This window comes from Halomonas colorata, from assembly GCF_014897985.1.
In the GTDB taxonomy this organism is placed as follows: domain Bacteria; phylum Pseudomonadota; class Gammaproteobacteria; order Pseudomonadales; family Halomonadaceae; genus Vreelandella; species Vreelandella colorata.
Genome location: NZ_JABUZA010000003.1, coordinates 56,624 through 171,966 on the forward strand (window position 1 = coordinate 56,624; position 115,343 = coordinate 171,966).

Annotated in this window: 108 protein-coding genes and 2 pseudogenes (2 of these 110 running past the window's edge); 62 read left to right on the plus strand and 48 right to left on the minus strand. The window is 54.9% G+C overall.

Annotated elements, in window-relative coordinates:
- Positions 1–190, plus strand: the end of a protein-coding gene (locus INT33_RS02550; protein ID WP_319643906.1) for a GNAT family N-acetyltransferase. It extends 269 nt beyond the left edge of the window; the window shows 190 of its 459 coding nt (coding positions 270–459); its start codon lies beyond the left edge, outside the window; the stop codon is at positions 188–190.
- On the opposite strand, the gene INT33_RS02555 is transcribed toward INT33_RS02550, so the two are convergent.
- Both INT33_RS02555 and rsmD read right to left on the minus strand, forming a co-directional pair.
- A complete protein-coding gene (locus INT33_RS02555) occupies positions 183–380 on the minus strand; it encodes a cell division protein ZapB (RefSeq protein ID WP_018918300.1) in 198 nt (65 codons plus the stop codon). The two genes, INT33_RS02550 and INT33_RS02555, sit on opposite strands and share 8 nt — an antisense overlap.
- Positions 381–487: 107 nt before the next feature.
- A complete protein-coding gene (rsmD, locus tag INT33_RS02560) occupies positions 488–1,132 on the minus strand; it encodes a 16S rRNA (guanine(966)-N(2))-methyltransferase RsmD (RefSeq protein ID WP_193091082.1) in 645 nt (214 codons plus the stop codon).
- Between the two features lie 90 nt (positions 1,133–1,222).
- Between rsmD and ftsY the strand changes: the two genes are divergently transcribed.
- The 4 genes from ftsY (at position 1,223) to rpoH (ending at position 5,463) form a co-directional block, all read left to right on the plus strand.
- A complete protein-coding gene (gene ftsY / locus INT33_RS02565; protein WP_193091004.1) occupies positions 1,223–2,677 on the plus strand; it encodes a signal recognition particle-docking protein FtsY in 1,455 nt (484 codons plus the stop codon).
- Positions 2,674–3,342: a cell division ATP-binding protein FtsE gene (gene ftsE, locus INT33_RS02570; RefSeq protein WP_018918297.1), complete on the plus strand. Its 669-nt coding sequence runs from the start codon at positions 2,674–2,676 to the stop codon at positions 3,340–3,342. Before ftsY ends, ftsE begins: the two co-directional genes overlap by 4 nt.
- Positions 3,339–4,379: a permease-like cell division protein FtsX gene (ftsX, locus tag INT33_RS02575; RefSeq protein ID WP_192538110.1), complete on the plus strand. Its 1,041-nt coding sequence runs from the start codon at positions 3,339–3,341 to the stop codon at positions 4,377–4,379. The genes ftsE and ftsX overlap by 4 nt, the downstream gene beginning before the upstream one ends.
- Before the next feature lie 217 nt (positions 4,380–4,596).
- Entirely contained in the window at positions 4,597–5,463 is an 867-nt protein-coding gene (gene rpoH, locus INT33_RS02580; protein ID WP_018918295.1) for an RNA polymerase sigma factor RpoH, read from the plus strand.
- Between the two features lie 105 nt (positions 5,464–5,568).
- Here rpoH and INT33_RS02585 read toward each other — a convergent pair whose 3' ends face one another.
- The 7 genes from INT33_RS02585 to coaBC form a co-directional block, all read right to left on the minus strand.
- Positions 5,569–5,874 (minus strand): hypothetical protein, encoded by a 306-nt coding sequence (locus INT33_RS02585; RefSeq protein WP_192538109.1) that lies wholly within the window; start codon positions 5,872–5,874, stop codon positions 5,569–5,571.
- Positions 5,875–6,006: 132 nt separating this feature from the next.
- Positions 6,007–6,531, minus strand: a complete 525-nt coding sequence (locus tag INT33_RS02590; protein ID WP_192538108.1) for a GNAT family N-acetyltransferase — start codon at positions 6,529–6,531, stop codon at positions 6,007–6,009.
- Between the two features lie 164 nt (positions 6,532–6,695).
- Positions 6,696–7,304 (minus strand): nucleoid occlusion factor SlmA, encoded by a 609-nt coding sequence (slmA, locus tag INT33_RS02595; RefSeq protein ID WP_192538107.1) that lies wholly within the window; start codon positions 7,302–7,304, stop codon positions 6,696–6,698.
- A 21-nt stretch (positions 7,305–7,325) separates the two neighbouring features.
- Positions 7,326–8,225, minus strand: coding sequence for an acetylglutamate kinase (gene argB, locus INT33_RS02600; protein WP_192538106.1), 900 nt, complete (start codon positions 8,223–8,225; stop codon positions 7,326–7,328).
- Between the two features lie 89 nt (positions 8,226–8,314).
- The gene (locus tag INT33_RS02605) at positions 8,315–9,700 is read right to left on the minus strand and encodes a phosphomannomutase/phosphoglucomutase (protein WP_193091005.1); all 1,386 of its coding nucleotides are present in this window, start codon (positions 9,698–9,700) and stop codon (positions 8,315–8,317) included.
- An 82-nt stretch (positions 9,701–9,782) separates the two neighbouring features.
- Positions 9,783–10,241, minus strand: coding sequence for a dUTP diphosphatase (gene dut, locus INT33_RS02610; protein ID WP_192538104.1), 459 nt, complete (start codon positions 10,239–10,241; stop codon positions 9,783–9,785).
- A 92-nt stretch (positions 10,242–10,333) separates the two neighbouring features.
- On the minus strand, positions 10,334–11,596 hold the full coding sequence (gene coaBC, locus INT33_RS02615) for a bifunctional phosphopantothenoylcysteine decarboxylase/phosphopantothenate--cysteine ligase CoaBC (protein WP_193091006.1): 1,263 nt from the start codon (positions 11,594–11,596) through the stop codon (positions 10,334–10,336).
- Between the two features lie 147 nt (positions 11,597–11,743).
- Here coaBC and radC point away from each other — a divergent pair, with 147 nt between their 5' ends.
- The 7 genes from radC (at position 11,744) to ald (ending at position 17,097) form a co-directional block, all read left to right on the plus strand.
- Positions 11,744–12,418, plus strand: a complete 675-nt coding sequence (gene radC, locus INT33_RS02620) for a RadC family protein (protein WP_193091007.1) — start codon at positions 11,744–11,746, stop codon at positions 12,416–12,418.
- Positions 12,419–12,679: 261 nt separating this feature from the next.
- On the plus strand, positions 12,680–12,916 hold the full coding sequence (rpmB, locus tag INT33_RS02625) for a 50S ribosomal protein L28 (RefSeq protein ID WP_009724126.1): 237 nt from the start codon (positions 12,680–12,682) through the stop codon (positions 12,914–12,916).
- Between the two features lie 26 nt (positions 12,917–12,942).
- Entirely contained in the window at positions 12,943–13,098 is a 156-nt protein-coding gene (rpmG, locus tag INT33_RS02630; RefSeq protein ID WP_009098622.1) for a 50S ribosomal protein L33, read from the plus strand.
- Positions 13,099–13,249: 151 nt separating this feature from the next.
- Entirely contained in the window at positions 13,250–14,077 is an 828-nt protein-coding gene (mutM, locus tag INT33_RS02635; RefSeq protein ID WP_193091008.1) for a bifunctional DNA-formamidopyrimidine glycosylase/DNA-(apurinic or apyrimidinic site) lyase, read from the plus strand.
- A 50-nt stretch (positions 14,078–14,127) separates the two neighbouring features.
- Positions 14,128–15,318 carry a class I SAM-dependent rRNA methyltransferase gene (locus tag INT33_RS02640; RefSeq protein ID WP_018918286.1) on the plus strand — a complete coding sequence of 397 codons (1,191 nt, stop codon included), beginning with the start codon at positions 14,128–14,130 and terminating at the stop codon, positions 15,316–15,318.
- Positions 15,319–15,381: 63 nt separating this feature from the next.
- Complete coding sequence (locus INT33_RS02645) at positions 15,382–15,816, plus strand: acyl-CoA thioesterase (RefSeq protein ID WP_192538101.1); 435 nt, start codon at positions 15,382–15,384, stop codon at positions 15,814–15,816.
- Between the two features lie 162 nt (positions 15,817–15,978).
- Positions 15,979–17,097 carry an alanine dehydrogenase gene (ald, locus tag INT33_RS02650; protein WP_192538100.1) on the plus strand — a complete coding sequence of 373 codons (1,119 nt, stop codon included), beginning with the start codon at positions 15,979–15,981 and terminating at the stop codon, positions 17,095–17,097.
- A 96-nt stretch (positions 17,098–17,193) separates the two neighbouring features.
- Here ald and INT33_RS02655 read toward each other — a convergent pair whose 3' ends face one another.
- Complete coding sequence (locus INT33_RS02655) at positions 17,194–17,442, minus strand: SlyX family protein (RefSeq protein ID WP_018918283.1); 249 nt, start codon at positions 17,440–17,442, stop codon at positions 17,194–17,196.
- A 110-nt stretch (positions 17,443–17,552) separates the two neighbouring features.
- Between INT33_RS02655 and INT33_RS21075 the strand changes: the two genes are divergently transcribed.
- Positions 17,553–18,107 carry a cold-shock protein gene (locus INT33_RS21075; protein ID WP_225736151.1) on the plus strand — a complete coding sequence of 185 codons (555 nt, stop codon included), beginning with the start codon at positions 17,553–17,555 and terminating at the stop codon, positions 18,105–18,107.
- A gap of 69 nt (positions 18,108–18,176) precedes the next feature.
- On the opposite strand, the gene INT33_RS02665 is transcribed toward INT33_RS21075, so the two are convergent.
- From INT33_RS02665 to map, 7 genes are all read right to left on the minus strand, one after another.
- Complete coding sequence (locus INT33_RS02665) at positions 18,177–18,566, minus strand: hypothetical protein (protein WP_192538099.1); 390 nt, start codon at positions 18,564–18,566, stop codon at positions 18,177–18,179.
- Positions 18,566–19,738, minus strand: coding sequence for a succinyl-diaminopimelate desuccinylase (gene dapE, locus INT33_RS02670; protein WP_192538098.1), 1,173 nt, complete (start codon positions 19,736–19,738; stop codon positions 18,566–18,568). Before dapE ends, INT33_RS02665 begins: the two co-directional genes overlap by 1 nt.
- Positions 19,725–20,750, minus strand: a complete 1,026-nt coding sequence (gene dapD, locus INT33_RS02675; RefSeq protein WP_193091009.1) for a 2,3,4,5-tetrahydropyridine-2,6-dicarboxylate N-succinyltransferase — start codon at positions 20,748–20,750, stop codon at positions 19,725–19,727. Before dapD ends, dapE begins: the two co-directional genes overlap by 14 nt.
- A 134-nt stretch (positions 20,751–20,884) precedes the next feature.
- Positions 20,885–21,232 carry a Spx/MgsR family RNA polymerase-binding regulatory protein gene (locus tag INT33_RS02680; protein ID WP_193091010.1) on the minus strand — a complete coding sequence of 116 codons (348 nt, stop codon included), beginning with the start codon at positions 21,230–21,232 and terminating at the stop codon, positions 20,885–20,887.
- A gap of 40 nt (positions 21,233–21,272) precedes the next feature.
- Positions 21,273–22,469, minus strand: a complete 1,197-nt coding sequence (dapC, locus tag INT33_RS02685; protein WP_193091011.1) for a succinyldiaminopimelate transaminase — start codon at positions 22,467–22,469, stop codon at positions 21,273–21,275.
- A 116-nt stretch (positions 22,470–22,585) separates the two neighbouring features.
- Positions 22,586–25,261: a [protein-PII] uridylyltransferase gene (locus tag INT33_RS02690; protein ID WP_193091012.1), complete on the minus strand. Its 2,676-nt coding sequence runs from the start codon at positions 25,259–25,261 to the stop codon at positions 22,586–22,588.
- Positions 25,261–26,052 carry a type I methionyl aminopeptidase gene (gene map / locus INT33_RS02695; protein ID WP_193091013.1) on the minus strand — a complete coding sequence of 264 codons (792 nt, stop codon included), beginning with the start codon at positions 26,050–26,052 and terminating at the stop codon, positions 25,261–25,263. The genes INT33_RS02690 and map overlap by 1 nt, the downstream gene beginning before the upstream one ends.
- Positions 26,053–26,476: 424 nt before the next feature.
- On the opposite strand from map, the gene rpsB reads away from it, so the two are divergent.
- The 18 genes from rpsB (at position 26,477) to tilS (ending at position 47,298) form a co-directional block, all read left to right on the plus strand.
- A complete protein-coding gene (gene rpsB, locus INT33_RS02700) occupies positions 26,477–27,226 on the plus strand; it encodes a 30S ribosomal protein S2 (RefSeq protein ID WP_018918260.1) in 750 nt (249 codons plus the stop codon).
- Positions 27,227–27,445: 219 nt separating this feature from the next.
- A complete protein-coding gene (gene tsf, locus INT33_RS02705; RefSeq protein WP_193091014.1) occupies positions 27,446–28,315 on the plus strand; it encodes a translation elongation factor Ts in 870 nt (289 codons plus the stop codon).
- A 121-nt stretch (positions 28,316–28,436) separates the two neighbouring features.
- Positions 28,437–29,210: a UMP kinase gene (gene pyrH / locus INT33_RS02710; protein ID WP_018918258.1), complete on the plus strand. Its 774-nt coding sequence runs from the start codon at positions 28,437–28,439 to the stop codon at positions 29,208–29,210.
- Positions 29,211–29,214: 4 nt separating this feature from the next.
- Complete coding sequence (frr, locus tag INT33_RS02715) at positions 29,215–29,772, plus strand: ribosome recycling factor (RefSeq protein ID WP_193091015.1); 558 nt, start codon at positions 29,215–29,217, stop codon at positions 29,770–29,772.
- Positions 29,773–29,858: 86 nt separating this feature from the next.
- Positions 29,859–30,647 (plus strand): polyprenyl diphosphate synthase, encoded by a 789-nt coding sequence (gene uppS, locus INT33_RS02720; protein WP_193091016.1) that lies wholly within the window; start codon positions 29,859–29,861, stop codon positions 30,645–30,647.
- Positions 30,640–31,461, plus strand: coding sequence for a phosphatidate cytidylyltransferase (locus INT33_RS02725; protein WP_193091017.1), 822 nt, complete (start codon positions 30,640–30,642; stop codon positions 31,459–31,461). Before uppS ends, INT33_RS02725 begins: the two co-directional genes overlap by 8 nt.
- Entirely contained in the window at positions 31,458–32,648 is a 1,191-nt protein-coding gene (gene ispC, locus INT33_RS02730) for a 1-deoxy-D-xylulose-5-phosphate reductoisomerase (RefSeq protein ID WP_192538088.1), read from the plus strand. Before INT33_RS02725 ends, ispC begins: the two co-directional genes overlap by 4 nt.
- 86 nt (positions 32,649–32,734) lie before the next feature.
- Positions 32,735–34,093, plus strand: coding sequence for an RIP metalloprotease RseP (rseP, locus tag INT33_RS02735; RefSeq protein ID WP_193091018.1), 1,359 nt, complete (start codon positions 32,735–32,737; stop codon positions 34,091–34,093).
- Between the two features lie 100 nt (positions 34,094–34,193).
- Positions 34,194–36,545, plus strand: a complete 2,352-nt coding sequence (gene bamA, locus INT33_RS02740; RefSeq protein ID WP_407648026.1) for an outer membrane protein assembly factor BamA — start codon at positions 34,194–34,196, stop codon at positions 36,543–36,545.
- Positions 36,546–36,604: 59 nt separating this feature from the next.
- The gene (locus INT33_RS02745) at positions 36,605–37,111 is read left to right on the plus strand and encodes an OmpH family outer membrane protein (RefSeq protein ID WP_193091019.1); all 507 of its coding nucleotides are present in this window, start codon (positions 36,605–36,607) and stop codon (positions 37,109–37,111) included.
- 57 nt (positions 37,112–37,168) lie between these two features.
- The gene (lpxD, locus tag INT33_RS02750) at positions 37,169–38,206 is read left to right on the plus strand and encodes a UDP-3-O-(3-hydroxymyristoyl)glucosamine N-acyltransferase (RefSeq protein ID WP_193091020.1); all 1,038 of its coding nucleotides are present in this window, start codon (positions 37,169–37,171) and stop codon (positions 38,204–38,206) included.
- 164 nt (positions 38,207–38,370) lie between these two features.
- Entirely contained in the window at positions 38,371–38,814 is a 444-nt protein-coding gene (gene fabZ / locus INT33_RS02755) for a 3-hydroxyacyl-ACP dehydratase FabZ (protein WP_018918249.1), read from the plus strand.
- Positions 38,811–39,578, plus strand: a complete 768-nt coding sequence (gene lpxA / locus INT33_RS02760) for an acyl-ACP--UDP-N-acetylglucosamine O-acyltransferase (RefSeq protein ID WP_193091021.1) — start codon at positions 38,811–38,813, stop codon at positions 39,576–39,578. Before fabZ ends, lpxA begins: the two co-directional genes overlap by 4 nt.
- A gap of 16 nt (positions 39,579–39,594) precedes the next feature.
- Entirely contained in the window at positions 39,595–40,767 is a 1,173-nt protein-coding gene (gene lpxB / locus INT33_RS02765) for a lipid-A-disaccharide synthase (protein ID WP_193091022.1), read from the plus strand.
- Entirely contained in the window at positions 40,757–41,374 is a 618-nt protein-coding gene (gene rnhB, locus INT33_RS02770) for a ribonuclease HII (RefSeq protein WP_018918246.1), read from the plus strand. Before lpxB ends, rnhB begins: the two co-directional genes overlap by 11 nt.
- A gap of 47 nt (positions 41,375–41,421) precedes the next feature.
- Entirely contained in the window at positions 41,422–44,928 is a 3,507-nt protein-coding gene (dnaE, locus tag INT33_RS02775; protein ID WP_193091023.1) for a DNA polymerase III subunit alpha, read from the plus strand.
- 137 nt (positions 44,929–45,065) lie between these two features.
- Positions 45,066–46,019 carry an acetyl-CoA carboxylase carboxyl transferase subunit alpha gene (gene accA, locus INT33_RS02780; protein WP_193091024.1) on the plus strand — a complete coding sequence of 318 codons (954 nt, stop codon included), beginning with the start codon at positions 45,066–45,068 and terminating at the stop codon, positions 46,017–46,019.
- Positions 46,000–47,298: a tRNA lysidine(34) synthetase TilS gene (tilS, locus tag INT33_RS02785; protein ID WP_193091025.1), complete on the plus strand. Its 1,299-nt coding sequence runs from the start codon at positions 46,000–46,002 to the stop codon at positions 47,296–47,298. The genes accA and tilS overlap by 20 nt, the downstream gene beginning before the upstream one ends.
- A gap of 27 nt (positions 47,299–47,325) precedes the next feature.
- Here the strand turns inward: tilS and ppx are convergent, their stop codons facing one another.
- Complete coding sequence (gene ppx, locus INT33_RS02790) at positions 47,326–48,870, minus strand: exopolyphosphatase (protein WP_193091026.1); 1,545 nt, start codon at positions 48,868–48,870, stop codon at positions 47,326–47,328.
- Positions 48,871–49,605: 735 nt separating this feature from the next.
- Here ppx and rho point away from each other — a divergent pair.
- The 7 genes from rho to INT33_RS02825 all read left to right on the plus strand — a co-directional run bounded on the left by rho (position 49,606) and on the right by INT33_RS02825 (position 56,360).
- On the plus strand, positions 49,606–50,865 hold the full coding sequence (gene rho, locus INT33_RS02795) for a transcription termination factor Rho (protein WP_193091027.1): 1,260 nt from the start codon (positions 49,606–49,608) through the stop codon (positions 50,863–50,865).
- Between the two features lie 88 nt (positions 50,866–50,953).
- Positions 50,954–52,450: a 4-hydroxy-3-polyprenylbenzoate decarboxylase gene (ubiD, locus tag INT33_RS02800; protein ID WP_018918240.1), complete on the plus strand. Its 1,497-nt coding sequence runs from the start codon at positions 50,954–50,956 to the stop codon at positions 52,448–52,450.
- 44 nt (positions 52,451–52,494) lie between these two features.
- Positions 52,495–53,232 (plus strand): NAD(P)H-flavin reductase, encoded by a 738-nt coding sequence (locus tag INT33_RS02805; RefSeq protein ID WP_193091028.1) that lies wholly within the window; start codon positions 52,495–52,497, stop codon positions 53,230–53,232.
- A 463-nt stretch (positions 53,233–53,695) separates the two neighbouring features.
- Positions 53,696–53,860 (plus strand): hypothetical protein, encoded by a 165-nt coding sequence (locus tag INT33_RS02810; RefSeq protein ID WP_192538077.1) that lies wholly within the window; start codon positions 53,696–53,698, stop codon positions 53,858–53,860.
- On the plus strand, positions 53,857–54,936 hold the full coding sequence (locus tag INT33_RS02815; RefSeq protein WP_226940039.1) for a 3-deoxy-7-phosphoheptulonate synthase: 1,080 nt from the start codon (positions 53,857–53,859) through the stop codon (positions 54,934–54,936). Before INT33_RS02810 ends, INT33_RS02815 begins: the two co-directional genes overlap by 4 nt.
- Before the next feature lie 141 nt (positions 54,937–55,077).
- Positions 55,078–55,590 carry a DUF3087 family protein gene (locus INT33_RS02820; RefSeq protein ID WP_193091029.1) on the plus strand — a complete coding sequence of 171 codons (513 nt, stop codon included), beginning with the start codon at positions 55,078–55,080 and terminating at the stop codon, positions 55,588–55,590.
- Positions 55,591–55,631: 41 nt separating this feature from the next.
- Positions 55,632–56,360 (plus strand): MliC family protein, encoded by a 729-nt coding sequence (locus tag INT33_RS02825; RefSeq protein ID WP_193091030.1) that lies wholly within the window; start codon positions 55,632–55,634, stop codon positions 56,358–56,360.
- A gap of 19 nt (positions 56,361–56,379) precedes the next feature.
- On the opposite strand, the gene INT33_RS02830 is transcribed toward INT33_RS02825, so the two are convergent.
- Positions 56,380–57,450 (minus strand): metal-dependent hydrolase, encoded by a 1,071-nt coding sequence (locus tag INT33_RS02830; RefSeq protein ID WP_193091031.1) that lies wholly within the window; start codon positions 57,448–57,450, stop codon positions 56,380–56,382.
- Positions 57,451–57,676: 226 nt separating this feature from the next.
- On the opposite strand from INT33_RS02830, the gene gloA reads away from it, so the two are divergent.
- A complete protein-coding gene (gene gloA, locus INT33_RS02835) occupies positions 57,677–58,117 on the plus strand; it encodes a lactoylglutathione lyase (RefSeq protein WP_193091032.1) in 441 nt (146 codons plus the stop codon).
- 11 nt (positions 58,118–58,128) lie between these two features.
- Complete coding sequence (locus tag INT33_RS02840; RefSeq protein WP_193091033.1) at positions 58,129–58,599, plus strand: META domain-containing protein; 471 nt, start codon at positions 58,129–58,131, stop codon at positions 58,597–58,599.
- Between the two features lie 21 nt (positions 58,600–58,620).
- On the opposite strand, the gene INT33_RS02845 is transcribed toward INT33_RS02840, so the two are convergent.
- On the minus strand, positions 58,621–60,021 hold the full coding sequence (locus tag INT33_RS02845) for a GGDEF domain-containing protein (RefSeq protein WP_226940040.1): 1,401 nt from the start codon (positions 60,019–60,021) through the stop codon (positions 58,621–58,623).
- 99 nt (positions 60,022–60,120) lie between these two features.
- Between INT33_RS02845 and INT33_RS02850 the strand changes: the two genes are divergently transcribed.
- The gene (locus tag INT33_RS02850; RefSeq protein WP_319643907.1) at positions 60,121–60,585 is read left to right on the plus strand and encodes a transcriptional regulator; all 465 of its coding nucleotides are present in this window, start codon (positions 60,121–60,123) and stop codon (positions 60,583–60,585) included.
- Positions 60,586–60,708: 123 nt separating this feature from the next.
- Here the strand turns inward: INT33_RS02850 and INT33_RS21425 are convergent, their stop codons facing one another.
- Positions 60,709–61,059 (minus strand): helix-turn-helix transcriptional regulator, encoded by a 351-nt coding sequence (locus INT33_RS21425; protein ID WP_319643908.1) that lies wholly within the window; start codon positions 61,057–61,059, stop codon positions 60,709–60,711.
- Here INT33_RS21425 and INT33_RS21085 point away from each other — a divergent pair.
- Positions 61,060–61,249, plus strand: a pseudogene (locus tag INT33_RS21085) (META domain-containing protein); the annotation flags it as partial.
- 648 nt (positions 61,250–61,897) lie between these two features.
- Here the strand turns inward: INT33_RS21085 and INT33_RS02860 are convergent.
- The 6 genes from INT33_RS02860 to INT33_RS02885 form a co-directional block, all read right to left on the minus strand.
- Complete coding sequence (locus INT33_RS02860; protein WP_193091035.1) at positions 61,898–64,744, minus strand: valine--tRNA ligase; 2,847 nt, start codon at positions 64,742–64,744, stop codon at positions 61,898–61,900.
- A 63-nt stretch (positions 64,745–64,807) separates the two neighbouring features.
- Positions 64,808–65,998, minus strand: a complete 1,191-nt coding sequence (locus INT33_RS02865) for an MFS transporter (protein WP_193091036.1) — start codon at positions 65,996–65,998, stop codon at positions 64,808–64,810.
- Between the two features lie 44 nt (positions 65,999–66,042).
- Positions 66,043–67,080, minus strand: a complete 1,038-nt coding sequence (locus INT33_RS02870) for a PDDEXK nuclease domain-containing protein (RefSeq protein WP_193091037.1) — start codon at positions 67,078–67,080, stop codon at positions 66,043–66,045.
- 81 nt (positions 67,081–67,161) lie between these two features.
- On the minus strand, positions 67,162–67,593 hold the full coding sequence (locus tag INT33_RS02875) for a DNA polymerase III subunit chi (protein WP_087109941.1): 432 nt from the start codon (positions 67,591–67,593) through the stop codon (positions 67,162–67,164).
- Between the two features lie 109 nt (positions 67,594–67,702).
- Complete coding sequence (locus INT33_RS02880) at positions 67,703–68,812, minus strand: branched-chain amino acid aminotransferase (RefSeq protein ID WP_018918220.1); 1,110 nt, start codon at positions 68,810–68,812, stop codon at positions 67,703–67,705.
- A 152-nt stretch (positions 68,813–68,964) separates the two neighbouring features.
- The gene (locus tag INT33_RS02885; RefSeq protein WP_193091038.1) at positions 68,965–70,485 is read right to left on the minus strand and encodes a leucyl aminopeptidase; all 1,521 of its coding nucleotides are present in this window, start codon (positions 70,483–70,485) and stop codon (positions 68,965–68,967) included.
- Between the two features lie 122 nt (positions 70,486–70,607).
- Between INT33_RS02885 and lptF the strand changes: the two genes are divergently transcribed.
- From lptF to bfr, 5 genes are all read left to right on the plus strand, one after another.
- A complete protein-coding gene (gene lptF / locus INT33_RS02890; protein ID WP_193091039.1) occupies positions 70,608–71,681 on the plus strand; it encodes an LPS export ABC transporter permease LptF in 1,074 nt (357 codons plus the stop codon).
- Positions 71,681–72,760 carry an LPS export ABC transporter permease LptG gene (lptG, locus tag INT33_RS02895; protein WP_226940041.1) on the plus strand — a complete coding sequence of 360 codons (1,080 nt, stop codon included), beginning with the start codon at positions 71,681–71,683 and terminating at the stop codon, positions 72,758–72,760. Before lptF ends, lptG begins: the two co-directional genes overlap by 1 nt.
- On the plus strand, positions 72,753–73,202 hold the full coding sequence (locus tag INT33_RS02900; protein WP_193091040.1) for an RDD family protein: 450 nt from the start codon (positions 72,753–72,755) through the stop codon (positions 73,200–73,202). The genes lptG and INT33_RS02900 overlap by 8 nt, the downstream gene beginning before the upstream one ends.
- A 181-nt stretch (positions 73,203–73,383) precedes the next feature.
- Positions 73,384–73,590, plus strand: a complete 207-nt coding sequence (locus tag INT33_RS02905) for a bacterioferritin-associated ferredoxin (RefSeq protein ID WP_018918215.1) — start codon at positions 73,384–73,386, stop codon at positions 73,588–73,590.
- A gap of 181 nt (positions 73,591–73,771) precedes the next feature.
- Positions 73,772–74,257, plus strand: a complete 486-nt coding sequence (gene bfr / locus INT33_RS02910) for a bacterioferritin (RefSeq protein WP_192538059.1) — start codon at positions 73,772–73,774, stop codon at positions 74,255–74,257.
- 84 nt (positions 74,258–74,341) lie between these two features.
- On the opposite strand, the gene INT33_RS02915 is transcribed toward bfr, so the two are convergent.
- The 6 genes from INT33_RS02915 to sodC form a co-directional block, all read right to left on the minus strand.
- On the minus strand, positions 74,342–76,105 hold the full coding sequence (locus INT33_RS02915; RefSeq protein WP_193091041.1) for an ABC transporter permease subunit: 1,764 nt from the start codon (positions 76,103–76,105) through the stop codon (positions 74,342–74,344).
- A gap of 13 nt (positions 76,106–76,118) precedes the next feature.
- Positions 76,119–77,657, minus strand: a complete 1,539-nt coding sequence (locus INT33_RS02920; RefSeq protein WP_192539132.1) for an ABC transporter substrate-binding protein — start codon at positions 77,655–77,657, stop codon at positions 76,119–76,121.
- Positions 77,658–77,779: 122 nt separating this feature from the next.
- Complete coding sequence (locus INT33_RS02925) at positions 77,780–78,691, minus strand: ABC transporter ATP-binding protein (protein ID WP_192539131.1); 912 nt, start codon at positions 78,689–78,691, stop codon at positions 77,780–77,782.
- On the minus strand, positions 78,692–79,522 hold the full coding sequence (locus INT33_RS02930) for an ATP-binding cassette domain-containing protein (RefSeq protein ID WP_192539130.1): 831 nt from the start codon (positions 79,520–79,522) through the stop codon (positions 78,692–78,694).
- Positions 79,523–79,729: 207 nt separating this feature from the next.
- Entirely contained in the window at positions 79,730–81,196 is a 1,467-nt protein-coding gene (locus INT33_RS02935) for a carbon starvation CstA family protein (RefSeq protein WP_192539129.1), read from the minus strand.
- A gap of 264 nt (positions 81,197–81,460) precedes the next feature.
- Positions 81,461–81,994: a superoxide dismutase family protein gene (gene sodC / locus INT33_RS02940; protein WP_192539128.1), complete on the minus strand. Its 534-nt coding sequence runs from the start codon at positions 81,992–81,994 to the stop codon at positions 81,461–81,463.
- Positions 81,995–82,188: 194 nt separating this feature from the next.
- On the opposite strand from sodC, the gene INT33_RS02945 reads away from it, so the two are divergent.
- The 5 genes from INT33_RS02945 (at position 82,189) to INT33_RS02965 (ending at position 87,245) form a co-directional block, all read left to right on the plus strand.
- Positions 82,189–82,962 (plus strand): pseudouridine synthase, encoded by a 774-nt coding sequence (locus tag INT33_RS02945; RefSeq protein WP_018918207.1) that lies wholly within the window; start codon positions 82,189–82,191, stop codon positions 82,960–82,962.
- 15 nt (positions 82,963–82,977) lie between these two features.
- Positions 82,978–83,901, plus strand: a complete 924-nt coding sequence (gene tcdA, locus INT33_RS02950) for a tRNA cyclic N6-threonylcarbamoyladenosine(37) synthase TcdA (RefSeq protein WP_226940042.1) — start codon at positions 82,978–82,980, stop codon at positions 83,899–83,901.
- Positions 83,898–84,116: a DUF1653 domain-containing protein gene (locus INT33_RS02955; protein WP_192539127.1), complete on the plus strand. Its 219-nt coding sequence runs from the start codon at positions 83,898–83,900 to the stop codon at positions 84,114–84,116. The genes tcdA and INT33_RS02955 overlap by 4 nt, the downstream gene beginning before the upstream one ends.
- A 131-nt stretch (positions 84,117–84,247) precedes the next feature.
- Positions 84,248–85,156 carry an MBL fold metallo-hydrolase gene (locus INT33_RS02960; protein ID WP_192539126.1) on the plus strand — a complete coding sequence of 303 codons (909 nt, stop codon included), beginning with the start codon at positions 84,248–84,250 and terminating at the stop codon, positions 85,154–85,156.
- 88 nt (positions 85,157–85,244) lie between these two features.
- On the plus strand, positions 85,245–87,245 hold the full coding sequence (locus INT33_RS02965) for a RecQ family ATP-dependent DNA helicase (protein WP_193091042.1): 2,001 nt from the start codon (positions 85,245–85,247) through the stop codon (positions 87,243–87,245).
- Here INT33_RS02965 and INT33_RS02970 read toward each other — a convergent pair.
- Both INT33_RS02970 and INT33_RS02975 read right to left on the minus strand, forming a co-directional pair.
- Entirely contained in the window at positions 87,226–88,341 is a 1,116-nt protein-coding gene (locus INT33_RS02970) for a metallophosphoesterase (RefSeq protein WP_193091043.1), read from the minus strand. The genes INT33_RS02965 and INT33_RS02970 overlap by 20 nt on opposite strands.
- Before the next feature lie 336 nt (positions 88,342–88,677).
- The gene (locus INT33_RS02975; protein ID WP_193091044.1) at positions 88,678–89,259 is read right to left on the minus strand and encodes a DUF2946 domain-containing protein; all 582 of its coding nucleotides are present in this window, start codon (positions 89,257–89,259) and stop codon (positions 88,678–88,680) included.
- Positions 89,260–89,530: 271 nt separating this feature from the next.
- Between INT33_RS02975 and INT33_RS02980 the strand changes: the two genes are divergently transcribed.
- Positions 89,531–90,916, plus strand: coding sequence for a PepSY-associated TM helix domain-containing protein (locus INT33_RS02980; protein WP_319643909.1), 1,386 nt, complete (start codon positions 89,531–89,533; stop codon positions 90,914–90,916).
- A 79-nt stretch (positions 90,917–90,995) separates the two neighbouring features.
- On the opposite strand, the gene zigA is transcribed toward INT33_RS02980, so the two are convergent.
- Positions 90,996–92,222 (minus strand): zinc metallochaperone GTPase ZigA, encoded by a 1,227-nt coding sequence (gene zigA / locus INT33_RS02985; protein WP_193091045.1) that lies wholly within the window; start codon positions 92,220–92,222, stop codon positions 90,996–90,998.
- A 378-nt stretch (positions 92,223–92,600) separates the two neighbouring features.
- On the opposite strand from zigA, the gene INT33_RS02990 reads away from it, so the two are divergent.
- The 8 genes from INT33_RS02990 to INT33_RS03025 all read left to right on the plus strand — a co-directional run bounded on the left by INT33_RS02990 (position 92,601) and on the right by INT33_RS03025 (position 102,194).
- Entirely contained in the window at positions 92,601–93,794 is a 1,194-nt protein-coding gene (locus tag INT33_RS02990) for an ABC transporter substrate-binding protein (protein WP_193091046.1), read from the plus strand.
- A gap of 38 nt (positions 93,795–93,832) precedes the next feature.
- A complete protein-coding gene (locus INT33_RS21430; RefSeq protein ID WP_319643910.1) occupies positions 93,833–95,791 on the plus strand; it encodes a sensor histidine kinase in 1,959 nt (652 codons plus the stop codon).
- Positions 95,779–97,053, plus strand: a complete 1,275-nt coding sequence (locus INT33_RS03000; protein WP_193091047.1) for a sigma-54-dependent transcriptional regulator — start codon at positions 95,779–95,781, stop codon at positions 97,051–97,053. Before INT33_RS21430 ends, INT33_RS03000 begins: the two co-directional genes overlap by 13 nt.
- Before the next feature lie 173 nt (positions 97,054–97,226).
- Positions 97,227–98,537 carry an ABC transporter substrate-binding protein gene (locus INT33_RS03005; RefSeq protein WP_226940043.1) on the plus strand — a complete coding sequence of 437 codons (1,311 nt, stop codon included), beginning with the start codon at positions 97,227–97,229 and terminating at the stop codon, positions 98,535–98,537.
- A gap of 69 nt (positions 98,538–98,606) precedes the next feature.
- A complete protein-coding gene (locus INT33_RS03010) occupies positions 98,607–100,337 on the plus strand; it encodes an ABC transporter permease (protein WP_193091049.1) in 1,731 nt (576 codons plus the stop codon).
- Between the two features lie 16 nt (positions 100,338–100,353).
- Positions 100,354–101,403, plus strand: a complete 1,050-nt coding sequence (locus INT33_RS03015) for an ABC transporter ATP-binding protein (RefSeq protein WP_193091050.1) — start codon at positions 100,354–100,356, stop codon at positions 101,401–101,403.
- Positions 101,404–101,406: 3 nt separating this feature from the next.
- Positions 101,407–101,988 carry a histidine phosphatase family protein gene (locus INT33_RS03020; RefSeq protein ID WP_193091051.1) on the plus strand — a complete coding sequence of 194 codons (582 nt, stop codon included), beginning with the start codon at positions 101,407–101,409 and terminating at the stop codon, positions 101,986–101,988.
- A complete protein-coding gene (locus INT33_RS03025; RefSeq protein ID WP_193091052.1) occupies positions 101,985–102,194 on the plus strand; it encodes a hypothetical protein in 210 nt (69 codons plus the stop codon). Before INT33_RS03020 ends, INT33_RS03025 begins: the two co-directional genes overlap by 4 nt.
- On the opposite strand, the pseudogene INT33_RS03030 reads toward INT33_RS03025, so the two are convergent.
- Positions 102,163–102,534, minus strand: a pseudogene (locus INT33_RS03030) (TIGR00366 family protein); the annotation flags it as partial. The gene INT33_RS03025 and the pseudogene INT33_RS03030 sit on opposite strands and share 32 nt — an antisense overlap.
- Positions 102,535–103,142: 608 nt before the next feature.
- Between INT33_RS03030 and INT33_RS03035 the strand changes: the two are divergent.
- Complete coding sequence (locus INT33_RS03035) at positions 103,143–104,033, plus strand: LysR family transcriptional regulator (RefSeq protein ID WP_193091053.1); 891 nt, start codon at positions 103,143–103,145, stop codon at positions 104,031–104,033.
- 48 nt (positions 104,034–104,081) lie between these two features.
- On the opposite strand, the gene INT33_RS03040 is transcribed toward INT33_RS03035, so the two are convergent.
- The 11 genes from INT33_RS03040 to INT33_RS03090 form a co-directional block, all read right to left on the minus strand.
- Positions 104,082–105,353, minus strand: a complete 1,272-nt coding sequence (locus tag INT33_RS03040) for a TRAP transporter large permease (protein ID WP_193091054.1) — start codon at positions 105,351–105,353, stop codon at positions 104,082–104,084.
- Positions 105,350–105,934 (minus strand): TRAP transporter small permease, encoded by a 585-nt coding sequence (locus INT33_RS03045; RefSeq protein WP_193091055.1) that lies wholly within the window; start codon positions 105,932–105,934, stop codon positions 105,350–105,352. The genes INT33_RS03040 and INT33_RS03045 overlap by 4 nt, the downstream gene beginning before the upstream one ends.
- An 84-nt stretch (positions 105,935–106,018) precedes the next feature.
- Positions 106,019–107,008 (minus strand): TRAP transporter substrate-binding protein DctP, encoded by a 990-nt coding sequence (gene dctP, locus INT33_RS03050; protein ID WP_193091056.1) that lies wholly within the window; start codon positions 107,006–107,008, stop codon positions 106,019–106,021.
- Positions 107,009–107,114: 106 nt separating this feature from the next.
- Positions 107,115–108,278: a CaiB/BaiF CoA transferase family protein gene (locus INT33_RS03055; protein WP_193091057.1), complete on the minus strand. Its 1,164-nt coding sequence runs from the start codon at positions 108,276–108,278 to the stop codon at positions 107,115–107,117.
- A gap of 10 nt (positions 108,279–108,288) precedes the next feature.
- Positions 108,289–109,236 (minus strand): hydroxymethylglutaryl-CoA lyase, encoded by a 948-nt coding sequence (locus INT33_RS03060; RefSeq protein WP_193091058.1) that lies wholly within the window; start codon positions 109,234–109,236, stop codon positions 108,289–108,291.
- A 422-nt stretch (positions 109,237–109,658) separates the two neighbouring features.
- A complete protein-coding gene (locus INT33_RS03065) occupies positions 109,659–110,636 on the minus strand; it encodes a 2-dehydro-3-deoxygalactonokinase (protein ID WP_193091059.1) in 978 nt (325 codons plus the stop codon).
- Positions 110,637–110,640: 4 nt separating this feature from the next.
- Positions 110,641–111,297, minus strand: a complete 657-nt coding sequence (locus tag INT33_RS03070; protein WP_193091060.1) for a 2-dehydro-3-deoxy-6-phosphogalactonate aldolase — start codon at positions 111,295–111,297, stop codon at positions 110,641–110,643.
- Positions 111,298–111,382: 85 nt separating this feature from the next.
- Positions 111,383–112,930, minus strand: coding sequence for a UxaA family hydrolase (locus INT33_RS03075; protein WP_193091061.1), 1,548 nt, complete (start codon positions 112,928–112,930; stop codon positions 111,383–111,385).
- A gap of 3 nt (positions 112,931–112,933) precedes the next feature.
- Complete coding sequence (locus tag INT33_RS03080; protein WP_226940044.1) at positions 112,934–114,307, minus strand: TRAP transporter large permease; 1,374 nt, start codon at positions 114,305–114,307, stop codon at positions 112,934–112,936.
- Between the two features lie 13 nt (positions 114,308–114,320).
- On the minus strand, positions 114,321–114,896 hold the full coding sequence (locus INT33_RS03085) for a TRAP transporter small permease (RefSeq protein WP_193091062.1): 576 nt from the start codon (positions 114,894–114,896) through the stop codon (positions 114,321–114,323).
- Between the two features lie 68 nt (positions 114,897–114,964).
- On the minus strand, positions 114,965–115,343 hold the end of the coding sequence (locus INT33_RS03090; protein ID WP_193091063.1) for a sialic acid TRAP transporter substrate-binding protein SiaP. Its footprint extends 608 nt past the window's final position; the window shows 379 of its 987 coding nt (coding positions 609–987); its start codon lies off the right edge, out of view — the gene reads right to left on this strand; it ends in the stop codon at positions 114,965–114,967.

Below are 115,343 nucleotides of genomic sequence, written 5' to 3' on the forward strand. Positions count from 1 at the left end.
GCTGCAGAAAGTGGCCGAGTGGCAAAGTGAGCGTGTGCTGCTTGAGGTGCGTGCGGGCAATGTGGCCGCTATTAGCCTGTATAAGCGCTGGGGCTTTGGCGTGGATGGGCTGCGTAAAGGCTACTACCCGGCAGTGCAGGGAACCGCCGGGCGGGAAGACGCGGTACTGCTGTCACGTACGCTTAGCTAGTGGTGCTCGGCGTATCGCTGGTTTCAAACTTGCTCAGTAGACTGTTCAGGCGGCGTTCCCACTCTTCACGCTCTTGCTTAAGCTTGGCATTTTCATCGCGCAGCTCTTCGTTTTCCAGCTTCATCATTTCCAGTGCGTCCACCGTATCGGTGACTTTTTGCTCAAGCTGATTGAACAGTTCCAGGCTCATGTAAATCTCCAGATTATAAACACAGGTTATAAAAACAAACGACAGGCTTGCCAACAGGGGTGAATGTGGCGAGCGTAACGCTCGTGGCCATTATCGGCAAGCGCTGTTTAGGGAGTTTGTCGCAGGTAGAGCCGAGCGGTGCTTTCCCCCGCTTGAGTTTCGCGGTGTAACTGCCAATTCGCCGGGATAACCGGCGTGAGGGCGCGTTCGGTTTCCAGATATATCATGGCGTCTTGAGTAAGCCAGCCGCGGCTTTCTAGAGCGCTGCAGCAGTTGGCGGCAAGCCCCTGATTGAAGGGCGGGTCAAGAAAAACCAGATCAAAAGGTTGTGAAGGCTGGTTAAGGAAAGCCTCAGCGTCACGGGTAGTCACATGGCCACGCGTGGCGCCAAGAGTCGCCAGATTTTGGGTAATATAAGCCGCCACGCTGCTGTCACGTTCGATAAAGTCAACATGGGCCGCGCCGCGCGAGAGCGCTTCAATACCCAATGCGCCGGTGCCCGCAAACAGGTCCAGCACGCGCTGGCCGTATAGCTGCTGGCCTAGCCAGTTAAACAGCGTTTCGCGCACCCTGTCCGGGGTAGGACGCAGGCCGGGGCGATCAAGCACGGGTAGCTGGCGACGGCGAAAATCACCACCGATAATACGTAGCTTACCGGGCTGTTTGGTGGGCGCACCACGGGAAGCGGTTGAGCGAGTACCTGAATGAGTACTTGAACGAGTGTTTGGGCGAGAGGAGCGTTGTCGTGTCATATAGTGGATTGTAGCGGGCTGCTTATCCAAAGTCTTGGTTGGCGGTGGTAGGATGGTCACAATGTTCACCTTTTAAGTCGGATGACACCCATGTTTGGTTTTTTCAAGCGTAAGAAAAAGCACGACTCCCAACAGGAGCAGCAAAAGCAACTCCCTCAGGAACTCAACGATGATGAGCTGCTTGATGAATCGCCGCAGAAGCCGCTAGCCGACGCTGAAAACACCGTGCCGGAAGCCAAGCAAGAGTTTGAGCCAGCGCCTGCTCCGCCTGAGATTAAACCGAAGCCGTCTGAGCCCGAGATCAAGCCGGAGCCGTCTGAGCCTGAGATTAAACCGGAGCCGTCTGAACCCGAGATCAAGCCGGAGCCGTCTGAGCCCGAGATCAAGCCAGAGCCGTCTGAGCCCGAGATTAAGCCAGAGCCGTCTGAGCCTGAGATTAAACCGGAGCCGCCTGAGCCTGAGATCAAACCGGAGCCTGCGCCAGAAATTAGCCCAGAACCTGCTCCTGAACCTGAAATCGATCCAGTGCAGCCGGAACCTGAGATCCAGCCTGTGCAGAAGCCCGAGCTTCAAGAGAAGCCGGTGGCTGCCAAGAGCGAAAAACAGGGCTGGTTTGCGCGGATTAAATCAGGCCTGGGTAAAACCCGCGCCAATTTAGCCGACGGTATTTCCGATCTGTTTTTGGGTAAAAAACAGATTGATGACGAGCTGCTAGAGGATTTGGAAACTCAGCTATTAATGGCCGATGTGGGCATTGAGGCAACCAGCGAGATTATTGAGCGTCTAGAGAAGCGTGTGTCGCGCAAGGAGCTTAATAACCCTGAAGCGCTTTACCGTGGCTTGCAGGAGGAGTTAGCTGCCATGCTTGGGCCAGTGGCAACGCCGCTTGTTCTGGATAAGTCACAGGATGGCCCCTTCGTTATTCTGGTCGTTGGGGTGAACGGCGTGGGTAAAACGACCACGATTGGCAAATTGACTCAGCGCTTTCAGCGTGAAGGCAAAAGCGTGATGCTCGCGGCGGGCGATACCTTCCGTGCGGCGGCGGTTGAACAGCTTAAAGTATGGGGTGAGCGCAATAGCGTGCCGGTGATTGCTCAGCATACCGGCGCCGACAGCGCCTCGGTCATATACGATGCGGTAGCCGCCGCCAAAGCGCGCGGCGTAGATGTGCTAATCGCCGATACGGCAGGGCGCCTGCATAACAAGAGTCACTTGATGGAAGAGCTAAAAAAGGTCCATCGCGTCATGCAAAAGCTTGATGGCACCGCTCCCCACGAAGTGATGCTGGTACTGGACGCTGGCACCGGGCAAAACGCTATCGCCCAGGCGAGTACGTTCAATGAGGCCATTCCCGTGACCGGCATCACGCTGACTAAGCTGGACGGCACCGCGAAGGGCGGGATTATCTTTGCGCTGGCGAAGCAGCTCAAAACCCCTATTCGCTTTATCGGTGTGGGTGAAGGGCTGGATGATCTGCGCCCCTTTGAAGCCAATGACTTTGTTAACGCGCTGTTTGATCGCCAAGGGGATGATGCCAGCGCATGATCGCTTTTGAGCACGTCGGTAAGCGCTACGGAGGACGCTTTGAAGCCCTGGCGCACCTGGATTTTCGTGTGGAGCGCGGTGAAATGGTGTTTTTAACCGGCCATTCCGGCGCGGGTAAAAGCTCCTTGTTACGCCTGATTATGCGCCTTGAAAAGCCCAGCCGTGGTCGAGTTGTCGTGGCAGGGCATGATATCGCGCAGCTTCACTCAAGCCAGGTGCCTTTCTATCGGCGCCAGATAGGCGTGGTCTTCCAGGACCATCAGCTGCTGTTTGATAGAAGCGTGTTTCACAACGTTTCACTGCCGCTGGAAATTCAGGGTATTGAACCACGGGAAACGGCGCGCCGTGTCCGCGCTGCGCTTGATAAGGTTGGCCTGCTCCATCGTGAAAAAGCGTTACCTGTCGAGCTTTCCGGCGGTGAACAGCAACGGGTGGGCATCGCCCGGGCGGTCGTTAATAAGCCTGCCCTGCTGCTTGCCGACGAGCCGACGGGCAACCTGGACCCGCAGCTTTCCGCAGACATCATGGCGCTGTTCGAGGACTTCAACCGCATCGGGACGACGGTCATGATTGCAAGTCACGATCTTGCCTTGATTGCGCGCTTGCGGCACCGTATTTTACGCCTGCGCGATGGGCGCCTGGTCGGCGATGAGGGAGCCGTATGAAGCGTGCCACGACACCTAGGCGCCCAACCGGCGCAGCACCCCGGGCAAAGCGTAGCGCGGCCGTGCCACGCCAGGAGGCGCCCAAACGGCGTGGGGCAAACTCCCAGCAAACCCGGTTTTCAAGCCGCATGCGCGCCTGGGGGCGCCACCACCGGGCGATGAGCTGGGACAGTTTTTATCGGCTGGTGCGCCATCCGGTCGGCAACCTGCTTACCATGCTCGCGATTGCGATTGCGTTGGTGCTTCCCGCCGCGCTATGGCTAACCCTGGACAGCGCTCGATTATTGGATGCAGAGCTTGATGAAAGCGCCACTCTCACCGTCTATCTGGCGACGTCCGTCGATGCGGCTCAGGCGGTAAGAATTGAAGAGGCGGTAAGTGCTGAGCAGGCGGTCCTCGATACGCGTATGATCAGTGCCGAGCAGGGCATGGCCGAGTTCCAGCAGTCTTTGGGGTTGGATGATGTGCTGGCAGGTCTTGATGACAATCCGCTCCCAGCGAGTATTGTGGTTAGGCCCCAGGATGTCGAACCAGCGGCCATGCAACAGCTGGCCATGACACTGGAAGCCCTGACCGGAGTCGATGAAGTCAGGGTTGATTTAGCTTGGGTTGAGCGGTTACGCCATTTGGCAGCGCTTGGGCGGCGGGTGGCGTTAGCGCTAGGCATGCTGTTTGGGCTGGGCGTGCTGCTAGTGGTAGGCAATACGATTCGTCTGGCGGTTGAAAGCCGGCGACGGGAAATCGAAGTGGTAATGCTGATTGGTGCGACCCATGCCTTTGTACGTCGACCATTTTTATACAGTGGCGCCTGGTATGGCTTGGGAGGCGGGATTTTATCGTTAGGTTTACTGGGGTTGGGCAACCACTGGCTATCGCTTCCTGTGGCGGCGCTTGCCGCAAGTTACGGCGCAAGCTTTTCATTACCACAGTTGGATATCACAGGCTCTATAATTTTGCTATCCTGCAGTACGCTACTAGGCTGGCTGGGCGCTTGGCTTGCAGTAACTCGTCATCTTTCCAGCATTCGCCCACGCTAAGGTGATTAGCCGGTGTCCGCTAACCGTAACAATGGTTAATTACCCTGGATACAGTTAGCCCAAGGATGTTGGCGTTAAATGCCAAACGAAACAAGTGAACCTTGCTTTTTCAGTAAGGTCTTAGTTGTTAATTGAGGCGTACGATTTGATTTCAACCACGTAGTGATTTCAACCACGTACGTCAACCACGATAGGTTTGAAGGGAGACCACCTGCACATGAGCACTAGTCTTCTACCGGTGGGACAGCTTTCTCCAGGTCATGACCTGGGCGGCTATATTCGAGCGGTTAACGGCATTTCGGTGCTAACTGTTGAAGAAGAGCGCGAGCTTGCCTTCCGCCTGTATGATGATGGCGATTTAGAGGCAGCACGCCGCTTGGTACTGTCGCATCTACGTTTTGTGGTGCATATCGCGCGCAGTTATTCGGGTTATGGGCTGCCCCAAGCTGACTTGATTCAGGAAGGTAACGTCGGCTTGATGAAAGCCGTCAAGCGCTTTGATCCCAATCAAGGGGTGCGCCTGGTTTCGTTTGCGGTTCACTGGATCAAAGCGGAAATTCACGAGTTTGTGCTGCGTAACTGGCGGATCGTTAAAATCGCCACTACCAAAGCCCAGCGTAAACTGTTCTTTAACTTGCGCAGCGCCAAGAAGCGTCTTGCCTGGTTGAATAACGATGAAGTCGATGCCATCGCCAAAGATCTCGATGTTAAGCCCGAGGTAGTGCGCGATATGGAAGGGCGCCTATCTGCTTATGATGCAGGCTTTGATGCTGCGCCCAACGACGATGAAGAGAGCGCTTACCAGGCGCCGGCTTATTTTCTGGATGATGCCTCAGCGGACCCGGCGACTAAGCTTGAAGACAGCGACTTTGAGGAAGACTCAACGCGCCGTTTACAGCTTGCCTTGAAAGGCCTTGATGAACGCTCGCGGGATATTCTGCAGCGCCGCTGGCTCACCGATAATAAGGCGACATTACATGACTTGGCCGATGTGTACGGCGTAAGCGCCGAGCGTATCCGTCAGCTTGAAAAGAACGCGATGAAAAAGCTGCGCCAAAAAATGGGCGATGCTATCGCGGCGTAAGCCTACATAGTCAGCTTTGCCTCGCCAGAACGTTGCATCGTTTGAAAAAAACCGGCCTCTATCGATTAGAGAGCCGGTTTTTTATGGCCGCCTAGGTGTGCATGGCTATTTTTGGCGCCGCGCTTTGATGTATTTCCACAGCCAGCTGCCCGGCATGATTGACGCCACACAGGCACAGGCGAGAGCCGGGGCCGTGAAATCCAAAAATGAATCCAGCGACCAGTGGTTGAATAAGCCATAAAAGTAGCCAACCTGATTGGCCCCGCCGCCCGCATATTCATGCTGAGCAATCTCACGCCCTAAAAATACCGCCACAATCAACGAGCCCGCCACCCAGCGGCCCACAAACGGCCAAAGCAAGGCTTGAAAGATCAGCGCGATAACCGCGTGTTCAAGGTGGGTAATATTCAAAAGAAGCCTTCCTTTGGCGAGGTGGTTGATATGGCATGGGCGGTATGCCCATCGCCAGCCTCCGAAGTGTGGATGGTTGGGTTGCCTAAGGTCTAAGAGATTAAAGGGAAGTTGATAAGTTCTTAAGAGCAGCTATTGGCGAGTTAGTTCTAGCTTCATTATGTAGTCCGTATCGCAAATATCACCCATCTGAAAATTATGCGAACCGATGACAACAAATCCTCGCGACTGATAAAACATTATCGCTTGTTGATTGTTTTCCCAGACGCCTAGCCACAAATATGTTCTATCAAGCGCTTTGGCAATTTCTCTGGCTTTCTCGAAAAGCCGCTTGCCGAATCCTGCTCCTTTGAACTTGCGCGCGAGATAAATTCTTTCAATTTCTAGCCCTGACTCTTCCTGCATCTCCGTTTGAGCGTTTCCCCAATTTACCTTTAAATAGCCTGCGCATAGGCCCTCGACTTCCAATAGCCAGAACTGGGATTGTGTATGCTTTAATTCATTTTCCAGTTGGCTGACAGAAAATGCTTTGTCTAGATACTTGCTCATAACCGTTTGCGGATAGAAATCAGCAAACGTTTCAATATAAGTCTGACGTCCAATATCAACGAGCCCGTCAGCATCTTCAACAGTCGCCTGTCTAATCGTTAAGTCCATGGATATTCCTGTTACTTCAATTGATAGCTAAAGCAATACTTGAAGAGTTGGGCGACTACAATGTTGTGCTAGGTGGGAGAATGTAAAATGCCTCTCTTCGCCAGCGGCGAGGCAGCGTATAAGCGAAAAAGAGTGGCCAACTGCGCTGTTGGCCACATGCGCAGTTAAGCCGGTTGGGGCACTTCACGCAGTAGTTGGCTGGCTAAAAATGCCCACTGGTCTTCCCAGTGTTCTGTGGGCAGCCGCTTGAAATCGCTACGCACATATTGCGAGATGCGGCCTTCCGCCTGGGTGATTAACAAATTAGCGGCTGCCGGTGCTGGAATGCTCGGGCGGCGGCCTTCGCGCAGTTCCGCTTCGCGAATGATCTGTTTTAGCTGCATTTCCAAGCGTTCAAACAATTGATGAACGCGCTGGCGCAGACGCGCCGTTTCGCCGGTCAGAACGTCGCCGCCCATCACCCGAGCAAGCCCAGGGTTTTTCTCGGCAAAGCCCAGCAATAGCGCCAGAATCGTGCCGCAGCGTGCGGTGGCCTCAGGGACGTCTTCCAGAATCCGCGTAATACGCGCAAAAATACTCTCTTCAATAAAGTCGATTAAGCCTTCAAACATCCGCGCTTTACTGGGAAAGTGGCGATAAAGTGCTGCCTCAGAAACGCCTACCTGGCGCGCCAGGGCGGCCGTAGTAATTCGTTTTCCGCTATCTTCTTCAAGCATTAACGCAAGCGCCTGAAGAATCTGCTCGCGGCGGCGAGGTTTTTGATCGTCGCTCATGACGTTAGCCCTCCGTCGCGGTTAGCTCGCGTCAGTGATGAGAGTGCCGACCCCGGCGTTGGTGAAAATTTCCAGCAACACCGCGTGTGGCACACGCCCATCAATAATGTGCGCGCTGTTAACACCATTTTTCACTGCATCAAGCGCGCAGCGTATTTTGGGCAACATGCCGCCATAGATGGTGCCGTCGGCAATCAGGGCATCTACCTGCAGAGTGCTTAGCCCGGTCAATACCTTGCCTTCGCCATTCATCAATCCCGCTACGTTGGTCAGCAGCATCAGCTTTTCGGCATTTAACGCCTCGGCTAATTTGCCAGCCACCAGGTCGGCGTTAATGTTGTAACTATGGCCTTCGCCATCTACGCCGATCGGGGCGATCACGGGGATGAAATCGCGGGCAGCGAGCATCTCGATCAAATCAGTTGAGATCGACTCAACTTCACCCACGTGACCGATATCGATAATTTCCGGTACGGTCATTTCCGGGCTCTGGTGCTCGACTTTCAGCTGGCGGGCGCGTATCTGAGCGCCATCTTTGCCCGTTAAGCCAATCGCTTTGCCGCCGCTTTGATTGATCAGGTTGACGATGCTTTTATTGACCAAACCGCCCAGCACCATTTCAACGACATCCATGGTTTGCGAGTCAGTCACGCGCATGCCGTTAACAAAGCGCGATTCGATATTGAGCTTTTCCAGCAGGCTACCGATTTGCGGACCGCCGCCGTGGACGACCACGGGATTGATACCTACCTCTTTCATCAGCACGATGTCGCGTGCAAACGAGTTGATCAGGGTATCTTCCGTCATCGCATTGCCGCCGTACTTGACCACGACGGTTTTGCCGGAAAACTGCTGAATATAGGGAAGCGCCTCGGAAAGCACCTCCACAACGACCTGGGGGTCGCGACTGGCTGAATTCATAGTGTTGTCCCTTGCTTACTGTTTTCTTTTGTCCAGTGTTCTTTTGCTTAGATAGTACGTGGTTAACGGCTATTATTATCGTGTTGCGCTTAAACCGGCGTTTCGGGAATCTTAAGCGTAGGCGCAACGCGTGCTAAGGCGTTGGCAAAGCGTTCCCTTATACGCGCCAGTGCTTCAGCATTTTTCCCCTCAAAGCGCATCACTAACGCCGGAGTGGTATTGGAGGCGCGGCATAACCCCCAGCCATCGGCGTAGTCGATACGAATGCCATCCAGCGTGGTTTTGATACCTTCGCCGAAGTCGCCCGTGCGGGCAAGCGCTTCAATCAGGCCAAATTTCTCTTCATCACTAACGATTATATTGATTTCTGGCGTGCTTAGATCCTGAGGAAAGCGGTCAAAAAAGGCGTCTGCATCTTCGTTATAAAGCGCCAGAATTTCCAGCAGACGTGCGGCGGCGTAAAGACCGTCATCAAAACCATACCAGCGTTCTTTGAAGAAAATATGGCCGCTCATTTCCCCACCCAGCTGAGCGTTGGTTTCCCGCATGCGCGCTTTAATCAGCGAATGGCCGGTGCGCCACATCTCAGGCTCGCCGCCAGCCTCGCTAATCACGCGGGCAAGGTTGCCGGTGCACTTGATATCAAAAATCACTCTGGCGCCCGGGTTGCGCGAAAGCATGTCGGTGGCAAAGGCCATCAGCAGATGGTCGGCGTAAATGATTCTGCCGCGCGGGGTGACTACGCCCACCCGGTCGCCATCGCCATCAAAGGCAAGCCCGATATCGGCACCGGTTACCTGAACGCTCTTGATTAGATCCTGCAGGTTTTCTGGCTTGCCGGGGTCGGGGTGATGATTGGGAAAATGACCGTCAATATCGGCAAATAAGGCCGTGGTCTCGACCCCTAGCCGCTCGATCAGCTGCGGGCCAAGCTCGCCAGTCACACCGTTGCCGCAGTCCACGACCGCTTTTAAGGGTCGCTTAACGTGCACGTCTTCCAGAATGCGCGTGAGGTAGGTGTCGCGAATATCGTGCTGACGAACACTGCCCTGGCCAGTGGTTAGCTCGCCGGCTTGAATGCGCTCAAAAAGCGCGGCAATGGCTTCTCCTGACAGGGTTTCCCCGGCCAGAACGATTTTGAAACCGTTATAGTCTGGCGGGTTGTGGCTACCGGTGACCATTACGCCAGAGCGGCTCTCAGGCAGCGTGTGAGTGGCAAAGTAGAGTGCCGGCGTGGGTACCATGCCGATATCGATAACGTCGCGTCCAGCGGCTGTCAGGCCGCGGATCAGTGCCGCTTGCAGGCGCTCTCCGGACAGGCGCCCATCCCGGGCAACGATAACGGTTTGCTCGCCGCGCGCCGCCGCCTCGGCACCCACGGCACGCCCAATCCATTCTGTGGTGGATTCGCTCAGCGTTTTATCGACGATGCCGCGAATATCATAAGCACGAAAAATCGAAGCAGGTACGTCCATTCGCTCTTCCTGTTACTACGTAATGTTAGTGCTACGTAACGTTAGCCGGGCTTGCGCTTGTCGGTGTTGATGGCCAGGGCGGTTATTGACGGCCAGTGCTGCCAAAGCCACCGCTGCCCCGAGTGGAGTCAGTAAAAGCATCCACAATAGAAAGTTCGGCTTGCACCACGGGAACGAGCACATATTGCGCCAGCCGTTCAAAAGGCGACAGCGTAAAGGCGCTCTGACCTCGGTTCCATACCGATACCATCAGCTCACCCTGGTAGTCGGAATCGATCAGACCCACCAGATTACCCAATACAATGCCATGTTTATGGCCAAGGCCCGAGCGGGGAAGGATCATTCCGGCAAGGCTCGGGTCTTCAATATAGATGGCAAGACCCGTTCGTACGAGTTGGCATTCACCAGGTTGCAGCGTCAGCGGCTCGTCGAGCAGCGCCCGCAGATCCATGCCAGCGGAACCTTCGGTCGCATAGTGCGGCATATAGTCATGCAGGCGCTCATCAAGCACTTTGCACTGCAGACGGGGGCGGGTAGTCATGAATGGCTCCAACATTAAAAAAGCTATTAAAAAAACTATTAAAAACAGTTGTTAAAAACAGGTATTGAAAAAACCGCTATTGAAAACAGCTGTTATAAAGAAAGCAACGCCAGCGCCTGGCGGATGATGCCCTGCGCAAGCTGGGTTTTGGGCTGAGGGGCTTCCAGGCGGTGCTCGGTGCCTTGCGCCGTGCGCCAGAGTAGCAGCGCCGCATTGTCGTTGCTGCCAAACCCCAGGCCTGCCTGAGAGACGTCGTTGGCGACAATCATATCAAGCCCCTTGCGATTAAGCTTATCGTGGGCGTACTGCTCCAGCTGCTGCGTCTCTGCGGCAAAGCCTACGACCATAGGGCGCTTGCCCGCAGGCAGGGCGGCCACATCGGCAATAATGTCCGGGTTTTTGATCAGCGTGAGCGTAAGCGTGTCGCTGTCGGCCTGCTTTTTGAGCTTATGCTCGGCAGGTGAGGCCGAGCGGTAGTCGGCAACGGCGGCGCAGCCAATAAATAGCGCCGCCTCTGGCGCCAGGCGCATGGCTTCTTGATGCATCTGCTCAGCGGATTCAACGTCAATACGGGTTACGCCAGCAGGCGTGGGAAGCGCTACGGGCCCGCTAATCAACGTTACGCGGGCGCCTTGAGCCACTGCCGCTGCGGCCAGGGCATAGCCCATTTTACCCGAGCTGTGGTTGGAGAGATAACGCACCGGGTCAAGTGCCTCGCGGGTAGGGCCCGCAGTAATCACCACATGGGGACTGTTGCTTGGCTGTGGAGCGCCAGAAAAGTGACGCGTAACCGTCTCAAAAATGGCCTCAGGCTCGCTCATGCGCCCTGGGCCGACATCGCCACATGCCTGGTCGCCAGCGGCAGGGCCGATGAGCTGCCAGCCATCAGCGCCCAGCTGCGCTACATTGCGCTGGGTTGCCGGGTGGCGCCACATGGCCTGGTTCATGGCGGGGGCAATCAGCTTGGGCGCTTCACTGGCCAGGCACAGCGTGGTGAGCAAATCATCCGCCATGCCGTGAACCAGCCGGGCAATCAAGTCAGCCGTTGCCGGGGCGATCAGCACGATATCCGCCCAGCGGGCGAGTTCAATATGGCCCATCCCGGCTTCTGCTTCCGGGTCAAGGAGCGACGTGCGCACCGGCTCGCCGGATAGTGCCTGCAGCGTCAGCGGGGTAATAAACGCCTGGGCACCGCTGGTCATGACGACACGCACTTCGCAGCCCGCCTGCTTAAGCAGCCGCACGATCAGCGCGCTTTTATACGCCGCAATGCCCGCGCTAATGCCCAGGAGAATGCGTTTACCAGCAAGCGTCGATAGCGTCGTCGGGTTAACAGAAGCAGAAACAGAAACCATGGCAAAGGATCCACATGAGCGTTCTTGGGGAGGCTTACCATACCATCCGTCTTACTAATTTGGCATGTCGGCGCCTATAACAGGTAAGCTAGGTTTACTGAGCTTTTTGGGCGAGTGAATTCGGGCGGAAAGGGAAATGGGGGAAGAATGGGGATCAATCACTGGCCGGAGGGCGAGCGGCCGCGGGAAAAACTGTTAACCATGGGCGCGCAGACGCTTTCAGACGCCGAATTACTGGCAATTTTCTTGAGAGTAGGCGTGCAGGGGCGCTCGGCGGTCGATTTGGCGCGTGATCTGCTCACGACGTTTGGCGGCCTGCGCCCGCTATTGGAAGCCGATCAGGTAAGCTTTTGCGCCGCCCACGGTTTGGGTAGTGCAAAATTCGCCCAGCTACAGGCCACGCTTGAGATTTCAAAGCGTCATTTAGCCAGCCAGCTGGCGCGCGGCAACGCGCTGACGTCGCCTGAACTGGTGCGCCATTATCTGAGTTCTCAGCTGCGTCATTTGGGTCATGAGGAGTTCGCGGTAATTTTTTTGGACACACAGCACCGAATTATTCGCTATGAATCCCTGTTTCGCGGTACCCTAGACAGCGCATCCGTTTACCCCCGCGAAGTTGCCAAGCGCGCATTAGAACTTAGCGCTGGCGCCGTTATCCTGGCCCACAATCACCCCTCCGGTGTGGCTGAGCCAAGCGATGCTGATCGTCGTATCACCGAACGCTTAAAAGAGGCCCTTGGACTCTTTGACGTACGCGTATTGGATCATTTCGTGGTGGGAGATGGAGACGTGGTCTCTTTTGCCGAGCGAGGCTGGCTATAGGCAGTAGATGGATAGCAGGCGGATAACGTCGACTATTCAGGTAAAATAACTAAAAAGTGGCTTTTTTAGGCCTTTTTAGATGGTTTTGCTTGCCGGTAGTTAGGTGCTCTGGTATAAAGTGCCACCTTTAAACTTGGGTTGAATAACGGATTTGGGTACAGCTAGTAGGCGGTTAACGGCGTCGACTCCCTCCCTGCTCCGGTTTGCCCGACAGTTTTGAACACTCAGGCTTATATCCTGGCCAAGCGGTTGGAGGCTCTCATGTCCAAAGTATGTCAGGTTACCGGCAAGCGTCCGGTAACTGGAAATAACGTTTCACACTCCCAGCGTAAGACACGTCGTCGTTTCTTGCCGAACCTGCACACCCATCGTTTTTGGGTTGAAGCCGAAAACCGCTTCGTCAAGCTGCGCGTTTCCTCTAAGGGCATGCGTATCATCGACAAGAAAGGTATCGAGACGGTTCTGGCTGATATCCGTAAGCGCGGCGACGCCATCTAAGACAGCATTTTTGGGAGAGTAAAACCATGCGCGATAAGATCAAGCTGGTGTCCAGTGCCGGTACAGGCCACTTCTACACCACTGATAAGAACAAGCGGAACACACCGGATAAGTTCGAATTCAAGAAATACGACCCGGTTGTCCGTAAGCACGTTATCTACAAGGAAGCCAAGATCAAGTAATCGCGCAAGCGATGATGATCGGCTTCCACTGCAGGCGAGCGCCTGTTGAAAAACCCGGCCCAATGCCGGGTTTTTGCATGCATGGTGTTTATCGGTGCATATGCGACAATACCTCTCGCGTATGAACCGATATCGTAACTAGGTCCTCTTCATGCCTGAACTGCCCGAAGTTGAAACCACCAAACGCGGCATTGCACCCTATCTTGAAGGTCAGGAAATTACCGAGGTGCTTGTTCGTCAGCCGCGCTTGCGTGTTCCTGTGCCTGACGACCTGCCTGAGCGGTTGATCGGTGCGCGTATTGGTACTCTGACCCGTCGCGCCAAGTACCTGCAAATCCCCATACAGCAGTCGCCAAACGAGGCAACACTGCTATGGCATCTGGGGATGTCGGGCAGTTTGCGTATTGCCCAGGTGGGCGACATCCCTAAAAAGCATGACCATGTCGATGTTGTCACCGCCAGTGGCCATGTGCTGCGCTATCATGACCCGCGCCGCTTCGGTTTTGTCGATTGGCAGCTGGGCGACGGCACGGCGGATAGGCGCCTGGTTCACCTGGGCCCCGAGCCGTTTGATGAAACGTTTAACGGCGAATGGCTGTATAAACTGTCACGCAATAAACGCGTGGCGGTGAAGCCCTTTTTAATGGATAACCGCATCGTGGTTGGCGCGGGTAATATTTATGCTACTGAAGCGCTGTTTATGGCCGGTATCGATCCCCGCCGTGCGGCCGGACGTATTTCCCTTGAGCGCTACAAGCTGCTGGCCGCCGCCGTCAAAGAGGTATTGGCAGCCGCGATTACCCAGGGCGGTACGACGCTACGCGATTTTGTCAGCGGTCAGGGTGAGCCTGGCTATTTTGCTCAGCGGCTAAATGTATATGGGCGCCAGGGCCAGCCCTGCTTACGCTGCGGCGCTGAACTTCAGCGTATTACGCTTGGCCAGCGTGCCAGCGTTTTTTGCCCTGGCTGTCAGCGTTAAACGCTGGCCCACCCTTTGCTACTTTGTTATCTACGCTTTTGGAGACTGTTGTGACCCAACGCCTGCGCTTGAATAAAAACGCCGATCGCCGCTTGAAAGCAGGCCATCTGTGGATCTACTCCAACGAAGTGGATATTAAAGAAACGCCGCTTAAAAATTTCACTGCTGGCGAAACCGCACTGGTCGAGGCCTCCAATGGTAAAGTCCTGGGCGTAGCATATATCAACCCGCACTCGCTGATTGCGGGCCGCGTGATGTCCCGTGACCCGGATATGCGCCTGGATCGCTCGCTGTTTGTACACCGCTTTAATCAGGCGCTGTCACTGCGTCAGCGTGTCTATGACAAGCCGTTTTACCGCCTGATTCATGGTGAAGGCGATTTGCTGCCTGGGCTGGTCATCGACCGGTTTGGCGATGTGCTGGTGGTGCAGCTGAATACCGCGGGCATGCAGGCACTGGCTGATGAAATTGTTGATGCGCTTGAAAAAGTGGTTAAGCCTGAAGTGATTGTGTTCCGTAACGATACCGGCGGACGTCGTCAGGAAGGCCTGGAAGCCCACGTTGATGTGGTAAAAGGCACGCTGCCCGACGAAGTGTTGATCGAAGAGAACGGCACGCGCTTTGTCGTACCTGTGCTTAATGGCCAGAAAACCGGCTGGTTCTTTGATCACCGCGAAAACCGCGCTTGGCTCAATAGCCAGGTGGCCGGTAAGCGCGTACTCGACGTGTTCAGCTATATAGGTGGCTGGGGCGTTCAGGCGGCGGCAAATGGCGCCTCTGAAGTGCTGTGTATCGATGCCTCTGGCCCGGCGCTTGAGCAAGTGGCGCGTAATGCCGAGCTCAATGGCGTTCAGGAACAGGTAGCAATCGGCGAAGGCGACGCCTTTGAAGCCCTGGCGGCGCTCAAAGCCGACGGCGAGCAGTTTGACGTGATCATTCTGGATCCACCCGCGTTCATCAAGAAGCGTAAAGATATCCCTAACGGCGAGCGGGCGTACGCGCGCTTGAACCGTGAAGCGATGCGTTTGCTGGGCCGTGACGGCCTGCTGCTGTCGGCGTCGTGCTCCATGCACCTGGCGACAGATCGCCTGGTAGATGTGGTTCGCGGCGCGGTACGCCATCAGGATCGCCATGGTCAGGTGATTTTCCAAGGCCACCAGGGCCCCGATCATCCGGTACACCCGGCGATCCCGGAAACGTCTTACCTGAAAGCGTTAGGCGTACGGGTATTTCGCGATTAATGGTGAGCGTTGAGTTTTGGGGCGAGTAAGGCGCTAAGCACAGGCAGCATAAGGGGCAACGTGATGGAGTGGGCGCTACCTGATCCTTTTGTGATCGATATTCACGTGAGCGAAGAGGCGATAGACGCCTATCAACACGTGAATAACAGCGAATACCTACGCTGGGTCGAGCAGATTAGCTGGGCCCACTCCGAGGCGCTTGGCCTGTCTCTGGAGCGCTACCGCGAGTTAGATCGCGCCATGGCGGTACATCGCCATGAGCTGGACTACCTTGCCCCCGCGTTTGCAGGCGATGAGCTGGCGCTGGCTACTTGGATTGTAGAGTGCGATGGCCGTTTTAGCCTGACCCGGCGTTTTCAGCTTAAACGCCAGCGGGATGCAAAAACGCTATTAAACGCGCGTACCCGGTTTGCGTGCATTGCGCTTTCCAGCGGGCGGCCCAAACGGCTGCCCGATGAATATCAGGGAATCTATGGCGCGGCGCTGGTCGACGAGTGACGTTAAATTTCTGGTATAAAACCGGATAACGCTAGAATTTTCTCCTATAAAACGCCTTAACCGGCGTTTTTTTTGTTTTTAAATCGGGCGATGGTGGCAGGCTTAAGCTGTGCTGTAATTGAAGAGAGACAGTATCGGTCCGCTTACACTAGGAGAGATCCAATGAACGTTGCCGTCCCGAAGGAAATTAAAAATCATGAGTACCGCGTAGCGCTGACGCCCACGGGCGCGCGTGAACTTACCAGCCGCGGCCATACGGTTTACGTGCAGGCTGGCGCGGGTGAGGGTGCAGGGTTTAACGACAGCGACTACGCAGCCGCAGGCGCACAGATTGAGCCCGATGTGGCCACTCTTTGGCAAAGCGCTGAGCTTATTTTAAAAGTTAAAGAGCCTCAAAAAGACGAAGTCGCACGGCTTACTTCCCAGCACACGCTTTTTACCTACCTGCACTTGGCGGCCGAAGAGGCATTAACGCGTGGCTTGATGGAGAGTGGGGCGACCTGCATTGCCTACGAAACGATTACCGATGCCCACGGCGGACTGCCGCTCCTCGCCCCGATGAGCACCGTGGCCGGGCGTATGGCCGTTCAGGCGGGCGCGCATAGCCTGGAAAAAGCCCAGGGTGGTGCTGGCGTGCTGCTGCCCGGCGTACCGGGCGTGGCACCGGGTAAGGTCACCGTGATTGGCGGCGGCGTGGTGGGTGAAAACGCTGCACGCATGGCGCTGGGGCTGGGTGCCGATGTGACGATTCTGGATAAATCGCTGGCTCGTCTGGAGGTGCTGGATAGCCGCTATCAAGGGCGTATAAAAACGGTTTACTCCACGGCGGATGCGCTGGATCATGCGGTGCGCGAGTCCGACATGATTATCGGTGCTGTGCTAATACCGGGAGCGGCGGCGCCCAAGCTGATTACCCGTGCCATGCTTGGCGATATGAAGCCCGGCAGTGTGCTGGTGGATGTGGCGATTGATCAGGGCGGCTGCTTTGAAACCAGCAGGCCCACCACCCACGCCGGACCTACCTATATCGTGGATGGCATCGTGCATTATTGTGTGGCCAACATGCCGGGCGGCGTGGCGCGCACCTCAACGCTTGGGTTAACCAACGCGACGTTGCCGTTTGTACTGGCGCTTGCCGATAAGGGCTGGCAGCAGGCACTGGGCGATGACGCTAACTTCCTGCCAGGGCTTAATGTACACGCCGGGCAGGTTACTTACGCGGCCGTCGCCAACGCCTTTGGCCTGGAGAGTGTAGACCCGTCAAGTCTTATCCGGCGTTAAGCCTATGACGTGGTAAGCTATTCTTAGTAAAAATAATTAATTTTATTTAACATTAGTGAAGCGTCAGCGCTTTACTAATCAGGCTAAGATGCTTTATTAATAATGCGGCGGTATTTCGTCTTCAGGACGAGCCGTGCCTTGAGTATTATCGGCTTGAAACGCCTGGTGCTGCTCGCGTAAGCGCTCACGCATTAGAGCGCTTATCTGTTCGAGTTTGGCGAGTCGTTGCTCTTGTTGCGCAACGGCCTGGTCGAGGGTGTCCAGCCAGTGTTCCTGGTAGGCCAGGCGACTTTCTAGCGTTTCAAGACGTTGCGTTAGCTCAGCAGGAGAAAAGTCTTGTGTCATGGTAACATGGCAACCTTGTGTAATATGTCCGGTACTGTTAGGAATGGGCCTGATAGTTCGGGTATTGTCCTTCGTCTGTTACCCATACAACAAGAGAGCTTTTATCATCTATGAATCCAAAAGTTGTGTTTCGCTGTTTCTTAATCAGTGTATTACTAGCCGCCCCCACGCCACTTCTGTTGGCCGGGATTGTTCATTTAACCAACGCACCCTTGGCCGATTTATGGCAGGCTGAGTTAGCCATCAGCGGCGTCAGCAGCATCTATATCGCCGTTGCCCTGGGTAGCTTTATCGTTTTATGTATTGGTACGCTGGCAACGGCTGCCCTGGCGCCGCCAGTGGTCGTCAAACCCGTTGCAGAGCGTTCAGAAGCAGGTCGTGTTCAGGCCGCACCGCGTCAGCCTCAACCGGTCGATGAAGTGGATGATGAAGAGGAAGATATCATCGACTTTAACGATGGGCGTGAAGAGGGTGAAGTGAAGTGGTTCAATACCAATAAAGGCTACGGTTTTATTACCCGCGATAACGGTGAAGATGTGTTTGTTCACTTTCGTGCTATCCGGGGCCGCGGTCCGCGTATGCTAGCAGAAGGCCAAATTGTGCGTTACCACGTGATTAAAAATGACCGTGGTTTGCAGGCCGACGATGTGAGTATTATTGAGTAACGATTGCACGATTAAGCAAGATGACGATCGACCCCGCCTAGGCGGGGTCGATTGCGTTTAAGGCGGTGGTTAACGGCCCGAATCCGGCCACTCTATGGCGCCTTCTTTACCACCGGGCAGAACCTGCCAGAACCGGTCAGGGTCATCATTGCCTGGATGCCAGCCCCCAAGCGAGCAGCGAATTTCCGTTTGCAGCGCTTCGGCGGCGTGTTGCGCGCACTCCTGGTCGGTCATCCATGGCGTGTGGCTGCTATCAAACCACAGGCTGGCAAAGCCATCCGCCACGTTATCGACCAAGAGGATCGGCACCTCTTCGCCCTGGTACATGCCGCGGGTTTTCCACTTGCCTTTGCCCGCCGGTGTTAGTGGCGGGGCGGAAAGCGCGCTGGCAAGCCAGGCGTTAAGCGTGTCATGAGAAACGCGGGCAACGTACACTTCAATATCCGGATACTGCTCCATTATGCGCTTACCTCATCCGACGTTAGCAGTGCCTGAAGCGTCGCCTCATAGATCCGGCTCAAGTCATCCAGGTCGCTGGCGCGTACGCGCTCGTTTACCTTGTGAATGGTGTCGTTAAGCGGGCCTAGCTCGACCACCTGAGCGCCCAGCGTGGCGATAAAGCGGCCATCGGACGTGCCGCCGCTGGTCGATAGCGCAGGGCGCTTACCCGTGACAGCTTCCACGCCGCGAATGGCAGCGTCAACCAGCTCACCTTCTGCGGTCAGAAACGGCTCACCATTCAGCGTCCAATCCAACTGATACTCTAAACCATAGCGCGCCAGAATCGCGTGGGTACGCTCTTTAAGCTGCTCGTGGGTCACCTCGGTCGAGAAGCGGAAATTAAACACCACTTCCACATCGCCAGGGATCACGTTAGTCGCCCCGGTGCCCGCGCGCAGGTTGGATATTTGAAAGCTGGTGGCGGGGAAGAAATCGTTGCCCGCATCCCAGTGCTCATTGACCAGGGCGTCCAGCGCAGGCATCGCCTGGTGGATCGGGTTGCGTGCCAGATGCGGGTAAGCCACGTGGCCCTGAATTCCTTGAATATGCAAAACGCCACCCAGCGAGCCGCGTCGACCGTTTTTAATCACATCGCCCAGGCGATCGGTAGATGAAGGCTCGCCCACAATGCAGTAATCAAGGCGCTCATTGCGCTCACGCAGCTGTTCGACCACGGCGCGAGTGCCGTCGACGGCCGGGCCTTCCTCATCCGACGTGATTAAAAACGCGATGCGGCCATCATGGTCAGGGTAGCGGGCTACAAAGCGTTCCACGGCGGTAAGCATAGACGCCAGGCTGCCTTTCATATCCGCAGCGCCCCGCCCACAAAGCATGCCTTGCTCATTAATGCAGGGTGAAAACGGTGGAAATTCCCAACCGGTGGGCGGCCCGCTGGGTACCACATCGGTATGGCCGGCAAAGGCAATCACCGGGCCATGATGACCGCGTACGGCCCAGAAGTTCTGCACATCGCCAAACGGCATTGGCTCAATATGAAAACCGAGCGCCGTTAAGCGCTCGATCATGATGTCCTGGCAGCCTTCATCGTCCGGCGTCACTGACGGGCGGCTTAACAGCTCAAAGGCAAGCTGTAGCGTTGGCGACAGCGTGTCAGGCTCAGTTATGGGCATGCAGCGCCTCGTTCAGCGCGATGGCGCTTTTATTGGTCAGGCACTCGACACGGCCATTTTTAGAGTTACGGCGCAGTAGCAGGTCGTTTTGGCCCGCCAGTTCGCGTGCGGCCAGGGTTTTAACCTCGTTGCCTTCGTCATCCAGCAGGGCTACTTTGGTGCCTGCGGTGATGTACAGGCCGGATTCGACCGTGCAGCGATCGCCCAGCGGAATGCCAATACCGGCATTGGCACCGATCAGGCAGCCTTCGCCTACTTTAATGACGATATTGCCGCCGCCGGATAGCGTACCCATGGTGGAGCAGCCGCCGCCCAGGTCAGAGCCCTTGCCGACCATGACGCCAGCTGAGATGCGTCCTTCGATCATGCCTGGGCCTTCGGTGCCAGCATTGAAGTTCACAAAGCCTTCATGCATAACCGTGGTGCCTTCACCCAGGTGCGCACCCAGGCGTACCCGTGCGGTATCGCCAATGCGGATGCCGGTCGGTACCACGTAGTCGGTCATTTTGGGGAATTTATCGACACAGTCGACGGATAGCGCACGACCGGCCAAGCGCGCTTTCAGGCGACGCGCAGGCAGCTCTTCGATATCGATCGCGCCTTCGTTGGTCCAGGCGATATTGCGCAGCAGGCCGAACATGCCGGTAAGATCCAAACCATGCGGCTTGACCAGGCGATGCGATAACAGGTGGAGCTTAAGGTACACCTCAGGAGCCGTTTGCGGCGCCTGATCCGTTTCAATGAACATCGCTACCAGCGGGCGTTGGCTTGCCGCAAGCGACTCAGTGAGTTCGGCTTGCTCTGTGTAGCCAGCCGCTTCAAGCGCTTTGGCCAAACGGGTGCAGTCTTCCGGTAAAAAGCTAACGGCTGCATTGCCCTGAGGGGCGTTAAGCGCTTCTTTGGCAGCGTTAACCAGGCTTTCCTGTGGCTTGAACAGCGGTGCCGGGTAGTAAATTTCCAGCCAGTCGCCTTGAGTATTCTGCGTGCCAATTCCAAGCGCAAAGCTCAACATAAACGTTCATCCTGTGGTTAATAACGTGGTTAACCGAACAGTTAACAGAAGCCAAATGTCGGTTTAACAATGTGTTGATATAAAAGTGTTTGTACAAAAGCGTTGATACAAACAAGCAGATTAGCGGCGTTGAATCAGCCGCTAATCTTAGCGTAATCGCCGTCGCGGTAACCCACCTGTATGGCGTCGCCGCCGGTATCCAGCAGCGGACGTTTAAGCAGCGTCGGGTGTTTCAGCAGCAGCTGGCGTGCAGAGTTGGCGTCCAGGCTATCTTTATCTTCCTGAGGAAGGTCGCGCCATGTCTTGCTACGCTTATTGACGACTTCAAGAAGCGGAGCCCGCTCCAGAATATGCTCCAGTAGTCCTGCCGATAAACCATCTTTGCGTAAATCGTGGGTTTTGAACGGTATGCCGTTCTCTTCCAACGCTTTGCGCGCCTTACGGCACGTATCGCAGGTATCAATGACATAGAGTGTAAACATGGTATCTCCTTTCGTGCTGTTCGTGCCGTAAAGATGTGAATTAACTACGCTCAATCAGCTGACGGATACGCTGCGCGGCTTCAAGGGTCGGGGCAAGCTCGGCCACCAGGGCTAGGCGTAGGCGGCCCGCGCCTGGATTAATGCCCTGCGCGTCAGGGCGGCCCATTAAACTTCCAGGCAATACGCTTACGTTCTGCTCGGTAAAAAGCCGCTGGGTAAAGCCAATATCATCGCCACCCGGTACGGCAGGCCACAGGTAAAAGCTTGCCTCCGGCGTGGGGAAGTCCATTACCGGGGCTAGCGCATCGACCACAGCGCTAAATTTTTCACGGTAGGCATCGCGGTTGGCACGTACGTGCGCTTCATCCTGCCATGCCGCAATGGAGGCGTGCTGTACCGGTAACGACATGGCACAGCCGTGATAGGTGCGATAACGCTTAAACGGCGCCAGAATAGCGGCGTCGCCCGCCACAAAGCCCGAACGCAGGCCCGGTAAGTTAGAGCGTTTCGACAGCGAATGAAATACCACGCAGCGGCGATAGTCATCGCGGCCAAGCTCTGCGCAGGCCTGTAAAAGCCCTGGCGGCGGCGTCTGTTCATCCAGATAAAGCTCGGAGTAACACTCATCCGAGGCGATGATAAAATCATGCTCATCGGCCAGCGCAATCAGCTGTTTGAACTCATCAATGGAAGTAACCGCGCCGGTGGGGTTACCGGGCGAGCAGATAAACACGATTTGCACATCACGCCAGGTGGCCGCGCTAAGCGTGGTGAAGTCCGGCCGAAAGCCGTTTTCAGCGGTGCAGTTTAAATAAACCGGCTCACCATCGGCCAGAAGTGTTGCGCCTTCATAAATCTGATAAAACGGATTGGGCACGACCACGTTGGCAGGGCGTGTGCGGTCAAGCGCGGCCTGCACAAAGGCAAAAATGGCTTCGCGGGTGCCGTTCACGGGCAGTACTTGACGCTCGGCATCCAGACCCGGCAGCTTGAAGCGGCCGGTAGCCCACTGGGCCAGCGTGTCACGAAACGCTGGCAAGCCGTTGGTGGCCGGGTAGCGGGCCATTTCCAACTGGTGTTTAACCAGTGCTTCGAGTGCTGCCGGGTAGGGTGCGTGCTGGGGCTCGCCAATCGTCAACGGAATATGCGTCAAATCAGCCCGGGGTGTTAATTCGGCTTTAAGCGCGGCCAGTTTCTCAAACGGATAGGGATGAAGGGCAGCGAGATCAGGGTTCATGGCGAGTCCGTTGAGAGTGTTTTGTTGAGAGCGTGCCCTGCTAGCGTATTAAAACGACAGGTGTAAGGCGCCGATTATAGCAAGCCCCGGTGTGGGCTCAAACTTAAGCGCCATGCTCAAACCCCCAAGACCTCAATCAACCGCTCGCGTAGCTGCTGCTGGCGCAAGGGGTCGGTTAGCGGCTCGCCCGATTTGGTGGTGATAAAGAAAACGTCCTCGACGCGCTCACCCAGAGTGGCAATTTTAGCCGTCGATAGCGCGATATCCTGCTCCATGAAAATACGCCCGACCCGGGCCAAAAGCCCTGGCCGGTCGGGGGCCGTGAGTTCTAGCAGCGTACGCTCATTGGCCGGGTCCTGCTCGATCAACACTTCGGTGGGCACTTTAAAGTGCTTTAGCTGGCGCGGCGTATGGCGGGTGACGATCTCTGGGTAATCGTCAGGGTCGTCCAGCTCTTCGACCAGGTGCTGGCGCATTTCATTGATGTGCTCAGGGTCGCGAATTGGCTGGCCGTGGTTATCCAGTACGATAAAGGTATTCAGCGTCCAGTTGTTATGCGAGGTAACAATGCGCGCATCGTGAATCGAAAGCCCTAGCTGCTCCATTGCCGCGGCGGTCGCGGCAAACAGGTCGTCGACCGAGCGAGTGTGAATAAACACTTTGGTTCCGCCTTCTGCCATATCGACCGTCGGCGCGCTGATTAATACTAGTGGCAAGGGGGAGGCGTTATGGACCAAAATCCCTTGGGTTTGCCAGACGATTTCGCTGGGGGCGTACTGTAAGAAATAATCCTCGCCGAGTGATTCCCAAAGTGTGTCGATTTGCGCGCGTCCAATCCCGAGGGTATTGAGCAGCGAGCGGGCTTCGGAGCGTGTTTCCCGCACCCAGTCATCACGGTCCGGCGGATTTTTAAGCCCGCGTCGCAGGGCGCGCTTGGTTTCAGCATAAAGCTGGCGCAGAAGTGACGCCCGCCAGCCATTCCATAGCGTCGGGTTGGTGGCGTTGATATCAGCGACTGTCAGTACGTAAAGGTAATCCAGGCGCGCTTCATTACGCACAACTAAGGCAAAATCGCGAATAACGTCGGGGTCACTGATATCACGCTTCTGAGCAGTCATCGACATGAGCAGATGATGCTCGACAAGCCAACTGGCCAGTTTCGTATCGTGAGGCGTTATATGGTGGCGTTGGCAAAAGTGCTCAACATCCCGGGCGCCAATTTCTGAATGGTCACCACCACGGCCCTTGCCGATATCGTGAAACAGGCCTGCTATCCATAAAATATCCAGCTTAGGCAGCTGGTTGATAAGAACCGCGGCCACGGGGAACTCGTCCTTGGCGCTGGGTTTACGAAACCCGTGCAGGAATTTCAGCAGGCGCAGGGTATGGGCATCCACCGTGTAGATATGAAACAGGTCATGCTGCATCAGGCCTACCGCACGGCCAAATTCGGGCAGGTACTTACCCAAAATGCCGTAGCGGTTCATGCGCCGCAATTGGCGCGGCACGTTGCCGGGCGCGCGCAAGATTTCCAGAAACAGCTGCTGATGAAGCGGGTCGTCGCGGTAGTGATCGTCGATTTGATGGCGGTGATCGCGGATAAGGCGAATAGTATCCGCACGCACGCCTTCAATTTCGGGGTGCCTAGCCATGAGCAGGAACAGTTCCAGCATGGCCTCCGGCTGCTCGCGAAACAGGCTGCGCGAGCGTGCTTGAATATAGCCGCCCTTGGTTTCAAAGCGCTCGTTGAGCTGAATGGTTTCCAGCGCCTCTTTGCCGCGCAAAATTACTTCATCGAAGTGCTGAAGCAGCATATCGTTCAAGCCAGCAAGCGCTGTTACGTGACGATAGTAGCGCTTCATGAACTGCTCAACGGCTAAACGCTCGGGCGTGTCTTTAAAGCCAAACAGCTCGGCAATGGTGCGCTGATGATCAAACAGTAGCCGGTCTTCGGCGCGGTCGGTCAACATATGCAGGGCATAACGCACCTGCCACAAGAATGCCTGCCCCTGGCTCAAAATACGCAGCTCGGCATCGTTCATAAAGCCGTTAGCGACAATGTCAGCGTACTGCTCGGTGCCGAAGTGGCGCTTGGCAATCCAGCCAATCATTTGAATGTCGCGTAGGCCGCCAGGCGAGCTTTTCAGGTTAGGCTCAAGATGGTATTCCGAGTTGTTGTAGCGGTAGTGGCGGGCAATCTGCTCCTGCCACTTGGCTTCAAAAAAACGGTCGGCAGGCCAGAGTTGCTCGGTGCTTAAACGCTCATGCATGGTTGCCCGCAACGACTCAGGCCCGGCGATCAGGCGTGATTCAAGCAGGTTGGTGATGACGGTGACATCCGCCTTGGCTTCACGTTCGCAGTCATTTAACGAGCGGACGCTGTGGCCAATCTCCAAGCCGATATCCCATAAAAAGGTGATAAACGCGCTTAGGGATTCTCGGTAGGGAGTGTCGTCATCCTGCTCAAGCAGCAAAAGCAGGTCGATATCCGAGTGAGGGTGAAGTTCACCTCGGCCGTAACCGCCTACGGCGACCAGCGCTACGCCGTCATCTGGCCAGGCGTGCAGATTCCAGGCAATGGCCAGCAGTTGGTCTAAGTACCAAGCTCGCCCGCGCACCAGATCGCGTATGTCAGCGCCTGAACGAAACCGGTCGTCCAGCCGGGCCTGCAGCTCGCGGAGCGCCGTTTTAAACGGCGCAATGGGCGAGCGTGAACCGGAGAGCTCCGTGCGCAAAGCTTCAAGGTCATACAGTGACGTGTCCGGCTCGAACCGGTAGTGGTGAAGGAGCATTAGCGATCTAAAAAGCTAAAGTCTTCATCGCTACGCGCGGTCAGAACTTCAACCCCGGTCTCGGTGACCAGTAAGGTGTGTTCCCATTGAGCCGACAGGCTCTTGTCCTTGGTGACGGCTGTCCAGCCGTCGCGAAGCACTTTGGTTTTATAGCCGCCAACGTTAATCATGGGCTCGATGGTAAAGCACATGCCGGCTTCCAGGGTGATGTCAGCTTCAGGCGCGTAGCCATCGTAGTGCAGAACCTGAGGCTCTTCATGGAAACCCGCGCCAATGCCATGCCCACAGAAGTCGCGTACCACAGAGTAGCCATGGCTTTCGGCATGTTTTTGAATCGCTTGGGCAAGCTCTGAAAGACGCACGCCGGGTTTTACCAGGGCGATGCTTTTATACAGGCATTCCTGGGTGATCCGGCACAGGCGCTCACCTTGAATGGTTTCGCCGATGACAAACATCATGCTGGAGTCGCCGTGGTAGCCATCCGGCGTCTTAACCGTGACATCCAGATTCATGATGTCGCCATTCTTGAGCTTTTTATTGAAATCTGGGAAGCCGTGGCAAACCACGTGATTCAAGGAGATACAGGTGGCGTGGGTATAGCCGTGGTAGTTGAGTGGGGCAGGCGTGGAGCCCAGTTCATTGACAATATATTCATGACACAGTCGGTCGATCTCGCCGGTGCTGACGCCCGCCTGTATATGAGGCGTGATCATTTCAAACACGCTGACGGCTTGGCGCCCGGCTTCGCGCATTTTCTCGATTTCTGAAGGTGTCTTGATGGGAACGTTCATGAATTCTCGATATGGGTTCAGGCGGTAGTTAAGAATACAGTATTAAGAAACAACGGGATTAAGAAAAGTAGCCAGGAAACAGTGTTAAGCGACAATAGTAAGTAAGCCTACTAAGTAACAGTCTTAAGCAACAAATAAAGATCGTAACACGAGCTGTGACTTCATCTTGGCAATGATCTATGGTATAAAGCCGCGCGCTTTCCTGCAATCGTCATTCCTAGCTTCTTTATCGCTAGTCGGCGATCATGGTCAGTCGAACGACCCGTTGCGCGTTCATTTTTGGATGCGTGGCTAATATAGCAAGCCTTGAAAACACACATGCACCGACACATGGTCCCGGGTGCCGCTGGCAACGTTTTAACGTGGTCAATGGTCGGATCCATGGGGTGCGTGGAGGCCTAACCCGAGTTTCAGGAGTTTTACCATGTCTCACGTTAATATGCGTGACCTGCTGAAAGCAGGCGCTCACTTCGGTCACCAGACCAAATACTGGAATCCGAAGATGGGCAAGTTCATCTTCGGCGCGCGCAACAAGATTCACATCATTAACCTTGAGCACACTCTGCCGGCACTGAACGAAGCCGTGGATGTGGTCGAGAAGATGTCGGCATCCAACAACAAAATTTTGTTTGTTGGCACCAAGCGCAGCGCTAGCAAGATCATCAAAGAAGAAGCGAATCGCGTTAATCAGCCGTTCGTCAACCATCGCTGGTTGGGCGGCATGCTGACTAACTTCAAGACCATTCGTCAGTCCATTAAGCGTCTGCGCGAACTTGAAACCATGCGCGAAGACGGCACGTTCGACAAGCTGACCAAAAAAGAAGTCCTGATGGCAACTCGCGAGCAAGAGAAGCTCGAGCGTTCTATCGGTGGTATCAAGAACATGGGCGGCCTGCCGGACGCACTGTTCGTCATCGACGTTGACCACGAGCGCATCGCGATCAACGAAGCCAACAAGCTGGGTATCCCGGTTATTGGCGTGGTTGATACCAACTCTAACCCTGATGGCGTTGATTACGTTATTCCGGGTAACGATGACTCCATCCGTGCTATCCAGATTTACGTGAAAGCCATTGCTGACGCGTGTGGTCGTGCGAAAGAAGGTCGTCCGGACGAGTTCGTTGAAGTGACCGAAGAGGCTGCTTCTGCAGACACCGACGCTGCTGCCGAGTAAGGTTGCAGTAGATGCGGCGGGCAGTTGAGCCGCATTGTGTTGAAGAGGGGGCCTATGCCCCCTTTTTCCCGCTTTGGATGAATATCCGGGTGGGCCGATTATGCCGGGCACCTGTTGCCGGCAAGCGACCTTCAAAGTGATACATGATGGTCATCTATCATGTTTATACTCTGTAGGGCGTTTAACTCTCAGCTAGAACCATTTCCGAGGTGAATTCTCATGGCAGCTATCAGCGCCTCTCAGGTCAAGGAACTGCGCGAACGTACTGGTCTCGGCATGATGGAGTGTAAAAAAGCACTCACCGAAACCGACGGTGATATTGAAGTCGCGATCGAAAACCTGCGTAAAAATTCAGGCTTAAAAGCCGCGAAGAAAGCCGATCGTATCGCTGCAGAGGGTGTTGTTGTTACCCGTGTAGCAGAAGACGGTAGCTACGGCGTAATGGTTGAAATCAACTCCGAGACCGACTTTGTTGCGCGTGATGACAACTTCATCGCGTTTGCTGACAAAATCGCCAGCGCTTTCTTTGCTGCGAAAAGCGAAGATGTTGCAGCCGTTATGGCAGGTGACCCTGAAACTGCCCGCGAGCAGCTGGTTCAGAAAATCGGTGAAAACATCGGCGTACGTCGTGCGGTAGTTGTCAACGCCGTTGACGGTGGCCTGGTGGGTGCATACGTTCACGGTGGCCGCATTGGCGTTCTGACCGTACTTACTGGCGGTACTGCAGAAGCGGCGAAAGACGTTGCTATGCACGTAGCAGCCATTAATCCAGCAGTTGCTCACCCGGCCGATATGCCGCAAGAGCAGTTGGACCAAGAGAAAGCCATCATCCTGGGTCAGCCGGACATGGCAGGCAAGCCCGAGCAGATTGCTGAGAAAATGGTTCAAGGTCGTCTGAAGAAATATCTGGCGGAAAACAGCCTGACCGAGCAGCCGTTCGTTAAAGACCCGAACCAGACCGTTGCTGAATTCGTTAAAGCAGCCGGTGGCGAAGTAGTTAGCTTCACGCGCTTTGAAGTGGGTGAAGGCATCGAGAAAGAAGAAGTCGACTTCGCTAAAGAAGTTATGGAACAGGCTGGCCGTCGTTAAGGTCAGATGTTTCAGTCAAAAGATGGCGTGCGCGTAAGCGCACGCCTTCGTGTATCCGGCCCCTGCTAATCTAGGGGTTGCTTCGCCCACCTGTGTCTAGGTCTGCTTCAGGAGAGATGCCATGTCACGTGATGTTCAAGAGCCTACCGCGCTTGTTGTTCCCAACAAACTTGAGAAATCGAAGTCAAAATACAAGCGTATTTTGCTGAAGCTTTCCGGCGAGGCGCTGATGGGAGAGCACGATTTTGGTATCGACCCTAAAGTGTTGGACCGTATGGCGCTCGAAATCGGCCAGCTGGTGGGTATCGGAGTGCAAGTCGGTATCGTGATTGGTGGTGGTAACCTGTTTCGGGGTGCAGCGCTAAGCGAAGCCGGAATGGATCGGGTCACAGGCGACCACATGGGAATGCTGGCAACGGTAATGAACGCGCTGGCCATGCGCGATGCATTGGAGCGTTCGAATATCCGTTCGCGGGTAATGTCGGCGATTCCCATGAGTGGTGTGGTAGAGCATTATGACCGCCGCACCGCCATCCGCTATTTAACGTCAGGAGACGTAGTGTTGTTCTCGGCAGGAACGGGTAACCCGTTCTTCACAACCGACTCGGCTGCCTGTTTACGAGGCATCGAAGTCGATGTGGATGTAGTCATCAAGGCCACCAAAGTGGATGGGGTTTATAACAAGGACCCCTTGAAACACTCTGATGCCGTAAAGTATGACCAGCTCTCCTATGATGACGCTCTGGATCAGAAATTAGGCGTTATGGATTTGACCGCCATCTGCCTGGTACGTGACCATGATATGCCGGTGCGGGTATTTGATATGAATAAGCCTGGTGCCCTACTGAATTTGGTAGTAGGGGGCAAGGAAGGCACGCTGATAGATAGAGGATAATGACGTGATCAACGATATTAAGAAAGACGCAGAGTCTCGTATGAAAAAAAGCGTTGAGTCGCTGAATAGCAACTTCAACAAAATTCGTACTGGGCGTGCGCACCCGAGTATTCTGGATGCCGTAACCGTTGACTATTACGGCAGTCAGGTACCGCTTAGCCAAGTGGCCTCGGTAAACGTTGAAGACGCGCGTACGCTTGCCGTGGCGCCGTGGGAACAGGGCATGGTGCCTAAAGTTGAAAAGGCTATTATGACTGCTGATCTGGGTCTGAACCCGGCAAGTGCTGGCAACGTTATCCGCGTGCCGATGCCGATGCTGACCGAAGAAACCCGCAAGGGCTATATCAAGCAGGCGCGTTCTGAGGCTGAAAATGCCCGCGTTGCGGTTCGTAACGTACGTCGTGACGCCAACGGTGATTTCAAATCCTTGCTTAAGGATAAAGACATTACTGAAGACGATCAGCGCCAGGGTGAAGATGAAATTCAGAAGCTGACCGATAAGTATATCGCCGAGATCGACAAGGCGCTGGCGGCAAAAGAGCAGGACCTGATGCAGGTATAAACGTCTCTCCTTTATTTAGTCGCGGGTAGCCAGCCTACCCGCTAGGCCTATGGCTTTATTATGACCGAGCTTTTGTGCGAGACCTCATGACGTCGCAGCTTCCTGAAGAACCGCCAGGCGATGCCAGTACGCCATCTCTTATTTGGGATGAAGCAATACCGTCGCACGTCGCTATCATAATGGACGGCAATAACCGTTGGGCTCGGGCGCGCGGAATGTCGGGTGTGCGCGGCCATCGCGCAGGCGTAGAAGCCGTCAGAGCGGTAATCCAGCGTGCCGCCGAACGACAGGTGAAAACGCTGAGCCTGTTTGCCTTTTCGAGTGAAAACTGGAAGCGCCCCGCTGCAGAAGTGAATGCGCTAATGGAGCTTTTTTTGATGGCGCTTAAGCGTGAAGTCAAAAAGCTAAATGAGCGTAATATCCGGCTAACCATTATTGGCGAGCGGCGCGGCTTTTCCCATGCTATCCAAAAGTATATTAATCGCGCCGAAGCGCTGACGGCAGATAATACCGGTATGCATCTGATTATTGCGGCCAACTATGGTGGGCAGTGGGATATTACTCGGGCGGCACGCGAGCTTGCAGAGCAAGTGTCGACAGGCGAATTACAGCCTGAAGACATCGATGAAACCCGCTTTGAGGCGGCAATGGAGCGTCGTCACGTAACGCCCATTGACCTGTGTATTCGAACCAGTGGCGAGCAGCGCTTATCTAATTTTATGCTATGGCAGTTAGCATATGCTGAGCTGTATTTCTCGCCCTTACTATGGCCAGATTTCGGTGCCGAAGCGCTGGATGTCGCGTTAAATGAATTTTGTCAGCGACGCCGACGTTTTGGTATGACCGACGAACAAATAGAGGCGCAAGGTGCTTAGACAGCGGATTATAACCGCAGCCTGGTTGGCACCCGTGGTGCTGATTGGCCTGTTTGGCTTACAAGGAGGCGCATTTGCGCTTTTTACCGCTTTTATGGTGCTACTCGGTGCCTGGGAGTGGACGAACCTCGCCGGCATAAGTCGCCAGAGCCAGCGCATTCAGCTAGTTGCTGGTGCTGCGTTTTTGATGCTGATCATGTGGTTTGCGGGGGCCGCCTTGGCTGTCTGGCCGTTATGGTGTGCTGCGCTGGGTTGGTTGCTCAACCTCTACTGGGTCACACACTATCCGGATAAAGGGCATCAGTGGCAGGCAACGGGCAGGCGCTTAGCCATGGGTCTATGGGTACTGATCCCCTGCTGGGTAGGGTTTAATATTTTGCGTGAAAGCGGTGCCGTGTGGCTGCTGTTTGTTCTGCTCCTGGTCTGGGCTGCCGATATTGGCGCCTACTTTGCTGGGCGCCAATGGGGGAAGCGAAAACTTGCCCCGCGTGTTAGCCCCGGCAAGTCGTGGGAAGGCGTGATAGGGGGGATGGTAGCCACCACGCTACTGTCAATTGCGTTTGCCCTTTGGCAGCCGCTTGGGCTCGCAGGCGGCATTGCTCTGGTGCTTATCACGTCGGTAGTAACACTTACCTCGGTACTGGGCGATCTTCTGGAAAGCATGCTCAAGCGCTATCGGGATGTTAAGGATTCAAGCCAACTGTTACCTGGCCACGGCGGCGTACTGGACCGTATCGATAGTCTTACTGCCGCGATTCCGCTATTTGCACTGCTCTATTTGCCTGTTCTTCAAGGGCAGGTGCTCCCATTATGAGCCAGCCACCTATTCAGCAAATTACCGTGCTTGGTTCAACAGGCTCTATCGGGATTAGCACGCTCGATGTTATTGCCCGTCATCCCGATCGCTACCGCGTCTATGCGCTTACTGCGCATACTTCAAAAGAAGCGTTGCTGGATCAGTGCTTAGCCCATCGCCCCCGCGTTGCCGTACTCGATCAAGAAACGGATGCTCTCTGGTTGCGTCAGGCGCTTGATGATGCGGGCCAGGCAACCGAGGTATTAGCAGGGGGAGAGGCGCTCTGTCAGGTCGCCCGTGAAGCCAGTGTGGATACCGTGATGGCCGCTATCGTAGGCGCGGCAGGCTTGCTGCCTGCCCTTGCCGCGGTGCAAGCAGGCAAGCGCGTGCTGCTGGCTAATAAAGAGGCCTTGGTGTTGAGCGGTGCGCTTTTTATGCAGGCCGTGGAGCGCTCAGGGGCGACGCTGCTGCCGATCGACTCTGAACATAACGCAATCTATCAGTGTCTACCCAAGGAGCACCGCGGCGGATTAGGGAAATATGGCGTCAAACAGTTACTGTTGACGGCGTCTGGGGGACCTTTTCGTACCTGGAGCGCTGCGGATATCGCTAGTGCCACGCCCGACCAGGCCTGCGCCCACCCTAACTGGTCGATGGGGCGAAAAATCTCCGTCGATAGCGCCACCTTGATGAACAAAGGTTTGGAGCTGATTGAGGCGTGCTGGCTATTTGATACCACGCCGGAGCAAATTCAGGTAGTGGTTCATCCTCAGAGTGTGATTCACTCCATGGCAGCCTATGTCGATGGCTCGGTGATTGCGCAACTAGGCAACCCCGATATGCGCACACCGATTGCCTATGGGTTGGCTTGGCCTGAGCGTATTGAGGCGGGTGTGGAGACATTGGATCTGTTTCAAATCGCCCGGCTGGATTTTGAAACCGCGGACGAGGTTCGCTTTCCCTGTCTGCGCCTGGCCCGTGAATCCATACAGAAAGGCGGCGCTGCGCCCGCCATTCTCAATGCGGCCAACGAGATTGCGGTTGCGGCTTTTTTGGAAGAGACAATTGCCTTTAACGCTATTGCCGAGATAGTGGCCCACGTACTGTCACTTCCCTACGACGGCGATGCCGACAGCATCGAGAACGTACTGGCAGCTGATCAGTGGGCGCGCGAGCAGGCAGCCCAGTTCGTTGAGCAAAGATAGCGCTGAGATTAGGCAATAGATAACAGAAAGACGAGTAGGTCGCTTAAGCATCAGCGGCTGGTATGCATGGTGCTAAGGAGTTTATTGTGGGCCTGTTACAAAATATTTTAGCGGTACTTGTCGTGTTGGGGCTATTGATTACCTTTCACGAGTTTGGTCACTTCTGGGTAGCGCGTCGCTGTGGCGTTAAAGTGCTGCGCTTTTCGGTGGGCTTTGGTAAACCGCTCTGGTCTACCGTGGATCGCCATGGGACCGAATTCGCGTTGGCCGCGATTCCGCTGGGCGGCTACGTTAAAATGCTTGATGAGCGTGAAGCCCCTGTTCCTGACGATCAGTTAGATCAAGCGTTTAACCGAAAAAACGTGTGGCAGCGTATTGCCATTGTAGCCGCGGGGCCACTTGCAAACTTTCTGCTGGCCATCGTCGCCTATTGGGCCTTGTTTGTAGCAGGTATTTCGACGGTTGCTCCCATGGTCGGTGATGTTACACCCGACTCACCGGCAGCCGAGGCAGGCCTTGCCCACGGTAGTGAAATCACCGCTATCCAGGGTGACGCCGTGCGCTCTTGGGAAGAAATTAATTTAAAGCTTATCTCCATGATTGGCTTTAGCGGTGCGCTCAATATTACGGCGTTACCGGAAGGTAGCAGCAGTGAACGTCAATATAGTCTTGCGGTCGATAACTACCTGGCTCGACAGGACACGCCGCAGCCGTTGCAAACCCTGGGTATGGCACCCTGGCAGCCGGAGTTCCCCGCGGTGCTGGGGCAGGTGGTAGATGGCGAAGCGGCCGCTGATGCAGGTTTGAAAGCGGGTGATCGTATTACGGCGATTGATCAAACGCCGGTGGAAGACTGGATGCAGTTCGTCACCCTGATTCGACGCAGTGCCGGTGAAACGCTCAGCGTCACCTATGACCGTGAGGGTGAACAGGGCGTTCTTTCGCTCACTCCAAAGAGTAACGTACTGGAGAGTGGCGGTGAGGTTGGGTACATTGGTGCAGGCGTTGAACCTGTCTCATGGCCTGAGTCCCTGCAGCGAGAGATCCGCTATGGGCCGATTGAGGCGGTAGGTCAGGCATTCGCGCGTACCGGTAATATGGTAATACTAACCGTTGATTCGATTCGTAAGATGTTGGTAGGGTTGATTTCACCCTCCAACCTTTCAGGTCCCATTACGATTGCGCAAATTTCGGGTGATTCAGCGCGCGCAGGAATGGAAGCATTTGTAGGCTTTCTCGCCTATCTTTCCATCAGTCTCGGCGTGCTAAATTTACTACCTATTCCGGTACTCGATGGTGGACACTTGTTTTATTATTTTGTGGAAATCGTACGTGGGCGGCCGGTCTCTGAGCAAACCCAGGCAATGGGGTTACGCATTGGGCTTGCCATGGTTGGCGGCTTGATGGCGATGGCCTTGTATTTCGATCTGATGCGCCTTTGGTAATAACGCGTGTAGCGCGCAGGATGCCTTGTCATCTGCCTGCACAAATGTATATGGTGCCTGTCTGGAACGACAGGCAGACCAACGCGAGCGAACTGACTGCATGAAAATCAAGACCCTTGGAATGGCGGCACTCTTGCTGGTAGGCGCCAGCGGCGCCCAGGCACAATCCTTTGATGTTTCGGACATCCGTGTGGAAGGACTACAGCGGGTATCCGCCGCCTCGGTCTTCAATGCGTTTCCTGTCAGTGCTAACGATCGGGTTAGCGAACAGCAGCTAGCGTCTGCCGCACGCGATTTATTTGCCACCGGTCTGTTTGAAGACGTGTCGTTAGCCCGTGAAGGCGACGTACTGATCATCCAGGTCGTTGAGCGCCCGACGATTGCGCGTTTGAACCTCACCGGCAACCAAAAGCTTTCCGAAGAGGACCTGCGTAATGGTTTGCGCGAATCGGGTCTATCCGAAGGCCAGGTGCTGCAGCTTTCGACCCTTGAAGAGATTCAACGTGAGCTGGAAGGCGTTTATCAATCTCAAGGGCGTTACAGCGCGAGCATTTCGACTGAAGTCGAGCAGATCGATGAAGGTCGCGTCCAGGTTAATATCAATATTAATGAAGGCGAAGTAGCTAAAATTCGTCAGATCAATATTGTCGGTAACCAGGACTTCGACGATGAAACGCTGCGTAATGTCTTTGAGCTAAACGACAAGCCCGGGCGCTTCTTCGGCTGGTTTTCAAGCGATGAATATTCGCGCGAGGCCTTATCCGGTGATATCGAGCGTCTGCGCTCGTTCTATCTTGACCGCGGCTATGTGAACTTTGATGTTACCTCCACACAGGTATCCATTGGGCCCGAGAAATCCGAAATATTCGTGACCCTCAATATCGATGAGGGCAATCAGTACCGCGTAGGCAATGTCCGCTTTGCGGGTGATTTGCAAATCAGCGAAAGCGAAGCGCGAAACCTGCTGGAAATCAAAAGCGGCGATATCTTCTCTCGCGGTCAGGTAAATGCTTCAACCGAAGCGCTGCGCCTGCGTTTGGGCGCTGAAGGCTTCGCCTTTGCCGATATTCAGGGTATTCCTGAAATGGCTGATGACGGAGAGACGGTTGATCTAGTGATCGCGGTTGACCCCGGTCAGCGCACCTACGTTCGCCGCATTGAGTTTTACGGTAATACCACAACGCAGGATGAAGTGCTGCGCCGTGAAATGATTCAGATGGAAGGTGCGCCGGCATCGACTGAATCAATCACCCAGTCGCGTCAGCGCCTTGAGCGGCTTGGCTTCTTTAGCCAGGTCGAGGTGAATACCCAGCCGGTACCGGGTGAGCCCGATAAGCTGGATGTTACCTATAACGTTGAAGAGCAGCCCTCGGGCTCGGTCTCGGCAAGCGTGGGTTTCTCACAGAGCGCCGGTGTCATCTACGGTGTAGGGCTTGCCCAGAATAACTTCCTGGGTACCGGTAACCGCGTCAACGTCGGTGCGCAGCGCAGTGATACGTTTACCAGCGTCAACTTTGCCTTTACCGATCCGTACTGGACGCTGGATGGTGTTTCGCGCGGCTATAATGTGTTCTACCGCGAAACCGATTACGCCGACTCGGATATTTCTACCTATTCAACCGATGCTTACGGGGCGGGTATCAACTTTGGTTACCCCATAAGCGAGCTTTCCCGATTGAACTTCGGCGCGAGCCTGGAAGATCTCTCGATCAAGACGTATAACGATACAGCGTCAGAAATTCGCCGCTACGTTGATGACGAAGGTAAAGACGCTCAGAGCTTAAAGCTCACGGCGAGCTGGACGCGTAACAACCTTAACCGAGGCGTCATGCCGACAGCCGGTAACTACCAGCGCCTGTCGCTTGAAACCAGCGCACCGGGCAGTGATGCCGAGTACTATAAGCTTCGCGCCCGCGCCCAGCAGCTGTTCCCGATTAATAACGACGAAACCTGGGCGCTTAAATTTAGCGGTAACCTGGGCTATGCCGATACGCTGGGCTCTAACGATCCCTACCCCTTCTATGAAAACTTCTATTCGGGCGGTTTAGGTTCAGTGCGTGGCTTTACGTCCAATACGCTTGGGCAGCGCACAACACCTGCCGTTGAGGGCGGTCGTGACCGTACTATGGGCGGTAACGTGCTGGTGGAAGGTAGTGCTGAAGTTATCTTCCCCATGCCGTTTGTTGAGAACCAGCGCTCCGTTCAGCCATCTATATTCTTTGATGCCGGTAACACGTTCTTGAGCTCCTGCTACGATGTGCTGGAGGCCGATCAAGGGCGTCAGCAATGTAGTTCTGGCGTTGATTTAGGCGACTTACGCTATAGTGTGGGTGTTGGCCTTGCTTGGCTAACGCCTGTTGGTCCGCTGACCTTTAGCATCGCTGAGCCGCTTAATGATGAAAGTGGCGACGACACGCAGTTCTTCCAGTTCTCACTGGGACAAACGTTCTAACTTTGCTACAGAGCGCACCTGTGGGGTGCGCTCCTGCCTGATAACAAGGAGTTAACTCGATGCGTAAACTGACAGCGGCTGTGTGTCTGTTCGGGGCGATAGCTTTACCGTCCGCCCATGCCGTAGCCGCAGAGGTGGCTGTGCTCGATTGGCGGGCAGCGCTGATGAATACTCAGTCTGCTCAAGCCTCGCTGAGTCGGCTAGAAGGACAGATTGGCAGCCAGCAGAGTGAAGCCCAGAGCTTGGGTAATGAGCTTCAGCAGTTGCAGGAACGCCTGCAGCGTGAAGGCGAAACCATGGCACAATCGCAGCGTGATTCACTGATTGCTGAGCTTCAGCAAAAGGGGTCTCGCTTTGAGCAGCTACGTCGTGAAGTGATGCAAGCACAGCAGAACTCCGAGCAGCAGTTCCTGGAAGGCGCTGAGTCCAAGCTTGAGCAGGCGGTTGAGCAGGTGTTGAGTCGCCACAGTATCGATGTGCTAGTTGAGCCACAGGGCGTGCTGCACTCGTCGGTAGATTTGCCCAACGTGACGGACGAAGTTACCCAGATATTTGATTCGCTATAATTAATTTTTAATGACTGCCGGTGTGGCCATGCTGCACCACTGTTTTGTTGGGCTCCCATGACGCACGCACTGCACCACCACACTCTTGCGGACATCGCTCGCCATTTAGGAGTCGCCTTTGCCGGGGACGCCGATAAGCCCATTCGTGGGTTGGCAACCCTAAAAGAGGCCCAGCCTGATCAGGTGGCTTTTTTGGCAAATCGGGCTTATCTCAAGGATTTAGCCACCACTCAAGCGGCTGCCGTTCTGCTCCACCCCGAGCACGGCAAGAACTGCCCGGTGCCAAAGCTTGAGATGGAAAACCCCTATCTGGGCTATGCCAAACTCTCCCAGCTATTTGATCCCCTACCCGCACGTGATAAGCCCGGTATTCATCCAACGGCTGTTGTGGCCGAAAACGTGACAATGGGCGAAGGCGTCTCGATTCAAGCCCATGCTGTAGTGGAAGAGGGCGTTACGCTTGGCGATCATGTGGTCGTCGGGGCCGGTAGCGTGATAGGTGCGGATAGCATTGTGGGCAACAAAACCCGCCTGCATGCCAATGTCACCGTGTGCCATGGTGTGATTATCGGCAAACGGGTGATTTTACAGAGCGGCTGTGTGATTGGTGGAGATGGTTTTGGGTTTGCTCACGACGGTGCAGGGTGGCACAAAATTGCCCAGCTGGGCGGCGTCGTGCTGGGTGATGATGTCGAGGTCGGCAGTTGCTCGAGTATCGACCGTGGCGCGCTGGGCGACACCCTGATTGGCGATGACGTCAAAATCGATAGCCAGGTCCAGATCGCCCATAACGTGATTATCGGCGCGCATAGTGCGCTTGCTGGCTGTGTGGGTATTGCCGGATCCACCCAGGTGGGTAAGCACTGTATGCTGGGTGGGGGTGTCGGGTTATCTGGCCATCTAACGATTTGTGACGGCGTGCAGGTAACCGGCATGAGCCTGGTTACCAACTCGATTCATAAACCGGGCGTCTACTCTTCTGGCACCGGGGCGATGGCTAACTCGCAGTGGCGTAAAAATGCAGTGCGCTTTAAACAGCTGGATGATATTGCCAAGCGCTTGTCACGGCTGGAAAAAAATACGCGTGATACGTGAAGGTCTCATTGATCAAGGTCTTATTAATGAAGGTCCTGTTAATTGCTCGGCACGTAACTTGAGGCTTTAGCGCCTCAGGTTATAATTCACTGCCTTTTAACCAGCTATATGCTGGTGCATGCCTGATACTAGTCAGGCCTTTTGTCTTTTTAGAGGTCGTTTCGATGGTTATGGATATTAATGAAATTCGCGAATACTTGCCCCACCGCTACCCGTTTTTGCTGGTGGATCGAGTAACGGAATTAACCGTGGGCGAATCCATCGTTGCGTTTAAAAATGTTAGTATCAACGAGCCTTTTTTTAATGGCCATTTTCCCCATCACCCCATTATGCCTGGGGTGTTGGTCGTTGAAGCATTAGCTCAAGTGTGCGGTATTTTAGGTTTTAAAACGGTCAACAAGCTTCCTGCCGATGGGTATGTTTACTATCTTGTAGGAAGCGACAACGTGCGTTTCAAACGGCCTGTAATGCCCGGTGACCAACTGGTGCTGCAAGCGAACGTTATCCGCGGCAAGCGTGGGATTTGGAAGTTTGCCTGCCGGGCAACGGTAGGTGGGGAGCTTGCTTGCGAGGCAGAAATCATTTGTGCCGAGAGGAAGGTTGCTTGATACATCCTACTGCTTTGGTTGACCCGACGGCGCGGCTTGCCGATGACGTCGAGGTTGGTCCCTTTAGTGTTATTGGGCCCGACGTCACAATTGGCGAAGGCTCCATAATTGGCCCACACGTGGTGGTTAAAGGCCCCACGGTGCTAGGTAAGCGTACGCGCATTTTTCAGTTCGCCTCGGTAGGCGAGGATTGCCAGGATAAGAAATATGCAGGCGAACCTACCCGCCTGGTAATGGGCGACGATAATGTGGTGCGCGAAGGCGTCACGCTGCACCGCGGTACGGTACAGGATCGTAGTGAAACCACGATCGGCTCGCGTAATCTGTTTATGGCCTATGTCCACGTAGGCCATGATTGTGTGATCGGCAATGACTGTATTCTTGCCAACCAGGTAACCTTGGCGGGCCACGTAACGCTGGGTGATTTCGCTATTTTGGGCGGTCTTTCTGCCGTACACCAGTTTTGCCACTTTGGCGATCATGCCATGGCTGGCGGCGGGTCGATTATCACCAAAGATACCCCAGCCTACATAATGATTAACGGTAACCCGGCCGAAGCCCGTGGCCTTAATCTGGTGGGCTTGAAGCGACGTGGGTTTAGCCGTGAAGCGGTTAATGCCTTAAGCGCCGCCTATAAAATGGTGTATCGCCAGGGCCTGACCGTTGAGCAGGCGCTTGACGAGATGCGCACGCGATTTGATATCGAAGAAGTGGCTCATTTTGCCGCCTCTATCGAACGTTCAACTCGCGGTATTACCCGATAATTATGTCCATTCGGTTATGACATTGCAGCGCATTTATCTAGTGGCGGGCGAGCTGTCGGGAGATATCCTCGGTGCTGGCCTGATGCGCGCGCTAAAGGCGCACCATCCCGAGGTTGAGTTTCGAGGCATCGGTGGCCCACGCATGATCGCTGAAGGCATGCAAAGCCGCTTTCCGCTGGAAACGCTTTCGGTCATGGGAATTGTCGAAGTCATCAAGCATCTGCCTGAGCTGGTGGGCGTGCGCCGCACGTTACGCCGCGAAGCGCTCGCCTGGCAGCCGGATATCATGGTGGGCATTGATGCACCTGATTTTACCCTAGGGCTTGAAAAACAGCTGCGTAGCGCAGGGATCAAAACGGCCCACTATGTCAGCCCCTCGGTGTGGGCGTGGCGTCAGGGGCGGGTGAAAGGCATCGCTAAATCCGTCGATGGCATGCTCACGCTGCTACCCTTTGAGGCGGATTTTTATCGTCACCACAACGTCCCTGTTGTGTTTGTAGGCCATCCGCTTGCCGATGAGCTACCGCTTGAAAACGATCGCGTCGCAACGCGCCAGGTGCTCGGCCTTGATGAAAACGCGCCGGTACTCGCGTTATTGCCAGGCTCGCGCGGCAACGAAATACGCTTCCTGGGCCATACTTTTTTAGCCGCCGCGGAGCTGCTGTGCCAGCGTCATGCCACGCTAAAGGTTTTGATTCCGGCCGCCTCAGCGCTGCGTCATGACGAAATTAAAGTACTTTTGTCTCACTATCCAACGCTTACCGAGCGTGTTGAGCTATTAAATGGTCAGGCGCGGGAGGCGATGGTTGCCAGTGATGCCGTACTTTTGGCGTCCGGGACCGCTGCGCTTGAAGCCATGCTGTGCCACCGGGCAATGCTGGTCGCGTACAAGATGGCGCCCGCTACGCATTGGCTTGCCAAGCGTATGGTGAAAACCCGGTGGGTATCGCTGCCCAATCTGATCGCCCAGCAAAGCGTTGTGCCCGAGCTTATCCAGGAAGCGGCGACGCCTGAGGCCATTGCGGACCAGCTCCATGAATTGCTTAGCGATAATGAAGCACGCCTGGCGTTAGAGGCCCGCTTTGCCACGATGCACGCCAACCTGCAGCGCGATGCCAGCCGCCGCGCCGCTGAGGCGATAACTGCCATTGCGTTCGGCCAGCCTCTAGAGAGTGACCATGCCAGCTAAACCAGACAACTTTCCGCCGCTTGAAATCGCCTATGTGGGCGAGCGCTTAGCCGGAGTAGATGAAGTCGGGCGTGGGCCATTGATCGGTAGCGTTGTGGCGGCGGCGGTGATTCTTGATCCTATGCGCCCGATTAACGGGTTGACCGACTCTAAAAAGCTTACGGCCCGCAAGCGTGAAGCGCTAGACCTGCTGATTCGCGAGCAGGCGTTGGCATTTGTGGTCGCTGAGGCAAGTGCTGCTGAAGTCGACCAGCTCAATATCTACCACGCCACACATTTGGCGATGCGTCGTGCGATCGACGGTTTAGCCCCTGCTGCCGAATATTTGCTGGTAGACGGTAACCGGTTGCCGGGACATATTTTGCCGGGGCAGGCGGTGGTCAAAGGCGATGCGCGCCATCCAGCGATTGCCGCGGCGTCGATTCTTGCCAAGGTCGCGCGCGATGCTCAGATGGTAGCGTTGGATATGCGCTATCCTGAGTATGGTTTTGCGCGCCATAAGGGCTACCCAACCAAACAGCACCTTGAGGCGCTAACGGCCCATGGGCCGCTTGAGGAACATCGCCGAAGCTTTGCTCCCGTCCAGCGTCAGCTGGCGCTGATATAAGCTAATCTGCGTTCATTTCTTTTTACCGAGATTTTACCGAGAGTGTCATGACGGTACCGTTTGTTCATCTACGTTTGCACAGTGAATACTCCCTGGTCGACGGCTTGGTAAAGCTTAAGTCATTGGTCAGTACCACTGCCGAGCGCGCCATGCCCGCGCTTGCGCTCACTGACGAAACCAATTTATTTGGCCTGGTCAAATTTTACAAAGCTGCCCAGGGCGCGGGGCTCAAACCGATCATCGGCAGCGACCTGTGGCTTTTTAATCCTCACGATGAATCTCACCCTTACCGTATAACGCTGCTGGCGATGAATGACGTCGGCTATCGTAACCTGACCGAGCTGATCTCCAAGGGCTGGACCCACGGCCAGCGCCAGGGTAAAGCCATTCTGGACAAGCGCTGGGTGCTTGAACAAAGTGACGGTCTGATTGCACTTTCCGGCGCGCGGGAGGGCGAAATTGGTCGTCATCTGCTCTCCGATCATGAACGTGAAGCGCGCCAGTTGCTTGAAGAGTGGCAGACTGCCTTTCCGGATCGTTTCTATTTGGAGCTGATCCGTACCGGGCGTCCGCTTGAAGAGGCGTGTGTGCATGCCAGCGTCAAGCTTGCCATCGACACCGGCACGCCGGTGGTGGCCACCAACGATGTGCGCTTTCTTGAGCGGGATGACTTCTGGGCACATGAAACACGCGTGGCGATCGGTGAAGGCAAGGCGCTGGATGACCCGCGCCGCGAACGCCGCTACACCGAAGAGCAGTATCTGAAAAGCCCTGATGAGATGGCGGCGCTGTTCTCGGATATCCCGGAAGCGCTTGAAAACAGCGTGATGATTGCCGAGCGCTGCAGCGTGGATGTGCGTCTGGGCGAAATATTTTTGCCCGAGTTTGAAATTCCGGAAGGCATGACCCAGGATGAGTTTTTCCGCAAGGTTTCCCACGACGGCCTGACGGATCGCCTGGACTTCCTGTTTCCGGTTGAGCGCTACCCGCGCGACAGCGACGAATACAAGGAAATTGATCAGCGTTACCGCGACCGGCTGGAGTTCGAGCTCAACGTTATTATTCAGATGGGCTTCCCCGGCTACTTTCTGATCGTAATGGACTTTATCCAGTGGGCCAAGGACAACAACGTGCCGGTAGGGCCCGGACGGGGTTCCGGTGCGGGCTCCTTGGTCGCCTACGCGCAAAAAATCACCGACCTTGACCCGATCGGCTACGATCTGCTGTTTGAGCGCTTTTTGAATCCCGAGCGTGTCTCCATGCCCGACTTTGACGTCGATTTCTGCATGGAAAAACGCGACAAGGTGATCGAATACGTGGCCGAGCGCTACGGACGCGATGCGGTATCGCAGATCGTTACCTTCGGCACCATGGCGGCCAAAGCCGTGGTGCGCGACGTGGCGCGTGCCCAGGGGCGGCCCTATTCGCTGGGCGACAAACTCTCCAAGCTGATCCCGTTTGAAGTGGGCATGACGCTTGGCAAGGCGATCGAGCAGGAGCCTGCGCTTAAAGAGTTCATTGCTAACGACGAAGAAGCTGAAGAAATCTGGGAAATGGCCCTCAAGCTTGAGGGCACAACGCGCGGCACCGGCAAGCACGCGGGCGGCGTGGTTATCGCGCCTACCAAGCTGACTGATTTCTCACCGTTATTGTGCGATGAAAACGGCAACGGGCTGGTGGTTCAGTTCGATAAAAACGATATCGAAGACGCCGGGCTGGTCAAGTTCGATTTCCTGGGCCTGCGTACGCTGACCATTATCGACTGGGCGCTTGAGATGGTCGATAAGGTTCGCGGCGTGAACGGCCAGGAACCGCTGAACATTGATGCGATTCCGCTGGATGACGGCAAAACGTTTGAGATGCTCAAGCGTGCTGAAACCACCGCCGTTTTCCAGCTCGAATCCCGCGGCATGAAGGAGCTGATCAAGCGTCTTCTGCCTGATTCGCTGGACGACATGATCGCCCTGGTGGCGTTGTTCCGCCCTGGCCCGCTGCAGTCGGGCATGGTCGATGACTTTATCAACCGTAAGCATGGCCGTGCCGAAGTGTCTTATCCACACCCGGATTATCAGCACGAGCTGTTAAAGCCGGTGCTGTCGCCTACCTACGGCATCATCCTTTACCAAGAGCAGGTCATGCAGATCGCTCAGGTAATGGCCGGCTACTCGCTGGGCCAGGCCGATATGCTGCGCCGGGCGATGGGTAAGAAAAAGCCCGAGGAGATGGCCAAGCAGCGTGACGGCTTTATGGAAGGTTGTGCGGCCAACGGCATTGATAAGAACCTGGCGGGTAACATCTTCGATCTGGTGGAAAAATTCGCCGGTTACGGGTTTAACAAGTCCCACTCTGCCGCCTACGCGCTGGTGTCTTACCAGACCGCGTGGCTGAAAGCCCATTATCCGGGGCCGTTTATGGCGGCGGTTATGTCCACCGAGATGGACAACCTGGATAAGGTGGTGCCGTTAATCGAGGAGTGTCGCAACCTCAAACTGACCGTTACGCCGCCAGACGTTAACGTGGGCGGTTACAAATTTACCGTGGATACCGAAGGGCGCGTGGTGTACGGCTTGGGGGCGATTCGCGGGGTGGGCGAGGGTCCCATCGGGGCGATTGTTGAAGCGCGCCAGACGGGTGGGCCGTTTACCGACCTGTTCGATTTCTGCCGCAGGCTTGACCCCAAGCGGATGAACAAGCGCACGCTTGAAGCGCTGATTCGCTCAGGCGCGCTTGATAATCTCGGCCCTAACCGCGCAGTACTGGCAGCCTCGATGGAAGACGCCCTGAAAGCGGCTGCCCAGAATCATGCCAACCAGAGCTTAGGGATGTTGGACATGTTCGGCGAAGCCTTCGCTGAAGCCGAGGATGAAGAGATCAATGTCTACACTGAATACCTCGGTGCGCGTGAGTGGACCGACCGGGAGCGGCTTTCGGGTGAAAAAGATACCCTGGGGCTTTATCTTACCGGGCATCCCATTGACGAATATGAACGTGAATTAAAACGTTTCGTGTCGACCCGGATCAGCGATTTAAAACCCTCCCGCGAACCTCAACGGGTGGCAGGGCTAGTGGTCGCCATGCGTACCATGAAGTCCAAACGCGGCGATACCATGGCGTTTATCACCCTGGATGACCGCACCGGACGTATTGAGGCCTCGCTGTTTGGTGAAATGTTTGAACAGCTGCGTGGTCAGATAGAGGCTGATCAGGTATTGATCGTTGAAGGTGAAGTCTCAAGCGACGACTTTTCAGGCGGCTTACGTCTGCGCGGTAAAGACGTAACGCCCATGGTGACGGCGCGTATACGTTATGGCCAGGCGGTCGAGCTTGCGCTGGATGCCGGGCGTATCAACGGTCGTTTGGTTGAAACCCTGCGCGATAGTCTGACACCCTACCGCACTAATGAAGGTTTGCCGGTGCGTGTGCAGTATCGACATGAAGAGGCGGTTGGCTGGTTAGAGCTTGCGGAGGAGTGGAAGGTCGCCCCTAGTGATGATCTGCTGCTCGCGCTTCGCGATGTGGAAGGGCAGGCGGGCGTCCAGTTGCGCTATCGTTAAACCTGATCGTAGGACGGTTGGGCACTTTAATTGAACGGGCATTACCTTGCGTGGCAGGGTCAGGATGCGATAATGCTCTCCATTAAATGCTCGTTTCGATAAGGCTTATTTTTTTAGGCAGTTTACAGGCAGAGCCGATGAATCCTAATTATCTCGATTTTGAACAGCCCATTGCTGAACTTCAGGCAAAAATTGAGGAGCTGCGTTTAGTTAGCTCCGATAGCGTTAATCTCTCCGATGAGATATCCCGACTGGAGGAGAAAAGTCGTAAGCTGACAGAATCGATCTTCAAGGATTTGACTCCCTGGCAGGTCTCTCAGCTATCGCGCCACCCTCAGCGGCCTTATACGCTGGACTATCTTGAGCATATGTTCAGCGACTTTGACGAACTGCATGGCGACCGTAATTTCGCTGATGACGCTGCGCTGGTCGGTGGCGTTGCACGCTTGAACGATAAGCCAGTGATGGTAATCGGCCATCAAAAAGGGCGCGATGTCAAAGAGAAGGTGCGCCGTAACTTCGGTATGCCGCGCCCGGAAGGTTACCGCAAAGCATGTCGTCTGATGGAGATGGCCGAACGCTTTAAAATGCCGATCCTAACCTTTATCGATACCCCGGGTGCTTATCCAGGTATTGATGCGGAAGAGCGCGGCCAAAGTGAAGCGATTGCCTATAACCTTGCGGTCATGTCGCGCCTGAAAACGCCGATTATCTCTACCGTTGTCGGTGAAGGCGGCTCGGGTGGAGCATTGGCTATCGGTGTGTGTGATGAGCTGAATATGCTGCAATACTCCACCTACTCGGTTATTTCACCGGAAGGCTGTGCATCTATTCTCTGGAAAAGCGCTGAAAAAGCCTCTGATGCGGCCCAGGCAATGGGCATTACTGCCGAGCGCCTTAAAGAGCTTGGCTTTGTAGATGGGTTGATCAAGGAACCGCTGGGCGGCGCGCATCGTCATCCGATTTCAACTGCCGAGCGCGTTAGAGAAACCATTACCGCAAGTCTTGAACGCCTGCAGGCGCTTGATACCGACGACCTGCTAGAGCGTCGTTACCAACGCCTGATGAGCTATGGTGCCCCAGCTGCCTGAACGGCTTGAACGCCTATTAAACGACGCCCTGGTGGAAACCCCACCGGGGCGCTCTATTTGGGTGGCACTTTCCGGGGGGCTGGATTCGTCTTTATTACTGACCCTGGCTGCCTCGGTTTGCCGTTCGGCCAATCGACCGCTAAACGCTATTCATATCAATCATGGCTTACAGGCTGGCGCTGCCGACTTTGAACAGCACTGCCAGGCGCTGTGTCAGCACCTGAACGTACCTCTGACGGTAGTAGGGGTCACGGTTGACCCAAGCGTTGGGGGAATCGAAGCCGCCGCGCGTAATGCCCGCTACCGCGCCTTTCAAACGCATATTCCCTCCGGGGATAGTGTTTGGCTTGCCCAGCATCAGGACGATCAAGCGGAAACGCTGATGCTTGCCGCCCTGCGGGGTAGCGGTATACGCGGGCTGGCAGGAATGCCTTATTGTCGCCAGGCACATGGCCTTATCTTTGTTCGGCCCTGGCTATCGGTTACCCGGTGCTGTTTAGAAACCCGCGCCCGCCAGCTTGGCCTTGCGTGGCGTGAAGACCCTACCAATAGCGATGTCGCGTTCGACCGTAACCGGTTACGCCATGAGGTCATGCCGGCCCTCAAGGCGCGCTGGCCCGAAGCCGCCCGCACGCTTTCCAGTAGTGCCGCGCATGCCGGGGAAGCCGATACGCTTCTTCGTGAATATGCCCTGGCGGAGCTGGATACATTGCGCGCAGGTGCGCAATGCATCGATGCTGCTGCGTTGGCCACGCGCTCGCGGCCTCGCCAGCGGCTGCTCGTGCGTACTTGGTGCCAGCAGCAGTTATTGCCTACCCCGCCTCAGCGCCGCCTGGATAGCTTGCTTGACCAGCTAACCGCTGCCACTGATGCCAGCGTGCATGTTGCGTGGCCAGGAGCAGAGGCTAGAGTGTGGAAAAGGCGGCTTTATCTTATGGCGCCACTTGAGCCGCTACCCGCTTGGCAAAGCGCGTGGGAAGGCAAGACAGGGCTTGTTACGCCCTTAGGCATGCTAGAGCTCTCTTTACAGGCCGCTTCGCCATTAATACAGACCGCTTCGCCATTAACGTTGCGCTGGCGCCAGGGCGGGGAGGTCATTGCACTTGCCGGGCGGGGCCGACGCGATGTTAAACGGCTGCTTCAGGAGGCGCAGATACCGCCTTGGGAGCGCGAGCGGCTTATTATGGTGATGGCGGAAGATGCCTGCTTAGGTGTCATCAGACCGCCTGCCAGCGTACTCTGGCAGGCGGCAGGGGTCGCTTTTAAAGGTGTGAAGTGAATCAGCAAGGGTAGCCAGACTGCTCGCCTAGCTCTCCTGAATCACGTTTAACGTAAGCCCCGCGGCCTGCAGGTAAGCCTGCTCCTGCTCAATGTCGGTGCTGAACAGCGTGGGCTCTTCGCTGACGGGTAAGGTCAGCGTCAGGCTTTGTTCATCAGCGCTGATGGATGGTAGTGGCGGGGCGCTTTCCGGGCGGGAATGATTGAGCAGTACCGCCAGACGCAGCAGCTGGGCGAGCTTGGCGCTATGGGCCTGTTGCGCCTTGGGAAGTGCTTGCCACTCTTTGAGCGGGAACTTGCGCCGGTGGGCACGTACCAGAAACGCCAGCTGATGCTGCTCAGGGCGCGAGAAACCCGCCAGGTCGGAATGTTCCAGCAGGTAGGCGCCGTGGCGATGAAATTGGCTGTGGGAAATCGCCAGGCCAATTTCGTGTACATAGCTTGCCCACTCAAGGTAGTAGCGGTGCTCGTGGGTGAGCGACCAAATGCCTTGTACCTGCTTAAACAGGCGCAGCGCGGTGTCAGCCACGTTATCGGCCTGGCGGGAATCCACATCATAGATTCGCTGAAGGGTCTCCAGGCTTCTGGAACGGGTATCCTCAGCGCTGTTGCGCCCGGCCATATCATAGAGCACGCCCTCGCGCAGGGCGCCATCGGCAAAGCGCATTTGAGGTAGGTCAAAGGCTTCGAAGATGGCACTTAAAATCGCGATTCCTGCCGGGAAGACACGGGCGCGGTCAGGCTTAAGCCCATCCAGCTCCACCTTATCCAGGTGTTTGCACTTAATGAGGCGCTCACGCAGCTTCTTGAGGCCGCTACGGGTAATCACGCCCTCGCTGGGCGTGTCGCCGTAGGCGAGTAGAACGCTGGCTGCTGCTTTAATAGTGCCGCTGGAGCCCACCGGGTCCTCCCAGCCCAAACGCTGGTAGGGGCGCTGAATATGGGCAAGCTCTGATAGCGCGGCAAGCTCGGCGCGGCGCATGCGTTTTTCGCTGAGTTCACCATCAGGGAAGAAACGGCTGGTAAACGTGATGCAGCCCATGCGCAGGCTTTCAAGCGCCTTGGGCTCAAACTCCTCGCCAATAATAAATTCTGTCGAGCCGCCGCCAATATCAACAATCAGGCGACGCCCGTTTTCTGCCAGCGCATGGGCAGCCCCTAGATAGATAAGCCGGGCTTCTTCACGTCCTGCGATAATCTCGATGGAATGGCCCAGCTGCGCTTCGGCGCGCTCAATAAAGGCCTGGCTATTATGCGCATCGCGTAGGGCGTTGGTACCCACAATGCGCAGGTTGGCGCTCTCGATATCACTTAAAAAGGGTGCAAAACGACCCAGGCAGTCTAACGCGCGCTGCATGGCAGCTTCGTTAAGCTTGCCGTCTTCATCCAAACCAGCGGCTAGCTGGACCTTTTCGCCCAAGCGGGCAACGACTTGAAGGCGCTCATTTTGATAGTTGGCCACCAGCAAGTGGAAGCTGTTAGAGCCGAGGTCGATCGCGGCTAAACGCTGCGGAGCCGTGCTTTCTAACTCGCTAGATGGAGCTGTGACTGAGGCTGAAATGTCCTTGGGCATGAGCTATCCTTGGTATTGGCTATGCCAAGGTTGCGGTGCGCTCTGGCTATTGTCAATTGGCAAAGACTTGCGTTTATCACAGGGCTTGACTACCATCGAACGACTGGCTTGATTCGACCTGGTAAATGACAGTGTGCTGGCAGTATTAATTATTGACAGTAGCGGTTAAAATTCGCAGCGGTTAAGATTAATCCTGTTCTCTGAGCCTAAGCAGCACTTAAGCCTAAGCAGCACTGTTGCCTTGAACGTCGACGTTTACATGAAAATGGCATTAACGTTAGTGTCGTCTTGATGGTTATCGGCGTTACCCGTATTGATGAAGTCGTATTTATTTAACGCTGTGCTTACCCAACGCTGCTGCTTGTAGTATTTTTCGATGCAGATGTTGATGAAATTTTTAGTGTTGACTAAATAGTGCTTATCCAGAATAGTACTTGTCCATTATAGTACTTATCCAGATAGCATCAGCCAGATTTCCAAGTCGTCAGATAACCCGTTGATTGGTTCTTTCCTTATGCTAATCACAGCAAACAACTGCTAGCACTCTCGAACTGAGCAAGAACTCATTGCGCACTTGCCATGAGTTAGTACATGCCTAATGACGTATCTTCGAGTATGTGCCCTATCGGGATCTGAACGCATCACACGGTGCCTAGCCATATCATTACGTGCTACGCCTCCTGTCTTATTTTGGCGCTTGCGCCTAGCTTCCATGAGCAATTTTCTAACACACCGATGAATCTCACTGAACTCAAGCAAAAAACCGTTCCCGAGCTGCTCGATATCGCCCGCGAAATGGGTATCGATAATCTGGCCCGTTCGCGCAAGCAGGACATCATTTTCGCCATCCTCAAACGACACGCTAAAAGCGGTGAGGATATCTATGGCGACGGTGTGCTGGAAATTCTTCAGGATGGCTTTGGCTTCCTGCGCAGCGCCGACAGCTCGTATCTTGCCGGACCGGACGATATCTACGTATCGCCCTCGCAGATCCGCCGTTTCAATCTGCGCAAAGGCGACTCCATTTCCGGCAAAATTCGTCCGCCCAAAGAAGGCGAGCGCTATTTTGCCCTGCTCAAAGTTAGCCAGATCAACTTTGACCGTCCGGAAAATGCCAAACATAAGATTCTCTTCGAGAACCTGACGCCGCTATTCCCGAATGACCGTATGCGGATGGAAATCGGTAACGGTTCCACCGAAGATCTTACGGCCCGCATCATCGATCTGACCGCACCGATTGGTAAAGGTCAGCGTGGCTTGCTGGTGTCTCCGCCCAAAGCGGGTAAGACACTAATGCTGCAGAATATCGCCACCTCGATTACGCGCAACAACCCTGAGTGCCATCTGATCGTACTGCTGATCGATGAGCGCCCGGAGGAAGTTACCGAAATGTCGCGCACCGTGCGCGGTGAAGTGGTGGCTTCCACCTTCGATGAGCCGCCGGCGCGCCACGTTCAGGTCGCTGAAATGGTCATCGAAAAAGCCAAGCGTTTGGTTGAGCACAAAAAAGACGTGGTCATCCTGCTTGACTCGATTACCCGCTTGGCGCGTGCCTACAACACCGTCGTGCCGAGCTCGGGTAAAGTGCTGACCGGTGGTGTCGACGCTCATGCCCTTGAGAAGCCCAAACGCTTCTTCGGTGCGGCGCGTAATATCGAAGAAGGCGGCAGCCTGACCATTATTGCCACGGCCCTGGTAGATACCGGTTCGAAGATGGATGAAGTTATCTTCGAAGAGTTCAAGGGTACCGGTAATATGGAAGCGCACCTTGACCGCAAACTGGCGGAAAGGCGTGTTTTCCCAGCAATCAATATTCGTCGCAGCGGTACGCGGCGTGAAGATCTGCTGGCGTCTGAGGAAGAGATGCAGCGCATGTGGATTTTACGCAAGCTGCTCAACCCGATGGAAGATACTGCTGCCACGGAATTCCTGATTGATCGTCTGAAGGATACCAAGACGAATCTTGAGTTCTTTGAAGCGATGAAGCGCCGCTAGGATTGATCGATACCTGCTAGGGCTGATAAGCACCTATCTGAGTTGATTAATACTTACATGGCGGCGTAAGCCTATCGGGGAGTGTGTCTTGAAGTATAACGACTTGCGCGACTTCATCGCGGCGCTGGAAGCGCGCGGTGAACTCAAGCGTATCCAAGCCGAAGTCGATCCTTACCTGGAAATCACCGAAATTTGCGACCGCACGCTGCGTGCCGGTGGCCCGGCGCTTCTGTTCGAGAACGTGAAGGGTCACGACATGCCGCTTTTGGGCAATCTTTTCGGTACACCCAAACGTGTGGCGCTGGGGATGGGGCAGGAGTCGGTCGAAGCGCTGCGTGAAGTGGGTAAGCTGCTGGCCTTTTTAAAAGAGCCTGACCCGCCCAAGGGGTTGAAAGACGCCTGGGATAAGCTGCCCATTTTCAAGCAGGTGCTTAGCATGGGGCCTAAAACCGTTAAGCGGGCCCCGGTGCAGGAAGTCGTTTTTGAAGGTGACGAGGTTGATCTTGATCGCCTGCCTATCCAGCACTGCTGGCCGGGCGATGCGGCGCCTTTGGTAACATGGCCGCTGGTCATTACCCGAGGCCCGCATAAAAAGCGTCAGAATCTGGGGATTTACCGGCAGCAAAAGATCGGCAAAAACCGCTTGATCATGCGCTGGCTCTCCCACCGTGGAGGGGCGCTGGATTTCCAGGAGTTTCAGCAAGCGCATCCTGGCGAGCCTTTCCCGGTTGCCGTGGCGCTGGGTGCTGACCCTGCCACGATCCTGGCGGCCGTGACCCCCGTTCCTGATTCCCTCTCCGAATATGCGTTTGCCGGGCTTCTGCGCGGCTCACGTACCGAACTCGTTAAATGTGGTCATTCAGACCTTGAGGTACCCGCTTCAAGCGAGATCATTTTGGAAGGGGTTATCTATCCCGATGATATGGCGCCGGAAGGCCCATACGGTGATCACACCGGTTATTACAACGAGGTGGATCACTTCCCGGTCTTTACGGTCACTCGCATGACCATGCGTCGTGATGCCATTTATCACTCGACCTATACCGGGCGCCCGCCGGATGAGCCAGCCGTTTTGGGGTTAGCACTCAACGAAGTGTTTGTGCCAATACTCTGCAAGCAGTTTCCTGAAATCGTTGACTTCTACCTGCCTCCGGAAGGGTGCTCGTATCGGATGGCGGTCGTCACCATGAAAAAGCAGTATCCCGGCCACGCCAAGCGCGTAATGATGGGCGTATGGAGCTTTTTGCGTCAGTTCATGTACACCAAGTTTGTGATTGTGCTGGATGACGATGTCGATGCGCGCAACTGGGAAGACGTGATCTGGGCGATCACGACACGCATGGATCCGGCACGCGATACCGTGATGGTGGAAAACACACCCATTGATTACTTGGATTTCGCCTCGCCCGTGTCAGGCCTGGGCTCCAAGATGGGCCTGGACGCGACCAATAAATGGCCGGGTGAAACGGACCGTGAGTGGGGCACCCCCATCGTGATGGATGAGACGGTTAAAAACCGCGTTGACGAGCGATGGGAAGAGCTAGGGATTGGTATTCCCCTGCCTGCTCCGCGGCACGGCGGTTAAGTTTAGTGGCGCATCGCTGATTGATTTTTTACAAAGAGGTTTTCATGAGCGCAAGGACGTTAACCTGCCAGGTAACGGCCGTTGAGGATTTAAATCCTGACGTATTTGGCGTAACGCTGGAAGGCCGCGCAGAAGCAATGCAGCATGCCCCCGGTCAGTATTTAGAACTCCGGTTGGATGACACGACTTGGGTGCCGTTCTCGATTGCCAGTGCCGAGCAGGGCGATGGCGTGATCGAGCTGCATATTCAGCACTGGCCCGAGCGCGATAACTCGGCGCGGTTGCGCAATCTGCTGCAAGTAGCCAACCAACTGACCCTGCGCTTGCCGGGCGGTGAGTGTGTTGTTGACCCGAAAAGTCAGCGTCCGCTAATGCTGATTGCCGCAGGCACCGGTTTTGCGCAGATGAAAGCCATCGTTGAAGCTACGCTGCGTGATCAGCCCGAGCGGCCGATTTCCCTGTGGTGGGCCGCCCGCGAACACCGTGATCTGTATGCTGAAAATCTGGCGTCTGAGTGGGCCCGGCGTTACCCCCAGATCACCTTTCAGGCCGTGACTGAATTCCCTCTGACCGAGCCACTGGCAAGCGGTGAGCGAATTCATCATCACCAGGGTCGGATCGACCTGGTCCTGGAAAAGACTGCGCTTACGTTTAGCGATTACGATATTTACCTCTCGGGCTCGCCCGGCATGGTGTACGCCTGCCTGGATATTCTGGAAGCCAAAGGGGTAACCCGCGAGCGTGTCTTCTCAGACGTATTTGCCTACGCGCCGCGCCCTTGATTGATGCAAGAGGAAAAACCTGCCCGCGTTTGCCAAATGCATTGTTTTGCGATAAACAGTTTTGCGATAAACAGTTGCCATTTGCCAAGCGTAAGGGCAGGATAAAGCCATAGCGTTTTAAAAAGGCTGATTTTTAAAGCGATTGGTATTTTAAAACGAAAATTTTATAGAATTGCATTTCGCAGAGCCTACAGGCTTGCCAATGATTAGGAAAAATATGCACACCTACGCGTCTTCTCACACTGCTAACAGTTTGCCCTTGGTGGCGGTTGGCGTGTGCATGAGCGTTGTTGCCTATTTTGGATATTGGTTTAGCCACGGTGTGCCCGCGGCCGGCGGTTAACGTCGCGCTACCAGGCACACCGACTAGGTTGCCTGCCGAATATAGCCCCGGTTGGTAACCCAATCGGGGCTTTTGCGTTTTAAGGCTTTCGCCATAGGAATGTCATTAAGGAGCTGCACCATGATGTATCGCGCATATAACGTCACTATCGCTACCGGCTATGTGGGCTATGGCTATGGCTGGCGATTTAGCGACGCGCGGTCGGTGCAAGCTGCCACCTCCGACCGTGCTTGCCTGGGTGGCAACGTCAAACGATGTCATGCGCTACCGGAGAAACCTTTATGAATGCCCCAGCAAGCCTAGCCCTTAGCTCAGAACGTAATGGGACTCCCATTACTGTCAGCACGCCCAGCACGGAAAAGCTGCTTCCCACACCGACCGAGCTGCGCCAAAGCGTGGCGGTAGGCGCCCATTTAAGCCAGCAGGTATCCCAGCAGCGCCAGGCGGTTCAAAACATTCTGAGTGGCCAGGATGATAGGCTTCTGGTCGTGGTAGGGCCCTGCTCTATCCATGATCCTGACGCAGCCCTTGAGTACGCTGACCGTCTCGCTTCATTAAGTGAGCAAGTAAGTGAACAGCTTTTACCCGTAATGCGGGTCTATGTTGAGAAACCCCGCACCACCGTGGGCTGGAAGGGGCTCGCCTATGACCCGGATTTAGACGGCAGCGGCGATATGGCCAAGGGCATTACGCTCTCCCGGGAGCTGATGCATGCCGTTGCCGCCCGCGGCCTGCCGGTGGCAACTGAGCTGCTTCAGCCCATGCTCGCGCCTTACCTGGATGATCTTTTAAGCTGGGTGGCGATTGGGGCGCGGACCACCGAATCACAGCTGCACCGTGAGCTTGCGAGCGACTTAGCCGCCGCAGTGGGATTTAAAAACGCGACCAGCGGTGATGTGCAGGTCGCAATCGACGCCATGCAGGCAGCGGCCCATGGTCACCAGCGTTTCGCTCAAGACAACAATGGGCGGCCCATCATGCAGCAAACGGCCGGTAACCCGCATACACACGTGGTGCTGCGCGGCGGGCATGGCGAGCCTAATTATCAGGCAGCGCATGTTCAGGCAGCTATCAAGGCGCTGCATGAGGCCGGCCAGAACCCGCGGTTAATGGTTGATTGCAGTCACGCCAATGCGCGTAAAGATCACCGCCGCCAAAGTGAGGTGATGCTGGATGTGCTCGCCCAGCGGCAGGCAGGTAATGCCAATCTGGTTGCCCTGATGCTGGAAAGTCATCTATTTGAAGGCAAGCAGCCACTGCAGCCGAATGCCCTGCGCTATGGCGTTTCAGTGACCGATGCCTGCGTTAGCTGGGAGGCAACCGAGCGGTTACTAAAAACAGCCGCCGAGCGATTAAGCTAACGTTTGACCACTCAGGTTTTTAGGTTCTGTCTGAAAAGTTGCCGAGCGCAGACACTTTTCAGACGAACCTTAGTAACCCAGGCTTGTTTGCTATGGTCAGCCCCGTATCATAGAGCGTTCTATTAGATGACGAGGTTGGCCATGGTTTTTACCCTCGAACAGCATGATTCACACAGCTATCGCCGCAAGGCACGCATGATCAGTTTTGCAATGGCGGGCCAGCTGCTTATTTTTGGAATGCTGTTCTCCATGCTGCTGACATCCACCTTCGGCAGCAGCCTCTGGCTATACGCGCTGGGTGTTTTTCTGGGGCTGCTGGCAACCAGTGCGCTATTTGCAGTATTGCGCGAACGCCCCTGGATGACCGAGATGCGTTACGTCTGGCAGTTAAAGCAGCACTTATCGCAGATTAGCGGTTATTTACCTACGCTCCGCCGCGCGGTCGATGACGACAACAAAGCGGCACTTAATATTTTAACCTTTTACCATCAGGGTATTACGCAACTGGCTGAATTGAATGGCCGGTCGCCTTCCCAGGATACTGTCTGGGTGGCAGAAGCCAATCATATAAAAGCCAAGCGGGAAGCGTTTGGGCTATCGCCCACGGTTGATACCTTTGACTCGCAAGATTTACACGCTTTCAAGCGAAGCTGATCCACGACACAATAAATCACGCGTGCAGGGAGCATTTGTTAATGACACTGGTGTCCAATCCACTTCCGTTAATCGCTGCGAGCGCACTGTTAGTCGCGCTAGGCGGCTGTGCCTCAACGGCCGCTCCGGTCGGCGAGTCAGGCAAAATGACCGTGAACAGCAGTGCACCGCTACTGCCGTCGGTACTTTTTTCCGGAACGGCCGAGCGCTTTCAGGGCTGGCACTGCCAGCCGGCTAATCAGCACTTGGTTACCGCAACGAATACCAGTGATTTACGGCTTTGGTCGTTGCATGGTGCCTGGCGGTTACCTCAAGCCGTGGTAGCCAGCGGAGCGCGCTATCAAGACGGCAGTATCAGTTTTTGGAATCGTGGCGATAAGGCCATGGTAGAAACGCCGCGCGGTCAGCTGCAGTGCACGCTGAGTGAAGAGCGAGCGGCCATTACCAGGGCGGAAAAACCGGGTGTTATGTTCTGGGGGCAAGGCAACGAGCCGGGCTGGACGGTGGCGTTAGCGCACGACGCACCCACGCTAACCATGCAGCTCAACTACGGGGAAGAGCGTCTTGAGTTTCCGTATATGATGAGCGTAATGGATAATGACGCGGGTCGAGTGGTGCTTGAAAATGCCCGCGTTGAGCCGTTTTTTCGCCTGCGTATCGAAGCCGCCGCCTGTTTTGACGACATGAGCGGCAAGCCTTTTCCCGCCCGCGTAACGCTTACCTATGCCGGCGAGCAATATAGCGGATGTGGTCAAGGTATTGCCCCTTAACGGTCTTAACGCGTAGCTGTTAGCAGCGGTAGAGAAAGCGCTCTGCGCGCCAGTGTGTGGCGATAAAATCACTGGCGCATAACGCTGAAACATTTCCTGAAGCACGTGCAGCAAGCCTTGAAAGCGTGGCAAGGCTCAGGCCACGCACCGCACTTACCTGCTTGCTGGTTGCCACTGGGACCCAGCGATTATCCTCAAGAGTGGCGAGCGTAAAGCTAAATGGGTGAAATCCTGGAAAGCCTAGTCGGATATCAGTGGCGAGTAGCGTTTCCTTGCCATCAATCCAGCGAACTTCGTAGCGTAAAAAAGGGCCGGTAAACCATGTTAACCGTTGGCCTAACGGGCCGAAAAGCGCCGTCTCTTCCAGCGCCGTATTTCGCCATAGGGGTTCTAGCTGGGGGAGGCGAGGCGCATCGAAGATGCTGATAAGGCTCTCATAATAGCGGTCTTCATCAATCACCGTGGCCCGCCATAGCACAATGTTAAACGGTGTTGGCTGAATCAATACAGGGGCCTGCGTTAACCCCTGCTCAGCAAGAGCCGGGGCCAGACGCTGCTCCACACTCCACTTGGCGCCTGCTGCCAGGGCTAGATACACGCACGATACGGCAAGACCCAGACCACAGTATTTGCGCACCTGCTGAGATACCAGCGCCGTTCCCAGGCCTATCAAAAGGGCCAGCGTATAAATCGGGTCAATAATAAAGATGATCGGCCATGCCACCGGCGGCGTATCCAGCGGCCAAAAAAGCTGCGTACCGTAGGTCGTTAGCGCATCCAGCAGCGGGTGAGTCACCAAACATAGCGTAAAAAAGCACCACCAGCGGGATAGAGAAATATCCCGGGCAGGCGCAAAGCGTGTACACAGCAACGCAAGCAGCGTGGCGAGGCCGGTCAGCACCAGTAGCGAATGAGAAAAGCCGCGGTGCTCTGTCACATTGGCAATAGCATCGCCATAATCCAGCGCGACATCCAGGTCAGGTAGCGTACCCAGCAGTGCTCCAACCAGCACAGCTTTGCGCCCCAGGCGGCGGCCGAGTAGCGCTCCACCTACAGCAGCGCCTAGCGCAGCCTGCGTGATTGAATCCACTGGTTTCTCCTTTTAGCGATACCCGTTAATATGGTCTTCAATTATTTATTGTACAGAGTTATTGGGTTGAATGCTGGGTGTCACATTTTTGTCAAGAGATTTGGCGCTCATGGCGCCCAATCTGGCACTTCCTCTGGCGTTAATCGGCCAGCTGCGCAATCATCACATCTGCGTCATCTCAGCCGCGACGAGTACACTGGATTGTTATCACCAAAGGAGTTAGAGCATGCAATATTTACACACTATGGTGCGTGTTAAGGATTTAGACGCTTCACTTCGGTTTTACTGTAATTTGCTGGGCCTAAAAGAAGTGCGCCGTAAAGAGAATGAAAAAGGTCGCTTCACACTGGTATTTCTGGCCGCCCCGGAAGACGAAGAGCGCTCCGCGCAGTTAACCGCTCCCGAACTCGAATTGACCTATAACTGGGATCCGGAAGAGTACACCGGCGGGCGTAACTTTGGTCATCTGGCTTACCGCGTGGATGACATTTACGCACTCTGCCAGAAGTTTCAGGACAACGGCGTCACCGTAAATCGCCCGCCGCGCGATGGTTATATGGCGTTTGTAAAATCGCCTGACGGAATTTCTATCGAGCTTCTGCAAAAAGGCGACGCGCTAGCCCCTCAAGAGCCCTGGGCTTCCATGGAAAACAGCGGCAGCTGGTAAGGACATACAACATGCTCATGAAAAAACATCGCTCCCGAGCCTGCCTGCTGCCGTTTCTGGCCCTTACCGCCGTGTTGCTCAGCGCGTGCAGCAGCACCCCGGGCGAACCACAGCTTAACGACACACCGCGCCACACAGGTTTGTCAGGCCCGATAGTGGATCAGCGCTGGAACCTGCTGCTGGTAGGTACCGATGAACGGCTATCGTTTGCGGAAACGCCATTTTTCACGATCTCGAAGGATGGAAAAGTGGCGGGCTTTGACGGCTGTAACCGCTTTACCGGCAAGGTAAGCCTTGGGGAGAGCCACCGCATCGATTTTGAAGGGCTTGCCACCACACGCATGGCCTGCCCGAATATGACGGATGCCAAGCAAGTAACGGACATGCTGGACACCGCTTACCGCTACCTGATCGATCACGACCGCCTAGTGTTCTTTGGCCCGGATAGCCGGGTTTTAGGCGGCTGGCGCGAAGCGAACTAGCAGGGGCTGGCAAGAACTTGTTCAGTACATTACGACTTGGTTTTTGCCAGCTCTTTTCGCTAAATACATGCCTCGATCCACCTTTTCCAGCAACTGGTCGGAAGATTCATTGGATCGACTCAGCGTCAGGCCAATGCTAATAGTCACTTTACCGGTAACGGGGAATACATGCTCCTCAACCGTGCGGCACAGCCGGTTTGCCAGTTGATAGCTGGATTTTTGATTAAGCCCCTTGGCGATCACAATAAATTCTTCTCCACCCCAGCGCCCCAAATGATTGTCAACACGGAGTGTTTCCTGCACCAGTGACGTCATGCTGCGTAAAATATCGTCGCCCACTGCATGGCCGTAGCTATCGTTAATCTGTTTAAAGTCATCGATATCGAACATCATTAGCGTAAACGGGGTGGCTGAGTGCCGAAGGGCCTCGATCACCAGTTCGGTATAGTAGCGATTCCAGCATCGAGTTAATGGGTCGGTATGAACAAGCCCTTTCAGTTGTTGGTTGGTTTTGATGAGTTGTTGATTAAAATGCACGACCTCCACGGCGGTAATAGCCACCGCTAGATCATCTGCCAGTTCCATGACCATGGAGGCCTCTTGGGGCATCCAACAGCTTAATGAGTTTTGAACCTCACTACCCGCCATGGGGAGCGGTATTAAAGGCTGTTGACGGAACAGGAGCAGCCAGCCTAAGTGGTTGCTAGCCAAGCTGAGAGGGGCCGCCAATCCACCCTGGCAATCGCCCGTTAATTCCGTGACTTCATCCAAGGGAGTAGAGGACTGGTTCAAACGTAGCTGTTGTTGAAAAAGCTGGCGTTTAGAGGGGCAATCGCCAAAGCAGTACAGGTCTTCCTGGCAAGCGATCACGATGCCGCTGGCTTGAAAAATATGGCACCAGCTATCGCCATGATGCTGAAGTAGTTGCTCAATAGACGTGAAGCGTTTGGTGTCCCTGGAGAGAAGCCTGCGGTGTGTTTTCAGCCTTAACTGATGCTTGGCCAAGCGCTCGGCTTTCAATAACCGTAATCGCTGGGCAGCAATGTCAATCAGAACGTTTACCCACTGTGCTGGGCCGGTATAGGTCGAAGGTAGGTGGCCGATATAGCCCCATATCCCGTATTCCCCTTTTAATTCATAATATTGTAGCCCCAAACCGTGCAGTTCCTCTAGCGATCGGACCGACAGTATCGCTGTGTCAGGGGCTGCCACGCTGTTTGGAGGGAAACAGTAGGTCAGGCGCAGTTCGCCGGTTCCCAGTCGCCTGAAAAGCGCCACTGGTTGATTGCCTGTTAACCCGTGTAGCGTTTGTGCCAAGTGCTTGAAAAGCTCGGCAGGCGTCGTTGCGGTGCATAACACCGACAGTGCGTGATAAAGGCTGTCGAGATTCTGAATTGGTGAATCAGGTGTGCCACCCATCATGAATGACTCCTCAAGCCAAGAGCGTTCGCTCGCACCACCATTGCCGGGTGTTTGAGTTAGCGCGAAAAAACAAAATTGAATTAATGATTCAATCAAAAGGTGAACCGTTATTCAACTGTTATTGAACAATCGATTCACATTGGCGGCATGAATGAAAAGACTATGTTCGCCGAGCGCTTAAAGGCCGCGATGCAAGCGGCAGGTTACGATGTACGGCCATCAGTGCTGGAGCGTGAGTTTAATTTGCGCTATTGGGGCAAACCGATTACCTTCCAGGCCGTCAGGCGCTGGTTGCGGGGAGATTCGATTCCAAGTCAGGATAAACTACAAGTATTAGCGCGCTGGTTAACCGTCGACCCTCACTATTTACGCTATGGTGAGACCGCGACGTATAGCATCAGCGAGCCTTCAGCGGCTTGGGACGTTTCCTCAAGCTGCGAAGAGCGGCAAGTATTATCTTTATATCGTAGTTTACCGCTAGCCCAGCGGAAGGTCTTACGCGAAGTCATGGAGACGTTTGCTAAAGCCTATTTAGGTGTTGATGCCTCTGGTGATGGAGAGTAGTTTGCTGACCGGTTAGAGTTTTGTGTCTCTCTGGTGAGGTGCTGCTGTAACGATTACTATATAGGAGGAGTGTAAAACGTTTCTGCGCTGGAGATCACCCATCCTTGTTGCAGGTGCACTGTTTTAACGTCGAATCTGCGAGGGGATCATGCCCGTCCATCGCTTCAGCGCCTTTCGGAAGCCCGCGCTGTTGCTGAAACCCAGAAGTATGGCGATGTCGAGCACGCTGAATTTCGTGGTTCTGAGATATTCATGGGCCAGCGTCGAACGCACTTCGTCTGCGATGATCTGGAATGTTGTTCCTTCGGCTTCCAGTCTTCTCCTCAACGTCTGGCTGGTCATGTTCAGGGTGCAGGCGACCTGTTCCATACTCGGGAAATCGCCGGGCAGTTCCATCAGTATCCGGTAAACTGAACTGGATGCGCCGGTCGCGGCTTGCGCCTGGCCCATCAGGCGGTCGCAGGTTTCCTGCATGAGGGCTGCAATCGCTTTACCGGCAAAGTAAGCCTTGGGGAGAGCCACCGCATCGATTTTGAAGGACTTGCCATCACACGCATGGCCTGCCCGAATATGACGGGATGCCAAGCGGGTAACGGACATGCTGGACACCGCTTACCGTTACCTGATTGACCATGAACGGCTGGCGCGAAGCGCATTAGCATGAAGTAGAACAGAGGCAATGCCTTACAACCATCATGCCTGCATAAAGCGGACATGATGGTTTTTGTAAAGCTGGCTAGGCAACGCTTCAATTTTGACTTTCTGCTATTGAAGCCGTTTTTTAGCCGCAATGCAGTAGGCATTAAATCTTATTAACGTTCGGGAACACCTTCTCCAATCTTAACCGGCTTACCGTCTTTCCAAATAACCGCATAATGCTCTAACCGCTTTTTACGATCCATTTCCTTATGCACAGCCTGTTTCATAGCTTCAAGGGCTTGCTAGGCAAAGGGAGAAGGCGTGATTTGCTCGGTATTCACGATGTGGCTATCTCCAAGATATGCTGGTAATACTCATGATGAATAATCTGTCGTGTTTACCCTTGCTGCTTGAATATTGGTTCTGGCTCCATACCGCTATTCATAAAGCACAGGCATTCATCGACAGCATAGCTATAGCGCATGAGTAAATTTGAAAGGCTACGGGAAAGCGCCGCTCTATATCCCTTTTGGGAATGCTATGTCCACCGTGTGAAACACGCTCAGCAACCTGCCCCGTTTGGGCCTGCAATGATCCAGCAAGTAGGCATAGGCTAACTCCAGGTACAGGCAACACCGCTTGGTGCCGCCCGTCATTTCAGTGGCTAACCAGCCTACAACGCTTCAATTTTGGCCTTCTGCTCCTGAAGCAGCTTTTTAGCCGCTTGGAACTCGGCCAGCTTGCCGCGCTCTTTGTTGACCACTGCCTCCGGCGCCTTGGCGATAAAACCATCGTTGCCGAGCTTTTTCTCGATGCCGCCGATCAGCTTGTCCTGCTTCTCGATCTCTTTATTCAGGCGGGCAAGTTCGGTGTCTTTGTCGATCAGATCGGCCATCGGCACTAGCACTTCCATATCGCCTACTAGCTGTGTTGCCGAAAGCGGCGCATCGTTGGGGTTTTCAAGCCAGGTGACGCTTTCAAGCTTGGCAAGCTTGGCCAGAAAGTGGCGGTTACTTTCCAGGCGCTTGGCGTCTTCGGGCTGGCCTTTGGTCAGCAGCACGTCCAACGGCTTGCCGGGGGCGATGTTCATCTCAGCGCGAATGTTACGCACGGCGATGATAACGCCTTTTAGCCACTCGATATCGCGGGTCGACTGCTCGTCGATTTTGCTCTCATCAGCTTCCGGCCAGGCTTGCAGCATCAGCGAAGCGCCTTCGCCCATAAACGTACCGGCCAGGGGCGACACGCGCTGCCAGATCTCTTCGGTAATATAAGGCATCATCGGATGAGCCAGGCGCAGGATGACTTCCAATACGCGCACCAGCGTCCGGCGGGTACCGCGCTTGGCCTCAACGGAGGCACTGTCGTCCCACAGCACCGGCTTGGAAAGCTCCAGATACCAGTCGCAGTACTCGTTCCAGACGAATTCATACAGCGCTTGAGAGGCATGGTCGAAGCGGTACTCGTCCATTGCCTTGGTCACCTGAGCCTCAACCTTCTGCAGCTGGGAAATAATCCAGCGGTCCGCCAGGGAAAGCTCTACTTCACTGCCATCGCTGCCGCAGTCTTCGCCTTCGGCATTCATCAGCACATAGCGTGAGGCGTTCCACAGCTTGTTGCAGAAGTTGCGATAGCCATCCAGGCGATTCATATCAAACTTGATATCGCGCCCGGTGGTAGCCTGGGAGAGGAAGGTAAAGCGCAGCGCATCGGTGCCGTGGGCTTCGATACCGTCTTTAAATTCGTCCTTGGTCGCTTTGGCAATCGCCTTGGCCTGTTTCGGCTGCATCATATTGCCGGTGCGCTTTTCAAGCAGCGCGTCCAGCGTGATGCCGTCGATAAGGTCGATCGGATCGAGTACGTTGCCCTTGGATTTGGACATCTTCTGGCCCTGGCCGTCGCGCACCAAGCCGTGGACATACACGGTCTTGAAGGGCACTTGGCCAGTGAACTTCAGGGTCATCATAATCATCCGGGCAACCCAGAAGAAGATAATGTCAAAACCTGTGACTAGAACGCTGGTGGGGTGAAAGATTTCAAGCTCCGGGGTTTTTTCCGGCCAGCCAAGCGTACCAAACGTCCACAGGCCCGAGCTGAACCAGGTATCCAGAACGTCCTCGTCCTGGGTGAGTACCAGATCGGCATCCAGTCCGTGCTTCTCACGCGCTTCGGCTTCGCTACGTGCAACGTACACATTGCCTTCGACGTCATACCAGGCGGGAATACGGTGGCCCCACCACAGCTGGCGAGAAATACACCAGTCCTGCAGGTCGCGCATCCAGGCAAAGTACATGTTTTCGTAGTTTTTAGGTACGAACTGGATCTCGCAATCCTCAACCGCTTTAATGGCCGGTTTGGCCAGCGACTCAACGGCCACAAACCACTGGTCGGTCAACAGCGGCTCAATCACATCACCCGAGCGGTCGCCATAGGGCAGAGTGTTGTTGACGGCTTCCACCTGCTCCAGCAGGCCAAGTGCGTCCATGTCGGCGACAATCTGTTTACGCGCTTCAAAACGATCAAGGCCTGCGTACTTGGCGGGCAGGCTAGCGTCTTCTTCAGGCTGGGGCTGGCCCTTAAGGTTAAAGATTTCCGCCTGTTCAAGAATCGCGGCGTCCTTGGAAAAGACGTTGATCAGCAGATGGTTCTGGCGTTTGCCGACCTCGTAGTCGTTGAAGTCATGAGCCGGGGTGATTTTTACACAGCCCGAGCCTTTTTCCATTACCGCGTGCTCGTCGGCCACGATAGGAATGCGCCGACCCACCAACGGTAGTTCAATGAACTTGCCGACCAGCGAGGCGTAACGCGCATCTTCCGGGTTGACCGCGACGCCGGTATCGCCCAATAGGGTTTCCGGGCGGGTGGTGGCCACAACCAGATAGTCTTTGCCATCGTCGGTTTTAACCCCGTCGGCCAGCGGGTAGCGGAAGTGCCAGAAGCTGCCCTGCTGCTCCTTGTTTTCCACTTCCAGATCGGAAATGGCCGTGTGCAGGGCCGGGTCCCAGTTGACCAGCCGTTTGCCGCGATAGATTAGCTTTTCTTCGTGCAGGCGCACGAAGACTTCCTGAACGGCTTTGTAGAAGCCGTCGTCCATGGTGAAGCGCTCACGGCTCCAGTCGACGCTTGCGCCCATGCGGCGTAGCTGGCGGGTAATATGTCCGCCCGACTCTTCCTTCCACTCCCAGATTTTATCCGTAAACGCTTCGCGGCCCAGATCGTGGCGCGTCTTGCCCTCTTCAGCAGCGAGTTTGCGCTCCACCAGCATTTGCGTGGCGATACCCGCATGGTCGGTGCCTACCTGCCACAGCGTGTTGTTGCCCTGCATACGCTTCCAGCGCGTCAGGGTATCCATGATGGTGTCCTGGAACGCATGGCCCATGTGCAGGCTGCCAGTCACGTTGGGCGGCGGAATCATAATTGAGAACGGCTTACCGTGGCCCGTCGGGGCGAAGCGGTTGTCGGCTTCCCAGCGTTCGTACCAGCGGGTTTCAATCTGTTCGGGTTGGTAGGTCTTTTCCATGGGGAGTCGGCTCACGGCTTGCAAAAAAATGGCGATAAGTATAGCGCGATAAGCGCTAGGGCGTCAGGTCCTTGGCGTGTGACGATTTAGCCCGTGCATGGCGATTAGCCCAAGCACCGGCCCAGGCAGCAGCCACCAGATAACGGCTACCCCCTGGCTTGACCAGAGCGCCGTTACCAGCGCAATCGAAGGAATGGTTAACCCAAAGCCCACCGCATTCATCAGCGCCAGGGCGGCGCCTAGGCGTTCGGGCGGGGCGTGGGCGGATGCCAAAGCCGAAAACTGCGCTGAATCAGCAATCACGCTAACACCCCATAAACCCAGAAGGGTAAGTAATAGCCAGGGCGAAAAACTTCCCAGCAAGGGATAAAACAGGCAAAGCACGCCGGAGGTCAGTAGTGCCACGAACGCGACATGGGCGCTGCCTGCCTTACGGCTCCACCTTCCCGCCCATACACAGCCAGGCAGGCCCAGGGCAATGACGGCAAAGCTTAGCCACGGCTGAAGGCTCGCGGCGCCGTTGAGCCGCTCGAGCTCGCGGGTGACCAAAAAGGGTACCAGCGCCCAGAACGCATAAAGCTCCCAGCAATGACCGAAATAACCCAGGGCGGCTTTACGAAACTGGCGCTGCTTGAAGGCGTTAAGCCCAGCCCACGGGCGGCCAATACTTGCCTTGGTCGGCAGGTGGGGACCAACGCCCAAACGAAAAATCATATACGCGGCCACCAGCGCCAAAAGAGATGCCAGCAGCAGCGGCCACTGCCAGGGAAGATGCAGCGTTAAACCGCGCAGTAAGTGAGGAGAGGCGATGCCCAGCGTTAACATGCCGACCAGCCAGCCCAGAGCCGCGCCCGCATGCGAAGGTGTCCAGCTAACCACCAGCTTCATGCCCAGCGGGTAGATGCCTGCCAGGCATAGGCCGGTGGCAAAGCGTGCCACTGCCGCCAGCATTATGCTGTCGGCAACGCCAATAAACGCTGCGTTGATAAGTGCACCGAGCACCGCTGACAGCGCAAACAGATGACTGGCTCGCATGCGGTCGGCAAGGCCGGTAATGGCGATTAACAGCGTGCCGGTGATAAACCCGGCCTGCACCGCGATGGTCAGTAAGCCAAGATCACCTTCACTAAGACCCACTGCCTCCTGCAATGCCAAACCAACGCCATTAACACTGAACCACAGCGAGGTGCCAAACAGCTGGGCGAGGACGATAACTGCCAGTGGATAGCGGGTTAGCCATGAGGAGGTCAGCATTAGTGCTCTCGTGCGTTGAGTTATTGTTGAGTATCCAAAGAGAACTACGCCTGTTCGCTCGATAAGCGAGCTCGAGCGCTTTCAATAGATTGATGCAGTTTGGCCTGCAAGGCCTCGCGGGATGGTAGGACGGTCAGATATTCCGCCACGTGAATGCCGCTGTTATCCAGCTCCAGCAGTTCAATCTGTTCCTGTTGCTTACCGGCACAGAGAATTATTCCTAGCGGCGGATTTTCATCGTCTTCTTGCTCATGTTTAGCTAGCCAGCGCAGATAAAGCTCCATCTGGCCTTTAAATTCAGCCTTGAAACGCCCCAGTTTAAGATCGATCGCTACCAGCCGCTTAAGCTTGCGGTTGTAAAACAGCAAATCAATGTAGAAATCCTCGTCATCAATCTGAATGCGCTTTTGGCGCGCCACAAACGTAAACCCTGCACCCAACTCCAGCAGAAATTGCTCAATCTCGCGAAGGATAGCGTCTTCCAGATCTCGCTCCAGGTAACGATCATTTAAGCCGAGAAAATCCAGCACATAAGGATCTTTCAACAGTAGCTGTGGTGAGGGCTGACCAGCGTTACGCAGATTTTGTAACTCATGATGAATGGTTTCATCTGGCTTGCGGGAAATAGCGGTTCGCTCAAATAACATTGACTGGATGCGCTGCTGTAACTGACGAGACGACCAGCCTTCAAGCTGAGATAGCTCGATATAAAAATCGCGCTTGAGCGAATCGTCGAGATAAATCAGGCTTTTTATATGGGTCCAGCTTAACTGTCTCCGCAGTGCGGAGACTTTCTCCTCTTCAGGAAATGTCTCGGCGAAGCGGATCATATGGCGTAGATTCTTTGCCGAAAATCCTCGGCCGTACTCACTCGTTAATTGTCTCCCCAGTGAAGAGACAATTTGCTCACCATAACCGGCCCGCTCTTGCCTCAGAACTTCCCGATGAATGCGGTCGCCTAATTGCCAATAGAGAAGCGTTAATTCAGCATTGACGGCAATTGCTGCCCGCTCCCTTGCTACGTCGATTAATTGGCGTAGCTCAGGCAGGAGTGTTGAATCCTGAGTTGAAGGCTGGTTCATATCGTTTGGTCCTTTCGATCAACAAGACCTGAATTATGCTCTTCGGGGTTTGATTGGGCGCTTCGCTGATTGTTCTGGCCATTACCCAAGCTTATGCGGCACCACTTCATGCCCAAGCTCTTTATAACGCTGCCAGCAAGCGCGCTTGGCGACCAGAACGTGTTGATGCTGATTGATAATTTCTGCAACGCGCGCATAGCGTTCAACGCCGTCAGGAATATCGGGGTGCAGATTGAGGAGCGCGGTTTCTTCTTTAGGCGTGGGCAGTGTCTGCCAACCCAGCGTTATCGGTACGCTGGCCGCCATCTCGCTGTCTTCAAGCGCGTGGGGCAGGTAGGCGTCCTCACGAAAATTCCACAGGGCTGCGTCCGCCTGTTCGGCAAGGGCCTTGTCTTCGCAGTGAAGGTGCAGGCGGTAGCCTTTGCGCCAAATGGTTTCGGCCAGCTTGCAGGCGAATGCCAAGCGCGCTTCTAAAGTGGTATCAGGGAGAATATAAAAATCGATGCGCGCCATAGCGGCTCCAGCGTTTGCCAAGCTCTCTGAAAAGGCTTTAAAAGCGCTTCAAAGCCATTCCAAATAAGCGTCATCGCCGCCGCCATTGCTGGCGGCGGCGGGGGAGACATTACACCAGCTGGGTAAGCCAGCCGTGTTTGTCTTCGCTGCGGCCGTACTGGATATCCAGAAGCGTCTTGCGAATGCGCATGGCGACGTCGTTACCACCGTCGCCGTTCAGGCGAATGCGCTCGTTTTCCGTGACCAGCTCGCCTACCGGCGTGATGACCGCGGCGGTGCCACAGGCGAACACTTCGGTGATCTCGCCGGAAGCCGCGCCGTCACGCCACTCATCAATACTGATCGGGCGCTCTTCCGGGGTCAGACCCATGTCTTTGGCAAGGGTGAGCACCGAGTTGCGGGTCACGCCTTCCAGAATGGTATCCGTCAGGCGCGGGGTGACCAGACGGCCATCCTTGAACACGAAAAACAGGTTCATGCCACCCAGTTCCTCGATCCACTTGCTTTCCGCAGCGTCCAGAAACACTACCTGACCACAGCCGTGAGATTCGGCTTCCTTCTGGGCGGCCAGTGATGCTGCGTAGTTGCCGCCGCACTTGGCAAAGCCGGTGCCGCCCGCGGCTGCCCGCTTGTAATGCGAGGAGAGCCAGATGGATACCGGGCTGATGCCGCCCTTGAAGTAGGATGCCGCTGGGGATGCGATCACGTAGTAGTCCACTTCGTGAGCCGGGCGCACGCCCAGGAAGGCTTCCGTGGCGATCATGAACGGGCGAAGATACAGGCTGCACTCGTCAGCATCGCTTTGCGGCGTGGGTACCCAGCTATGGTCCTGGGCCAGCAGCGCCTTGATCGAACCGATGAAATCCTCATCCGCTAGCTCAGGCAAGGCCAAACGGCGGGCACTACGGCGGAAACGCTCTGCGTTTTTCTCAGGGCGGAAGGTCCAGACCGAACCGTCAGCATGACGATAGGCTTTGATGCCTTCAAAAATTTCCTGGCCGTAATGCAGCACGGAGGCGGCCGGATCGAGCGTTAGCGGGCCGTAAGGGCGCACCTGGTGGCCGTGCCAGTCGGCATCAACCGTCCAGCGGACATTGACCATATGGTCAGTGAAGTACTTGCCAAACCCTGGGTTGGTCAGGATGTTGTCACGGATACTATCGGCCGTCGGCTGATTGGACGGCAGGATTTCAAAACGAGTCGTAGAACTAGTGGGCACGGCGTGTTTTCTCCGCTAGAGCCAGGCCCCGAAGGGCGAATAAGCGTGTCGTTAGAAGTAGCGCATGCCATAAACGGTAGGGCACACGCTCATGCTTCCAGATTTAACGGTTGTGGCACTCAAAGGCAACCATTGAGCGCGCAATCGTGCGATTAGTTGGCGCTGGTTTCGACCTGGGCGTCGGCTTCACGGTCTAGCAGGTACTGGGAAAGCAGGCCCACCGGGCGGCCGGTCGCGCCTTTCTGTTTGCCTGAATGCCAAGCCGTACCGGCGATATCCAGATGAGCCCAGGGGAAGTGATCGGCAAAACGCGACAAAAAGCACGCCGCGGTAATCGTACCCGCCGGGCGCCCGCCGATATTGGCCAAGTCGGCAAAGTTGGATTCCAGCTGCTCCTGGTACTCATCCCATAAGGGCAGGTGCCAGGCGCGGTCCCAGGCCGCTTCGCCGGCTTCCAGCAAATCGAGCGCCAGGTCGTCATCATTGGACAGCAGGCCGGTCGCGTGATGGCCCAGCCCCACAATGACAGCACCAGTAAGCGTGGCAATATCCACAACGCTTGCCGGCTTGAAGCGCTCGGCATACGTCAGCGCGTCGCAAAGTACCAGGCGGCCTTCGGCATCGGTATTGAGTACTTCAACCGTCAGGCCTTTAAGCGTTTTGATGATATCGCCGGGCTTGGTGGCCAGGCCGTCCGGCATGTTCTCGGCGGCAGCGACGATAAACACCAGGTTGAGCTTGGGCTTGATGGCGAGCATCGTCTTGACGGTGCCAAATACGCTGGCGGCGCCGCACATGTCGAATTTCATTTCGTCCATGCCTTCGCCAGGTTTCAGCGAAATGCCGCCGGTATCGAAAGTGATACCTTTACCTACCAGAACGTGAGGCGCTTCTTCGCGCTCCGCCGCGCCGTTGTACTTCATGACGATCAGACGAGTAGGTTCGTGACTGCCTCGACCGACCGAGAGCAAAGAGCCTGCGCCCAGCGCTTCCAGTGCGTCCTCATCGAGAATCTCGACGTCCAACGCGCCGTTGGAGGTCCGGCCCAATTCCTCTGCCTGCTCGGCAAGGTAGCGCGGCGTGCACACATTGCCCGGCAGGTTGCCCAGCGTGCGCGTGTAGTTGATGCCCTGGCCGATAGCGGCGCCAATGCGCGCCCCTTGGCTGGCAAGCTCAGCGTCACCCGCTTCGCTCACCATCAGCGTTAATGCGTTAAGGCTCGCTAAAGGTGTGGGCTGCGACTTAAACTGATCGAAGCGATAGACGGCGCGCTCAGCCGCTTCCAGTACCTTGCGGGCTTTCCAGTTGCTGTCACGGGTTTCAAGCGGCACATCGTCAAATGCGATGCTGGCTTCATCCACCGGCAGTTTGGTAAGCGCTGCCATGGCGGCATCCAGCGCTTTTAAAAACGCCGCTTCCTGGCACTTTTCGCGCTCGCCGAGGCCTACTAACAATAGCCGCTCTGCGCCAAGACCCGGTGCAAACGGAATCATCTGCACGTTGCCAAGCGCTGGATCAAAGTCGCCGCGCTCAAGCAACTGGCCGATTAAACGCTCGCTGGCGTCATCTAATCTGGCGGCCGTGGGTAGTAAGTCGCTACCTTTAAAAATGGGGATGACGAGACAAGCCGTTTCGGCTTTAGCCGGATTGGCGGTCTGAACGGAAAATTCCATGACGTCTCCAACAAGACAAGCATCGAGGGATTCGGGATAATGCCCCGTACTGAGTGTTCGTTTAGTGTACCCAAGCCATGGGCGCATTGCATGGCATCCTGCACGATTAGCCGGAGAGGGCGTTGATTTTATTTCGGTACTTAACTCGCGAAGTGTTACTCACCATGTCCGCGGTGGCCGGTATTCTATTGCTGGTCATTATGGGCAGCCGTTTTATTCGCTACTTTTCAGATGCAGCGGAGGGTGATTTTCCGGTCACCATTCTGGGCAGCCTGATGATGTTTCATCTACCCGGCTTTATGGAGCTGGTGCTCCCACTGGCGTTTTTCCTGGGTATTCTGCTGGCCTATGGGCAGCTCTATATGAACAGCGAAATTACCGTCATGGTGGCCTGCGGCATGAGCCCGCTGCGTCTTTTACGGGTCACGCTATTGCCTGCCTCCATCGTCGCGGTATTGGTCGCTCTCTGTAGCCTGTGGCTAACCCCGGCCGGCGCACTGCAAACAGCGGCCACGCTAGAAGAACAGCGCAGCCGGCTGGATGTCTCGGTGCTGGCCCCTGGGCGCTTTCAGGATTTTGGCGGTGGTCGTACGGCGTATATCACTGATTTCAGTAGTGACGGTACTGAAATGCAGGAAGTCCTGGTGCACGAACTGCCTGGGCCCGAAAACCCGCATAGCTTTATAACGCGGGCGGGGTCGGGGTATCAGGAAACCCGAGTTGAAACGGGCAGTCGCTTTTTGGTGCTGGAAGATGGCGAGCGCTATGGCGTGGCCCCCGGTCAGATGGATGCGCAGCGACTTACCTTTGAACGCTATACGATGCGCCTGGGATTAAGCCGTAGCCGCCAAGAGCTGGATTCGCTTGAGTTCGCAACTACCGCAGCGCTTTGGCACGACCCCAACCCGCGTGCTCAGGCACAGTTTCAGTGGCGTGCAGGGCTGCCGTTCATGGTGTTTATATTGGCCTTGCTTGCCCAGCCGCTTTCCCGCGTAAACCCTCGCCAGGGTCGGTTTGCCAAGTTGCTGCCCGCGGTGTTTTTGTATGTCGGCTATTTAAGTTTGCTGCTCGCGGCGGTGGATGCCATCGGGAGCGGCACATTAACGCCGCTAATCGGCGTTTGGCCGGTACATTTACTGTTTTTAGGCCTGGGATTACTGCTTTTATGGCGCTCTCAGCGTAAGGGGATGCGTTAATGCTGAATGTGCTGATAGTTGCGGATCGTTTAGATCGGTATATCGCCCGCAACGTACTGGGGGCGATCATCGTTGTCCAGTTCGTGCTGTTGGGGCTGGATATCACGCTTGCCTACATTGGTGACCTGCGCCACGTACAAGGCAATTACACCGCACTGGACGTGTTCTTTTATTTACTCATGCGTACACCGTGGCGTTTTTATCAGTATGCCCCGGTGGCGGTGCTGATCGGCGCGCTGATTGGTTTGGGCAGCATGGCGTCCAGCAATGAGCTTACCGTTATGCGCGCCTCTGGGCGTTCGCTGGCGCGTATTGTCTGGGGCGTAATGAAACCGGTGCTGTTGGTGGTGGTTGTGGTACTGCTGATCGCCGAGTTCGTAAGCCCGCGCACCGAGCAGTTTGCCGAAGCGTGGCAGCTTGAACAGCGCCAGGGCGAAAGCGCCCAGCCCGCCAGTCGCAGCGGCTGGCAGTTTGAAGGCGATAGCGTTTACCGGTTCGGGGCGATTCGCGCCGACGAAGTGGTGCTCGATTTAACCCGCTACCGCTTCGATGAGCGGCGATTGATTGAAGCCACGCATGCCGCTCGCGCGCATTGGGAGGAGGGCGCCTGGCGGCTTGAAAATGTGACTACCACGCGTATTTACGATGATTATACCGAGTCTGAAAGCCAGGCCAGCGCCTTCTGGGAAACGCATATTACTCCTGTACAGCTCGAGCGCCTGCTGCGTGATATCGAGAGCCAGGCACCCAGTGAGCTATGGGCCTATGCGCGCTATCTGCAGGCGCAGGGGCTAACCGCGGATCAGCCGCTGCTGTACTTCTGGCAAAAGATGCTTATGCCGCTCACCATGGGCTCGCTGGTCCTGATTGCCGCCTCGTTTGTATTTGGCCCGCTGCGTACCGTGGCGGCGGGCACGCGGGTATTTTATGGTGTGGTCACCGGGCTTGCGTTTAAATATATCCAGGATTTGCTGGCCCCTGCATCCACGATTTTCGGATTTTCACCGGTATGGGCGGTACTGGTGCCGACCCTGGCCTGTGCCGCCGTGGGGATTTATTTCCTGCGCCGCAATGGCTAACGTAGTTTCAGCCGGGGTGGGCCGCCGGCTGGGCGCCATGGCGTATGATGGCGTAATAGTGCTAGCCCTCTGGCTGCTTATTACGATTATCCATCTAGCGTTTTTCCGGCTGATACTCAGTCAACCCGTGGAAGCCGTCGGGGCTTCTGCTTTGGCCGTCTGGAGCCTGCGCGGTTTACTGCTTCTCTCTACCACTGGTTTCTTCTGTTTTTTTTGGCAGTGCGCCGGTATGACCTTGGGCATGCAGGCGTGGCGTCTGCGTGTGCAAACCATTGATGGCCAAACTATTACTCTTAGGCAGAGCCTTATACGCTGTGGGATCGCTTGGCTCTCTTTGGCGCTATTTGGCCTGGGCTATTGGTGGGTTCTTTTGGATAGTCGTCAACGCAGCTGGCCAGATATAGCCTCCCAGACGCGCACTGTTTTCGTGCCTGATCACTAAAAAATGGGCACTTAAACACTAATATTTTTTATTAGAACTTATGCAACTAATTACTAAGCAATTGTGTTGATTTAGGTTTTTTTGAGTGAAAGACAATCACTACTAAAAGGCATAGTTTTTTACTTGATAAAATGTATGCGAATCATTTACATTCATCTCATGTTATTTATGAGGTGTCGCCATGTACGTTTGCGTGTGCAAGGGAGTAACCGATCATCAGATTCGTCAGCAGGTGAGCGATGGAGCGCGCAGCTGGCGAGAAGTGCGTGAAGCCACCGGCTGTGCCACCCAGTGTGGCAAGTGCGCCTGCTATGCCAAATCGCTTACCAAAGAAGCGCTTTATGAAGCACGTATGGAAGCCGATATGAGTCTCGCTTACGCCGTGTGACGCGAATCACTCTTGTTAGGGTTATCGTTAGCAAATAACTGATTTATTTGAATTTTTCTTCATCTTCTCTATACTCTCAGAAAACTGGGAGTATGCCTTTGCATGGCCTATACTCCTTCATTAACGTAACTGCTTGATTGGTTAGATTAACTATCAGCATTACAGCGAGAAAGGTGACGTCATGAAAGGTGATCCCCAGGTAATCCAGCATTTAAACAAAGCATTGGGCAACGAGCTTATTGCCATTAATCAGTACTTTTTGCATGCCAAAATGTATAAGGATTGGGGGCTTAAGGCACTGGCTAAGTGGGAATACGACGAGTCCATTGAAGAAATGCAGCACGCTGACAAGCTGATTGAACGCATTTTGTTCCTGGAAGGCATTCCTAATCTTCAGGATCTGGGCAAGCTACATATCGGTGAAAACGTCAAGGAGATGCTCGAAAGCGATCTTAGAATCGAGCACGACGGCCGCAACGACTACATCGAAGCCATCACCTACTGTGAAAGCGTTAAAGACTACGTATCACGTGATTTGCTGCGCGACCTGCTCGCCGATGAAGAAGATCATATTGATCATATCGAAACCGAGCTGAAGCTGATTGATCAGGTTGGCATCCAGAACTACATGCTGCGCCAAATGCAGCTGGCGGGCGACCACGAGTAAGCCACGCTAAAGACGTGAAAAGACAACACCTCCGACACGATGTCGGGGGTGTTTTTTTATGCCTGAAACCTGTGGCGAAGTGATCTAGCGAAGTGATTTCCTGACACCGACAATGCTTGAAAGCGATACGGCGAGGATAGAAAGCAGAATCAGCGCCAGCGCAGGGATCAGCACCGCCCAGGGCGCTCGCTCTATATACGGCATGCCTTCCGCCAGGATTAATCCCCACTCAGGTGAGGGAGGGCGTGGGCCTAGGCCCAGAAACCCCAGTGCAGCAAGGGCAAGGGCCACGCCCGGTAAGCGCAGCATGGCGTGGCGGAACACCGGGCCCAGAACGGCCGGCAGAACATACCGGCTCATCAAGCGAAAATGCCCGACACCTAAAATAGGCGTAATCCGCACGTGGGGCTGAGCTTTGACTTCTGCTACCAGCGCCGCCGTGTGTGCCGCCAATGGTGCCCAGGCAACGGCAGTGACGGCAATAATGGCGCCGCCGGCGCTAGGCCCCGCCAAACCCGCCACAATAAGCCCCGCAATAGTGGGCGGAGTGGCCTTGGTGATTTCAATCGGGCCGGTTGCAAACCTTGGCGCCAGCCCAATGAGAAGCCCGAGCAGCAGCGACAAACAGACAACCACTACGGCCATGCCCATGGTGGAAAGTGCTCCGTGGGCAACGCGTGCCAGAATATCGCGCCCGGTGCCGTCCGCGCCTAAAGGCAGCGCCCAGCTTGGCGGCTCAAGACGCATAAATGCCGAGCTGAACGGGTCGCGGGTAATACCGGTAACTACCAGCACGCACAGCAGAGTAATAGCCACCGCAGGTACTGCCCACGCGCCTCGCTGGGCGTGATGCTCGCTATGTGCCACCGGTAGCGCGCCAAGGCGAAATGCACGACCCAGCAGCAGCGCGCGGGCAATATTGGCCAAGCTGCCCAGCATAATCGCAATCACCAGCAGAATAAGGATCCCGGTTTGCAGTGCCGGCAAGTCCTGTGCTGAAGCCGCCCCGAGGGTTGCCCGGCCAAGCCCTGGAATGGAAAACACTTGCTCGACGGCAATCGCGCCGCCGGTCAAGGCCACCATCACCATACCTACCTGGGGCATCAGGCTGGGCAGGGTTCGCCTTAATGCTGCCAACGTAATCCGGCTGCGTGAAAATCCCGCCACGCTCCAGGTTGCCACCCAGCGCTCGGTAAACGTAACCGCCAGGCCATCACTAAACAGCCTGCCCAATAACCCCCCTGCCGGTAAACCCAGCGCAAAAGCGGGCAGTACTACATAGCTTAAACCTCGCCAGCCGTAAGGCGGTAGCCAGTTAAGCCAGGCGGCAAAAATGACCAGCAGCACAGACGCAAGCAAAAATTCAGGCAGGGCGGTCAACGTCGCACCCATTGCGCCGGATGAGCGGCGTACCCGGCCGTTAAGGCCTCGGTGAACCACCGGCACGCAGATAAGGATGGCCGTGATGACCGCTACCAGCATGCCAAACGCCATCAAGGTGATCGATACCTGCGCGCTTTTCAACATACCAGGCAGGACGGGCGCGCCGGAGATCCAGGAGTTGCCCGCATCGCCATGCATCAACCCCATCAGCCAGCTTTGCAGCTTTTCAAACGGACCAAGCTCCAGGCCAAGCTGGGCGCGAATGGCGGCCAGGGCTTCGGGCGTGGCTTCCTGTTCGGCCGAGCGCGCCCGCAAAATGCTCAGCGCCGGATCCCGCCCTGAGAGCCACGGCAAGAGCCCAACCAAAACCACCACTCCTCCAAGCGTTACCAACCGTGAGACCAGCGGGATAAAAGGCTCGAGGCGCAGGCGGCGCCAAAGGCGCCGCGGTGTCGCGATAGTCATACGTGGTGTGCCCTTAGGACTCGCTATCAATATCGAGTGTGGTTTTTTCCGTGATTAGCGTACGCTCGCGCGGGTCGCGTTCGGCATTGGCAACGCGTGCCGACTCGCCCTGAATAACGCGCTCATGCAGCATGGGAATCGCTGCATCGGTGCGCAAAATAGCCGCTTCTACATCGATAATAGCCTGGCGTCGCGCATCCCCTGTGGGTAGCTCGGAGGCAGTTGCTAGCGCTTCATCCACAGCAGAGTCGCATAGCTGAGCGATATTAAACGAGCCTGCGCAGGCGAAGTCGCTAAACATATAGGCAACCGGGTCGCCAGAGTCGAGTACCGTCGCTCGGGAGAGAATAAACGCATCGAATTCACCTGCCAGCGCATCAGCTTCAATATGAGCGTACTCACGCACTTCCTGGCTAACGTTAAAGCCCGCGCGGGTTAGCTGCTGTTCGAGTAGAACGGCGACTTCGGGAAGCTCAGCGCGGTCGGTAAAGGTGGCTAGGGTGATCTCAGCACCGTTCGGCTCGGCGGGCGCGGCGCGATTCTCGATCGGTTGGCGGATGCCGTTTGCCCAGGCAAGTGCCGGGCCAAGCAAGCCCTCGGCAATATCGGCACGACCTTCGTAGACGGTGTTTACAATTGACGGGCGGTCAATCGCTTCACGAATCGCTGCGCGCAGGGCTGGGTCGGCCAGCGGGCCAGTCTGAGTATTGAGGTACAGCGTATTGGTGCGCGGCATTGGCACTTCGTGTACACGCTCAGGATCAAGAAGGGCGACTTGGGAGACTGGAATGGCCTCAACCACATCAGCCACACCGGTTCTTAAGGAGGCTGCTCGTGCGGTACCATCGGGCACATAGTCGGCATCAATACCGGCCACCGCCGCAGGTTCGCCCCAGTAATCGTCAAAGCGGTCAAGCTTGGCGCTGGTGGTGCCGTTGATCTCTGTTAAGACGAACGGGCCGGTGCCCGCTTCGATAGGGTTGACCCGACCATCATCGCCATACGCCTTGGCGGCTAAAATCGCCAGCTGCGGGCTGGAAAGGCGGTTAGGGATCAGCGGGTCGTCTTTTTCTGTACGCACAATCACCGCGTTATCGCCATCGGCTTCGATGGTCATATTGACCCCATCTAGAATACGCGGCTTGGGCGTTGCCTGAGTTGCCGCCTTGAGAGAGTTCACCACGTCTCCCGCCGTTAGCGCTGTACCATCATGGAACACGACGCCATCGCGAATCACAAACCGCCAGGTTTTCGAATCAAGCTGTTCCCACTCGGTCGCCAGAAACGGCTGAGGGTCGCTGTTGGCATCGAGTCGAATCAAGGTTTCAGCATTGCTCCATCGCGAAAGCTTGAAGGCATCGTCAGACAGCGGCGTTAACCCAGAGCGCGGTGGCTGAAGCATGGCCACGTTAATACGCGTGCCAACTTCGGATGAGTTGGTGTCGCGCTGTTCTTCAAAACAACCGGCAAGCAGCAACGGGGCAGCTAGGGCAATTGGAAGAGAAAGGCGCAGGGAGAGGCGTGGGGAATGGCGTCGTGGGTGGCGGAACATCGAAAAATCTCCTAGGGGAAAGTGATTAACAGGCAAGCGATTGCCCAGGCGCGGTAGGACAATACCTAAGCGCTTCACTGGGCGAAGGGGGTGAAAAGTGCCTGGCGGTTGATCGTGAACGTTTATAAAAGCGTGTCTACCTCAGCGGCGTTGCAGTCCGGATAAGCACAGGTAGGCAGTTGGGAGACGGCGTTAATTAAATCCCGCGTGACCGTATGGCGAGGGTTACGCCATAGCTCAGCAGTGGGGCGGTCTTCGACGATATTGCCGTTATCCATCACCAGCGTGCGCTGGCATAGCTTGGCGACCACTGATAAGTCATGCGACACCATCAAAAGCCCGGTGCCATTCTCATCACACAGCTTTCTGAGTACGTTGATTACCTGGGTGCGAACCGGCAAGTCGAGACCGCTGAGCGGCTCATCGGCCAATAAATAGCGCGGGCGGGTGGCAATGGCACGCGCAATAGCCACCCGCTGTGCCTGGCCGCCGGAAAGCTCATGAGGCTTGCGATCCAAAAAACACGCATCCAGGCCAACGTTCTCTAACGCTTCGCAAGCCCGCTCAACCGGGTCGCAATCTACCTTGAGGCGAATCAGCGGCTCGGCGACCAGGGCGCGAACGCTCATTCGTGGGTCCAGCGAGGAAGCCGGGTCCTGAGGGATGTACTGAACCGCTTGGCGGTACCAGCGGAGCTTGGCTGTCGAAGCAGGGCGCACATCTTTCTGTTCACAGGTAATCGAGCCGCTATCCGGCGCTTCAATCGCTAAAAGCGAGCGCAACAGGGTAGTTTTACCCGAGCCTGATAAGCCCACTAACCCCACGCGTTCGCCAGGATAAAGCGTGAGATCAATATCGTTCATTACCTGCTTGCGCTCGCCTGCACGCCAAAACACCTCGCGGGGTAGCGAGACGCTCTTGTTGAGTCCGCGTGCCGAGAGGAAAGCGGCTTTTCCGCTCACCACTGCCAGGCTATTAGAAATGGGTCGGCCATTAAAAACGGATCGGCTATTAAAGGGGATCGCGCGCTGCATCTAGGCACTCTTTAGGTAGTCAACGGGCATTGGCTCGGCAGCATTGGTTAGTTCTGTGGGCTGTACGCTGTGTGCGGCAGCCACCAGCTCTTGGGTGAAACGATGCTGGGGAGTAGTAATCAGGGTGTCCAGCGCGCCGCTTTCAATCATCACGCCACGTTCAATAATCACGGCCCGCTGGCAGAGCTGCGCTGCCGCGTGAAGGTCGTGGGTAATAAACAGCAACGCGGTGTTCGAGGTGCCTGTATGTTCACGCAAGGCGCGTAATACCTGGGCCTGAGTGACCACGTCCAACGCGGTGGTGGGCTCATCAGCGACCATCAAGGCGGTTTTACAGGCCATCGCCAGCGCAATGCAGACACGCTGGCGTTGCCCGCCGGAAAGCTCCGCCGGAGTTCGCCTTATCAATCGTTGGCAATCATCCAGGACCATGGCTTCAAGTAGAGCCATGGCAGCCTGGTCGGCGGCCTTGCGTGATAAACCATGGTGGCGCGAAAACGGCTCGCGTAGCTGAGAGCCTACCGTGACCAGGGGATTGAGCGCCGCGAGAGAATCTTGAAAGACCATCGACACCCGGGCATCGTTTCGGCGTCGTGCGGCGGGCGTTCGAATGACTTCGCGTCCCTGAATACGAATGCTGCCTTGCACCTGGGCATTGGGGGGTAAAAGCCCCAGCACCGCTTTAGCGGTGAACGATTTACCCGACCCGGACGCGCCTAGCAGGCAAACGCGCTCGTCAGGCAGCACGTCGAAAGAAAGGCCGTCGACAACCGTTTGTCGGCCGATTTTTATGCGCAGGTCACGCACGGATAAAACAGGATCGCTGCACATTGATAACATCGCTTACGGCGCCACTAAATCGTTAATAATCGTTATGATATAACGTTTTTTGGCGGGGCGGCAATATGCACGTAAGCAAAACGAACAGCGACATAAAAGGGGAATTAACGCGCGGCAATCAACAGGCATAAAAAAAGCGCTGAAAAATCAGCGCTTAATTAATTCCTTGGCAGTGTCTACTGTCAGGTGGAGGACGCCTTATTTAGACGAAAAAGCTAACACTTCGTCATCGGTAAAGTTAGCGGCAGCCTCATCAACTTTAAAGGTCGCACGGCTTAAGCGGCGTACGCGTTTCATAAACAGCGCAATACACACCAGCGTGCCGAGTGCAGCGGCGGCGTAGCTCCACTGAAGCGGAAGCCCAAATCCAATCGGCGCGTAGGCGATATAGGTAAAGGTGGCCATGGTCATAAACACCGCGGGAATCGATGTGATCAGGTAAGGCTTACGCGAAAGCACTAGATACATTGTCGCGACCCATAGCGCAATCACGGCTGTAGTCTGGTTCGCCCAGGAGAAGTAGCGCCACAGCAGGGTGAAGTCCATATGGGTCAGAATGTACGACATCGCAAATAGCGGAAGGGCAATTAACAGACGCTTAATAATCGGGCGTTGGTCAATTTTCAGATAGTCGGCAATAATCATGCGTGCGCTACGAAATGCGGTGTCGCCCGAGGTGATCGGTAGCACGATAACACCCAATACTGCCAGTGTACCGCCGACAGCGCCCAGCATGGTGGTGGCAACTTCGTTAACCACGGCAGCAGGGCCGCCAGCTGCCAGCACCGCAGAAAGGTTTTGGTCACCATGGAACAGGCTCATCGCGGCCGCGGCCCAGATCATGGCGATAACGCCTTCGGTGATCATCATGCCGTAAAAGATTTTGCGCCCGTTAGTTTCGTTCTCAGTGGTGCGCGAAATAATCGGTGTTTGCGTGGCGTGAAAACCCGAAAGCGCACCGCAGGAAATGGTCAAGAACAGCAGTGGGAAGATAGGGGCGCCTTCCGGATGCATATTCTGGAACGAAAGCTCAGGAATCGGGGCGCCGGTAACCACCAGACCAATGCCGATACCGGCAGCGCTGAACAGCAACAGCGCCCCGAAATAGGGGTAGATGCGGCCAATCACTTTATCAATAGGCAGCAGCGTGGCAATCAAGTAGTAGGCAAAAATCGCCAGAATAATCAGAGTAAGGGAGATCGGCGTCATGTTGTTTAACAGCGCTGCCGGCGAGGTAACAAACACTGTACCCACCAACAGCAGCAGCAAAATGGCAAAACCGTTCACCACATGCTTCATGGCCTTACCCAAAAACTTACCGGCTAATTGGGGCAAGTGAGCGCCGTGGTTACGAATCGAGATCATACCGGTCAGGTAGTCGTGCACCGCGCCTGCAAAAATGCAGCCGATCACGATCCACACAAACGCTATCGGACCATACAGAGCACCCAGGATTGGCCCGAAGATAGGCCCGACACCTGCAATATTAAGTAATTGAATTAATGAGTTACGCGTGGTGTTCATCGGTACGTAATCGATGTTATCCCGCATGCTAAACGCGGGTGTCTGACGCTTTCTATTAGTTACAAAAACGCGTTCGACAAATTTGCCATACGTAAAATAGCCCACGATCAGCAGCAGGATCGATACAATAAATGTAATCATTTAGGGCACCAAAGTGGTCAGAAGGATGGAGTTAACGTGACAGGTAGGTTCTGGCATACGCTGGCAGAGCCTTATTTAGCCTTGCAGAATGTACAGAGTCATAAACCGATGCGCTGCTAGACTTTAGTGGGCTATAAGTACCCTATCGTTAATCCAAAAAAACGAGCAGCCCATTGGCTGCCCGCTGATACACCACTTAATGACGCCGCTATTGATCAAGCGCTATGACAGAACCCTCAGGATTCTACTATTACGACTCAACTATTATGACTCCACGACGCCACAGGCCATACGACCGCCGCCACCGCCCAGGTGGGGCTCGTCGGAATAGGTGTCGCCACCTTCATGAATCATTAACGCCCGGCCCGGCATGTCTTCCATGCTCAAACGCGGCGCGAGGACGGGTAGGTTAGCTTCGCCATCTTCATTTACGGTTAAGACGGGTAAATCACCCAGGTGACCGTCGCCATAAGGGCCTTGGTGCGTGCCGGTTTCTTCCGGATCATAGTGGCCACCGGCTGCTTGTGCCGCGGTCATTTCGCCTTCATCGTTTTCAGCCGGTTCACAGCTGGCATTCTGGTGAACGTGAAAACCATAGACACCGGGTTCCAGGCCACTTAGCGAGGGTGTGAGCAGTAAGCCATGGTCGGTGGTTTCCAGCGATACGCTACCGATTGACTCTTCAACGCCATCGGTGCTCACCTTGTGCATATCGACCTCAAGGGTCTCATTGGCATGAGCCGCTGATGCCAGCAGTAATGAAGCCGCGATACCGGTTAGTGTGGTTGCAAGACGCATGTGCACTTCTCCTTTCCTGTTCCATGGAAACGCTATGTAAGCGCTGTTATTCAAGGTAGCTGTCTCAAAGCGAGTCCGCCAATCCCGCTTTTGATAAACTGCCCTGCCGATTGGCTGGATAATAAGCGGGCAGTTGATGACATCTGTCGGCCAAGCCGCGACAATAGCGGCTCGTTTTTGCCCCAGGACGCGCTATGTTGCCCCTCAGAATCCTCTACCAGGATGAGCACCTTGTTGTGGTGCATAAGCCCTCCGGGCTTTTGGTACACCGCTCGGCGCTGGCGCGTGGGGAAACCCAGTTTTTACTACAGCAGCTGCGCGACCAGTTAGGGCAGCGCGTTTATCCTGTGCACCGGTTGGATAGACCCACGTCAGGCGCCATTGTGTTTGCGCTGTCTTCAACCGTTGCAGGGCTTTTAAGCGAAGCGTTTAGTGAACGGCATGTCGAGAAGGGCTACCTGGCGGTCGTGCGCGGCAAGGCGCCCGAGCAGGACCGGCTGGATTACCCGCTGCGCGAAGAGGACGGCACGCGGCCCAAGGCAGAAATGCCGGCGATGCCCGCCATGACCGATATTCGCCGCCTGGATAGCGTCGAGCTCCCCGTTCAGGTAGACCGCTATCCGGTTGCGCGCTATTCCCTGGTAGAAGCGAAACCGCTGACCGGGCGGCGGCATCAAATTCGCCGTCATCTATCGCGGCGCGGCTACCCGATTATTGGCGATGCCAAGCACGGCAAAAGTATCCACAACCGGTTTTTTGCTGAAAAGCTGAGCGCGCCACGGCTGTTATTGGCCGCCACCTATCTGGCGTTTGACCATCCGGTGCTGGCCAATCGGATACAGGTGAGCTGTGCACTCGATGACACTATGACCACCTTGTTTCATCATTTGGGTTGGGCGGGGCACCTGCCGCTGGATAGCGTTCGTACGCCGCCGCTAAGCGCGCCATCAGCCTTACCAATGCCTTAAAAGATTGAGTTTGCTATGTCTTCTACGCCTCCGGTTAATTCCGCTGCAACACCAGGTGTTGACCCGGCCTCTGCCGGTTCAACCGCTATTAGCTCAGTTGCGAACGACTCTGTCTCTGGAAGCCCAGCTTCGCAGGATTATGAATTTCGCTTTGGCGGCATTCGGCGCCTTTATGGGCAGCGCGCGGCCACCGCGTTTCGTCATGCTCATGTAGTGGTGGTCGGTGTCGGCGGGGTAGGTAGCTGGGCAGTTGAGTCGCTGGCGCGCTCGGGTATCGGCAAGCTCACGTTGATTGATCTGGACGATGTGTGTGTGTCCAACGTTAACCGCCAGCTGCACGCTCTGGACGGCACTATCGGCCAACCCAAGGTAGACGTGCTGGCCGAACGCTGCCGCCTGATCGCGCCGGAAATCGACATCGTCGCCGACACGGCGTTTGTCACGCCCACTAACCTGGCCGAGCGCATTCCCGATGACGCCGATCATGTGGTGGACGCCATCGACAGCGTTATCGCCAAGGCCGCGCTGATTGCCTGGTGCAAGCGGCGCAAGATCCCGATTACCGTGACCGGTGCCGCCGGTGGTCAGACCGACCCTACGCGTATTCAGGTGGCCGATTTAACCCGTACCGAACACGACCCGCTGTTATCCAAAGTGCGCTCGCGCCTGCGCCGGGATTACAACTTCTCGCGTAATCCCAAGCGGCGCTTCTCGGTCGAGTGCGTCTACTCCGATGAGCAGCTGGTGTATCCCGGCAGCGACGGTGAAGTGTGCCTGCAAAAGCCCGGCAGCGGCAATGCCACCCGCCTGGACTGCGCCTCGGGCTTCGGCGCGGCTACCTTCGTCACCGGCACGTTTGGCTTTGTAGCGGCCTCCAAAGTGCTCGAACGCCTGGCCAAAAAAGCCAATCAGCCAGCCACTCAAAAGGAAAGCCAATGACCGCCCCCATTCCCGGTATTTATCGCCACTATAAAGGCGCACTTTACGAAGTGCTCGGCACCGCCCAGCACAGCGAAACCGAAGAACCGCTAGTGGTCTACCGCGCCCTTTATGGGGAGTACGGGCTGTGGGTGCGTCCGCTTGAAATGTTTACCGAGACTGTCACTAAAGAAGGCCACACTCAGCCGCGCTTTGCGCTGGTAAAGGCGTTTTAATCGACGCTTTACTGCAAACATTCGTGCAGCCACCCATAGCCCTTATATTCTTTATACGGCTATGGTTATAACCCTGTTGGCCTAAGTGGTAGGCTATTGCACTATCACTTATTGATCCGTCAGGAGACAGCATGAAGACGTTTGCGCGTTCAGCAAGTACGGGTGAGGGGATGCCTGTGGTGGCAGGCTTTTTTGATCCGCGTACGTTTAGCGTTCAATACATCGTCAGTGACCCTGTTTCGCGAGCATGCGCGATTATCGACCCGGTGCTGGATTTCGACGAGAAGTCCGGCGCCACCGCCACCCATCATGCCGACGAACTGCTTGCCTATGTGGCAAAGCACGATCTGAAGGTAGAGTGGATTCTGGATACCCATCCGCATGCGGATCACTTCTCTGCCGCGCAGTATCTGAAAGACAAAACTGGCGCACCCACCGCGATTGGCGAGCACATTACGAAAGTACAGGCGCTGTGGAAGGAGATTTACCACTGGCCAGACATGCCCGCTGATGGCCGTCAGTGGGATAGGCTGTTTGCGGCAGGCGATACGTTCAATATTGGGGAGTTAAGCGCCAAAGTATTGCATTCCCCAGGCCATACGTTGGCCTCAATTACCTATGTAATAGGCGATACGGCGTTTGTGCATGACACTCTGTTTCAGCCGGATTTCGGCACCGCGCGGGCTGACTTTCCCGGTGGCGATGCCCAGGCGTTATGGAATTCCATCCAGGCGATTCTTGCGCTGCCAGCGGCTACCCGCCTGTTTACCGGCCACGACTATATGCCGGATGGCCGCGAGCCAAAATGGGAAAGCAGCGTGGCTGAACAGCGGGACACCAATCCGCACTTAGTGGGAAACAGTGCCGCAGATTACATTGCCCTGCGCGAAACGCGCGATAGCGAGCTGCCCATACCGAAACTGATGCTTCACGCGCTGCAGGTCAACACTCAAGGCGGGCGCTTGCCAGAGCCCGAAGCCAACGGCAAGCGCTATCTGAAAATCCCCCTGGATGCCTTGAAAGGGGCGAAGTGGGGCTAGCGTTACTGTCGTACGTCTTTGATTGGTGAAAACGTCCTGAAACCGGTAGCGTGTTAGCTCAGGACGTAACCCCACTTTAGGACGGCGCATGACTTCAACTTCTCCGCGACAGACGCTGCAATCAGTATTCGGTTTCGATGATTTTCGCGGCGGCCAGCAGGCCGTGGTCTCCCGGGTGTTGGAGGGCCACTCCACGGCGGCTATCTTCGCGACCGGTGCGGGGAAGTCGCTGTGTTATCAGCTGCCCGCGCTGCATCTACCGCACTTGACGCTGGTGGTGTCGCCGCTACTGGCGCTGATGCAGGATCAGCTCGCCTTTTTAACCCGCCACGGCGTGGCGGCGGCAAGTATCGATTCCACTCAGGACCGCGATACCGTGCGTGATGTAATGGAGCGCGCCAGAAGCGGCGAGCTGAAAATCCTGATGGTCTCTGTGGAGCGGCTCAAGAACGAGCGTTTCCGGAACTTTCTGCGCCAGGTGAATATTTCGCTGTTAGTGGTCGATGAAGCTCACTGCCTGTCTGAATGGGGGCATAACTTTCGCCCCGACTATCTCAAGTTGCCAGAGTACCAGCGCGAGTTTGCGATCCCTCAGGTATTGCTGCTGACCGCTACGGCCACACCTGCGGTTATTGCTGATATGGGCGAGAAGTTTGCCATTGATCCAAACTATGTGATTACCACGGGCTTCTATCGGCCCAACCTTGAATTGCTGGTGCACCCGGTGATGGGTAACCGCCAGCAACATTTGATCGATTGGCTAAAACCCCAAATGCAGCCGGGCAATGAAGCGCCCAGCATCATATATGTCACCTTGCAGCAAACCGCCGAACAGGTAGCCAATGCCTTGGCTGCCCAGGGAATCAACGCCCAGGCATATCACGCGGGGCTTGATTCAGCCCGCCGGGATGAAATTCAGCGCCAGTTTATGAATGGGGAGTCGCCGTGCATTGTGGCCACCATCGCGTTTGGCATGGGCATCGATAAAGGCAATATTCGCAATGTCGTGCACTTTGATCTGCCCAAATCCATCGAGAATTATAGCCAGGAAATCGGCCGGGCAGGGCGCGATGGCCTGCCTTCCACTTGCTTAACCATGGCAGGGCGCGATGGCTTGCGCGTGCTGGAAAACTTTGTGTACGGCGATACGCCGGAGTACGCGGGCATCGTGCGCCTGCTTGAAGAGATCGCTGCTGCCGGTGCCACGCCAGAACGCCAATGGGAAGTGCTGCTCAATGTGCTGTCGCGCGATACCAATATTCGGCTGCTGCCGTTGAAAACCCTGCTCGTACGCCTGGAAATACACGGCATCATCGCACCACGCTTTGCCTTTCTGGCAGAATACCGGCTGCGCTACCACACTGATTCCGAAGCGCTTGTTGCACGCTTTCAAGGCGAGCGGGCGGCCTTTGTTCGCCTGCTGGTCGATAACATTCCGATTGCCCGCACCTGGGGGAGCGTGGACTTTGAACGGCTACAGTCGGCAGGCCAGGCGCAACACATCGATGCCTCGCGGGCCCGTGTGATCACTGCCCTTGAGTACTTTCAGGATAAGGGCTGGCTGACGCTGGAAGGCAAACGGATGACCGACGTATATGACGTCCGCCAACCGGAACTCAACCTTGAGATGCTGGCGAGCCAGCTGTATGACGAGTGTTTAACGCGAGAGCGGGGCGAGATCGAGCGGCTGCAAGCCATGCTGGCGCTGTTTGAGTCTGATACCTGCCTGACCCGGCGTTTAGCCGAGCACTTTGGCGACACCACGTTAAGTGCCAACGAAGATAGCCGATGCGGGCACTGCTCGGTCTGCTATGGGCATAGCGTTCAGCTACCTGCTGCGCCACCTTTACCGGCACTGGAAGTCACCGATTTTACCCGTTACGCCGCGCCCTTTATCGAACGCCATACGACACAAGTAGGCCAGCCACCCAACAGCCAGCGGCTAGCCCACTTTTTGTGCGGCTTGAGTATGCCGGTGTTTACCCCGCTCAAGGCGCGCAGCCTTGGTGGCTTTGGCGTGTTCGAGCAGCGCGCCTACCCAAAAGTGCGACAGTGGGCCGAGCAGTGCCTTAACCCTGGCGCAGCGTAATACGAGTGAGCTCTGAAGGCTTGCCCAGGCGCAGTGCAAACCCAGGCCAGAGGCCGGTGCCGTTGTTGACGTAAAGCGTCATTCCGTCAACATCGTAAAAGCCCGAGACAAAGCCGTTATTGGCCAAGGCCACAATACGATCAAACCCCCAAATCATGCCGCCGTGGGTGTGGCCGGAAAGCTGCAAATCGACCCCGGCGGCGGCTGCCCTGGCGGCATCAAACGGCTGGTGGTCAAGCAGGATAATTGGTGCGTTGGCGGGGGCGCCAGCGATTGCCTCATCTACATCCGGTGCGGGCCAGCCGGTACGCGGTGCGCGTAAATCGGTGATCCCAGCAAGCACTAAATCGGCGCCGTCTCGCGTGATTACGGCATGCTGGTTAGCCAGCGTCTGCATGCCTAATGATTGGTAGTGCGCCATCCACTGCTCGTAGCCAAAGTAGTATTCGTGATTGCCGGGGCTTGCATAAACGCCATCCGGTGCTGAAAGCGCTTGAAGCGGCGCTACATCCATCCGCCGGGTTTCAAGGTCGCCGTCGATCAGGTCACCGGTAATCACGATCAAATCAGGTGCCAAAGCGTTGGTTTTGGCGACCACGGCTTCAACCCAGGGCGCCTCGAATAGCCGGCTGATATGTAGATCGGTTAAATGGATAATTTGATAACCCTCAAACTGGGCGGGCAACCCACCAATGGTCACCTCGACTTCCTTCATGGGCGGGACGCGCGCCGCCTGATTGACCGCAAAGGCCGCGACTCCCAGCGCGAATACCCCGATGGCGTAACGTAGAAAGGCAGGAATTGCGAGTCCTCGTCTCTTTACCACCATCAAGAGAACCGCCATCAAGTCAACGACGAGCTGTAACACGGCCAGAAAAAGCATGGTGCCGAACAGCCAATTAATGGCCATCACCATACTTCTGGGAACCTCGGGAGAAAACATGCTGCCGAAGGCCAGATACGTCAGCAAGTGGTGCTGTGAGATGAGCAGGAGTAAGGCGCTGAGTGCAATCTTGAACCAGAGAGGCCAGCGGAGCGGCGCCAGGTAGCGGGCGATAACAATCAGGCAGGGTATGGCAACGACGAAGTGAAACATCAATGGCGCTCGCGTAAAGGGATGGGCGTAGTTATATAGATAAAAGGCTACATTAGCTATTCGGTAAAAATTTTGTGGTTGCTTGCACCGACGCTACGTCCTGGCTCTAAGTACTGGCTCTAAGTACTGGCTTCCTGGTGGCACTCGGATGCCGACCCTGGGTCGTGGCTGCCTTATTTTGTTGGATCGTCTTAACCCTAGGATGGGATGGTAGTGATAATTTAAGCGGAAGGTGATCAATAAAGAAAAACTATTATTACTGATCTTAATAAACAATAGTGAAAATAATTTGGTCGTTTATTTAAATAGTTAAAAGCGCACTAAAGCCGAGCCTTGTTATGCTTTAAAAAAGCTTAACAGCCCTATTTCTTTTTTACTGTTTCGCGTTACTATCAACACTGCTCGCGTATAATGTTTTAAGCAGCCATAGATAAAAAAGGGCGGCCCGCGGGTTAATGCATGCGGGTAGTTATACTGAAAAAGCGCCCCAGCTTTAGGCGCAAGAAACTCACCACAAAGTGCCAAAAAAACGTCATTGGCAATGGCAGGTAACGCGATTGAAAGCGACGGGCTGTGTTGCCACAGTTCACAGTAACCACACTGATTGTGCCAATCCGATAAGGCGCTTGACGGGGATAGACCAAGAGCCTTATCCAGCGGACTGATAGTGGGCTCGGCCTGATGGGCTACAGAATGACCGGCATGCTCATCGGCAGAGTGGTCATAGTGTTGGTCGCTAGCCGGGTGCCCATGGCTGTGGGCATGCTGAATATGCGTATGACCATGGTGGCCGTGGGCGTTATGACTGGCCTGCAACTGAGAAATGAGCGGGCCCGCAAATAACAGACACATGGCTACCCACGCCATCGCTAACGTAAAGCGGTAGTAGAGTAAGCGTGCTGAGCGAGACAGCGCCATCAAATCCAGCCCTCAGGGCATTAATAAGTGGCGTTATTGTAGCAGCCCTGTGGGGGGGCGCTATTACATTATGAAATAAATAATTGGCTGGTTTATAAGTCTACAAGTGCTGAATCTTATGCGACATAGCACCACATACTTTACGCCCGGTGTTTGAAAAGCTGTTTAATGTGCTGCTTATAGTTAGTTCGACGGGTTTTAAATGGCTAAGAATTTCACACACTGTGTATTTATAGAAAGCCTGCTCTAAACCCTTAGGGAAAGTTAAAAGATGCTAAAGAAAGAATCCCACCCAGCACCGCCTAGGCGAAGTGGAAAAATTCTCTTTGCGCTATTAATGCGGATGCACTTCTACGTAAGCATACTGGTAGGCCCTTTTATACTGGTAGCGGCCTTGACCGGCATCGTATACGTGTTAACACCTTCGGTAGAAACATGGCTTTACCGTGATGCGTTAACCGCGACTACGCCGGGCACCGCGCAGCCACTGGCTCGGCAAATTGAGACCGCCCAACTAGCTGCCGGGCAAGATACACTACCGGCAGCAGTTCGCCCCGCGCCAGATGCGTACAGCACCACACGGGTCATGTTTGCCGACCCAGCGCTCGGCCCTTCCGAGCATCGTGCCATTTTTGTTGACCCGGCAACGCTTGAAGTGAAAGGCGATATGACGGTTTACGGCACCAGCGGCATATTGCCTTTTCGTACCGCCATTGATCAATTTCACCGAGGCCTGCTGCTAGGCGATACGGGACGGCTTTACAGCGAGCTGGCCGCCTCGTGGCTATGGATTATTGCCCTATTGGGGCTAATGCTTTGGATCGCGCGCCGTAAAGCGCTGAGCGGCCAAAGCCCGCGCATGAAACCCAGGCGCCACCACGCCACCGTGGGTGCGCTGGCACTTGTCGGACTGCTGTTCTTTTCAGCCACCGGGCTTACCTGGTCGCAGTGGGCTGGAGGCAATATCGGCGAGCTAAGGCAAGCCTGGGGATGGGGTACGCCTAGTGTGTCTACCGTACTCGAGGTGCCCGGCAATGCGACGAGTCATGCCCATCACGATATGCATGCCGACCACGGCGTGAGTAGTGCCCCCGAAGTGTGTGAGCACGCAAGCTCTGAAGGGTTTGATCAGGCGCTGTCGGTGGCTAGAGGTGCCGGGTTAATGGCGGAAAGGATTCAGATAGAGCCACCTGCCAGTGAAGGCCGAGCGTGGCGTGTGGCTGAAATCGACCGCCGCTGGCCTACCCAGGTAGATCAGGTTGCCCTGAACCCCGGCGATATGCAGATTCTCGATCAAACGGATTTTTCTACCTTCCCTCTGGCGGCAAAGCTGACGCGTTGGGGCATCGATTTGCATATGGGCGTCCTCTTTGGGCTGATCAATCAGCTGGTGTTGGCTCTGTTTGCCGCCGCCTTGGTTTTCCTGATTGTGTGGGGTTATCGGATGTGGTGGCAGCGCATCAAAAGCACCACGGTTAACCAGGCGCAGACCATGACGGCACTGTTTATCATGTTGCCCCTATCCATTCAGCTGGGCTTGATTGCCATGATGGTGGGGCTAGGATTCGCCTTGCCGGTACTGGGCGGCAGCCTGGTCGTCATTGCGCTGATTGATACGCTACGCTGGTTGATCTCGAAGAAAGCTCAAAAGGTCTAGGCACAAGCGCTGCTATTACGCTTTAACTGAAAAGCCCCAGGTCGTACCTGAGGCTTTTTGACTGACTCAAAAAAAGGGTTTATTCCCACGCGGGGAAGGGGTCAGGCAGCGTTTTCCAAACGTCCATGCCTTCCAATAGCTCGGCTTCGCTAAGCAGGCAATCATCCAGCGCTTGGCGCATCCGCGCTTGATCCAGCCCCTGGCCGATAAACACCAGCTCCTGGCGCATATCGCCAAACGGCTCCTGCCATTTTTCCTGAATAAACGCGCGGTATTCGGCATCCTCCGGCCAGCGCTCTTCCGGAATGGCTTTCCAGAACATGCCCGCTACGCCGTGGTGGGCAATGCCGCCTGCCTGGCTCCATTGTCCGGCCCACTGAGGGCGAGTGGCCAGCCAGAAAAAGCCTTTGGAGCGCAATAGACCTTCGCCGAACCACTCGGAATGGAGCAGATCGTGAAACTTCGCTGGATGAAATGGGCGCCGGGCATGATAAGCGAAGCTGCCAATGCCGTACTCCTCGGTTTCGGGCACGTGCTCGCCGCGCATCTCTTTCAACCATCCGGGCGCCTGCTGAGCACGTTCAAAGTCAAATTTGCCGGTATTTAGCACCTTATCCAGCGGCACGCCGCCCCGACTAATCGGTACCAGCTCGGCATCCGGGTTAAGCGAGCGCAGAATAGCCTTTAATGAGGCAAGCTCCTTATCGCTGATCAGGTCCGTTTTACTGATTAATAACACATCGCAAAACTCGATCTGATCGACCAGCAGGTCGGCCACGTTACGCTCATCTTCATCATTCAGGCTCTCGCCAGCCTCTTCCAGGCTTTGTGCTTCGCGGTACTGCTTAAGGAAGTTGGCGCCATCCACCACCGTTACCAGCGTATCCAGCCGGGCCACGTGGGAAAGGCTCTGGCCGCTTTCATCTTCAAAGGTAAAGGTTTCCGCCACGGGCAGCGGCTCGGAAACCCCGGTGGATTCAATTACTAGATAATCAAACTTGCCCTCTTTGGCGAGCTGATTGACTTCGATAAGCAAATCTTCGCGCAAGGTGCAGCAAATGCAGCCGTTGCTCATCTCCACCAGGCGCTCTTCAGAACGGTTGAGCGCCACTTCGCTCTCAAGCGTCGACTCACCGGGGCCACCACGCACCAGCGCAGCGTCAATATTCACCTCGCTCATATCGTTGACGATCACCGCCACGCGCAGGCCTTCACGGTTGGCAAGAATATGATTGAGCACGGTGGTTTTACCGGCACCCAGAAAGCCCGACAGCACGGTAACGGGCAGGGGAGAAAACGCAGTCATTGCTAGCACGCCTCTATGTGAGTTTATGTTATGTAATACTATAACAATAAATAGAGGGTGTCATGACCTGGGAGTTTTTATAGTTATAGTAAGGGGGGGGGGGGTGACTGACCATCGTGCGGACCGCTAACACGTGCCGCCATCCTAAGAGTCCGTTGCCTCCAATACTCAATGCATTGTGTCCCCACAATGTTGTATTGCCATTTATGGCGATTAGCAATCCAATGTAGAGCACGACTAAAAAGTAAGCATCTGTTTAATGAGACGATGTGATTAAGTTAAAACAAAGTTCCATAGCTGTTTATAAAGAAGTAAGGAGGGATCAATATGATGCCTTATAACAATTAAATAGACAGTAGCTGTTGTAAGGGAGCGGGTATGCACTGGGGAATGCAGAATAGATACTTGAAGCACATACTGGTCGTCATTTGGGTAACTACGGCATTAGCAATGACGCCAGCATCGGCAAATGAGTTGCGGATCATCACTTCTTACCAATCTGATATGGTCGATCCTATCGTCCAAGCATTCGCTCTTCGCCATCCTGACCTCTCTATTCGACTCTTGAATAAGAATACTCACGCAGCCGTTGATGAAGTGCTGGCCGGAAATGAGCGCCATTTCGATATATTTTGGGCCTCAGCACCTGAGGCCTTCGTAGTATTAGATGAAGGCGAGCGGCTTAATGATGTAGGGCATGGTGCGTTCATGGATTTTGCATACTCGGCCGTAGGATGGACATGGCGTACCCCATATGATGGATATGTACCTCAAGAATGGAACGATCTGTTAGATCCGGTTCTTGTGCAAGATATTGCTATATCACACCCATTACGCTCCGGTACAACGCATTCATTGCTAGAAACGATTTTACAGGATCGTGGCTGGCAAGCAGGATGGGCTTGGATTCTGGAGCTAGCCGGCCAGCTAAACACTATTTCAGCACGTAGCTATGGCGTATTAGAAGGTATCGAGAACGGTGACTTTTCTATCGGTTTGACTATCGACTTCCTGGCGTTGACACGCAGTCAACGCGGGTTGGTGTTTCGCTATGGTCGCCCCGTTATCGTTATTCCAGCGCGTATTGCCGCTCTACAGGGAGGTTCGCAGCCTGTTGCCGCGCACGCCTTCATGGAGTTTATTCTATCTCCCGAAGGACAGCGTATTTTGCTGAACACCGATATCCGCCGCATTCCTGTTGATCCTGAAGTCCGCGCCGAACTTGCGGAATCGTTGGACCCATCCATTCGTGCGGCACTGAACTTTAGCTGGTCGCGCTATGATCCTGAACTGGCTGCGCACCGCTACTGGCAGATTAATCAGCTGTTTGAGGCTTTTGTTGCACGTGACTTATTGTTACGCCGAGAGCTCTGGCGACGGCTGCGCTCGGTAAATGATGTTCCGGCGTCTGAGATTGACCGAGTTCGTCAACTGCTGACATGGATGCCGATAACCGAGCATCAGGCGCTCTCTACCCCTCAAGATCGCGAGACGCTGCTGGAGTGGGCAGAGAGATCTCATAGGATATTGCGCGATGTGAAAGTGCTTATCCGTGAGCTGGAGCGTCAATGATGGGCTGGCGGCATAGGGGCTCAATCCGTGGACAATTAGTGGCAGCACTCATACTGGTTGTAATTGTCGCGACGGGGGTGCTAGCGGTAGGCATGATGGTAATGCTGCGCGCCGAGCATGACTTTCGTGCGCTGGCGGAGGAGCGCATTCCAGCTGTGGCGTTGGCGGGTGAACTGGCTGAAGCAACTGGCGAGTTGGCCGCACTAACGATGCAAGTGGTTGCCACCCCAGAAACGCATGATGAAAGTATGAAGCGTTCCATAGGCAATGCATCTGCAGCGGTAGAGGCCGTACTGGGTTCGCCAATTTGGTTGGCAGCACCTGGGCGCTATGCAGCCCGCACTTTCATCGAAACCGCAGAAAACAATCTACGTCGTGCGCTTGCTGAATTTGGCCGACTTAGCGCTGAACTTGAAAGACTCAGACAAATAGAAACCCGAACAGATGCTGATTTGCGTTGGGCCCACGCTGATGTGCAGGGCCAAGTGCAAGGAATTCTAAGTGATTTGTCCTTCAATATGGACACACAATTAGCGACATTAGTAGATAACGGCGGAATGATGACTCGCGAGGGAGCCCGGCAGGCATTATCGCAAGACTGGCTGCTGCGCGACCGGATACAGCAAATTGGCTCCGAGGCCGCAACCCTAACCGCTCTGCTATTACAAGCACGCGCAAGTGATCGTCTAGAGGCAATAGAACAGACGGCCACACTGGGGCGTGACACGTTAGACTTATTGGAACTAGCGCAGCTGAACTTGCCACAACGGATTGACGTGGCGTTACTGCTACAAGCGTTAGAAAGGCTGAAGGGGCTTGCTTTGGAGCCCAACAGTATTTTCGCGCAGGTACGCCAGCGTCTAGCGCTTCATCACGCTGCTGTAAATGAGCTGCATAGTGCTCAGGCCGCGCTGGCTGACATGCAAGCACGCTTGACCGATTTGGGGCGGGCCGAGCGAATCGACGCCCAACGGCGTGCTGATGCTGCCGCGACAGCGATCATGCAAGGCTCGTTATGGCTGGGAGTGGTAACGCTGTTAGGCGCCGTAGCGACGGCCATTATTTTGGCCATCTTTGTGCACAAGCGTATTTTGCTAAGGATCGAAAGGCTCTCCACTGATTTAACGCTTATCGCACAAGGCGACTCCGCCTTGCACCGTCAGGTCAGCAATGCGACAAGGGGAGATGAGATTGCCAATATGGCACGTGCGGTCAAAGTATTTCGCGCTTCAGTTTATGAGCGTCAGCAGGCGATTGAGCGTTTAGAGTTGACCCAACGTGAACTGGTACAGGCGGGTAAGATGGCAGCGCTTGGTCAGATGTCGGCTGCGATCAGTCATGAAATCAATCAGCCCCTTGCCGCTATTGGGCACCGCCTGCACAACCTGGGTGCGGCTCATCCCGAGACGCGCCCCACAATTGCACGTATTGAAGCGCTACTGGAACGCATTACCCGCACCATCGGCCATCTGCGTCGTATCGCGCGTCGCTCGGCTCATCAGAATGTCCGAGTCATGCTGGCTGATCCCCTCCAGGCCGCACTGGAGCTGCTGGATCATCGCCTGCGTAGCGAGGGTGTGCATGTGGAATGTGATGATCTGGCCGAAATTGATGTTTCTGGCGACGATATTTTATTAGAGCAAGTGCTGCTCAATATTTTGGGCAACGCACTAGATGCAATCGAGTCACGGGAGAAAGTGGCTGAATCAGGCCTTATCCGTATCGAGCTGACTAAGCATGATCCCGTTCTTTTGGTAATTTGTGACAACGGTGTAGGCCTAGAGGGGCAAAGTGGAATAGCGCTGACCGACCCTTTCGTAACCACCAAAGAACCAGGCAAGGGGCTAGGTTTAGGTCTTTCTATTGCATTCAATGTTATGCAGGACATGGGTGGACACTTGGAAATTGAGCAGCACCCACAGGGTGGGGCCGAGGTAAGACTACGCTTGAGTCGTTGGCAGAATGAAGAAAAAGAGGTGATGAAATGCCCGAAGTGATGCTAGTCGAGGATGATGAGGACCTTCGGCAAGCGACCACCGAGACGCTGGAACGAGCGGGGTTCCAGGTTCGTGGATATATGACTGCTCAAGAAGCGTTGAACGAGCTGACGGCGGATTTTCCAGGTGTGATCCTGTCTGATATGCGCATGCCCGGCCTATCCGGGCTGGATTTTCTCGATTGCGTGAAAGAGCGCGCGCCGGAAGTCCCCTTCATTTTGATCACGGCCCATGGCGATGTGCCCGCCGCAATCCGTGCCATGCGCAACGGTGCACATGATTTTTTGGAAAAGCCCTGTTCTCCAGAGTTGGTGCTGGACGTACTAAAGCGCGCCCAGACCATGCGTGATTTGCACTTGGAGAACGCGCGACTGCGCCAAACGCGAATTGAGGATCGATTAATCGGAGGTTCCGCCGTCATACAGCAGTTACGAGAAAAACTGCGACGCTTAGCGGGCTTAGATGTCGACCTGTTGATTGCCGGGGAGACTGGTACCGGCAAAGAGCTGGTTGCACGGGTGCTGCATCATTTATCGGCGCGGGACGCCGCCCCCTTTGTAGCCATCAACTGCGGAGCGTTGAGCGAGGCTGATGTGGATCGCGAGCTGTTCGGTACCGGCGATTCATCTGGACTTATCGCACGAGCGCAAGGCGGCGTGCTTTACCTGGACGAGCTGGAGTCAATGCCTGACAGCTTGCAGGTGCGTTTGCTTCGTGTGGTCGAAACGCGCGAAATAACGCCGCTAGGAGCAGCCCCCCGGTCGGTCGGTCTGCGTATTCTGGGTAGTGTTAAACACCCAACCGAGCAGCTAGTCGCCGAAGGCAGGCTACGTGCTGACCTATTGCACCGCTTTAACGCAGGAACGCTTTTTTTACCACCACTACGCGAGCGTGAAGATGATGCGCTGTTGCTGGTCAACCACTTCGTTGCCGAGGCCGCGGCCCGTCATGACTTGCCGAAAATGCATATAGATAGTGCTCTAAGTCGTCGTATTGCCTACTACGATTGGCCAGGCAATGTTCGAGAAGCCCGCAACCTGGCCGAACGGCTAGTCATTGGTCTGGATATTAGCTTGTGTATGACTAGCAGTGCCGATAAAGGGGAGGGCCAGGGGTATGACGCGGCGATGGAAGAGTTTGAGGCCCGCCTACTGCGTTCTACTCTGGTTCAAACAGGAGGCCGAAAGGCCGAAGCCGCTGCTCTTTTAGGCATTCCCCGAAAGCGTCTTTATTTGCGCCTGCGCCATCACGATTTGCTGTAATGAAAATGGGACATTTATGACCCATTTAACGTGTCGAATTTGACACAAAAAATTAATTAAAACAATAGGTTGAAAGGTTTTTTTCTATCTTGCATAGTTCCTGTGTGTTAAAGCACGCCGAGCTTTTACCGGTGCTCGTCTGACGACCATGGGAGTATAAAATGAACAAAACCATGACGATTAGCGCACTTGCGCTAATGATGACTTCCGCCGCTGCTTTTGCCGATACGGTGACTGTAGTGACTTCATTTCCGCGCGATTTGACTGACCCCTTCAAGGCTGCCTTTGAATCCGCTTACCCCGAAACAACGTTAGAAGTAGTCAGCCGTAATACGAATGCTGCCGTCTCGTATCTACAAGAGACTCGTAGTGCCAATAGTATCGACCTCATGTGGGCATCAGCGCCTGATGCCTTCGAAGTACTCAAAGAGGAAGGGCTACTGGCTGCCGTAGATGTACAGTATGAAGGTATCCCCGATGAAATCGGTGGCTATCCGATTCACGACCCCGATGGAACCTACTATGGTTTTGCCGCCTCGGGATACGGGATCATGTACAACACTCGTTATATTCAAGCCAACGACTTACCTGTGGCTGAAGAATGGGAAGATCTCAAGCGTGCCGAATACAATGGGCACGTAGCGATGTCCTCCCCCTCACGTTCCGGCACTACTCACCTGACAGTCGAAACCGTGCTTCAGGGCGAAGGTTGGCAAGAGGGTTGGGCAACGTGGAAATGGATCGCGGGCAATATGAATACGGTTACCGAGCGTAGCTTTGGGGTGCCTGACGCAGTCAACTCAGGAGCCACTGGTTTCGGAATCGTCATCGACTTCTTTGGTTTGGCGTCCAAGGCGTCTGGCTTCCCGGTCGAATTAGCCTACCCCAGTGTGACAGCCATCGTCCCCGCTAATATCGGTATCATCGAGAATGCTCCCAATCAGGAGGGGGCCAAGCAGTTTGTAGAATTTCTACTCTCACTTGAGGGACAGGAAGTACTGCTGAGTCCCGCCATTATGCGCTTACCGGTCAATCCGGATGCTTATGCTAACGCGCCGGAGGATTTCCCCAATCCGTTCTCGGAAGAGTTTGCTCCTGATGCAATCGAGTTCGATGTCGATGTATCCGGAGAGCGTTATAACCTGGTGAACTCTCTCTTTGATGTGCTGATAACCTACCGCCTCAACGACCTACGAGCCGCAGTAACTGCCGTCCAGCAAGCCGAGGCAGTGCATGCAGAAAGTGGTAACGAGGAAGCCCTAGCTCTTATTGCTGAAGCACGTGCCTTAATCGAAGCAATGCCAGTGACCGAGGAAGAGGCACTCGATCCTTCCTTGACGAACGTTTTTACTTCCTCAAGTACCGATGCTGACACTGAGGTTGTAGGGCGTCAGTCTGAAATAGAGCAGTCCTGGGACAGTTTTGCTGTCCAAAACTATCGCCAGGCAAAAGCGCTCGCCGATCAAGCAACCGCGCTGAACTGAGTGATCTGAAACAAGTAGAGTTCCGCGCTGCTTCGTCAGCGCGGTAATTGACGACACTCCGAGGTTATAATGCCTGATTCATATCAGACCGCTTCACGCGGGTTCACCCTGTTTCCCCGTCTGTCAGGGGCTGCCATCTCAGGAATCCTGATCGCCATTTTCCTGATGGCCTTTCTGATTTTGCCAGTGGCGCAAGTGCTCTATGTGGCCTTTTTGGACTCGCGCACTGGGGGCTTTACGTTACAGAACTTCCAAGACTTCTTTAATACAAGTCTGTTTCGCGAAAGCTTCGTTAACTCGCTTTACGTTTCGGCCATGTCAGTTGTATTTGCAACTTTGATTGCGCTGCCACTGGCCTACATCACCACGCGTTTCAACTTTGCTGGCACTGCAGCGATTCAGGCATTGGGCATTATTCCCTTGATCATGCCACCGTTCGTAGGGGCGGTTGCCATGTCGCTGTTATTTGGGCGCAATGGTTCTGTCAATCTGCTTCTGAACCAGTATTTCGGCTTCCGCATACCGTTTATGGAAGGGCTCAACGGGGTCATACTCGTTCAATCTATACACTATTTCCCTTTCATTTTGATCAACCTGTCGGCGAGCCTTCGAAATATTGACCGCTCGATGGAAGAAGCGGCGCAGAACCTGGGTTCTCACGGGATGCGAATGTTCAGGCGCATTGTGTTCCCGCTGGCAATGCCCGGATATTTGGCTGGTGCCGCGCTAGTGTTCATCAAGGTATTCGACGACCTGGGTACGCCATTACTGCTTAACGTCAACAATATGTTGGCGCCGCAGGCCTATCTGCGTATCACCGGGGTAGGGATTAACGACCCGATGGGCTACGTGATCTCGTTCATTTTGGTGGTTTTCTCGATCTTCTCGCTATGGGCATCGTTTTTGTTCATGCGCGGAAAGGACTATGCCACCGTACAAAAAGGTGGCGGAGGCCTATCGCGCCGCGACCTCAAACCACGCGAGAAATGGCTGGCCTGGGGCGTGATCCTGTTGATCCTGGCATTGGTGCTATCCCCTCACTTAGGATTGCTGCTACTAGCCTTCGGCACGATTTGGTCGTTTTCTCCGCTGCCTGATGGCTTCACGACCGAGCACTTCGTCACGATCTTTACCCAGTCCTCACAATATGTATGGAACACTATAATCTATGCGGGATCAGCAGCCCTGATCGACGTACTGCTAGGTACTGCGATCGCCTACATTGTGATCCGCACCGGATTGCCGGGCCGCAAATGGCTGGACTACATGGCCACCGCTGCATTGGCGGTACCGGGAGTGGTGCTGGGTATTGGCTATCTGCGTATGTTCCACGGTGTCCAACTACCGTTCGGGCTTGGCCAGCTCTCGAGTTTCTGGGGCATTATCATCATTGCGCTTGCAGTACGACGCCTTCCTTATGCGCTACGCGCTTGCATGGCAGCGTTGCAGCAAGTCTCTCTCTCCTTAGAAGAGGCGGCGGCCAGTCTTGGCGCTTCGCGCACCAGCACCATCCGACGCATAGTCGTGCCGCTGATGACGGGAGGCATCCTGGCCGGGTTTGTTACTAGCTTTGCTACTGCCGCCGTAGAACTATCTGCGACGATCATGCTAGTTGGACGCGCTTCGGATGCACCACTTGCCTATGGAATCTACTTATACATGCAGTCGCCCGCCGGACGTGGGGCAGGCGCCGCGCTGGGTATTCTGGCGGTCGTGATCGTAGCGCTGGGTACCTATCTGTCGCAACGCATCATTGAGCGTGAGCGTATTCGTCAGACCATGTCCCACGACCAGCATTAAGATTCGGAGAGTACAGATGAGCCAGACCAAAGCCGGTATCCAGATCGAGGATTTGCACCTGTCTTTTGGCGAAACAAAAGTGCTGGAAGGCATTAACATGGTGATTGAACCGGGCGAATTCTTTGCCTTTCTAGGCCCCTCCGGTTCGGGAAAATCAACGCTCTTGCGGGCGATTGCAGGATTTGGTCCAACCCCGCGTGGTCGCATCCTGATTGGTGGGCGCGATATTGCAAGCCTGCCACCATGGAAGCGTAACGTGGGAATGGTGTTTCAGTCTTATGCGTTGTGGCCACATATGTCGGTACGCAGAAACGTAGCCTTTGGACTGGAAGAGCGCCGCATTCCCAAGCGCGAGATTGGCCCCAAGGTTGAACAGGCGCTCGAAACCGTAGGCCTACTGCACCTGGCTGACCGCATGCCCGCACAGTTGTCGGGAGGGCAGCAGCAGCGCGTTGCACTGGCTCGTACCATCGCCATTGAACCGCAGGTGTTGCTGCTTGATGAACCGCTATCGAACCTGGATGCTGCACTACGTGTTCAGATGCGACGCGAACTGTTAGCCCTGCAGCGAAAGTTAGGGCTGACCACGATTTTTGTGACCCATGACCAGGAAGAAGCCAACACCACTTCTGATCGCATGGCAGTGCTCGATCGAGGGGTGATCCAGCAGATTGGTACGCCCCAGCAGCTTTACGATTACCCGGAAAATGCCTTCGTCGCTGGGTTTCTCGGTACCGCGAATATCCTTAAAGGCACCATGCAGGAAGGCGCGTTTATCACTGAAGCTGGACAGCGCCTACCGACGAGCGAAAATGTGTCGGGGGCCAATCGCATTGTGTTGCGCCCGCAGAATATCCGCTTAGCCAGCGCCGGCTCAGACGGTGACATTGTGGGTCAAGTGGCACATCGAGAGTTTCTGGGTAGTCAGATCCGTTATCTGGTCGACACGCCGGATGGTCGTATCGTTATAGACATGCTTCACTCCTTTGGACAGCCACCGTTTGCGCCCGGGGCGTCGATTTCGATGTCTATCGATAGTCGTAGCGCACCGCTGCTAGTGGATTAAGCCATGGGCGAGCTGTGGTTTATCCGTCATTTTCGTACACCCTGGAACAGCGCTGGCCGCTTGCAAGGCCAGCGGGACATCGCGCTAGATGATCCTCTATGTGAGCAGGATATAGGGACATTGCAGGGCAACCTTGAAAGACTAATGGGCCAAGAGTTTGCACTGGTAGTAACCTCCCCACTGCAACGGGCACGGCAAACGGCAGCACTGCACGGGTTTGCAGAGGCTGAGCCAGATCCTGACCTTGCTGAGATAGCCTTTGGCACATGGGAAGGGCGTACATGGGATGACCTTGAAGCCGAACATCCCGGTGTCTGGCAAAGCGCACCGCATAGGTTGATGCTGGGGGAACCGTTCGAGGCATTCAATGCTCGGATCATACGGTTTTATGAGCGAGTGCTTGCAACGCCCGGTCCGGTATTGGCCTTTGGCCATGGCGCCTGGCTAGGAGGCTTACAGCGGCTTCTCAATGAAGGCCCTGAGACAGGGATATCGCGGCAACTGCTAGGTAATGGAACACTCGTCAGGTTGAATCTGACACTCAACACACAAGTGTCGTTGCAACAATATCATCAGCATTGTTGAGTGTAGCCAAAAGCAACAAGCCTGCTTCGGGTAGCAATACCGTACGCCGCGTTGCCATGCACGCGGCGTTTTTTGTGGTATTGCTATTGGCGTTACTGATGGCGCTTCTAGTAACGGTGCAAACATTTACCGGCGGCCTGGGCGTGCCACTGCCGCCGGTGAAGACCAAGCTTTCTAAGGAAGAACCAGCAGGGCACCGCCGATAATAACGCCGGAAACCAACAGTATTACTGCGCAGAAGCCCATGATATCGCGTGCTTTAAGTCCCGCAATCGCTAAGGCCGGGAGTGCCCAGAAGGGTTGCAGCATATTGGTCCAGCTATCGCCCCAGGCAAAAGCCATGGCCACCTTGGCAATATCTGCATTCAAGGCTTGGGCGGCTTCCATCAAAATGGGGCCTTGTACCGCCCATTGCCCACCGCCGGAAGGCACAAAAATATTGATGATTCCTGCAGAAATGAAACTAAGCGCGGGCAATGTCGCGGGCGTGGCATACTCCACGAAGAGCTGAGCAATGGATGAGGTCAAGCGCGGCTCTGAAAGCAGTCAAGGTAACGGGGCAAGGTGCTCCTCAAACGCAGTAGGTATTGGGGAGGCGTAAGCGATTAAAGTTTGTGAAAACCACGTTTACGCAAGCATTTAAAACGGACCCCCTTCCTTGAAGCTTGAGGTGCTCGTTACCGCTACATGCTTTCGTAATCATCCGAGTAGTGGCCTAAATCACGGACTTGGGTGATGTTGTAAGCTCATAGCGGCGACCTAGGCGGTGCCAATATGCCTTTAGATACTGGTATTCGAAGCAGTTCGGTCATCATAAAGATGATTGAACCAATGCCTGCGGCACCGGCAAACAAAATTATAACGCTTCGTAAATAACTGAACTTCCCTTGTTCGGAAATAGTTGACCACTACAAAGATAGGCCACAAGACGATGAAAATCATACTTGGTCGCTCAAGCCTACTTAATTATATACCGCCGGTTGAGTATGCTCACAGAGCGACATAATGTGGAGAACTTCATCAAGTGAGTGGTATTCATTCAGGGAGAGGATCTGGATGATGTCATTTAATATCGCTTGGCCGGTTATTTGTCACCTTGATCGAGAATCGGTTAGTAATAATTTTTCAATGGGAAGAAAAAATGAAGTGTTGCCATGCGTTATTTTGACCCGCACTCAATGTCGATCTTTATTGCCGTGTGCGAAGAGAAAAGTATTGTGGCTGCTGCCAAGCGGGCTGCCTTGGTGCCCTCGGCCGTCAGCAAGCGTATTAAGGCATTAGAGGATCAGGTGGGGGTGCAATTGTTGGATAGAGGGCGATTACGCATGACGCCGACGCCTGCCGGGGAAATGCTGCTTCGATATGCCCGTGAAACATTGTCGTCCATGGAAAAAACACACGCGGAGCTGAATGAGTTTAGCCATGGCCTTCAGGGCAATATCAAAGTGCTTGCGAGTATCTCGGCTATTTATCAGTCTTTTCCGGAAAGTATTGCTGAATTCTTGAGCTTGCATTCTCGGGTCAAAGTCAGTGTGCATGAAGCGCTTAGCTCTCAGATCGTAAGAGATACAAAAGAGGGCCTTGCCGACATCGGTATATTATCGGATGCGGTCGATACAAAGGGATTGGCTTGCTATCCCTACCACAAGGATGAGTTGGCGGTTGTTTCAGAGGCTGAACATCCGCTCCGACAGGCCCAGGCTGTCTCATTTGAAGAGGTACTAGGCAATGAGTTTGTGAATATCAAGCCAGGCGGTATCGTCAATTTGATCATGCAAAAAGAAGCCGCCGCACTGGGAAGAAATCTGCAATACCGTATTCAAGTTTCTACGATGGATGTCGCTTGTCGTATTGTGGCAGCTGGTTTGGCGGTCGCCATTATGCCACTACAATTTGCCCGGCTTCAGCAAAGTTATTTGCCGATTAATGTGACGCCGCTGACCGATGAGTGGGCACAAAGGACGTTGGTATTATGCTCTCGTCACGATCAAGTGCTGAATAACTCCGTTCAAACGCTGCTGGATTTTTTAAGAGAAAAGCGTTGATGGCATCCAGAAGCGGACGTTATCAACGCTTTATTGCTGATTGAGTGGTTACAGCATCGTGCTAGGTAGCCACATGGCAAGTTGTGGGAACAACAGTACCAGTAGGAGTCCTACTATCATTAATACGGCGTAGGGAGCTGCCCCCCGGATGATCTGACCAATAGGCGCGCCGGTGACTGCCTTGATGGTGAACAAGTTCATCCCGACAGGAGGAGTGATCATCGCGAGTTCCAGGTTGATGACCAATAACACGCCATACCAGATGGGGCTGATCTCGAGTATGCCTAACGCAGGTAATACGACGGGCGAGGTAATGAGAATGATCGCGATCGATTCTAGAAACATCCCTAGAATCAAGATGAGTATCATCATGGCGATCAAAAAGCCATAAACGCCCATATCGGCTGAGAGAACGAACTCGACGATTTGCTGTGGCAACATCATTTTGGTAATGGCATGGCTGAAGATGGCAGCACCAGCCAGTATCATGAACAGCATGCCTGAGGTGCGGCTAGCATCAATGGCAGCAAGCCAGATCTCTTTTATCCCTATGGTGCGATAGATCGCAGTGCCGACCAATAGCGCCAACATGGCACCGATCGCAGAGGCTTCCGTGGCGGTGAAAACACCTAGGTACATGCCTCCCAGTACCATGCAGGGTAGGGCGATCGCCCAAGCGGATTTTCTGAGCGCAGAGCCTATCTCTTGAAGCGTGGCACGTTTCTCACGCTTGGCGTGTCGTTGGTGAAAGGATGTGGAGAGCATAAAAATGCCCGCCAATAACAGCCCGGGCAGCAGCCCTGCCATGAACAGGCCGCCAATGGAGGTATCGGTGGCGACGCCATAGATGATCATCGGCCCGGAAGGGGGAATCAGTATGCCCAGCGTGCCCCCGGCGGCGACGAGGCCGTAAGCGACTTGTGGGCTATAGCCGTAACGGATCATCTGCGGAATGGCGACGGCGCCAATGGTTAACGCGGTGGCAACGCTCGAGCCCGAAATAGCGGAAAAGACCATGCAGGCGGCAATCGTGGCGATACCGACTCCGCCGGGTAAATGCCTGGTGAGCGTATAAGCGGTTTCGTATAGGTCATCGACGATACGGCCACGAATCATGAGATGGGCCATGTAAGTAAACAGCGGAATACAAACCAGTATGTAAAGGCTTATCTTGTTGAAGATGATTTCGGTAAGGCCACCGAAGCTTCCGGCGCCGTTCATGATCAATAACCCGCCGAAGATGGCTAGTCCGGCAAAGATAGGCAGGCCTGTAAATAGCAGTACTACAAGCCCTAGTAAAATCAGTAGTGCTGAGCTCATAGCGTACTTTCCTCATCCTCATGGCTACCTGCATGCGCCTTTCCGCCCAGCGCAAGGCTAAACAGAGACTCCATTGCTACCAGGATCATCATGAAGCCGCCTAGCGGTATCAACAGCTGAAGCCAGTACAGGGGAATTTGAATATATCCAAAGGTGGTGACCCCCAGCATCTTGGAAAACATGGCGGTTTCCCAGCCATCGATCACTAAAAAAGCGGACACGAGGATGACCGCTACCATGGACCATGACTGAGCCACGCGCAGCGCACGTCCACGCAGCCGTGCGGTGATGATATCGACGCCCAAGTGCTTGCCTTCTCGCAGTACGGAAGCAACGGAAAACATGACGATGCCCACCAGTAAAAACGTGACGACATCGTTGGCCCACAACGAAGGCCTGCCTAGAAAATACCTGGCGGCAACAGAGTAGCTAAGAAGCAGTAGTGTGATGATGATACCGATGGCCGAAATGGCTATGGCCATGGTGGTTAACCAATAAATACAGCCGCTAATCGCCCCATGGATGCCTACGAGACATCTATTTTGGTGGGTGATTGCTGCATGCCGTCTTGTCTTTTTCATTACCACTTCCTATCGTCGACTCTACCCGATCACGTGGGTAGTGGAGGGCTGGTCGAGTGCCCTCCTGCAGCCTCAAAAGCCCTGTTACAGGTTTTCAAGTATTTCGATTAGCTGTTCTCCATCCGGTGCGCTTTTTAGAAAAGCCTCCTGGATGGCCGGCTGCATGATCGCTTTCCATGCGGCCTCTTGCTCTTCCGTTAGTGCGGTGACTTCCATACCGTTCTCTTCCAGCGTGTCGATACCCTGCTGGTCCAGACTATTGTCCTGGGGGAGAAGAGGCTTTTCTGCATTCTGAGCAGCCGTCGCGACGATCTCTTGTAGATCTTGCGGCAGCGATTCCCAAAACTGTGGGTTGATGACCAGGTTGGAATAGACCGCAATCATGTTGGAGGCCGTACCGTAGTCTTGAACCTCAAAATAACGTCTGGAGTAGGCGGCCCCGATACTGGTGATGGCCGAGTCCACAACACCGGTCTGGAGTGCTTGATAAGCTTCAGAGCCGGGCATGGAGGTGGGGGAGGCGCCTAGCGCTATCAAGCCTTCATCGAAAATACGGCTAAGGCCCCGAATCTTGATGCCTGAAAAGTCATCCGGTTCGACCAGAGGGGCGTTGTTCGAGGTGAAGATCAGGTTGTTGGAGTCGAGCATCCAGGAGAGATTCTTGACCCCTTTGGCTTCTAGCTTCTGATCCAACAGGTCGGCCGCCTGCGACGAAGGGAAGGCCTCGAGTCTTTCGGCATCCGTCAGCAAATAGGGGATATTGAACACCTGCATTTCGGGGATCGTACCGCCCCAAATCAAACTGATGATGGCGGCTGATTCGATCTGGCCGCGGGCGACGGCGGAGTGAAACTGAGTAGGCCCATACAGCTGGGCACCGCCAAAGATCTCGATCTCTATGCGGCCATCGCTATTGGTTTCTACTTCTTTCTCGAAGCCGTCCAACGCTTGTGCGATGTGGTGGGAGCCGGGGTATTGGTGAGCGACGCGTAGGGTATAGTCGGCAGCGAATGCCGTTCCAATAGAGCTGGCGGCGGCGAGGGCGGTACAGATAATTTTCTGTTTGATTTTCATTATTGACCCTTATTGTGATTATTTCTTTGGCTTTCATCCATTCGATCACGTTGGATGGTTGTAAAGTGACTATTTATCAATCAGCTGGCTGTCAGTCAGACGGTTATCAATTAAGTGGCTGGTAGTTCAAACTGCCTAATATCTCGTTGGTGTGCTCGCCAAGGCGAGCAAGGGGGTGTCGCACCTGGGGGCGGCGCCCGTTCATCATCAGCGGTAACAGGACAACATCGGTCATTTCGCCTGTATCGGTTTGCATAGACATAAGGCCGCCGCTCGCTTTCAAGTGCTCATCGTGCAGCAGCTCATCGGGACGTGTAATAGGGGCATAAGGTAATCCTGCGGCCTCGAGCTTTTTCGTTAGCTCGCCAAGAGGATGATGTCGAAGCGTTTCTCCTAACTGCTCAAGTAGCGTATGGCGTACTGCAAGGCGTTGCTTATTGGTCTGCAACGCTGGGTCCTCAAGCAGGTCATGACGTTCCAGTACTTCGCAGAGAATCTTCCACTGTTTATCACTGACTGCGCCAATGAACAGTTGCTCGTCGTTCGCCACGTTGAAGACGTCATAGACGGTCCATGGTGAGGATCGCGATGGCATGGGGGGCGGGATCTCATCGGTCATGGCTGCGTGTTGCATATGCGGTGCCGACAGAAAAGCGCAGTTTTCGAACAGGGCGCTCTGTATTTCTTGACCTTTGCCTGTGAGGCCGCGCTGCATTAATGCCGAAAGCACACCGATCGCGCCAAACATGCCGCCCATGACATCATTGACCGAGGCGCCCGCACGAAGAGGGCGCCCCTCAGGCCCCGTCATGTAGGCGAGCCCTCCCATCATTTGCACGACTTCATCCAGGGCTAAACGGTTCTCGTAGGGGCCTGGCAGAAATCCTTTATGGGAGACGTAAATCAGACCAGGAAACTGTTTGGAGAGGGCTTCGTAGCCGAGCCCCAATGAATTCATCAGCCCAGGTCGAAAATTCTCGATAAGGACGTCTGATTGCTCGATCAGCTTTAGTAGAGTGGCTTTATCGTCTTCCTGCTTGATATCGAGTACCACGCTTTTCTTGTTGCGGTTGTAGGTGCGGAAAAAGCCCATGCCGATGCCGCTTAATGAGCGTGTTTTGTCGCCTTGGGGGGGCTCTATTTTGATGACTTCGGCGCCTAGATCCGCCAGGATCAAGCCGCAGGTGGGCCCCATCACCATATGGCTGAATTCGATGACGCGGATCCCTTCCAGGGGCAGGGGTTGCTGATCCGATGCGGACGTATTCATGCTTACCTCATTACTCATTAATGCGCAGGTCGTTGGCTTCGAATATTTTAGGGAGTCCTGCGCGCCATAAGGTGCCGTACGTCTCCTCGCTTGACAGCCATTTTGCGACTTTTTCCCTTAATTCAAGTAGTTTCGTTATGTCTATATCGATCTCGTGCTGCATGCTGGATAGCATGAAAGCCAAATCTTCGGTGGCGACGTTACCGCTTGCACCTGGAGAGTTAGGACATCCGCCAATGCCCGCAAGTGATGCGTCAAAGCGAGTAATACCGACTTCTAGAGCGGCGCAAACATTAGCCAGGGCAAGCCCACGGGTATCGTGGAAATGGGCCCGCCAACATTGGTCTCCGACTAATGCGATGACCTGGCTGAAAAGCTCGCTTACCTTCCTTGGGTCGGCGTAGCCAACCGTATCCGCAAGGCTTATGCGATCGGCGCCTGCTTCTAGGGCACTTTGGGACAATCGCAGTACTTCGCTTTTGTCGACGTGACCTTGTAATGAGCACCCAAAGGCTGTTCCGATACCGGCTTCGATGATGGTCGAGGCGCCAGCGGCTTGCTTGGCAGCCTGTATCCGCTCTAGTTCGATCAGCATTTCATCAGGTGTTTTGCGGACATTGGCTAAGCTGTGCTCGTAGCTGGCTGAAATGGGTAACACCATTAAGTCGGCACCACTGTCAATGGCGCGTTCAGCCCCTTTGAGATTAGGCACCAGCACCGATACGAATAGGCCTGGGAGTGTTTTCGCATAAGCCACCAGTTCGGCCGTATCCGCTAGCTGCGGTAATAGCTTTGGAGGTACGAAAGAGCCTACTTCAAGCTCACGAATGCCCGCCTGGTAAGCATTGAGAATCCATTCCTGTTTTTGTTGAGTGGTAAGAATGGTCGCAATACTTTGTAGGCCATCTCGCAAACCGACCTCGTTAATCACAACATGTCTGGAGGTGGATGTGCTCATTATCACTAGCCTTGTTTATGATTAAGTATTAAAAACAAGGTAAGCGAGAGCCTTGATGCAACAAAGTTCAGAATTTTCACCGTGATATTTCTTTGTGGGAAATTTATTTTAAGTTATTGATTTAATTTGTTTTTATTTTTTTTATGCATGCCTTTAAATGGATGTTGTTAGATATTGTTGTTTCAATTTAATACTAAGGTATATATCAGTTTCATGGTCTGTTTTGTTTGCTGTATACCCATTATTGGACAAAATGGACGGGCAGCCCGCTAGGTTGTCTGATCGAGAGTGACAATTTGCTGGATGTTAAGCTTCTTTTACTAAACCCGCTTTTCGGCGATGCTAGCGAATGGCTTCAACGATTCGGGTTTCAGCTTTTTCTGCTAACCGATACCGGGGTGTGCTGGCACTGATGGCGCCTGTTACTTGTCCATCTGCTTCACCAGCCCGCGTTCGAGCGCAAAGTGGTATAACCCCTGCGGGGCGGTATTGTTGAAGTGCGCCGCGCAGGTAAGCCCCATTATCTCGAAAGCCTGGCGATAGCGGGCTACCAGGGTGTCGTTACCAATGATCAGCAGGGCTGGCGATTGCGGTTGATCAAGCTGCATTTTGGCGATTGCTGATACAAGCTCGTTACCAATCAGCATGCCGGAAAGGTAGTCGCTCAGCGCTGAGTGTTCGATGCGTTGGGTTAGCCCCATGGATCTTGCTGTGAAGAGTTGATTCAGCAGGTCGCCGGCTTGCCCCGCTTTGGCTATTTCCAGGCCTGCCTTGAAGGCGGCGTTTGCAGCATCCGGCGTCGCTGGCGCGTCTTGCATCAGGCGGCCGAGAATCGAATGCTGACGCAGGGTGGCGAATACTTCTCCCGTCATGTACGTGGTGAAGCGTTCGATGGTGCCTTGCCTGACCAGCGCCCATTTGGAGTGTGTGCCGGGCAGTACCACGACCGCATTGTCGGTCCACACGGGTTGACCAGCCAGGGCGCCCATGATTTGAGTCTCTTCACCCCGCATGACATCTGGAAGAGCGTCGGCGCTATTGAGCAATACGCCAGGTACGATATGCAGCTTACGGTTATCGGGTAACACTACGCTGCCGGCTTGTGTGGCCAGCGTATTGAGGTCGGCGGGGCATTTTGCATAGGGAGCTTCTGCCCAACCTTGGGCGCTACCCACCATGCCACTGGCGACCAGAGGACGTGCGGTATTCTCTACCAGCCAATCCCCGCAGATTTCGTGCAGGGCGCGTAAAAAACCAGCGGCTCCCGGCTCGGGTAGGTGCTGAATACCATGTGTGCTGTTGCGCTCTTCCAGCTCGTTGCCGTTGGTGTCCATCAGGAATGCTCGCAAGCTGGAGGTACCCCAATCCAGTGCAATGAAATCCTTCGTTTTTAAGGGCATCGTGCTACTCACTTTTAGTGGCTTGGCGCTTATTCAGGGCTTCATCGTAGGCGCGAATGATGGTTTGGGCGCGTGGCGCTATGTCCTTTACGCCATCGCCTGGGCGATACAGGGTGGAGGACATGCCAAAGATCGTAATGCCGTTGTCGATATAGTGCTCGAAGCTATGCTCTGAAATACCGCCGACCGCACCTACCGGCATATCGCTTGGCAGTACCGCGCGAATGGCATTGATACCGCTGACCGACAGTACCGATGCGGGAAAGAACTTAAGTGCTGACGCCCCGGCCTTGGATGCCTGTATGGCTTCTGTGGGCGTGAACACGCCAGGCATGGTCACCAGCCCGAGCTGCACCGCCGTGCTAATCACTTCTGGGTTGGCATTGGGCGTAACCACTAATTTTGCCCCTATATCGGCAAGACGATGACAGTCTTGCGGGTCGAGTACTGTGCCAGCCCCTAACAATGCCTGTTCTCCAAACTCTCGTACGATCATCTCGATCGTTGTAAAAGGAGAGGGTGAGTTTAAGGGGACTTCAATGGCCTCAAAGCCTTCATTCAGCAATGTTTCAACCATTGGCAGGCTTTCTTTTAGATTGATACCACGCAAAATGGCAACGAGAGGGCGCTTGAGTGAAGGCCACGCTGATGGTTGGGGCATGCTTTATTCCTCGGGTGTTTTCCCATGCGCTGCACAGGCGAGTCAATTAGATAGGGCGTCCGCCAAAAGCGGACGCGTAACCGGTCTACATCACCGCGCCGATCTGCCAGGGGACGAATTCCAGATCACCCAGGCCGTTCTGTTCGCTCAGGCTTAACTCACCAGAGGCAATATCGAGCAGCAGGTCGAATATTTCCCGGCCCACTTCTTCGATGGTTCTGCCCTCTGTGATGATGCTGCCCGCATTGATATCCATGTCTTCGCTCATTTGTTCGTACATGGTGGAGTTAGAGGCGATTTTGATAGACGGAGAAGGCTTGCAGCCAAAACAGGAGCCGCGCCCTGTAGTGAAAGCAACAATATTAGACCCAGTGGCCACTTGGCCGGTCACGGATACCGGGTCAAACCCAGGGCTATCCATCATACTGAATCCTTTGCGGGTGGCCGTTTCAGCATACTGCCAGAACCCGGTGAGCGGGGTAGTGCCGCCTTTGGCTACGCTACCCAGCGATTTTTCGAGAATGGTGGTAATCCCTCCTTGAATATTGCCTGGGGAGGGGTTGGCATCAATGGTTCCGCCATTCATTTGGGTATAGTTTTCCCACCAGAGTATGCGTTCAACAAGTTTATTGGCGATGTCTTTATCGGCCGAGCGACGCGTCAATAAATGCTCTGCGCCATAAACTTCTGGAGTTTCTCCTAGAATGGCGCTACCGCCATGGCTGACCAGAAGGTCAACGGCATAGCCCAGGGCAGGGTTGGCCGTAATGCCGGACCAGGCATCCGACCCGCCGCACTGCAGGGCCAGTGTTAATTCAGAAGCAGGGCAAGGCTCGCGTTGGTAAGTGGTTGCGATATCTGCCATTTCGTTAATAGCGAGAATTCCTTGGGAAATCGTCTTACGTATACCGCCTTCGGCTTGAATTGTCATTGTCCGGAAGGTGTCTGAACGATCCAGCTTTTGGGCTTTCAGCAGTGCATTGGTTTGGTTGACCTCACAGCCCAGCCCTATCAGCAGCACGCCCGCGAAGTTGGGGTGTTGCGCATAGCCTTTTATTACCCGTTGAAGGCTATCTAGACCTTCGCTTTGAGCGGTCATGCCGCAGCCCGTGCCGTGCACGAAACTAACCACTCCATCGACCCCGGGCCACTGTTTTAAGACCTCGGGCGTGAAGTGTTCAGCGATAGCCCGCGCAACCGTTGCCGAGCAGTTAACGGTAGTTAGAATGCCGATATAGTTACGGGTGCCTACCTTCCCAGTGGGACGGCAGTATCCTAGGAAAGTGGCGCGTTCTTGCTCTGGCACCATGGCCGCTGGCGAAGCGGCCGTGCAGTATTCGTAATTCTTGTGTGTATTGCGAAACTCAACATTGTGCGTATGTACGTGGTCACCTGAAAAGATGTTCTCCTTTGCGTAGCCAATAATCTGCCCATATTTGAGAACAGGCGTGCCCGCAGTTATTTCAGTAAGCGCTAGCTTATGGCCACGCGGTATATTTATTCGCACGGTAATGTCGTTGATCGTGCTGTCTTTACTGATATCGCGTACCGCAACCGCAACATTGTCATCGTTATTAATAATGATGATGGATCTGGAGGATGCGTTTTGGTCGGATTTAGTAATGATATCCATATGTTAAGAGCCTGAAATAATACTAGGAATGAATAGTGAAATACTGGGAACCAACGTCACTATGAGCAGTGCGAACAGCAGGACAAAGAAGAAGGGCATGGTAGCGCTAACGCAACGTGTGAAGGGCACATTGGCTACTCGGCTAAGCACATAAAGCACCATGCCTAGTGGGGGCGTTAAAAGACCCAACATCAGATTAAGGATCATCACAATGCCAAAATGCACAGGGTCTACCCCAGCGGATACCATGACTGGTAAAAGCACCGGCGTCAGAATTGTGATGGCCGCAATGGTTTCAAGGAAGCAGCCAATAATCAGCAGTAAAACCGTGGCAAGCAGTAGTAATACAATGCGGTTTTCGGTAATGCCGAGTAGTAGTGTAGCCAGCTGTTCTGCCACATGATGCGAGGTCAGTATCCAGGCAAAGAGTGCTGCAGCCCCCACAATGAACAGAATGGCCGCGGTGGTTTCCAACGTTTCGTAGGAGACTGAAATAAATTTTTTGATGGTTAATGTGCGGTAGCAAATACCCAGGAATGTTGCCCATGTCACAGCAGCAATAGCGGCTTCTGTCGGGGTAAATACGCCGAGCAATATGCCTCCAATAATAATAACGGGGGTCAGTAACGAGGGAAGTGCCTGCCAGAACGCCGTAGTGGCGACGGGTAGTGAGAAGCGGGTATCTACCGGGTAGTTTCGTTTCCAGGCATACCAGGCCACCATGAGCATAATCGTGACGGCGAGTAACAGGCCCGGCACAATACCCGCGGCAAATAGCGCGCCGATCGAAACGTTGGCCATGACGCCGTAAATAACGATAGGTAGCGAGGGTGGGATTATAGGACCAATGGTTGATGAGGCTGCTGTAACGCCTACCGCGAAGTCGTCATCATACCCGGCTTCACGCATTGCCTTGATCTCCACGGCACCAAGGCCGCCCGCATCGGCTACGGCCGCGCCCGACATTCCGGCAAAAATGACGCTGGCGCCTACATTGACATGGCCTAACCCGCCAGGTAACCAGCCTACCAACGTGCGCGCAAAATAAAATATTTTGTCGGTTATTTGGGCTGCGTTCATCAGCGCCCCGGCCATGATGAAAAATGGAATGGCAATCAGGGGAAAGCTGTCTATCCCCGCCACCATGCGGTGGGCAGAGAGTAAAGCAGGCACGGAGCCAGTAATGAGAATAAAGAGTAAAGAAGGTAGGCCGATGGCAACAGCAACCGGCGCGCCTGAAATGATCATGGCGAGTACCCCAGCAATGAGTGCGGGGATGGAAAGGCCATAGATGGCGCAAGTAGCAACGATTAACCAGGCAATGCTGGTAACCGCAAGTGAGCACATAGGCGCTTTTGATGCGAGAAGGGATTTCATTATTGGCATGACCTTAGATGGATACGGCTTCGCGTTCACTTAGCCGCCCCAGGAGGCGCTTTATCATGACATTAGCCGCCATCACTCCCATGAGAATGAAGGCAACCATTACCGCGTAGTGAACGATATTTTTGGGCATGGGCAGCGATGCCATGGTGCCGGGAACCCGTTGGGCTGCTCCAAAGGCATACCAGGCGATAGCAAAAAGAAACGCCATGGTGACGAAATCCATGGTGGTCTCTAGCACACGGCGACATAAGATGGGGAGCTTGTCTCTTACTGCTTCAATCGCAATGTGGTTATTGCGCCTAAATAAAGAGACTGATCCGAAATAAGTCGTTGCTACAAGCAGGTAGCGGGCAAGTTCTTCTGTCCAGGCAATTGAAGAGTTGAACAGGTAACGCGAGACAAATTGCAGCACAACCATACTTAGTAGCGCCCAGAAAAGGCTAAGCCCCCACCAGTCGTACAGGCACTCTGGTTTGATATCCTGGTTATCTACCGTGGGGTGAGCGGACTCTTTTTCTTGGCTAATTTGAGTATGGTGGGGTTGAGCGAGTTTTTTGCTCTTATTGGTAATATCAGACATCTCCTCCTCCAGAGGCTACCTATTTAAAAGCTCTGCGCTGGCTTATTGCCAGCGCATGCCTTCAGACATTATTGAATGTCTTGAATTGACTGAAATAATTCCTGATCCCACCGCATATCGTTTGAGGTCAGGTAGGTACGAGCCGCTTCAGCAAAAGCGTCGGTATCAGGTTCAATAACGTTAATCCCTCTTTCGATGAATGCTGTTTTGAGCGTGTCTTCCTCTTCCTGGATGATGCCTATCGATTCTTCAGCTGCTTTTAAGAAAGCGTCTGATACTGCTTGTTGCTGCTCTTCGCTCAGCTTGTCCCAAGCGAACCCGGAGATAACCGGCATCATGTTGTCGATTAAGTGGCCTGTCAGAACTATGTTATCCTGCACTTCATAAAAGCGGTGGGACTGAATGACAGATAGCGGATTCTCTTGGCCATCCACTACGCCTTGTTGA

Coding starts and splice junctions, on each gene's coding strand:
- INT33_RS02820 (WP_193091029.1), top strand. CDS start 55,078: ATGGTTTTTACCCTCGAACAGCATGATTCACACAGCTATCGCCGCAAG.
- INT33_RS03075 (WP_193091061.1), bottom strand. CDS start 112,930: ATGGATATCATTACTAAATCCGACCAAAACGCATCCTCCAGATCCATC.
- INT33_RS02885 (WP_193091038.1), bottom strand. CDS start 70,485: ATGGAATTTTCCGTTCAGACCGCCAATCCGGCTAAAGCCGAAACGGCT.
- radC (WP_193091007.1), top strand. CDS start 11,744: ATGGGGATCAATCACTGGCCGGAGGGCGAGCGGCCGCGGGAAAAACTG.
- lptG (WP_226940041.1), top strand. CDS start 71,681: ATGCTGAATGTGCTGATAGTTGCGGATCGTTTAGATCGGTATATCGCC.
- bfr (WP_192538059.1), top strand. CDS start 73,772: ATGAAAGGTGATCCCCAGGTAATCCAGCATTTAAACAAAGCATTGGGC.
- INT33_RS03015 (WP_193091050.1), top strand. CDS start 100,354: ATGAGCCAGACCAAAGCCGGTATCCAGATCGAGGATTTGCACCTGTCT.
- tsf (WP_193091014.1), top strand. CDS start 27,446: ATGGCAGCTATCAGCGCCTCTCAGGTCAAGGAACTGCGCGAACGTACT.
- uppS (WP_193091016.1), top strand. CDS start 29,859: ATGACGTCGCAGCTTCCTGAAGAACCGCCAGGCGATGCCAGTACGCCA.
- dapD (WP_193091009.1), bottom strand. CDS start 20,750: ATGTTGAGCTTTGCGCTTGGAATTGGCACGCAGAATACTCAAGGCGAC.
- tcdA (WP_226940042.1), top strand. CDS start 82,978: ATGTCTTCTACGCCTCCGGTTAATTCCGCTGCAACACCAGGTGTTGAC.
- INT33_RS02555 (WP_018918300.1), bottom strand. CDS start 380: ATGAGCCTGGAACTGTTCAATCAGCTTGAGCAAAAAGTCACCGATACG.
- rpmG (WP_009098622.1), top strand. CDS start 12,943: ATGCGCGATAAGATCAAGCTGGTGTCCAGTGCCGGTACAGGCCACTTC.
- INT33_RS02905 (WP_018918215.1), top strand. CDS start 73,384: ATGTACGTTTGCGTGTGCAAGGGAGTAACCGATCATCAGATTCGTCAG.
- INT33_RS03020 (WP_193091051.1), top strand. CDS start 101,407: ATGGGCGAGCTGTGGTTTATCCGTCATTTTCGTACACCCTGGAACAGC.
- tilS (WP_193091025.1), top strand. CDS start 46,000: ATGGTGCCCCAGCTGCCTGAACGGCTTGAACGCCTATTAAACGACGCC.
- pyrH (WP_018918258.1), top strand. CDS start 28,437: ATGTCACGTGATGTTCAAGAGCCTACCGCGCTTGTTGTTCCCAACAAA.
- argB (WP_192538106.1), bottom strand. CDS start 8,225: ATGAATTCAGCCAGTCGCGACCCCCAGGTCGTTGTGGAGGTGCTTTCC.
- INT33_RS02900 (WP_193091040.1), top strand. CDS start 72,753: ATGGCTAACGTAGTTTCAGCCGGGGTGGGCCGCCGGCTGGGCGCCATG.
- INT33_RS02945 (WP_018918207.1), top strand. CDS start 82,189: ATGTTGCCCCTCAGAATCCTCTACCAGGATGAGCACCTTGTTGTGGTG.
- INT33_RS03055 (WP_193091057.1), bottom strand. CDS start 108,278: ATGAATACGTCCGCATCGGATCAGCAACCCCTGCCCCTGGAAGGGATC.
- ald (WP_192538100.1), top strand. CDS start 15,979: ATGAACGTTGCCGTCCCGAAGGAAATTAAAAATCATGAGTACCGCGTA.
- INT33_RS02970 (WP_193091043.1), bottom strand. CDS start 88,341: ATGTTTCACTTCGTCGTTGCCATACCCTGCCTGATTGTTATCGCCCGC.
- dapC (WP_193091011.1), bottom strand. CDS start 22,469: ATGAACCCTGATCTCGCTGCCCTTCATCCCTATCCGTTTGAGAAACTG.
- INT33_RS02845 (WP_226940040.1), bottom strand. CDS start 60,021: ATGATGGGTGGCACACCTGATTCACCAATTCAGAATCTCGACAGCCTT.
- INT33_RS21425 (WP_319643908.1), bottom strand. CDS start 61,059: ATGCAGGAAACCTGCGACCGCCTGATGGGCCAGGCGCAAGCCGCGACC.
- INT33_RS03035 (WP_193091053.1), top strand. CDS start 103,143: ATGCGTTATTTTGACCCGCACTCAATGTCGATCTTTATTGCCGTGTGC.
- INT33_RS03080 (WP_226940044.1), bottom strand. CDS start 114,307: ATGAAATCCCTTCTCGCATCAAAAGCGCCTATGTGCTCACTTGCGGTT.
- INT33_RS03005 (WP_226940043.1), top strand. CDS start 97,227: ATGACGATTAGCGCACTTGCGCTAATGATGACTTCCGCCGCTGCTTTT.
- INT33_RS02805 (WP_193091028.1), top strand. CDS start 52,495: ATGAGCGCAAGGACGTTAACCTGCCAGGTAACGGCCGTTGAGGATTTA.
- rsmD (WP_193091082.1), bottom strand. CDS start 1,132: ATGACACGACAACGCTCCTCTCGCCCAAACACTCGTTCAAGTACTCAT.
- ppx (WP_193091026.1), bottom strand. CDS start 48,870: ATGCCCAAGGACATTTCAGCCTCAGTCACAGCTCCATCTAGCGAGTTA.
- rho (WP_193091027.1), top strand. CDS start 49,606: ATGAATCTCACTGAACTCAAGCAAAAAACCGTTCCCGAGCTGCTCGAT.
- INT33_RS02955 (WP_192539127.1), top strand. CDS start 83,898: ATGACCGCCCCCATTCCCGGTATTTATCGCCACTATAAAGGCGCACTT.
- coaBC (WP_193091006.1), bottom strand. CDS start 11,596: ATGGTTTCTGTTTCTGCTTCTGTTAACCCGACGACGCTATCGACGCTT.
- gloA (WP_193091032.1), top strand. CDS start 57,677: ATGCAATATTTACACACTATGGTGCGTGTTAAGGATTTAGACGCTTCA.
- zigA (WP_193091045.1), bottom strand. CDS start 92,222: ATGACTGCGTTTTCTCCCCTGCCCGTTACCGTGCTGTCGGGCTTTCTG.
- INT33_RS03010 (WP_193091049.1), top strand. CDS start 98,607: ATGCCTGATTCATATCAGACCGCTTCACGCGGGTTCACCCTGTTTCCC.
- INT33_RS02860 (WP_193091035.1), bottom strand. CDS start 64,744: ATGGAAAAGACCTACCAACCCGAACAGATTGAAACCCGCTGGTACGAA.
- INT33_RS02925 (WP_192539131.1), bottom strand. CDS start 78,691: ATGCAGCGCGCGATCCCCTTTAATAGCCGATCCGTTTTTAATGGCCGA.
- INT33_RS03040 (WP_193091054.1), bottom strand. CDS start 105,353: ATGAGCTCAGCACTACTGATTTTACTAGGGCTTGTAGTACTGCTATTT.
- accA (WP_193091024.1), top strand. CDS start 45,066: ATGAATCCTAATTATCTCGATTTTGAACAGCCCATTGCTGAACTTCAG.
- INT33_RS02825 (WP_193091030.1), top strand. CDS start 55,632: ATGACACTGGTGTCCAATCCACTTCCGTTAATCGCTGCGAGCGCACTG.
- INT33_RS02870 (WP_193091037.1), bottom strand. CDS start 67,080: ATGAACCAGCCTTCAACTCAGGATTCAACACTCCTGCCTGAGCTACGC.
- dut (WP_192538104.1), bottom strand. CDS start 10,241: ATGACTACCCGCCCCCGTCTGCAGTGCAAAGTGCTTGATGAGCGCCTG.
- ftsE (WP_018918297.1), top strand. CDS start 2,674: ATGATCGCTTTTGAGCACGTCGGTAAGCGCTACGGAGGACGCTTTGAA.
- INT33_RS03000 (WP_193091047.1), top strand. CDS start 95,779: ATGCCCGAAGTGATGCTAGTCGAGGATGATGAGGACCTTCGGCAAGCG.
- INT33_RS02980 (WP_319643909.1), top strand. CDS start 89,531: ATGCTAAAGAAAGAATCCCACCCAGCACCGCCTAGGCGAAGTGGAAAA.
- ispC (WP_192538088.1), top strand. CDS start 31,458: ATGAGCCAGCCACCTATTCAGCAAATTACCGTGCTTGGTTCAACAGGC.
- INT33_RS02930 (WP_192539130.1), bottom strand. CDS start 79,522: ATGTGCAGCGATCCTGTTTTATCCGTGCGTGACCTGCGCATAAAAATC.
- rpsB (WP_018918260.1), top strand. CDS start 26,477: ATGTCTCACGTTAATATGCGTGACCTGCTGAAAGCAGGCGCTCACTTC.
- lpxD (WP_193091020.1), top strand. CDS start 37,169: ATGACGCACGCACTGCACCACCACACTCTTGCGGACATCGCTCGCCAT.
- dctP (WP_193091056.1), bottom strand. CDS start 107,008: ATGAAAATCAAACAGAAAATTATCTGTACCGCCCTCGCCGCCGCCAGC.
- INT33_RS02680 (WP_193091010.1), bottom strand. CDS start 21,232: ATGTTTACACTCTATGTCATTGATACCTGCGATACGTGCCGTAAGGCG.
- ftsY (WP_193091004.1), top strand. CDS start 1,223: ATGTTTGGTTTTTTCAAGCGTAAGAAAAAGCACGACTCCCAACAGGAG.
- fabZ (WP_018918249.1), top strand. CDS start 38,371: ATGGTTATGGATATTAATGAAATTCGCGAATACTTGCCCCACCGCTAC.
- rpoH (WP_018918295.1), top strand. CDS start 4,597: ATGAGCACTAGTCTTCTACCGGTGGGACAGCTTTCTCCAGGTCATGAC.
- rnhB (WP_018918246.1), top strand. CDS start 40,757: ATGCCAGCTAAACCAGACAACTTTCCGCCGCTTGAAATCGCCTATGTG.
- mutM (WP_193091008.1), top strand. CDS start 13,250: ATGCCTGAACTGCCCGAAGTTGAAACCACCAAACGCGGCATTGCACCC.
- sodC (WP_192539128.1), bottom strand. CDS start 81,994: ATGCGTCTTGCAACCACACTAACCGGTATCGCGGCTTCATTACTGCTG.
- INT33_RS02920 (WP_192539132.1), bottom strand. CDS start 77,657: ATGTTCCGCCACCCACGACGCCATTCCCCACGCCTCTCCCTGCGCCTT.
- INT33_RS02960 (WP_192539126.1), top strand. CDS start 84,248: ATGAAGACGTTTGCGCGTTCAGCAAGTACGGGTGAGGGGATGCCTGTG.
- bamA (WP_407648026.1), top strand. CDS start 34,194: ATGAAAATCAAGACCCTTGGAATGGCGGCACTCTTGCTGGTAGGCGCC.
- INT33_RS02935 (WP_192539129.1), bottom strand. CDS start 81,196: ATGATTACATTTATTGTATCGATCCTGCTGCTGATCGTGGGCTATTTT.
- INT33_RS02865 (WP_193091036.1), bottom strand. CDS start 65,998: ATGCTGACCTCCTCATGGCTAACCCGCTATCCACTGGCAGTTATCGTC.
- dapE (WP_192538098.1), bottom strand. CDS start 19,738: ATGCCCATAACTGAGCCTGACACGCTGTCGCCAACGCTACAGCTTGCC.
- INT33_RS21075 (WP_225736151.1), top strand. CDS start 17,553: ATGAATCCAAAAGTTGTGTTTCGCTGTTTCTTAATCAGTGTATTACTA.
- INT33_RS02590 (WP_192538108.1), bottom strand. CDS start 6,531: ATGGACTTAACGATTAGACAGGCGACTGTTGAAGATGCTGACGGGCTC.
- INT33_RS02840 (WP_193091033.1), top strand. CDS start 58,129: ATGCTCATGAAAAAACATCGCTCCCGAGCCTGCCTGCTGCCGTTTCTG.
- INT33_RS02745 (WP_193091019.1), top strand. CDS start 36,605: ATGCGTAAACTGACAGCGGCTGTGTGTCTGTTCGGGGCGATAGCTTTA.
- INT33_RS02665 (WP_192538099.1), bottom strand. CDS start 18,566: ATGGAGCAGTATCCGGATATTGAAGTGTACGTTGCCCGCGTTTCTCAT.
- INT33_RS02875 (WP_087109941.1), bottom strand. CDS start 67,593: ATGGCGCGCATCGATTTTTATATTCTCCCTGATACCACTTTAGAAGCG.
- INT33_RS02690 (WP_193091012.1), bottom strand. CDS start 25,261: ATGCTCCTTCACCACTACCGGTTCGAGCCGGACACGTCACTGTATGAC.
- map (WP_193091013.1), bottom strand. CDS start 26,052: ATGAACGTTCCCATCAAGACACCTTCAGAAATCGAGAAAATGCGCGAA.
- INT33_RS03065 (WP_193091059.1), bottom strand. CDS start 110,636: ATGCCCTTAAAAACGAAGGATTTCATTGCACTGGATTGGGGTACCTCC.
- INT33_RS03045 (WP_193091055.1), bottom strand. CDS start 105,934: ATGAAAAAGACAAGACGGCATGCAGCAATCACCCACCAAAATAGATGT.
- ftsX (WP_192538110.1), top strand. CDS start 3,339: ATGAAGCGTGCCACGACACCTAGGCGCCCAACCGGCGCAGCACCCCGG.
- INT33_RS03070 (WP_193091060.1), bottom strand. CDS start 111,297: ATGCCCCAACCATCAGCGTGGCCTTCACTCAAGCGCCCTCTCGTTGCC.
- INT33_RS02990 (WP_193091046.1), top strand. CDS start 92,601: ATGCACTGGGGAATGCAGAATAGATACTTGAAGCACATACTGGTCGTC.
- INT33_RS02815 (WP_226940039.1), top strand. CDS start 53,857: ATGAATGCCCCAGCAAGCCTAGCCCTTAGCTCAGAACGTAATGGGACT.
- INT33_RS02605 (WP_193091005.1), bottom strand. CDS start 9,700: ATGGACGTACCTGCTTCGATTTTTCGTGCTTATGATATTCGCGGCATC.
- rpmB (WP_009724126.1), top strand. CDS start 12,680: ATGTCCAAAGTATGTCAGGTTACCGGCAAGCGTCCGGTAACTGGAAAT.
- INT33_RS02810 (WP_192538077.1), top strand. CDS start 53,696: ATGATGTATCGCGCATATAACGTCACTATCGCTACCGGCTATGTGGGC.
- dnaE (WP_193091023.1), top strand. CDS start 41,422: ATGACGGTACCGTTTGTTCATCTACGTTTGCACAGTGAATACTCCCTG.
- INT33_RS02965 (WP_193091042.1), top strand. CDS start 85,245: ATGACTTCAACTTCTCCGCGACAGACGCTGCAATCAGTATTCGGTTTC.
- INT33_RS03060 (WP_193091058.1), bottom strand. CDS start 109,236: ATGAGCACATCCACCTCCAGACATGTTGTGATTAACGAGGTCGGTTTG.
- INT33_RS02645 (WP_192538101.1), top strand. CDS start 15,382: ATGGAGTGGGCGCTACCTGATCCTTTTGTGATCGATATTCACGTGAGC.
- lpxB (WP_193091022.1), top strand. CDS start 39,595: ATGACATTGCAGCGCATTTATCTAGTGGCGGGCGAGCTGTCGGGAGAT.
- INT33_RS02975 (WP_193091044.1), bottom strand. CDS start 89,259: ATGGCGCTGTCTCGCTCAGCACGCTTACTCTACTACCGCTTTACGTTA.
- slmA (WP_192538107.1), bottom strand. CDS start 7,304: ATGAGCGACGATCAAAAACCTCGCCGCCGCGAGCAGATTCTTCAGGCG.
- INT33_RS03085 (WP_193091062.1), bottom strand. CDS start 114,896: ATGTCTGATATTACCAATAAGAGCAAAAAACTCGCTCAACCCCACCAT.
- INT33_RS02915 (WP_193091041.1), bottom strand. CDS start 76,105: ATGACTATCGCGACACCGCGGCGCCTTTGGCGCCGCCTGCGCCTCGAG.
- INT33_RS02655 (WP_018918283.1), bottom strand. CDS start 17,442: ATGACACAAGACTTTTCTCCTGCTGAGCTAACGCAACGTCTTGAAACG.